Annotated in this window: 102 protein-coding genes (2 of these 102 only partly in view); 58 read left to right on the forward strand and 44 right to left on the reverse strand. The window is 71.7% G+C overall.

Annotated elements, in window-relative coordinates:
• The 3 genes from hrpA to ABEA24_RS19250 all read right to left on the reverse strand — a co-directional run.
• Positions 1 to 461 carry the beginning of an ATP-dependent RNA helicase HrpA gene (gene hrpA / locus ABEA24_RS19240; protein WP_345432282.1) on the reverse strand. 3,406 nt of this gene lie to the left of the window's left edge, so only the first 461 of its 3,867 coding nucleotides appear in the window; its start codon is at positions 459 to 461; its stop codon lies beyond the left edge, outside the window.
• A gap of 298 nt (positions 462 to 759) precedes the next feature.
• A complete protein-coding gene (pgeF, locus tag ABEA24_RS19245; protein ID WP_345432283.1) occupies positions 760 to 1,470 on the reverse strand; it encodes a peptidoglycan editing factor PgeF in 711 nt (236 codons plus the stop codon).
• Between the two features lie 112 nt (positions 1,471 to 1,582).
• Positions 1,583 to 2,653, reverse strand: coding sequence for an NAD-dependent epimerase/dehydratase family protein (locus ABEA24_RS19250; protein WP_345432284.1), 1,071 nt, complete (start codon positions 2,651 to 2,653; stop codon positions 1,583 to 1,585).
• 158 nt (positions 2,654 to 2,811) lie between these two features.
• Here ABEA24_RS19250 and ABEA24_RS19255 point away from each other — a divergent pair, with 158 nt between their 5' ends.
• The 10 genes from ABEA24_RS19255 (at position 2,812) to ABEA24_RS19300 (ending at position 11,016) form a co-directional block, all read left to right on the forward strand.
• Positions 2,812 to 3,624, forward strand: a complete 813-nt coding sequence (locus ABEA24_RS19255) for a CoA transferase subunit A (RefSeq protein WP_345432285.1) — start codon at positions 2,812 to 2,814, stop codon at positions 3,622 to 3,624.
• A gap of 33 nt (positions 3,625 to 3,657) precedes the next feature.
• Positions 3,658 to 4,293, forward strand: a complete 636-nt coding sequence (locus ABEA24_RS19260) for a CoA transferase subunit B (RefSeq protein ID WP_345432286.1) — start codon at positions 3,658 to 3,660, stop codon at positions 4,291 to 4,293.
• Entirely contained in the window at positions 4,290 to 4,961 is a 672-nt protein-coding gene (pcaH, locus tag ABEA24_RS19265; protein ID WP_345432287.1) for a protocatechuate 3,4-dioxygenase subunit beta, read from the forward strand. The genes ABEA24_RS19260 and pcaH overlap by 4 nt, the downstream gene beginning before the upstream one ends.
• Positions 4,961 to 5,497, forward strand: a complete 537-nt coding sequence (gene pcaG / locus ABEA24_RS19270; RefSeq protein ID WP_345432288.1) for a protocatechuate 3,4-dioxygenase subunit alpha — start codon at positions 4,961 to 4,963, stop codon at positions 5,495 to 5,497. Before pcaH ends, pcaG begins: the two co-directional genes overlap by 1 nt.
• A gap of 199 nt (positions 5,498 to 5,696) precedes the next feature.
• Positions 5,697 to 6,992 carry a 3-carboxy-cis,cis-muconate cycloisomerase gene (gene pcaB / locus ABEA24_RS19275; protein ID WP_345432289.1) on the forward strand — a complete coding sequence of 432 codons (1,296 nt, stop codon included), beginning with the start codon at positions 5,697 to 5,699 and terminating at the stop codon, positions 6,990 to 6,992.
• A 217-nt stretch (positions 6,993 to 7,209) separates the two neighbouring features.
• Complete coding sequence (locus tag ABEA24_RS19280) at positions 7,210 to 7,962, forward strand: alpha/beta fold hydrolase (protein ID WP_345432290.1); 753 nt, start codon at positions 7,210 to 7,212, stop codon at positions 7,960 to 7,962.
• 50 nt (positions 7,963 to 8,012) lie between these two features.
• Positions 8,013 to 8,390: a 4-carboxymuconolactone decarboxylase gene (pcaC, locus tag ABEA24_RS19285; RefSeq protein WP_345432291.1), complete on the forward strand. Its 378-nt coding sequence runs from the start codon at positions 8,013 to 8,015 to the stop codon at positions 8,388 to 8,390.
• Positions 8,391 to 8,505: 115 nt separating this feature from the next.
• Entirely contained in the window at positions 8,506 to 8,931 is a 426-nt protein-coding gene (locus tag ABEA24_RS19290; protein ID WP_345432293.1) for a hypothetical protein, read from the forward strand.
• An 84-nt stretch (positions 8,932 to 9,015) separates the two neighbouring features.
• On the forward strand, positions 9,016 to 9,798 hold the full coding sequence (locus ABEA24_RS19295) for an IclR family transcriptional regulator (RefSeq protein ID WP_345432294.1): 783 nt from the start codon (positions 9,016 to 9,018) through the stop codon (positions 9,796 to 9,798).
• A 54-nt stretch (positions 9,799 to 9,852) separates the two neighbouring features.
• Complete coding sequence (locus ABEA24_RS19300) at positions 9,853 to 11,016, forward strand: 4-hydroxybenzoate 3-monooxygenase (RefSeq protein ID WP_345432295.1); 1,164 nt, start codon at positions 9,853 to 9,855, stop codon at positions 11,014 to 11,016.
• Positions 11,017 to 11,020: 4 nt separating this feature from the next.
• Here the strand turns inward: ABEA24_RS19300 and ABEA24_RS19305 are convergent, their stop codons facing one another.
• Positions 11,021 to 11,866, reverse strand: a complete 846-nt coding sequence (locus ABEA24_RS19305; protein ID WP_345432296.1) for a spermidine synthase — start codon at positions 11,864 to 11,866, stop codon at positions 11,021 to 11,023.
• Positions 11,867 to 11,938: 72 nt separating this feature from the next.
• On the opposite strand from ABEA24_RS19305, the gene ABEA24_RS19310 reads away from it, so the two are divergent.
• Complete coding sequence (locus tag ABEA24_RS19310) at positions 11,939 to 12,670, forward strand: DUF7873 family protein (protein ID WP_486303924.1); 732 nt, start codon at positions 11,939 to 11,941, stop codon at positions 12,668 to 12,670.
• 391 nt (positions 12,671 to 13,061) lie between these two features.
• On the opposite strand, the gene ABEA24_RS19315 is transcribed toward ABEA24_RS19310, so the two are convergent.
• From ABEA24_RS19315 to ABEA24_RS19325, 3 genes are all read right to left on the reverse strand, one after another.
• Positions 13,062 to 14,213: an acetyl-CoA C-acetyltransferase gene (locus ABEA24_RS19315; protein ID WP_345432298.1), complete on the reverse strand. Its 1,152-nt coding sequence runs from the start codon at positions 14,211 to 14,213 to the stop codon at positions 13,062 to 13,064.
• Between the two features lie 10 nt (positions 14,214 to 14,223).
• The gene (locus ABEA24_RS19320; RefSeq protein ID WP_345432299.1) at positions 14,224 to 14,841 is read right to left on the reverse strand and encodes a TetR-type transcription factor C-terminal domain-containing protein; all 618 of its coding nucleotides are present in this window, start codon (positions 14,839 to 14,841) and stop codon (positions 14,224 to 14,226) included.
• 65 nt (positions 14,842 to 14,906) lie between these two features.
• Positions 14,907 to 15,719 carry an SDR family oxidoreductase gene (locus ABEA24_RS19325; protein WP_345432300.1) on the reverse strand — a complete coding sequence of 271 codons (813 nt, stop codon included), beginning with the start codon at positions 15,717 to 15,719 and terminating at the stop codon, positions 14,907 to 14,909.
• A gap of 49 nt (positions 15,720 to 15,768) precedes the next feature.
• Between ABEA24_RS19325 and ABEA24_RS19330 the strand changes: the two genes are divergently transcribed.
• Positions 15,769 to 16,932 carry an acyl-CoA dehydrogenase family protein gene (locus tag ABEA24_RS19330; protein WP_345432301.1) on the forward strand — a complete coding sequence of 388 codons (1,164 nt, stop codon included), beginning with the start codon at positions 15,769 to 15,771 and terminating at the stop codon, positions 16,930 to 16,932.
• Positions 16,929 to 17,906: an acyl-CoA dehydrogenase family protein gene (locus ABEA24_RS19335; RefSeq protein WP_345432302.1), complete on the forward strand. Its 978-nt coding sequence runs from the start codon at positions 16,929 to 16,931 to the stop codon at positions 17,904 to 17,906. Before ABEA24_RS19330 ends, ABEA24_RS19335 begins: the two co-directional genes overlap by 4 nt.
• Before the next feature lie 93 nt (positions 17,907 to 17,999).
• On the opposite strand, the gene ABEA24_RS19340 is transcribed toward ABEA24_RS19335, so the two are convergent.
• A complete protein-coding gene (locus ABEA24_RS19340; RefSeq protein WP_345432303.1) occupies positions 18,000 to 19,256 on the reverse strand; it encodes an MFS transporter in 1,257 nt (418 codons plus the stop codon).
• 274 nt (positions 19,257 to 19,530) lie between these two features.
• Here ABEA24_RS19340 and ABEA24_RS19345 point away from each other — a divergent pair, with 274 nt between their 5' ends.
• Both ABEA24_RS19345 and ABEA24_RS19350 read left to right on the forward strand, forming a co-directional pair.
• Entirely contained in the window at positions 19,531 to 19,929 is a 399-nt protein-coding gene (locus ABEA24_RS19345; RefSeq protein ID WP_345432304.1) for an ACT domain-containing protein, read from the forward strand.
• The gene (locus tag ABEA24_RS19350) at positions 19,926 to 20,255 is read left to right on the forward strand and encodes a DUF6980 family protein (protein ID WP_345432307.1); all 330 of its coding nucleotides are present in this window, start codon (positions 19,926 to 19,928) and stop codon (positions 20,253 to 20,255) included. Before ABEA24_RS19345 ends, ABEA24_RS19350 begins: the two co-directional genes overlap by 4 nt.
• Before the next feature lie 122 nt (positions 20,256 to 20,377).
• Here ABEA24_RS19350 and ABEA24_RS19355 read toward each other — a convergent pair whose 3' ends face one another.
• The 7 genes from ABEA24_RS19355 to ABEA24_RS19385 all read right to left on the reverse strand — a co-directional run bounded on the left by ABEA24_RS19355 (position 20,378) and on the right by ABEA24_RS19385 (position 25,181).
• Positions 20,378 to 20,596, reverse strand: coding sequence for a hypothetical protein (locus ABEA24_RS19355; protein WP_345432309.1), 219 nt, complete (start codon positions 20,594 to 20,596; stop codon positions 20,378 to 20,380).
• Positions 20,597 to 20,707: 111 nt separating this feature from the next.
• Positions 20,708 to 21,247, reverse strand: coding sequence for an RNA ligase 1 family protein (locus tag ABEA24_RS19360; RefSeq protein WP_345432311.1), 540 nt, complete (start codon positions 21,245 to 21,247; stop codon positions 20,708 to 20,710).
• 69 nt (positions 21,248 to 21,316) lie between these two features.
• Positions 21,317 to 22,381: an NAD(P)H-dependent flavin oxidoreductase gene (locus ABEA24_RS19365; protein WP_345432313.1), complete on the reverse strand. Its 1,065-nt coding sequence runs from the start codon at positions 22,379 to 22,381 to the stop codon at positions 21,317 to 21,319.
• Positions 22,382 to 22,607: 226 nt separating this feature from the next.
• Entirely contained in the window at positions 22,608 to 23,348 is a 741-nt protein-coding gene (locus ABEA24_RS19370) for a CoA-transferase subunit beta (RefSeq protein ID WP_345432315.1), read from the reverse strand.
• Positions 23,345 to 23,563 (reverse strand): hypothetical protein, encoded by a 219-nt coding sequence (locus ABEA24_RS19375; protein WP_345432316.1) that lies wholly within the window; start codon positions 23,561 to 23,563, stop codon positions 23,345 to 23,347. Before ABEA24_RS19375 ends, ABEA24_RS19370 begins: the two co-directional genes overlap by 4 nt.
• Positions 23,560 to 24,411 carry a CoA transferase subunit A gene (locus tag ABEA24_RS19380; RefSeq protein ID WP_345432317.1) on the reverse strand — a complete coding sequence of 284 codons (852 nt, stop codon included), beginning with the start codon at positions 24,409 to 24,411 and terminating at the stop codon, positions 23,560 to 23,562. Before ABEA24_RS19380 ends, ABEA24_RS19375 begins: the two co-directional genes overlap by 4 nt.
• Before the next feature lie 5 nt (positions 24,412 to 24,416).
• Positions 24,417 to 25,181 carry an enoyl-CoA hydratase family protein gene (locus tag ABEA24_RS19385; RefSeq protein WP_345432318.1) on the reverse strand — a complete coding sequence of 255 codons (765 nt, stop codon included), beginning with the start codon at positions 25,179 to 25,181 and terminating at the stop codon, positions 24,417 to 24,419.
• A gap of 61 nt (positions 25,182 to 25,242) precedes the next feature.
• On the opposite strand from ABEA24_RS19385, the gene ABEA24_RS19390 reads away from it, so the two are divergent.
• The 9 genes from ABEA24_RS19390 (at position 25,243) to ABEA24_RS19430 (ending at position 33,610) form a co-directional block, all read left to right on the forward strand.
• Positions 25,243 to 26,001: an SDR family oxidoreductase gene (locus ABEA24_RS19390; protein ID WP_345432319.1), complete on the forward strand. Its 759-nt coding sequence runs from the start codon at positions 25,243 to 25,245 to the stop codon at positions 25,999 to 26,001.
• Complete coding sequence (locus ABEA24_RS19395; protein ID WP_345432320.1) at positions 25,998 to 26,894, forward strand: SDR family oxidoreductase; 897 nt, start codon at positions 25,998 to 26,000, stop codon at positions 26,892 to 26,894. The genes ABEA24_RS19390 and ABEA24_RS19395 overlap by 4 nt, the downstream gene beginning before the upstream one ends.
• Positions 26,895 to 27,024: 130 nt before the next feature.
• Positions 27,025 to 29,379 carry an MFS transporter gene (locus ABEA24_RS19400; protein ID WP_345432322.1) on the forward strand — a complete coding sequence of 785 codons (2,355 nt, stop codon included), beginning with the start codon at positions 27,025 to 27,027 and terminating at the stop codon, positions 29,377 to 29,379.
• A gap of 390 nt (positions 29,380 to 29,769) precedes the next feature.
• Positions 29,770 to 29,961, forward strand: a complete 192-nt coding sequence (locus ABEA24_RS19405; protein ID WP_345432323.1) for a hypothetical protein — start codon at positions 29,770 to 29,772, stop codon at positions 29,959 to 29,961.
• A complete protein-coding gene (locus ABEA24_RS19410; RefSeq protein ID WP_345432324.1) occupies positions 29,954 to 30,730 on the forward strand; it encodes an MSCRAMM family protein in 777 nt (258 codons plus the stop codon). The genes ABEA24_RS19405 and ABEA24_RS19410 overlap by 8 nt, the downstream gene beginning before the upstream one ends.
• Before the next feature lie 13 nt (positions 30,731 to 30,743).
• Complete coding sequence (locus tag ABEA24_RS19415; protein WP_345432325.1) at positions 30,744 to 31,553, forward strand: YceI family protein; 810 nt, start codon at positions 30,744 to 30,746, stop codon at positions 31,551 to 31,553.
• A gap of 140 nt (positions 31,554 to 31,693) precedes the next feature.
• Positions 31,694 to 32,053 carry a hypothetical protein gene (locus ABEA24_RS19420; RefSeq protein ID WP_345432326.1) on the forward strand — a complete coding sequence of 120 codons (360 nt, stop codon included), beginning with the start codon at positions 31,694 to 31,696 and terminating at the stop codon, positions 32,051 to 32,053.
• A complete protein-coding gene (locus ABEA24_RS19425; RefSeq protein ID WP_345432327.1) occupies positions 32,046 to 32,477 on the forward strand; it encodes a hypothetical protein in 432 nt (143 codons plus the stop codon). The genes ABEA24_RS19420 and ABEA24_RS19425 overlap by 8 nt, the downstream gene beginning before the upstream one ends.
• Before the next feature lie 38 nt (positions 32,478 to 32,515).
• A complete protein-coding gene (locus ABEA24_RS19430; protein WP_345432773.1) occupies positions 32,516 to 33,610 on the forward strand; it encodes a M20 family metallopeptidase in 1,095 nt (364 codons plus the stop codon).
• Between the two features lie 70 nt (positions 33,611 to 33,680).
• Here ABEA24_RS19430 and ABEA24_RS19435 read toward each other — a convergent pair whose 3' ends face one another.
• Positions 33,681 to 34,427: an NADPH-dependent F420 reductase gene (locus tag ABEA24_RS19435; protein ID WP_345432328.1), complete on the reverse strand. Its 747-nt coding sequence runs from the start codon at positions 34,425 to 34,427 to the stop codon at positions 33,681 to 33,683.
• Positions 34,428 to 34,596: 169 nt separating this feature from the next.
• Here ABEA24_RS19435 and ABEA24_RS19440 point away from each other — a divergent pair, with 169 nt between their 5' ends.
• Positions 34,597 to 35,427 carry a helix-turn-helix domain-containing protein gene (locus ABEA24_RS19440; protein ID WP_345432330.1) on the forward strand — a complete coding sequence of 277 codons (831 nt, stop codon included), beginning with the start codon at positions 34,597 to 34,599 and terminating at the stop codon, positions 35,425 to 35,427.
• 229 nt (positions 35,428 to 35,656) lie between these two features.
• Here ABEA24_RS19440 and ABEA24_RS19445 read toward each other — a convergent pair whose 3' ends face one another.
• A complete protein-coding gene (locus ABEA24_RS19445; RefSeq protein WP_345432331.1) occupies positions 35,657 to 36,037 on the reverse strand; it encodes a hypothetical protein in 381 nt (126 codons plus the stop codon).
• 131 nt (positions 36,038 to 36,168) lie between these two features.
• On the opposite strand from ABEA24_RS19445, the gene ABEA24_RS19450 reads away from it, so the two are divergent.
• Both ABEA24_RS19450 and ABEA24_RS19455 read left to right on the forward strand, forming a co-directional pair.
• On the forward strand, positions 36,169 to 37,296 hold the full coding sequence (locus ABEA24_RS19450; protein ID WP_345432332.1) for a sensor histidine kinase: 1,128 nt from the start codon (positions 36,169 to 36,171) through the stop codon (positions 37,294 to 37,296).
• Positions 37,297 to 37,312: 16 nt separating this feature from the next.
• Positions 37,313 to 37,951: a response regulator gene (locus tag ABEA24_RS19455; RefSeq protein WP_345432333.1), complete on the forward strand. Its 639-nt coding sequence runs from the start codon at positions 37,313 to 37,315 to the stop codon at positions 37,949 to 37,951.
• Between the two features lie 133 nt (positions 37,952 to 38,084).
• Here the strand turns inward: ABEA24_RS19455 and ABEA24_RS19460 are convergent, their stop codons facing one another.
• Together ABEA24_RS19460 and ABEA24_RS19465 are read right to left on the reverse strand one after the other, a co-directional pair.
• Positions 38,085 to 39,197 (reverse strand): lysylphosphatidylglycerol synthase transmembrane domain-containing protein, encoded by a 1,113-nt coding sequence (locus tag ABEA24_RS19460; RefSeq protein WP_345432334.1) that lies wholly within the window; start codon positions 39,195 to 39,197, stop codon positions 38,085 to 38,087.
• A 212-nt stretch (positions 39,198 to 39,409) separates the two neighbouring features.
• Positions 39,410 to 40,915, reverse strand: a complete 1,506-nt coding sequence (locus ABEA24_RS19465) for a hypothetical protein (protein WP_345432336.1) — start codon at positions 40,913 to 40,915, stop codon at positions 39,410 to 39,412.
• Between the two features lie 206 nt (positions 40,916 to 41,121).
• On the opposite strand from ABEA24_RS19465, the gene ABEA24_RS19470 reads away from it, so the two are divergent.
• From ABEA24_RS19470 to ABEA24_RS19480, 3 genes are read left to right on the forward strand one after another with little or no spacing between them, the layout of a single operon-like run.
• The gene (locus ABEA24_RS19470; protein WP_345432337.1) at positions 41,122 to 41,682 is read left to right on the forward strand and encodes a hypothetical protein; all 561 of its coding nucleotides are present in this window, start codon (positions 41,122 to 41,124) and stop codon (positions 41,680 to 41,682) included.
• Positions 41,682 to 42,755: an alpha/beta hydrolase gene (locus ABEA24_RS19475; protein WP_345432338.1), complete on the forward strand. Its 1,074-nt coding sequence runs from the start codon at positions 41,682 to 41,684 to the stop codon at positions 42,753 to 42,755. The genes ABEA24_RS19470 and ABEA24_RS19475 overlap by 1 nt, the downstream gene beginning before the upstream one ends.
• A complete protein-coding gene (locus ABEA24_RS19480) occupies positions 42,722 to 43,897 on the forward strand; it encodes an alpha/beta hydrolase (protein WP_345432339.1) in 1,176 nt (391 codons plus the stop codon). Before ABEA24_RS19475 ends, ABEA24_RS19480 begins: the two co-directional genes overlap by 34 nt.
• Positions 43,898 to 43,927: 30 nt before the next feature.
• On the opposite strand, the gene ABEA24_RS19485 is transcribed toward ABEA24_RS19480, so the two are convergent.
• Both ABEA24_RS19485 and ABEA24_RS19490 read right to left on the reverse strand, forming a co-directional pair.
• Positions 43,928 to 44,554: a hypothetical protein gene (locus ABEA24_RS19485; protein WP_345432341.1), complete on the reverse strand. Its 627-nt coding sequence runs from the start codon at positions 44,552 to 44,554 to the stop codon at positions 43,928 to 43,930.
• Positions 44,545 to 45,561: a WD40 repeat domain-containing protein gene (locus ABEA24_RS19490; RefSeq protein WP_345432342.1), complete on the reverse strand. Its 1,017-nt coding sequence runs from the start codon at positions 45,559 to 45,561 to the stop codon at positions 44,545 to 44,547. Before ABEA24_RS19490 ends, ABEA24_RS19485 begins: the two co-directional genes overlap by 10 nt.
• A gap of 280 nt (positions 45,562 to 45,841) precedes the next feature.
• On the opposite strand from ABEA24_RS19490, the gene ABEA24_RS19495 reads away from it, so the two are divergent.
• The 4 genes from ABEA24_RS19495 to ABEA24_RS19510 all read left to right on the forward strand — a co-directional run bounded on the left by ABEA24_RS19495 (position 45,842) and on the right by ABEA24_RS19510 (position 51,307).
• Positions 45,842 to 46,381, forward strand: coding sequence for an RNA polymerase sigma factor (locus ABEA24_RS19495; RefSeq protein WP_345432343.1), 540 nt, complete (start codon positions 45,842 to 45,844; stop codon positions 46,379 to 46,381).
• Positions 46,382 to 46,384: 3 nt separating this feature from the next.
• Positions 46,385 to 47,548, forward strand: coding sequence for a CU044_5270 family protein (locus ABEA24_RS19500; protein ID WP_345432344.1), 1,164 nt, complete (start codon positions 46,385 to 46,387; stop codon positions 47,546 to 47,548).
• Between the two features lie 250 nt (positions 47,549 to 47,798).
• Positions 47,799 to 50,117: a hypothetical protein gene (locus tag ABEA24_RS19505; RefSeq protein WP_345432345.1), complete on the forward strand. Its 2,319-nt coding sequence runs from the start codon at positions 47,799 to 47,801 to the stop codon at positions 50,115 to 50,117.
• 107 nt (positions 50,118 to 50,224) lie between these two features.
• Positions 50,225 to 51,307 (forward strand): glycoside hydrolase 5 family protein, encoded by a 1,083-nt coding sequence (locus ABEA24_RS19510; RefSeq protein WP_345432346.1) that lies wholly within the window; start codon positions 50,225 to 50,227, stop codon positions 51,305 to 51,307.
• Positions 51,308 to 51,419: 112 nt separating this feature from the next.
• Here the strand turns inward: ABEA24_RS19510 and ABEA24_RS19515 are convergent, their stop codons facing one another.
• Together ABEA24_RS19515 and ABEA24_RS19520 are read right to left on the reverse strand one after the other, a co-directional pair.
• A complete protein-coding gene (locus ABEA24_RS19515; RefSeq protein WP_345432347.1) occupies positions 51,420 to 52,085 on the reverse strand; it encodes a DUF402 domain-containing protein in 666 nt (221 codons plus the stop codon).
• Between the two features lie 75 nt (positions 52,086 to 52,160).
• Positions 52,161 to 53,687: an MFS transporter gene (locus ABEA24_RS19520; RefSeq protein WP_345432348.1), complete on the reverse strand. Its 1,527-nt coding sequence runs from the start codon at positions 53,685 to 53,687 to the stop codon at positions 52,161 to 52,163.
• A gap of 364 nt (positions 53,688 to 54,051) precedes the next feature.
• Here ABEA24_RS19520 and ABEA24_RS19525 point away from each other — a divergent pair, with 364 nt between their 5' ends.
• From ABEA24_RS19525 to ABEA24_RS19535, 3 genes are all read left to right on the forward strand, one after another.
• Positions 54,052 to 56,976, forward strand: coding sequence for an FHA domain-containing protein (locus tag ABEA24_RS19525; RefSeq protein ID WP_345432349.1), 2,925 nt, complete (start codon positions 54,052 to 54,054; stop codon positions 56,974 to 56,976).
• Positions 56,977 to 57,075: 99 nt separating this feature from the next.
• Positions 57,076 to 57,963, forward strand: a complete 888-nt coding sequence (locus ABEA24_RS19530; protein ID WP_345432350.1) for an SAM-dependent methyltransferase — start codon at positions 57,076 to 57,078, stop codon at positions 57,961 to 57,963.
• A gap of 105 nt (positions 57,964 to 58,068) precedes the next feature.
• Positions 58,069 to 59,085 (forward strand): ROK family protein, encoded by a 1,017-nt coding sequence (locus ABEA24_RS19535; RefSeq protein WP_345432351.1) that lies wholly within the window; start codon positions 58,069 to 58,071, stop codon positions 59,083 to 59,085.
• A 94-nt stretch (positions 59,086 to 59,179) separates the two neighbouring features.
• Here ABEA24_RS19535 and ABEA24_RS19540 read toward each other — a convergent pair whose 3' ends face one another.
• Positions 59,180 to 59,611 carry a DoxX family protein gene (locus ABEA24_RS19540; protein WP_345432352.1) on the reverse strand — a complete coding sequence of 144 codons (432 nt, stop codon included), beginning with the start codon at positions 59,609 to 59,611 and terminating at the stop codon, positions 59,180 to 59,182.
• Between the two features lie 89 nt (positions 59,612 to 59,700).
• On the opposite strand from ABEA24_RS19540, the gene ABEA24_RS19545 reads away from it, so the two are divergent.
• Positions 59,701 to 60,174, forward strand: coding sequence for a MarR family winged helix-turn-helix transcriptional regulator (locus ABEA24_RS19545; protein WP_345432353.1), 474 nt, complete (start codon positions 59,701 to 59,703; stop codon positions 60,172 to 60,174).
• A gap of 101 nt (positions 60,175 to 60,275) precedes the next feature.
• On the opposite strand, the gene ABEA24_RS19550 is transcribed toward ABEA24_RS19545, so the two are convergent.
• Entirely contained in the window at positions 60,276 to 61,262 is a 987-nt protein-coding gene (locus tag ABEA24_RS19550) for an AraC family transcriptional regulator (protein ID WP_345432354.1), read from the reverse strand.
• Between the two features lie 131 nt (positions 61,263 to 61,393).
• On the opposite strand from ABEA24_RS19550, the gene ABEA24_RS19555 reads away from it, so the two are divergent.
• Positions 61,394 to 62,233: an NAD(P)H-binding protein gene (locus ABEA24_RS19555; protein WP_345432355.1), complete on the forward strand. Its 840-nt coding sequence runs from the start codon at positions 61,394 to 61,396 to the stop codon at positions 62,231 to 62,233.
• A gap of 13 nt (positions 62,234 to 62,246) precedes the next feature.
• Here ABEA24_RS19555 and ABEA24_RS19560 read toward each other — a convergent pair whose 3' ends face one another.
• The 4 genes from ABEA24_RS19560 to ABEA24_RS19575 form a co-directional block, all read right to left on the reverse strand.
• Positions 62,247 to 63,722 (reverse strand): NADH-ubiquinone oxidoreductase-F iron-sulfur binding region domain-containing protein, encoded by a 1,476-nt coding sequence (locus ABEA24_RS19560; protein WP_345432356.1) that lies wholly within the window; start codon positions 63,720 to 63,722, stop codon positions 62,247 to 62,249.
• Positions 63,719 to 64,627, reverse strand: coding sequence for a hypothetical protein (locus ABEA24_RS19565; RefSeq protein ID WP_345432357.1), 909 nt, complete (start codon positions 64,625 to 64,627; stop codon positions 63,719 to 63,721). The genes ABEA24_RS19560 and ABEA24_RS19565 overlap by 4 nt, the downstream gene beginning before the upstream one ends.
• Entirely contained in the window at positions 64,614 to 65,804 is a 1,191-nt protein-coding gene (locus ABEA24_RS19570) for a M23 family metallopeptidase (RefSeq protein ID WP_345432358.1), read from the reverse strand. The genes ABEA24_RS19565 and ABEA24_RS19570 overlap by 14 nt, the downstream gene beginning before the upstream one ends.
• Positions 65,805 to 66,146: 342 nt before the next feature.
• Positions 66,147 to 68,978 (reverse strand): glycoside hydrolase family 2 protein, encoded by a 2,832-nt coding sequence (locus tag ABEA24_RS19575; RefSeq protein WP_345432360.1) that lies wholly within the window; start codon positions 68,976 to 68,978, stop codon positions 66,147 to 66,149.
• A 399-nt stretch (positions 68,979 to 69,377) separates the two neighbouring features.
• Here ABEA24_RS19575 and ABEA24_RS19580 point away from each other — a divergent pair, with 399 nt between their 5' ends.
• Positions 69,378 to 70,838: a cellulose binding domain-containing protein gene (locus ABEA24_RS19580; RefSeq protein ID WP_345432361.1), complete on the forward strand. Its 1,461-nt coding sequence runs from the start codon at positions 69,378 to 69,380 to the stop codon at positions 70,836 to 70,838.
• A 161-nt stretch (positions 70,839 to 70,999) separates the two neighbouring features.
• On the opposite strand, the gene ABEA24_RS19585 is transcribed toward ABEA24_RS19580, so the two are convergent.
• Positions 71,000 to 71,854 (reverse strand): SDR family oxidoreductase, encoded by an 855-nt coding sequence (locus ABEA24_RS19585; RefSeq protein WP_345432362.1) that lies wholly within the window; start codon positions 71,852 to 71,854, stop codon positions 71,000 to 71,002.
• 146 nt (positions 71,855 to 72,000) lie between these two features.
• On the opposite strand from ABEA24_RS19585, the gene ABEA24_RS19590 reads away from it, so the two are divergent.
• From ABEA24_RS19590 to ABEA24_RS19600, 3 genes are all read left to right on the forward strand, one after another.
• Positions 72,001 to 72,444 carry a winged helix-turn-helix transcriptional regulator gene (locus tag ABEA24_RS19590; RefSeq protein WP_345432363.1) on the forward strand — a complete coding sequence of 148 codons (444 nt, stop codon included), beginning with the start codon at positions 72,001 to 72,003 and terminating at the stop codon, positions 72,442 to 72,444.
• A 159-nt stretch (positions 72,445 to 72,603) separates the two neighbouring features.
• Positions 72,604 to 74,571 (forward strand): RNA polymerase sigma factor, encoded by a 1,968-nt coding sequence (locus ABEA24_RS19595; RefSeq protein ID WP_345432364.1) that lies wholly within the window; start codon positions 72,604 to 72,606, stop codon positions 74,569 to 74,571.
• Positions 74,572 to 74,891: 320 nt separating this feature from the next.
• Positions 74,892 to 75,533, forward strand: a complete 642-nt coding sequence (locus ABEA24_RS19600; RefSeq protein ID WP_345432365.1) for a pentapeptide repeat-containing protein — start codon at positions 74,892 to 74,894, stop codon at positions 75,531 to 75,533.
• Between the two features lie 3 nt (positions 75,534 to 75,536).
• Here ABEA24_RS19600 and ABEA24_RS19605 read toward each other — a convergent pair whose 3' ends face one another.
• The 4 genes from ABEA24_RS19605 to pgm form a co-directional block, all read right to left on the reverse strand.
• Complete coding sequence (locus ABEA24_RS19605) at positions 75,537 to 76,055, reverse strand: hypothetical protein (RefSeq protein WP_345432366.1); 519 nt, start codon at positions 76,053 to 76,055, stop codon at positions 75,537 to 75,539.
• Between the two features lie 61 nt (positions 76,056 to 76,116).
• A complete protein-coding gene (locus ABEA24_RS19610; protein WP_345432367.1) occupies positions 76,117 to 78,978 on the reverse strand; it encodes a hypothetical protein in 2,862 nt (953 codons plus the stop codon).
• Positions 78,979 to 79,030: 52 nt separating this feature from the next.
• Positions 79,031 to 79,630 (reverse strand): alpha-ketoglutarate-dependent dioxygenase AlkB, encoded by a 600-nt coding sequence (locus tag ABEA24_RS19615; protein ID WP_345432368.1) that lies wholly within the window; start codon positions 79,628 to 79,630, stop codon positions 79,031 to 79,033.
• 61 nt (positions 79,631 to 79,691) lie between these two features.
• Positions 79,692 to 81,341 carry a phosphoglucomutase (alpha-D-glucose-1,6-bisphosphate-dependent) gene (gene pgm / locus ABEA24_RS19620; RefSeq protein ID WP_345432369.1) on the reverse strand — a complete coding sequence of 550 codons (1,650 nt, stop codon included), beginning with the start codon at positions 81,339 to 81,341 and terminating at the stop codon, positions 79,692 to 79,694.
• A gap of 153 nt (positions 81,342 to 81,494) precedes the next feature.
• Here pgm and ABEA24_RS19625 point away from each other — a divergent pair, with 153 nt between their 5' ends.
• The 3 genes from ABEA24_RS19625 (at position 81,495) to ABEA24_RS19635 (ending at position 85,887) form a co-directional block, all read left to right on the forward strand.
• Entirely contained in the window at positions 81,495 to 82,256 is a 762-nt protein-coding gene (locus tag ABEA24_RS19625) for a pirin family protein (protein WP_345432370.1), read from the forward strand.
• 201 nt (positions 82,257 to 82,457) lie between these two features.
• Positions 82,458 to 85,721, forward strand: coding sequence for a glycoside hydrolase family 2 TIM barrel-domain containing protein (locus ABEA24_RS19630; protein ID WP_345432371.1), 3,264 nt, complete (start codon positions 82,458 to 82,460; stop codon positions 85,719 to 85,721).
• 13 nt (positions 85,722 to 85,734) lie between these two features.
• Entirely contained in the window at positions 85,735 to 85,887 is a 153-nt protein-coding gene (locus ABEA24_RS19635) for a hypothetical protein (protein WP_345432372.1), read from the forward strand.
• Positions 85,888 to 86,033: 146 nt separating this feature from the next.
• On the opposite strand, the gene ABEA24_RS19640 is transcribed toward ABEA24_RS19635, so the two are convergent.
• The 5 genes from ABEA24_RS19640 to ABEA24_RS19660 all read right to left on the reverse strand — a co-directional run bounded on the left by ABEA24_RS19640 (position 86,034) and on the right by ABEA24_RS19660 (position 90,096).
• Positions 86,034 to 87,203 (reverse strand): cation:proton antiporter, encoded by a 1,170-nt coding sequence (locus ABEA24_RS19640; RefSeq protein ID WP_345432373.1) that lies wholly within the window; start codon positions 87,201 to 87,203, stop codon positions 86,034 to 86,036.
• A 6-nt stretch (positions 87,204 to 87,209) separates the two neighbouring features.
• Positions 87,210 to 87,692, reverse strand: coding sequence for a cation:proton antiporter regulatory subunit (locus ABEA24_RS19645; protein WP_345432374.1), 483 nt, complete (start codon positions 87,690 to 87,692; stop codon positions 87,210 to 87,212).
• Between the two features lie 36 nt (positions 87,693 to 87,728).
• Positions 87,729 to 87,890 carry a hypothetical protein gene (locus tag ABEA24_RS19650; protein ID WP_345432375.1) on the reverse strand — a complete coding sequence of 54 codons (162 nt, stop codon included), beginning with the start codon at positions 87,888 to 87,890 and terminating at the stop codon, positions 87,729 to 87,731.
• A 256-nt stretch (positions 87,891 to 88,146) separates the two neighbouring features.
• On the reverse strand, positions 88,147 to 88,527 hold the full coding sequence (locus tag ABEA24_RS19655) for a hypothetical protein (protein ID WP_345432376.1): 381 nt from the start codon (positions 88,525 to 88,527) through the stop codon (positions 88,147 to 88,149).
• A gap of 993 nt (positions 88,528 to 89,520) precedes the next feature.
• Positions 89,521 to 90,096 carry a hemerythrin domain-containing protein gene (locus ABEA24_RS19660; protein WP_345432377.1) on the reverse strand — a complete coding sequence of 192 codons (576 nt, stop codon included), beginning with the start codon at positions 90,094 to 90,096 and terminating at the stop codon, positions 89,521 to 89,523.
• Between the two features lie 219 nt (positions 90,097 to 90,315).
• Between ABEA24_RS19660 and ABEA24_RS19665 the strand changes: the two genes are divergently transcribed.
• The 3 genes from ABEA24_RS19665 (at position 90,316) to ABEA24_RS19675 (ending at position 93,219) form a co-directional block, all read left to right on the forward strand.
• A complete protein-coding gene (locus ABEA24_RS19665) occupies positions 90,316 to 91,596 on the forward strand; it encodes an MraY family glycosyltransferase (RefSeq protein ID WP_345432378.1) in 1,281 nt (426 codons plus the stop codon).
• Between the two features lie 110 nt (positions 91,597 to 91,706).
• Entirely contained in the window at positions 91,707 to 92,474 is a 768-nt protein-coding gene (locus tag ABEA24_RS19670) for a class I SAM-dependent methyltransferase (protein ID WP_345432380.1), read from the forward strand.
• Between the two features lie 31 nt (positions 92,475 to 92,505).
• Positions 92,506 to 93,219 carry a PIG-L deacetylase family protein gene (locus ABEA24_RS19675; protein WP_345432381.1) on the forward strand — a complete coding sequence of 238 codons (714 nt, stop codon included), beginning with the start codon at positions 92,506 to 92,508 and terminating at the stop codon, positions 93,217 to 93,219.
• A gap of 16 nt (positions 93,220 to 93,235) precedes the next feature.
• Here the strand turns inward: ABEA24_RS19675 and ABEA24_RS19680 are convergent, their stop codons facing one another.
• A complete protein-coding gene (locus tag ABEA24_RS19680; protein WP_345432382.1) occupies positions 93,236 to 94,252 on the reverse strand; it encodes a CNNM domain-containing protein in 1,017 nt (338 codons plus the stop codon).
• Positions 94,240 to 95,604 (reverse strand): hemolysin family protein, encoded by a 1,365-nt coding sequence (locus tag ABEA24_RS19685; RefSeq protein ID WP_345432384.1) that lies wholly within the window; start codon positions 95,602 to 95,604, stop codon positions 94,240 to 94,242. The genes ABEA24_RS19680 and ABEA24_RS19685 overlap by 13 nt, the downstream gene beginning before the upstream one ends.
• Positions 95,605 to 95,947: 343 nt before the next feature.
• Here ABEA24_RS19685 and ABEA24_RS19690 point away from each other — a divergent pair, with 343 nt between their 5' ends.
• The 8 genes from ABEA24_RS19690 (at position 95,948) to ABEA24_RS19725 (ending at position 108,480) form a co-directional block, all read left to right on the forward strand.
• Entirely contained in the window at positions 95,948 to 96,958 is a 1,011-nt protein-coding gene (locus ABEA24_RS19690) for a LacI family DNA-binding transcriptional regulator (protein ID WP_345432385.1), read from the forward strand.
• Between the two features lie 71 nt (positions 96,959 to 97,029).
• The gene (locus ABEA24_RS19695) at positions 97,030 to 98,298 is read left to right on the forward strand and encodes an ABC transporter substrate-binding protein (RefSeq protein ID WP_345432386.1); all 1,269 of its coding nucleotides are present in this window, start codon (positions 97,030 to 97,032) and stop codon (positions 98,296 to 98,298) included.
• Between the two features lie 55 nt (positions 98,299 to 98,353).
• Positions 98,354 to 99,361 carry a carbohydrate ABC transporter permease gene (locus ABEA24_RS19700; protein ID WP_345432387.1) on the forward strand — a complete coding sequence of 336 codons (1,008 nt, stop codon included), beginning with the start codon at positions 98,354 to 98,356 and terminating at the stop codon, positions 99,359 to 99,361.
• Positions 99,358 to 100,227 (forward strand): carbohydrate ABC transporter permease, encoded by an 870-nt coding sequence (locus tag ABEA24_RS19705; protein ID WP_345432388.1) that lies wholly within the window; start codon positions 99,358 to 99,360, stop codon positions 100,225 to 100,227. Before ABEA24_RS19700 ends, ABEA24_RS19705 begins: the two co-directional genes overlap by 4 nt.
• A gap of 64 nt (positions 100,228 to 100,291) precedes the next feature.
• The gene (locus ABEA24_RS19710) at positions 100,292 to 101,926 is read left to right on the forward strand and encodes a glycoside hydrolase family 13 protein (RefSeq protein WP_345432389.1); all 1,635 of its coding nucleotides are present in this window, start codon (positions 100,292 to 100,294) and stop codon (positions 101,924 to 101,926) included.
• A gap of 307 nt (positions 101,927 to 102,233) precedes the next feature.
• The gene (locus ABEA24_RS19715) at positions 102,234 to 104,849 is read left to right on the forward strand and encodes a glucosidase family protein (RefSeq protein WP_345432390.1); all 2,616 of its coding nucleotides are present in this window, start codon (positions 102,234 to 102,236) and stop codon (positions 104,847 to 104,849) included.
• 99 nt (positions 104,850 to 104,948) lie between these two features.
• A complete protein-coding gene (locus tag ABEA24_RS19720) occupies positions 104,949 to 106,949 on the forward strand; it encodes a glycogen debranching N-terminal domain-containing protein (RefSeq protein ID WP_345432391.1) in 2,001 nt (666 codons plus the stop codon).
• Between the two features lie 112 nt (positions 106,950 to 107,061).
• On the forward strand, positions 107,062 to 108,480 hold the full coding sequence (locus tag ABEA24_RS19725; RefSeq protein WP_345432392.1) for a serine hydrolase: 1,419 nt from the start codon (positions 107,062 to 107,064) through the stop codon (positions 108,478 to 108,480).
• Positions 108,481 to 108,531: 51 nt separating this feature from the next.
• On the opposite strand, the gene ABEA24_RS19730 is transcribed toward ABEA24_RS19725, so the two are convergent.
• The gene (locus tag ABEA24_RS19730) at positions 108,532 to 109,449 is read right to left on the reverse strand and encodes a glycosyltransferase family 2 protein (protein WP_345432393.1); all 918 of its coding nucleotides are present in this window, start codon (positions 109,447 to 109,449) and stop codon (positions 108,532 to 108,534) included.
• 357 nt (positions 109,450 to 109,806) lie between these two features.
• On the opposite strand from ABEA24_RS19730, the gene ABEA24_RS19735 reads away from it, so the two are divergent.
• Entirely contained in the window at positions 109,807 to 113,148 is a 3,342-nt protein-coding gene (locus tag ABEA24_RS19735; RefSeq protein ID WP_345432394.1) for a hypothetical protein, read from the forward strand.
• A 331-nt stretch (positions 113,149 to 113,479) separates the two neighbouring features.
• On the opposite strand, the gene ABEA24_RS19740 is transcribed toward ABEA24_RS19735, so the two are convergent.
• Positions 113,480 to 113,962, reverse strand: a complete 483-nt coding sequence (locus ABEA24_RS19740; protein ID WP_345432395.1) for a hypothetical protein — start codon at positions 113,960 to 113,962, stop codon at positions 113,480 to 113,482.
• A 207-nt stretch (positions 113,963 to 114,169) separates the two neighbouring features.
• Positions 114,170 to 114,253 carry the 3' portion of a lysophospholipid acyltransferase family protein gene (locus ABEA24_RS19745; protein WP_345432396.1) on the reverse strand. The gene runs 870 nt beyond the window's last position, so 84 of the gene's 954 nt are visible here — the last part of the coding sequence; its start codon lies off the right edge, out of view; the stop codon is at positions 114,170 to 114,172.

Below are 114,253 nucleotides of genomic sequence, written 5' to 3' on the forward strand. Positions count from 1 at the left end.
ACCTGGTAGCCGACGGTCTCGCCCAGCTCCGTGCCCAGCTCTTCCGCGATCCGGTCGGCCACCGTACGGGCGGCCAGCCGGCGCGGCTGGGTGTGCCCGATCAGGCCCTTGACGCCCCGGCCGAGCTCCAGGCAGATCTTCGGCAGCTGGGTCGTCTTGCCCGACCCGGTCTCACCGGCGACGATGACCACCTGGTGGTCCGCGATCGCCTTGAGGATCTCGTCCTTCTTCTGGCTGACCGGCAGCGCTTCGGGATAGGTCACCTGCGGCAGCTGCGCGCGGCGCCGCGCGACGCGCCGCTCGGCGGCCTCGATCTCCGCGGTGACCTCCGCGAGGATCTTCTCCCGGGCCTCGGCGGCGCGCACCTTGCGCAGTCCGTCGAGACGACGACGCAGCCGATGCCGGTCGCGCAGCATCAGCTCGGGCAGGCGGGTCTGCAGGTCGGTAATCGAAGATCCCATCGCAAGCGGAAGGATAGGCAGGCGGTCGGACAGGCCGCCCGTCGGCGTCCACCGTGCCCGATCCGCGGGCCCGGCGCCACCCGATTTCCGCGGCCTCAGGCCGACGGACGAGTGCGGTCCTTCCAACGCTGACTCGTCATGATCTGTTCCGGTACGCCGAGAAAACTCGGCCTCAGGCCGCCGGGCGGCCGGGGGCGGCGAGTCGGCCGGTGTGGCCCTCTCGGCGGTATCAGGGCTCAGGTCTGCGGCCGGACGAAGGCGGCGAATAGCTCTCGGCGGCAGGTGTACGGCTCGGGGCTCACGTTCGCAGCCAGACGAAGGCGGCGAACCGGCCGGTACGTCCCTCACGGCGGTAGGAGTACAGCTCGGGGCTCTCGATGGTGCACCGGTCGTCGTGGCGTACGGCGGTCACGCCGGCCGCGGTGAGCTGGGCGGTGATGCCCGCCCTGATGTCGAGCGCGGGGGTGCCCTGGCGGGTCGTCGACCAGGCCCCGGGCAGCACGGCGGCGACCTCCTCGCGCAGCTCGGCGGAGACCTCGTAACAGGAGCCGCAGGCGTTCGGGCCGATCAGTGCCACCATCCGCGCCGGGTCGGCGCCCCGCGCCGCCATCGCCTCGACCAGCGCCGGAACGACCCCGGCGGCCGCGCCCGCGCGTCCCGCGTGCGCGCCGCCGACCAGCCGCGCCTCCGGGTCGGCCACGATCACCGGCGCGCAGTCGGCGACGAGCACCGCCAGCGCCAGGCCCGGCTCGTCCGTACAGACGCCGTCGAGACCGGGCGGATCGTCCCCGAACGGCCCGGTGACGTACCGGACGTCGGCGCTGTGCACCTGGCGCATGTAGACGACCCGGTCGACGCCCAGCTCGGCGGCGGTCTTGGCGCGATTCTCCCGGACCGCGGCCGGATCGTCCCCGACCGCGCCGCCCAGGTTGCGCGAGTCGTACGGCGCGGCGCTCGTCCCGCCCGAACGGTCGGTGATGACGGCACCCACACCATCGGCCAGCTGCATCAGGCGCTCCTCCCCACTTCCGGTCCGACGTTACCAATCACCCCACCCGTTCGGCGGGGCACCGTCCGGTCCGCCCGGTCGACGATCCGTCGCCGAATACCGAACGAGCGCCTCAGTCTCCCGCGCCCGCTCCGTGCCCACCTGCATCGCGTGCTCCCGCGCCTGCGTCGTTTCCGCGCGTCGCCGCCCAGGCGGTGAGGATCCGGCGCTCCTTCTCGCGGTCGATGCCCTGGCCGCGCTCCGCAGCCTGATCAGCGGAGACGTTCTCGTCCCGGATCCAGGCCCACATGTCGCGGACCGTGTCGGCGACCGGGCGGCAGCGCAACCCCGCCTGGAGCGCCTTGTCCGAGGACGGCAGCCAGACGCCCGCCATCTCGGGGCCGTCCGGCGCCCACATCGGCAGCTCGGTCCACTCCGCCACGCCCTGCTCGCGCAGGAACGCGTCGTCCGCCCAGACCGGCGCGGCGTCCGAGCCGGTGACGCGGACGCATTCGTCCAGCAGCGCGCCGACGGTGGTGTTGCCCGGGACACCGCTCACCAGGAACCGGCCGGTGGTCCCGGCCGTGAGCCGGTCCAGGCCGAACGCCGCGATGTCCCGGGCATCGACCAGTTGCATCGCCCGGCCGGGATCGCCGGGCGCGAGGACGGGGCCGCCGGACGCGATCCGCGTCAGCCACCAGGTCAGCCGCGGCACCTGCTCGTACGGCCCGGTGATCAGGCCGGGGTTGAGGATGAGGAGCCGGCCGTCGAAGCCGGCCTCGACGGCGCGTTCGCATCCGGCCTTGAGCGTGTTGTACGGGACGTCGGCGTCCGGCCCGGCGTCGGGCGGGCAGGGGTGCAGCGCGGAGCCCTCGTCCACCCGGTGCTCCGGCCAGTCGGCGTAGGCGTGGACGGACGAGACGAACAGGTAGGCGTCCGCGTGGCCCGACAGTGCTCGCGCCGACCGCCCGACGACCTGGGGGACGTACCCGCAGGTGTCGATGACGGCGTCCCAGCGCCGGTCCTCGACCAGCCGGCGCAGGTCGTCGTCGTTCTCCCGGTCGCCTCGGACGACCTCGGCGCCTGGCACGTCCGTACCGCTCCGCCCACGGTTGAAGGTGGTGACCTGATCACCGCGCCGGAGCGCCTCCGAGACGAACGCGCGGCCCAGGAACACCGAACCGCCGAGTACGAGAAGTCGCATGATCGAATCCTGCCGGGTGCTCGCGGCGCGCCAGCGCGATGTTCTCCCCGGGCGGAAGAAGTTCTCCACGGGCGAAAGGCGCTCCGGGGATCCCACGGTCTTCCGCTGAGCGGAAGACCGGTCGCGGCCGTGCCGGTGGCGATTGGCAGGGTGGAGACATGGACAAGGTGTTTCCCACGGCGGTGGAGGCGGTGGCGGACATCGGCGACGGCGCGTCGATCGCGGTCGGCGGATTCGGGCTGTGCGGCGTTCCGCTCGTCTTGATCGACGCACTGTACGAGCGGGGGAGTTCGGGGCTGTCGATCGTCTCGAACAACTGCGGCACCATCGGGCGCGGTCTGGGGCGTCTGCTGGACGCCGGCCGGATCGCGCGGGCGATGGGCTCGTACGTCGGGGAGAACAAGGAACTGGCCCGCCGGTACCTGGCCGGGGAGATCGAACTCGAGCTGGTGCCGCAGGGAACGCTGTCCGAGCGGCTGCGCGCGGGCGGGTCCGGGATCCCGGCCTTCTACACCCCGGCGGGCGTGGGCACGCTCGTCGCGGAAGGAGGACTGCCGTGGCGGTACGGATCGGACGGCGGGGTCGTGGTGGCCTCCCCGCCGAAGGAGGTCCGCGAATTCGGCGGCCGCGAGTACATCCTGGAGGAGAGCGTCCGTACCGACTTCGCCCTCGTCCGCGCCGCCCGCGGGGATCGCCACGGCAACCTGGTGTTCGACAAGGCGGCCCGCAACTTCAATCCGCTGTGCGCGATGGCCGCCGCGACCGCGATCGCCGAGGTCGAGGAGCTGGTCGACTTCCTCGACCCGGACGAGGTGCACCTGCCGGGCATCTTCGTCCGGCGCGTCATCGCGCTGACCCCCGAGCAGGCGGCCGACAAGCCGATCGAGAAGCGCACGGTCACCCCGGGAGTGAGGCCGCCGCAGCGAGTGGAGTGGCCGGGTGAGGGACGAGCCCGGCCGCGGAGCGGGTGAGAAGGCCGAGCGACCATTGAGCAGGAGTCGACGTTGAGCTGGAGCAGGGATGAGATCGCCGCGCGGGCGGCGGCGGAGCTGACCGACGGAATGTACGTCAACCTGGGCATCGGGCTGCCGACGCTCATCCCCGGACATCTGCCCGCGGGCATCGACGTGGTCGTCCACTCGGAGAACGGCATCCTGGGCGTCGGGCCGTACCCGGCCGAGGACGAGGTCGACCCCGACCTGATCAACGCGGGCAAGGAGACCGTGACGGTCCGGCCCGGGGCCTCTTTCTTCGACTCGGCGTTGTCGTTCGGGATGATCCGCGGCGGGCACGTCGACGTGGCCGTGCTCGGCGCCATGCAGGTGTCGGCGCGCGGCGACCTGGCGAACTGGGCCGTCCCCGGGAAAATGATCAAGGGGATGGGCGGCGCGATGGACCTGGTCCACGGCGCCCGCCGGGTGATCGTGGTCATGGAGCACACCGCCAAGGACGGCGGCCCCAAGGTCGTCAAGGAGTGCTCGCTGCCGCTGACCGGCGCGGCGTGCGTGCACCGGATCATCACCGACCTCGGCGTCCTGGACGTCACCCCTGAAGGGCTCGTCCTGGTCGAGACCGCACCGGGCGTGAGCGAGCAGGAGATCCGCGCCCGCACCGAACCACCGATCGGAGCACCCCGATGACCGATCCGAACCCGCCGTACCTCTACCCGCCGTACGGAAGCACGCCGCTGCGGGCACCGGCGCAGCCACTGGTGATGCCGAAGTACGGACCCGACGCCATCGAGCTGTCCAGCCCGGTCTTCGGCCATGAGGAACTCGGCATCCTCGACGACGACCTGACCAGGCAGCACTCCGGCGAGCCGCTGGGCGAGCGGATCATCGTGACCGGCCAGGTCCTCGACTCCGGCGGCCGTCCGGTGCCGGGCGCGCTCGTGGAGATCTGGCAGACCAACGCCGCCGGCCGGTACGTCCACCTCCGCGACCAGCACCCGGCGCCGCTCGACCCGAACTTCACCGGCGCGGGCCGCTGCCTCACCGACGCCGACGGGCGGTACCGCTTCGTCACGATCAAGCCGGGCGCCTACCCGTGGCGGAACCACCACAACGCCTGGCGGCCCGCGCACATCCACTTCTCGGTGTTCGGCACGGCGTTCACCCAGCGACTGATCACCCAGATGTACTTCCCCGGCGACCCGCTCTTCGCCTACGACCCGATCTTCCAGTCGATCCCCGACGAGAAGGACAGAGAGCGCCTGATCTCACGGCTCGACATGGACACGACCGTGCCGGAGTGGGCCCTGGGCTACCAGTGGGACATCGTCCTCGGCGCGACCCCGATGGAGGCGTGATGACCACCCCGTCGCAGACCGTCGGCCCGTTCTTCGGCTACGCCCTCCCGTACGCCGACGGCCCGTACGTCGTCCCGGAGTGGCACCCGGACGCGATCCGGATCCGCGGCCGGATCCTCGACGGGGCCGGCGAGCCACTCCCGGACGCGCTGGTGGAGATCTGGCAGGCCGACGCCGCCGGCGACGTGCCGCGCGGCGGGGGCGCGTGGCGGCGGGCCGGAAACGACTTCTCCGGCTTCGGCCGCTGCGGGACCGACGCGGCCGGGAACTACTGGTTCTCCACGGTGAAGCCCGGCGGCCCGGCCCCGCACATCGCGATGCTGATCTTCGCTCGGGGGCTGCTCAAACCGGTGGCGACCCGTGCCTACTTCCCCGACGAGCCGGGCAACGCCACGGACCCGGTCCTGTCCGCGGTGCCGCCGGGCCGGCGTGACACGCTGGTCGCGGTACGGGAGGGCGACCGGTCCTACCGCTTCGACGTGCACCTGCGAGGAGAACGGGAGACGGTCTTCTTCGAGCGGTACTTCGGCGGCTGAATCGACGGGCGGCCGTGAGCGAATGAGGACGGTGAACGGTTCTTGGGCGGCTCGTTCGACGGGCACCTGCGAACGAAGCGAGGACGGTGAACGGTTCTCCGACGGGTGCCTGCGTAGGGAGCGAGGACGATGGGCGTTCAACGGTTTCTTGGGCGGTTGGTCCGACGGGTGCCCGCGAACGGAGCGAGGACGGTGGTCGTTGAACATTTCCCCGCGCGCTGAGCTGCTGTCGCCGGTCGCCGCCGGCACGGCGGCGGAGGCCGCGACGTCCGACGAGGCGTGGGTGCGCGCCCTGATCGACGCGGAGGCGGCGCTGGCCCGCGCGCAGGCGCGCCTCGGGCTGATCCCGGACGATGTGGCACAGGCCGTCGCCGGCGCCCGGGTCGACCCCGCCGAGCTGGCGGTACGGGCGCGCGGCGCGGGAAACCCGGTGGTGCCGCTGGTCGCGGCGCTGCGGGAGGTGGCGGGCGATCAGGTCCACGCCGGCGCGACCAGCCAGGACATCATGGACACGGCCGCCATGCTCGTGGCGACGCGCGTCCGCGAGACGCTCCTCGCGGACCTCGACCGTACGGCCGGCGCCGTCGCCGACCTGGCCCGGCGGCACCGGGACACCCCGATGGCCGGGCGTACCCTCGGGCAGCAGGCCGTGCCCACCACCTTCGGGCTGCGGGCCGCCGGCTGGCTGGCCGCGGTGGCCGAGGCACGGGACCGGCTCGCGGCCGTACGGCTGCCCGCCCAGCTCGGCGGGGCCGCCGGGACCCTCGCGGCGCTCGGCACCACCGAGCTGCTGCCGCTGTTCGCCGAGGAGACCGGGCTGGCCGAGCCGGTGCTGCCCTGGCACACGCTGCGCGGGCCCGTCGCCGAACTCGGCGCGGCGCTCGCCCTCGTCGCCGGTGCCCTCGGCAAGATCGCCACCGACGTCGTCCTGCTCGCCCAGACGGAGATCGGGGAGGTCGCCGAACCCGCCGCGCCCGGCCGCGGCGGCTCCTCGGCGATGCCCCACAAGCGCAATCCCGTGCTCGCCACGATGATCAGGTCGGCCGCGTTGCGCGTTCCGGCGTACGCGCAGATCCTGTTCGCCGCGCAGAACGCCGGTCTCGACCGGCCGACGGGGGAGTGGCACGCGGAATGGCAGCCGCTGAACGACTGCCTGCGGCTGGTCGGCGGCGCGGCCGAGACCGCGGCCGAGCTCACCGCCGGGCTGGAGGTCTTCCCCGACCGGATGCGCGCCAACCTGCGGGAGGAGCTCCTCACCGAGTACGTCGCCGGCCGGCTCGCCGAACGCGACGGCCGCGCGGCCGCGAAAGAGACGGTCGCTGAGGCGGTCCGAGAAGGACGGCCACTGGCCGACCTGCTCCCGGACGACGATCGCGCGGAGCGCGCCGGTGGTCCCGGAGCGGCCTTCGGCGTCGACCTGACGAAGGCCGTCGGCCCCGCGCCCCGGCTGGTGGACCGTGCCCTCGCGGCGTACGCCGGAAAGGAGCCGGAATGAGCGAGCAGCACCCCTGCCGGAGGGGGCGACGTCCGGTGAGCGGTCTCCGCGGACGGGGACATCCGGTGAGCAGCCTCCGCGCGGACGGCGCGTCCGGCGAGCGGTCTCTGCGGACCGGGACATCCGGCGAGCGGCCTTCGCGGGGACGGTGCGTCCGGTGCGGTCTTCGCGTGGAGGGGCGTCCGGTGAGTGGCCTTCGCCAGGGCGGAGGCGTCCGGTGAGCGGCCTGAGTCATCGCTTCGACGGCCCGGACGACGCGCCGGTCCTCGTCCTGGGGCCATCTCTCGGCACGACGCTCGACCTGTGGGAGCCGCAGCTCCCGGCCCTCACCGCGTCCTGGCGGACACTCCGGTTCGACCTGCCGGGCCACGGCGGGTCGCCGGCGATCCACGGCACGGTCGCGGACTTCGCGGACGCGGTCGTCGACCTCCTCGACGGGCTCGGCCTCGGCCGCGTCGCCTACGCCGGTGTCTCGCTGGGCGGGGCCATCGGCACCGCCCTCGCGCTGCGCCGCCCCGACCGGCTGACGAGCCTGGCGCTGTGCTGCACCTCGGCCTGGTTCGGCGACCCCGGTCCCTGGCTCGACCGGGCCGCGCGCGTCCGCGCCGAGGGCCTCGAGCCGCTCACCGGGCTGTTCCTGGGCCGCTGGTTCACCGCGGGCTACGCCGGTCCCGGCGTCGACGTCGTACGGGACATGCTGAAGCGGGTGGACCCCGAGGGGTACGCGGCGTGCTGCGACGCGATCGCCCGCTTCGACGTCCGGGACCGGCTCGGCGACGTACGCGCGCCCGCCCTCGTCATCGGGGGCGCCGAGGACGTGGCCACCCCGCTCGATCACGCCGAGGCACTCGCCGGGGGCATCCCCGGTGCCGACCTCGTCGTGGTGCCCGGCGCCCACCTGGCCAACCTCGAGTGCCCGCGGCCGGTCACCGAGGCGCTGGTCGGTCATCTGGAGAGGGCGAAGGCGTGAAGGCCGCGCCTGGCGCCCAGAACCTCCACGCGACGGAAGGTGAGGACGGCATGAGCGATGGGATGAGGGTTCGCCGGGAGGTCCTCGGCGACGCGCACGTGGACCGCGCGCAGGCGCGTACGACGGAGTTCACCGCCGACTTCCAGGACTTCATCACGCGGTACGCGTGGGGGGAGATCTGGACCCGGCCGGGCCTCGACCGGCGTACGCGCAGCTGCGTCACGCTGACCGCCCTGGTCGCCCGGGGGCATCTGGACGAGCTCGCCATGCATGTGCGCGCCGCCGTACGCAACGGTCTCACCACCGACGAGATCAAGGAAGTACTGCTGCAGACCGCGGTATATTGCGGAGTCCCGGCGGCCAATGCGGCCTTCGCCGTGGCTCAGCGGGTCCTCGCGGAGGACGGTCTGATCGCGGAACGTGAGTGATCGATTTCACTTCGTGTTCGCGCAGAGCGTAATCTATCGCTCGCGCTCCGCAATGGCGGCTGCGTGATCGAGTTCCTCGATCCCCCCAGGGAACGCGAAGCACGGAGGTAGGGTCATGGACGTGGCCGAGACCGAGCGACGGATCAACCAGCTCAGCAACGACGTTTACGCGATCTACGAGAAGCTGACGGCCGTCCAGGTGACACAGCACACGCACAGCCGTCAGCTGACGTCGCTCGGCAACACGGTCAGCCGCATCTGGACCGCGCAGCAGGAGCACGGCGAGCGGCTGAACCACCTCGACAGCGCCCTCGCGGTGCTGACCGAGAAGGTCGTCGGATTCGAGGGGCGGTTCGGGCAGATCGACGAGCGGTTCGGGCAGATCGACGAGCGGTTCGGGCAGATCGACGAGCGGTTCGGGCAGATCGACGGGCGGTTCGGGCAGATCGACGGGCGGTTCGGGCAGATCGATGAGCGGCTCGACGAGCAAGGCCGGAAGCTCGATCTGATCATCGAGGCGCTGAACATCCGCCCCAACTGATCGGGCTCTCGGCGCCCCGCGACCCGATGCCGGGTCGCGGGGCGTTGCCTATCGTGAAGGGTGCGGGTCGAGGAAGCGGGAGCGATGACGGGTGCCGAGCGCCCGCCCAGCGTGGCGGGCAAGGTGATGGCGATCCTCGAGTCGTTCGCGCCCGGCGGCGTCCGGCTGACCCTCACCGAGATCTGCGGCCGCGCGGGCCTGCCGCTCGCCACGGGGCACCGGCTCGTCCGTGAGCTCACCGGCGGCGGCTTTCTCGAGCGCCTGCCCGACGGCTCGTACCGCATCGGCACGCGCCTGTGGCGCATCGGCGCGCAGGCCTCGGCGGCGACGACCCTGCGCGAGCTCGCCCTCCCGCACATGGAGGAGCTGTACGCCGCCACGCACGAGAACGTCCAGCTCGCGGTGCTCAGCGGCGACAAGGCGCTGTACCTCGAACGCCTGCGCGGGCCTCGGTCAGTACCGATCGTGACACGGGTCGCGGCCGAGCTTCCGCTGCACGCGACCGGGGTGGGCAAGGTCCTGCTCGCGTTCGCCGGCGACGACCTCGCCGAGAAGGTCATCGCGCGGGGGCTGCGGGCGTACACGCCACACACGGTCACCGACGCCGATCGGCTGCGGGCCTGCCTCGCCGACGTCCGGCGGTCCGGGTACGCCGTGACCCGTGAGGAGATGTCCCTCGGCACGTGTTCGGTGGCCGCGCCGGTCCGGGACGCCGACGGGGACGTGTTCGCGGCGCTGTCGCTCGTCACCCGGCGGAGCGGCGTGGATCTGCGGCGGGTCGTGCCCGTCGTCCTCGCCGCGGCGAACGCCCTGTCCCGGGACGTCGACGCCCACGGCGGTTCCGCTGAGTGGAAGGACTGGGCCTGACGGCCGCGTCGTCGGCAGGAGGATCGTGCTGAGGACGTCGAAAGAGGGTCATCGATGCGTACCCAAGTGGCGATCGCCGGGGCCGGACCGGCCGGGCTGCTGCTCTCCCACCTGCTGAGCCTGCGCGGCATCGACTCGGTGGTGCTGGAGAGCCGCGACCGCGCGTACGTGGAGAAGCGGCAGCGGGCGGGGATGCTGGAGCAGGGCACCGTGGACGTCCTGCGCGGCAGCGGCGTGGGGGAGCGGCTCGACCGTGAAGGCCTCACCCACCATGGTCTCGAACTGCGCTTCGGGGGAGCCGGTCACCGGATCCCGCTGTCCGAACTGACGGGCGGGCGGACGGTCACGGTCTACGCGCAGACCGAGATCGTCAAGGATCTGATCGCCGCGCGGCCGGCGGCCGGCGGCGACGTCCGCTTCGAGGCCGAGGTCCTGTCGGTCGACCCGAGCGCGCCGTCCGTGACCTACCGGCAGGACGGCCGGGTCCAGACGCTGGAGTGCGACGTCATCGCCGGGTGCGACGGCTTCCACGGCGTCTGCCGCGCGGCCGTGCCCGGCGCCACGGTCTTCGAGCGGGAGTATCCCTTCGCGTGGCTCGGCATCCTCGCCGACGTCCCGCCCTCCACCGACGAGCTCATCTACGCGTACAGCGAGCGCGGGTTCGCCCTGTACAGCCTGCGCTCGCCGAAGATCAGCAGGCTGTACCTCCAGGTGGATCCGTCGGACGACGTCGCCGCGTGGCCCGACGAACGGATCTGGGCCGAGCTGCGGGCGCGGTTCGCCACGCGCGACGGCTGGGAACTGCGGGACGGGCCGGTCCTCGAGAAGGCGATCACCCCGATGCGCAGCTTCGTGACCGAGCCGATGCGCCACGACCGTCTTTTCCTCGCCGGGGACGCCGCGCACATCGTCCCGCCCACCGGCGCGAAGGGCCTGAACCTCGCGATCTCCGACGTCACGGTCCTCGCCGCGGCGCTGGGCGCCTGGTACGACTCCGGCTCGACCGAGCTCCTCGACGCCTACTCCGCCACCTGCCTCCGCCGGGTCTGGCGCGCCGAGCACTTCTCGTACTGGATGACGACCCTGCTGCACAAGGACCCCCGCCAGGACGCCTTCGGCCACCGGCTGCAACTGTCGCACCTGGAGTACGTGGCGGCGTCGAAGGCCGCCGCGGCCACGCTCGCCGAGAACTACGTCGGGGCCGCGCCCAAGCTCTGACCGGTCAGAAGATGCCCTTGGGCGGGGGCGGTGACGGGCGGGCGGTCGCGTCGGTGACCGGTGCCGCCCCGGCCGTGAACCTGGTCAGCTCGTCGCCGGACAGCACCCGGGCGGGGAAGGGGTCTCCGGCCGCCTTCCTCGTCAGCTCCGCGACGGGCGGCGGAGTGGAGCCGGCGACCACGATCAGGTTGCCGAACCGGCGGCCGCGCAGCACGGCCGGGTCGCCGATGAGGCAGAGCTCCGGCAGCACGGCCCGCAGCGTCGCCACCTGGGCGCGGGCGAAGGACAAGGGCGCGCCGTCGGCCACATTGGCGGCGTACCGCCCGCCCGGGCGCAGGACCCGGGCCACTGCCGCCGCGAACTCCACGGTGGTCAGGTGCGCGGGCGTCCGGCTCCCTGCGTACACGTCGCCGATCACCAGGTCGAAGGAGCCCTCCGGTGTCCGCGCCAGAACCTCGCGGGCGTCGCCGTGGCGGATCCGGATCCGGTGGCCCCGCTCCAGGGGCAGCTCGCGGCGGACGAGGTCGATGAGCGCCGCGTCGACCTCGACGACCTGCTGGGTCGAGCGCGGCCGGGTCGCGGCGACGTAGCGCGGCAGGGTCAGGGCCCCGCCGCCCAGGTGCAGCACCCGCAGCGGCCGCCCCGGTGGGGCCGCCAGGTCGACGATGTGACCGAGCCGCCGCACGTACTCGAAGTCGAGGTAGGCGGGGTCGTCGAGGTCGACGTGGGACTGCGGCGCGCCGTCGAGCAGCAGCGTCCAGGCGCGCGGGCGGTCCGGGTCGCGGACCAGCTCCGCGATGCCGGAGTCGACCGTCTCCTCCACCCGGTGGGCGCGCTGCCGGTGTGCCATCGGCCCACATTAATCGACCTGCGTACCCACCGAAGATCGCGATACGGTGCGTGCTGCCAGAAAGGGGGCATGGTGGCGAAACTCAACCAGATCATCGCCGTCGAGAAGGGCATCAAGAGCGGGACGCTGCGCGACCTGACCGACGCCCACCACGGGCTGCAGAAGCCCGCGCTGCTGTCCGGCATCTCGCGTACCTACCAGCCGAAGGACGAGGAGGGCGAGCAGCTCCCGCCCGAGTCGACCCGGGTGCAGGTGCAGGCCGATGAGGTCATCCGCCGGACGGCCGACATCGTGACGCGGCTGTTCGACGTGACCGCCACCAAGGACTGGGCGAACTGCGAGGCCAGGGCCGACGTCAAGGTCGACGGCGAGACCCTCCTGCGGGACGTCCCGGTCACGTACCTGCTCTTCCTGGAGAAGCAGCTCACCGACCTGCACACCTTCGTCAAGAAGCTGCCGGTGCTGGACGCCGCCGAGACGTGGGTGTTCGACGAGTCGGCGGACGCCTGGCGGACCGAGCCGGTGCGTACCATCCGCACCAAGAAGGTCCCGCGCAACCACGTCAAGGCGGAGGCGACGGAGAAGCACCCGGCGCAGGTGGAGGTCTACTACGAGGACGTCGCCGTCGGCTACTGGACGACGGTGAAGTTCTCCGGCGCGCTGCCCGCCCGGCGGGTCAACGAGTTGCTGGAGCGGGTGGAGAAGCTCCAGCAGGCGGTGAAGTTCGCCCGTGAGGAGGCCAACGGCGCCGAGGTCACCGACCGGCGTGTCGGTGACGTGGTGTTCCGCTACCTGTTCGGGTAGCGTCACAGACTCCCCCGCCTCGCGCGGGGGAAGCGCAAGGAGCGCACGCTGAAACTGAAGTTCAGTCTGATCGCGGTGGCAGTTGGGGGTTCGAGTCCCTCTCCCGGCATTCGTGTCGGGATGGCCCAATGGTAGAGGCGGCCGCTCAAGCTCAGGCTCTCGCTCCAGATTCAGCATTCGCCGCCGAACGCCAGATCGACTGAGAACGGACGAAACTCGTCGGGGTGCCGGTTCGAGCCCGGCATGCGCCTCTCCGTGGCGCGTTAGCTCAATAGGTAGAGTACGGCGATCTCAGGACTGATCCGTTCTCTTAAACGCCGCTGGCGTGCGCAATTGGGCGGCAAGCCCGGGGTCCGGGAGATGGACAAAGCTCCCGGACCCCACCGAATTTCTACAGGCGTTCGATGATGGTGACGTTGGCCTGGCCGCCGCCTTCGCACATGGTCTGCAGGCCGTACCGGCCGCCGGTGCGCTCGAGTTCGTGCAGCAGGGTCGTCATCAGCCGGGCGCCGGTGGCGCCGAGCGGGTGGCCGAGCGCGATCGCGCCGCCGTTCGGGTTGGTGATCGCCGGGTCGGCGCCGGTCTCCTTCAGCCAGGCCAGCACGACGGGCGCGAACGCCTCGTTGATCTCGACGACGTCGATGTCGCCGATGGTCATCCCGGCCTTCTTCAGCGCGTACGCCGTCGCGGGGATCGGGGCGGACAGCATCCGGATCGGGTCCTCGCCGCGTACGGACAGGTGGTGGACGCGGGCGCGCGGGGTGAGGCCGTGGTCGCGTACGGCGCGCTCGGAGGCGACGAGCAGCGCCGCCGATCCGTCGGAGATCTGCGACGACAGCGCGGCGGTGAGCCGGCCGCCCTCGACGAGGGTCTTCAGGCCCGCCATCTTCTCCAGCGAGGTGTCGCGGCGGGGCCCCTCGTCGGTCGTGACGTCGCCGTACGGAGCGATCTCGCGGTCGAACCGGCCCTCGTCGATGGCGCGGATCGCGCGCCGGTGGGACTCCAGGGCGAACGCCTCCATCTCCTCCCTGGTGATGTCCCACTGCTCGGCGATCATCTCGGCGCCCCGGAACTGCGAGACCTCCCGGTCGCCGTAGCGCGCCTCCCAGCCGCGCGAGCCGGCGAACGGGCCGGCGAAGCCGAGCTGCACCCCGGCGATCATGGCGTAGGCGATCGGGATCTTCGACATGTTCTGCACGCCGCCCGCGACGACGAGGTCGGCGGTGCCGCTGAGCACGGCCTGGGCGGCGAAGTGCACGGCCTGCTGCGACGATCCGCACTGGCGGTCGACGGTGACGCCCGGGACCTCCTCGGGCAGTCCGGCCGCCAGCCAGCAGGTGCGGGCGACGTCCCCGGCCTGCGGCCCGACCGTGTCCACACAGCCGAAGATCACGTCCTCGACCGCCGCCGGGTCGACGCCGGACCGTTCGACCAGCGCCGTCAGGACGTGCGCGCCGAGGTCGGCCGGGTGGACCTCGGCCAGCCCGCCGTTCCGCCGCCCGACGGGCGTGCGGACCGCCTCGACGATGTAGGCCTCCGCCATCACATTCCTCCTACTCGTGCTGGATCCCCCCGAGGACCATGGCGAGGTACTGCTCGGCGATCTGGTCGGCGGTGAGCCGCCCGCCGCTCTGGTACCAGGTCGCCGCCACCCACACGGTGTCGCGGATGAAGCGGTAGACCAGGCCGGTGTCGAGGTCGGAGCGGAACGCGCCCTCCCGGGCGCCGCGTTCCAGCAGGGACATCCACATCTCCTCGAACCGCCGTCGCGACTCGATCAGGTACGCGAAGCGGGGGCTCGTCGCCAGGTGCCGCGACTCGTTCTGGTACATCACGACGGCCGGCCGGTGCCGGTCGATGCACCGGAACGACTCGACGATCAGCGCGGTCAGGGTCTCGCGCGCCCCGAGCCGCGCGTCGAGCACCCGCTCGTACGCCGCCCACATCTCGTTCAGGAAGGTCGACAGGATCTCGTCGGCCATCGACTCCTTGGAATCGAAGTGGTAGTAGAGGCTGCCACCGAGGATGCCGGCCGCGTCCGCGACCTCCCGGACGGTGGTGGCGGCGTAGCCGCGGGTGGCGAAGACCTCCGCCGCGGTGGCGAGCAGCTCGGCCCGCCGCTCGGCTCGGGCGGCGGCGGTGCCCTCGGCGTCGCGCCGTCGTGGACTCATGGATTCTCTGGATTCCTTACGGGTGCCGGCCGGAGGCGGTGCGTGTCTTCGTGGACATGCTCACCTCACGGGTGCTGACTGGAGACGGAGACGACCTCGCCCGTCAGGTACGACGAGTAGCCGGAGGCCAGGAAGACGATAACGTTGGCCACCTCCCACGGCTCCGCGTAGCGGCCGTACGCCTCCCGGCGCGTCAGCTCCGTCAGCAGTTCCTCGCTCGTCACCTTGACCAGGTGCGGGTGCATGGCGAGGCTGGGTGCCACCGCGTTGACCCGCACGCCGTACTCCGCGGCCTCCAGCGCGGCGCAGCGGGTCAGCGCCATCACGCCGGCCTTGGCCGCCGCGTAGTGCGACTGCCCGCGCTGCGCGCGCCAGCCGATCACCGACGCGTTGTTCACGATCACGCCGTGCCCCTGGGCGCGCATGATCCGCAGGGCGGCCCGCGTGCAGCGCATGGTGCCGTTCAGCGTGACGTCGAGCACCCGCGACCACTGCTCGTCGGTCATGTCCACGAGATCGGCCGTGCCGCCGAGGCCCGCGTTGTTGACGGCGACGTCGATCCGGCCGAAGCGCTCGGCGGTGGCGGCGAACAGTCCCCGTACCTGGTCCTCGGAGGTGACGTCGCACGGTAGGGCGGCCACCGCCGCGTCGCCGAACTCCTTGGTCAGCTCCGCCAGCGACTGGCCGAGCCGTCGTTCGTGGGCGTCGCTGATCATCACCCGCGCCTCCTCCTCGAGGCAGCGCCGGGCGGTCGCCCCGCCGATGCCCGCTCCGGCGGCGGCCGTCACGACGACGACGCGGTCGCGCAGGAGCCCGTGACCGGGGACGGGCGTCGCCCGGGTGGAGGACCGGGTGGAGGGAATGCCGCTCTCGCTCACCTGCGCTACTCTACCAAACAGTTGTTAGAAAGAATGCGGGGCGGGTGCCATGGACCTTGATCTGTCGGCGGTGGAGCCCTTCCGGGCCGAGGTGCGCGGCTGGCTGCGCCGCAACGTTCCGGCGGCGCCGCTGCCGTCCCTGGAGACCGAGGAGGGCTTCGCCGCCCACCGCGCATGGGAGGGGACGCTGGCCGCGGCCCGGCTGTCGGTGGTGTCCTGGCCCGAGGCGTACGGCGGGCGGGGCGCCTCACCGCTCGAATGGCTGGTCTTCGAAGAGGAGTACTACGCGGCCGGCGCCCCCGGCCGGGTGAGCCAGAACGGCATCAACCTGCTCGCCCCCACCCTCTTCGCGCACGGCACGCCCGAGCAGCTCGAACGCGTCCTGCCGCCCATGGCCGCCGGCGAGGTGATCTGGGCCCAGGCGTGGTCGGAGCCCGGCGCCGGCAGCGACCTGGCCGCGCTGCGGGCGACCGCCACCCGCGTCGACGGCGGCTGGCGGCTGAACGGGCAGAAGACATGGAGCTCGCGCGCGGCCTTCGCCGACCGGGCGTTCGGCCTGTTCCGCTCCGACCCGGCGGCCGAACGCCACCGCGGCCTGACGTACCTGATGTTCCCCCTCGACGCCGACGGCGTGACCGTACGCCCGATCGGGCGGCTGGACGGAAAACCGGCCTTCGCCGAACTCTTCCTCGACGACGTGTTCGTGCCCGACCGGGACGTCATCGGCGAGCCCGGTCAGGGCTGGGCGGTGGCGATGAGCACGGCCGGCAACGAACGCGGCCTGACCCTGCGCAGCCCCGGCCGGTTCCTCGCCGCCACCGATCGCCTCGTCGCCCTCTGGCGGGAGCACGGCGCCGACCCGCTGCTGCGCGACCGCGTCGCGGACGTCTGGATCAGGGCCCGCGCCTACCGGCTGAAGGGGTTCGAGACGATCTCCCGCACCGACGACATCGGCGCCGAGGCGAGCGTCAACAAGGTCTTCTGGTCCGAGCTCGACGTCGCGCTCCACGAGACCGCGCTGGACATCCTCGGCGCGGACGGCGAGCTCGAGGGCGACTGGCTGGAGGGCTACGTCTTCTCCCTCGCCGGCCCGATCTACGCCGGCACCAACGAGATCCAGCGCAACGTCATCGCCGAGCGCGTCCTCGGCCTGCCCCGGGAGGGGCGGGGAGGGCGGCAGGTCGGGCCCGGAGCGAAGAGAGGATCAGGATGAAGTTCGTCCTCGACGCCGAGCAGCGGCTGTTCGGCGAGACCCTGCACAAGCTCCTCACCGAGGCCGGCACCCCGGCGCTGATCCGCCGGTGGGCGGCCGGCGACCCGGACCGTACGCTGTGGTCCGCGCTCGCGGAGGCGGGCGTGTTCGCCCTGGCGGTGCCCGAACGCCACGACGGCGCCGGACCGCTCCCCGTCGAGCTCGTCGTCGCGATGCACGAACTCGGCCGCCACGCGGTCCCCGGCCCGATCGTCGAGACGCTCGCTGCGGCCGTGCTCATCGACACGGCCGGTGACGAGGAGCTGAGCGCCGAGTGGCTGCCGAGGATCGCCGCCGGGGAAGCGGTCGTCTCGCTCGCGCCGGGCCCCCGCCGGGCCCTCGACGCGGACGCCGCCGACCTGATCCTGCTGGCCGGCGACGAGGAACTGTGGTCCGCCGCCCCCGACGGAGCGGTCCTGCGGTCCCTCGATCCCGCGCGGCGGCTGTTCCCGGTGGCCGCACGCGAGCGCCTGGCGACCGGGCCGGCCGTGCCCCGGGCCGCCGCGGCGGCGTACGACCTGGGCGTGCTGGCGTGCTCCGCGCAACTGCTCGGCCTCGGCCGGGCGCTGCTCGACACGACCGTGGAGTACGCGCGGACGCGGCGGCAGTTCGGCCGTCCGATCGGGGAGTTCCAGGCGGTCAAGCACCACCTGGCCGACGCCCTGACCGGGCTGGAGTTCGCCCGCCCGCTCGCGTACGGCGCCGCCCTGTCCTTCGGCTCGCCGGACTTCCCCCGCGACGTGTCGGCGGCCAAGGTCGCGGCCTCCGACGCCGCGTACGCCGCGGCCCGCATCGCACTGCAGGTACACGGCGCGATCGGCTACACCGATGAGTACGACCCGTCCCTGTGGATCCGCAAGGTCCGGGCGCTCCGCTCCGCCTGGGGAACTCCCGCCGAACACCGCGGCCGCGTGCTGGACGCGTGCTCGCACTGAGCAGGCGACGACGCGCGGCATGCCGGATTCGGCCGTCGACGGCCCCGCCCGGCCAGTCCGCCACGGCATTACCGGAGCGGACCGGGGGACGGTTCATCGTGCCTCCTCGGCTGGAACCAGGGCGGCGGTCGGTGTCTCGGGAGCGGTCATCGGCTGGAACGTGGCGAGGAGCATCAGGAGGACCCCGGCGGCGCACCACGCCCCGATGACCGTCGAGGCTGAGAAGCGCTCGCTGAGCGCACCGGTGACCAGGATGGCGCCGCCCTGGGCGAGCTGAAGCCCGCCGCTCATCACGCCGAACGCCCGGGCCCGGTATTCATGCGGGAGTACCTGCTGGAACAGCCCCTGCGCGGCGGGCAGCAGCAACGACATGGCCATACCGGAGGCGGTGGCCAGGAGTAGTACTCCGGCTAGCGGGGGGTCGAACAGGGCGGGGACGAGGGTGAGGGGAGCGAGGACCGCGAGTGGGCGGATCAGCCGGGTCCGGATCCCTGGCCGTAGCAGCCGTGTCAGTACCAGGCCTCCGATGGCGACGCCGAGCGGGTTGGCGGCCATGATGAGGCCCTGGGCGGAGCCACCGCCATCGAGTTCGGCCGCCCAGGAGGCGGCGAGGCCCTCCGGAACGACCACGAAGGAGGCCACGCCGAAAATGACGAGGGCGATCGTGCGCATCAACGGGTGACCGAATACGAGGGTGTATCCCTGCCGGGTCTCCCGCCACAGGCTGGTGCGGCGGGCGGCCGTGAGCGTCGCAGGGCGAAGCTTGACGTGACGGCGCAGCAGGAACGCCGAACCGGCGAAGGTGACGGCGTTCAGCAGCAGCGCGACGTGCGGGCGGTATCCGGCGACGATCCCTCCGGCGGCATACCCGACCATCTGGGCGAGGTTGAAGATGGTGCTGTTGAAAGCGATGCCGAGCGAGTAGTGGTCACCTGTCAGGATCTGCGGAAGCTGCGCGGACCGGGCGGCCTCGAACGGCGGGCCGAGCAGCCCGCCGGCGAACAGCAGCACGAGCATGATGGGAATCGGCACACCCGGGATCGCAATCAGCCCGATCAGTACCATCCTGGCCAGATCGCAGGAGATCATCACCGAGCGTGATGGGTACCGTTCGGCCATCGCCGCGAGCAACGGACCCACGGTGAGCCACGGCAGAAATCCCAGGGCGAAGGTCGCCGCCGAAGCCAGCGCCGACCCGGTGCGATCGAACACGAGCAAAGCCACCGCGGCCTTGCACAGATAGTCCCCGCACCAGGAAAGCACGCTCGCCGTGAAGACCGCGCGGTACTCCACCAGGGCGAACAAACCTCGATATGTCGCCGGCCGGTCCTCGTCAGTCGGGCAACTCATTCAATCTCCGCAGCGCATCAAAGGCGGCCGACCCCAGCGAAGCCGAGGGCCGGCCGCTGCTACTCATCCGTTAATCACGGCCACTCGGTGACTCTGCGGGTCATTGCGCGCCTCCTTTCGTCTGAGGGTCGCAATCTATCACCAATGAGGATTAGTTTTAGAAGAGAGTAGCCCTGTTCCGCTCCCGATTCCTAAGACCATCGCGGTATGCCGCCGCGGTGCGCGGGCGGCGTACAGGCGACCAAGGCAGGTCAGGCCGGGTAGGTTGACGGTCATGCCGGTGACCGGGGAGACCGATCTGAGGCGGCTGCTGGCCGGGCTGGATCCGGTGCTGCACGACGGGGAGTACGTGTTCGTGACACTGCCGGACCGTGAGACGCCGCCGGGGACCCGGCCGGTGTTCGTCTTCGAGGAGGACGAAGGGCGCACCCTCGTGCTGCCCCGGGCCGAGGCCGAGGAGGCCGGACTCGACGGCGTGTTCCCCAGCGCCTGGATCACCCTGCGCATCCACTCGTCGCTGGAGGCCGTCGGGATGATGGCGGCCATCGCCACGGCCCTGGCGGAGGCCGGGATCAGCTGCAACGCCGTCTCGGCGTTCTACCACGACCACCTGTTCGTGCCGCCCGACCGCGCGCGGGACGCGGTCGCCGCACTCCGAGACCTGGCCGGATGAGCACCCCGGAGCCCGGACCGGCGGACGCCGAGCACTGTTGTGACACCATGCGGCGTCAGCTGGACTGGCACTGTCATCGGCACACCGACCCGTACGACTGTGCGGACGCCGTCATCGTCTACGTCGCGAAGTTCCGCGAGTACGGGCTGATCATCCACGACGGCGGCAGCTCGTACGTCGGCATCGGCTACTGCCCGTGGTGTGGATCCCGGCTTCCGGAGTCGCAGCGGGACCGCTGGTTCGACGAACTCGAGCGCAAGGGCATCGACCCCTGGGAGGACGAGGTGCCCGCCGAGTACGAGGACGGCCGCTGGCTCGCGGGATGAGGCCGGTCATCCGACCGGCCACCGCGCCGACGGCTCGCGTGCGCCGGCCCGCGTGTACGGGCCGCCGCGCTCGCCGGGACCTGCCGGCCCGGCGACGTGGCGGCCGGCCCGTCGCAACGCCTTTACAGCGCTCCGTTTCCTTGGCTGCGCAGCTGGTCGACCGCGCGGGCCGGGTCCGCGTTGGCGCGGGCGTGCGTACGCGGGTCCGTGGCGAGCGACGAGGTCTTCATGCGGGAGCGGAGCACCAGGAGGCCGACGGCCACGCACACGACCAGGCCCACGATGACAGCGATGACCATGCCGTACCTCCGTGCCTTCGCGATCGCCCCGAGCGATCTCATCTGTCCCACCATAGATGGCCATGATCGCGGTCTGGTTCCATCCGGCACCGTGGCCTTCCCGCCCGAGGATCTCCGGTGCGGCTCGCCCCGCGATCCTCGGCGGTCAGGGCTTCAGGCCGCGGGGAAGTCGCGGCGCTTGAGCTTGGCCATCCGGCCGTCGGGGTGGTGCCACACGATGCCCTCCCAGGGGTGGGCGCGCAGCCACGCGGCCAGGCCCGCGTAGTCGCGGGGCACGTCGGGCAGTTCCTCGGCGCCGTGGCGCACCAGCGTGTGGCGGTCGACGCTCTCCGGGTTGCCGTTGATGCGCGGGCCGATCAGCTCGTACGTGCCGGGCTCCCAGGGGCCGGTGCCGACGGCCTCGTCGAGGTACCGGTGGTAGCCGGACTGTTCGGCGGGCTCCCAGCCGACGGCCGTGCCCGTCCGCTCGTCCCGCATGATCGCGTCGTAGCCGGGCGGCTCCTTCCGGCCCGCCTTGATCTCGCGGCGCGCCCACCAGCGCTCGCCGTCCCACTGGACACAGGTGCCGTCGTACTTGCGCGTCGGCAGCCCCTCCCCGGCGAACACCCAGCCGCAGTCCGGGTGCGGAGTGCGGGTCACGTACCGCCGATCCCCGTCCCAGTCACGCAGGAAGATCGTCGGCATCTTCTTCATGGCCCTGTTCCCTTCCGCTCGGGGTCCGGAGCCGATCTTGCACGAGCGGCACGGGTCCGGTCGAACGGATTACCGGCGGGCGGGACCCTCTGCGGCGAGATCCCCGAGGTGGGCCATGATCTCGGTGGCCTGGGTGACGATGCCGTCGATGAGCTCCCGGCAGGACGGGAGGTCGTCGATGACGGCGACGGCCTGGCCGGAGGCCATGACGCCGAGATCGGGGCGGCCGTCGACCATGGCGGCCTTGAGCAGCATCGGGGTGTTGGCGGCCATCAGCACCTGGGACCAGGACAGCTCCCTGCCGTGCCGCATCGTCAGGCCGTCGCGGACCATCGCCCGCCACGACATCCCGGACACCCGCTTGAACCGGGCGGCGTTGCGCAGCGCGCGGACCAGGCCGGTGACGCGGCCGGAGTGCTCCAGGGCGTCGACCAGGTCGGTGCGCAGGACGCGGTGTGGCAGGCCGTCGACCTGCCGGGTGACGACGGTCTCGGTCATGCCGAGGTAGACCCGCTTCACGGCGTCCGGCACCGAACTGTCGGAGGTCAGCAGGAAACGGGTGCCCATCGCCACGCCGGCCGCGCCGTACGCGAGCGCCGCGGCCAGACCCCGGCCGTCGAAGAACCCGCCCGCCGCGATCACCGGGATGTCGACGGCGTCGACGACCTGCGGGAGCAGCAGGGTGGTGGCGACCGGACCGGTGTGGCCGCCGCCCTCACCACCCTGGACGAGGACGGCGTCGGCGCCCCACGCGGCGACCTTCTCGGCGTGCCGGCGCGCCCCCACGGACGGGATCACCACGACGCCGGCGTCCTTCAGCCGGGCGATCAGCTCCGGCTTGGGAGCCAGCGCGAAGGACGCGACCCGTACGCCCTCCTTGACGAGCAGGTCGATCCGCTCGACGGCGTCGGAGGCGTCGGCCCGGAGGTTGACGCCAAAGGGGGCGTCGGTGCGCTCCTTCACCTCGCGGATCGCGGTGGCGAGCCCGTCCAGCGTCATCGTGGCCGAGGCGAGGATGCCCAGTCCGCCCGCGTTCGCGACCGCCGACACCAGACGGGGGCCGGCCACCCAGCCCATACCGGTCTGCACGACCGGGTGCCGGACACCGGTCAGCTCGGTCAGCGCCGTCCGCACGCTCCCACGCCCCTTCCGCCTGTCACGCCCGTCTGAGCCGGTCTGATCACCGGGTGCCTCCCGGGACCTCCGCTCCCACGCCGTTTCCGTCTGCCACGCCCGCCTGAGGCGGTCTGATCACCGGATGTCCGACCTCTGCTCTCACGCCCGCCTGAGGGGCGGCCTCATCACGGGGCGCCTCCGGGGCCTTGCGACCGCACGCTGTCACGACCCCTCCACCCCGCCGTCACCGCCGGGCGCCGTCCGGGACCTCCCGCTCGCGCAGGCCGTTCGGGTCCAGGACCTCGCGGATGATCCGCAGCTCCTCGACGTCCGGTACCCGGGTCGTGCCGACGTACGGCGGGACGACGAGTTCGAACCCGGTGGCCGCGGTCACCTGGTCGACGGTCACGCCGGGGTGGACCGACCGCAGCCGCATCCGGCGATCCGGGGTCGCGAAGTCGAGGACGGCCAGGTCGGTGACGACGACGCGGATCTCGTGGGCGCCCCGGTCGTACCCGATGCCGCTGACCATGTCGACCGTCTCGACGAACACGCGGGGGGAGTGCCGGGGGATCCAGTAGCTGGTCGTGTCGCAGCGGGTGTTGCCCGGCGCGCCGCGCACCCCGAGCAGCTGCGCCTTCGGGCGCGTCCAGTCGCCGATGCAGGAGATGTTGGTGTTGCCGAACCGGTCGATCTGGCTCGCGCCCAGCATGACGTGGCGGCGGCCGTTCAGCACCAGCCAGAGGTGCTCGCGAAACGGCAGCCAGCCCTCGATCTCCTCCGGTGCCTCGCCGAGGGCGGGGACGTCGCCGGTCAGCAGGCACACGCCGTCGTGGGTGAGCAGATCGGGCTCGAACGTCAGCCGTGCCAGCCGGGCGCCCAGGACCGTGATGGCGCCCCCGATGCCCGCCGCGAGGATCTCGCCGTCGCCGCGGAACGCCTCCGCGCACGCCGTCACGCATACCTCCGCCCTGGTCGCGCTCATCGGACGGGTACCTCCGTCATCGTCGCCGCCGTCACGAGCCCTCCGCGCACGCCTTCTACGCCGCCTGCCAGCGGCTCTCCGCGTACACCGTCGTGGATGCGTTCGCGGTCGTCGGTGACCGGCTTTCCGTCTACGTCGCCACGGGCGCTTTCTCCGCCGCTCGCCTCCGGCTCTCCGCGTACGGCCACCACGCCCGCCCTCGTCGTCTCCGTCACCGGCCCTCCTCCTCGCGCCAGGTGCGGACGGCGGTCTGGTAGGCGGCCTCGTTGCCGGCCAGGAACCGTTCGCGGAACGCCGTCCAGGCGGCCGGGTCGCCGGCCGCCTGGACGTACGCCTTCTGGAAGGACTCGTCGCGTCCGTGGTCGGGTTCGCAGGCGGTGAAATGCGCGCCGTTCGGGGTCTCGACGACGCCGGTCACGTGGGACCGGCTGACCAGCAGGCTCTGCACCGGGCCCTCCTTGAGCAGGTCGGCGGTCTCGACGAGGCGTTCGCACGAGACGTACGTCCGGGTCGCCGCCTTGGCGAACAGGTCGTCGAAGTACGGGTCGGGGCCGAGGTACTGCGCGTTGCCGCGGCGGTCGGCGCGGTTCAGGTGGACGAGGGCGACGTCCAGGGTCAGCGCGGGCACCGCGACGAGCTCCTCGCCGTCCTCGTACGGGGAGCGGACCGTCTTCAGCTCTGGGTTCACTCGCATGACGTCGGATCCGAGCCCGGCGCGGGTGGGCAGGAACGGCAGCCGGTGCGCGGCGGCGTACAGGCCGAACATGAACATGCCCTCGTCGTACTCGGTGAACGCGATGGCGCCGCGCTGGCGGGCCTGCCGGAAGTGCGGCTCGAGGGGGATCGAGTCGAGGGTCGCGAACGGGGCGATGACGCGGCGGACCTTGCCGTACGCGCAGAGCAGGCCGACGTCGGGGCCGGCGTACGAGATGACGGTCAGGTCGGTGAGGTCCGACCGACAGATCGCGCGGACGAGCGCCATCGGCTTGCGCCGCGACCCCCATCCGCCGATGCCGACGGTCATGCCCGGTTCGAGGGCGCCGACGACCTCCTCGATCGTCATCTCCTTCAAGACCGCCGTCCCTTCTCCTCCGAGGCCGAGACGAAGTCGGCGCGGTGCCGGTCACCGGCGCCCGCCAGGTTGAGTTCGAAGGTGAAGCCCTGCTCGAACCGGTAGCTGCGCTTCGGATCCACCGGGTCGATGCCGTTGAGCGACTCCTTGGCCCGGCGGATGACGTACGGGTCCTTGGCGGCGATGTCGCCGGCGACCTCCAGGGCCCTCTCGCGCAGCCCGGTCGGGGGCACGACCTCGAGCACCGACCCGTGCCGGTGCAGTTCGCCGGCCGTGACGGTGCGGCACGTGTAGACCATCGCCCGCATGAGGTGCTGCGGCACCAGCCGGGCCAGGTGGGTGGCCGCGCCGAGCGCGCCGCGGTCGACCTCGGGGAGGCCGAAGTAGGCGTCCTCGGAGGCCATGACGATGTCGGCGTTGCCGGCCAGGCCGATGCCGCCGCCGAGGCAGAAGCCGTGCACGGCCGCGATGACGGGCACCTCGCACTCGTACACGGCGGCGAACGCCGCGTAGCAGCCGCGGTTGGCGCCGAGCAGCGCGGTGTGCCCCTCGGTGGCCTGCATCTCCTTGATGTCGACGCCCGCGTTGAACCCCCGGCCTTCGGCGCGGAGCACGACGGCGCGGACGCCTTGGTCGCGGCCGGCGGCCAGGACGGCGTCGGCGAGGTCGTGCCAGCCCTGGACGGTCAGCGCGTTGACGGGCGGAGCGTCCATGACGATCTCGGCGACGCCCGGGTCGTGAACCGTGGTGGAGATGCCCATGCGCTACCTTTCCACCAAACATTTGTTAGAAGTAACGTAGCAGAGCGAGGAAGGGGGTGCGATGCCGCACACACTCGATCTCAGTGGCAAGGTCGCCGTCGTCACCGGGGGAGTGCGCGGGGTCGGCCTGGGCATCAGCCGGGCGTTCCTCGACGCGGGAGCCCGGGTGGTCGCCGTCGCCCGGCGCAGGCCGGACGAACTGCCGCCGGGTCTGGGGTTCGCCTCCCTCGACGTGCGCGACGCCGCCGCCGTGCGGGACTTCGTCGAGGGCCTCGACCGGCTCGACGTCGTCGTCAACAACGCGGGCGGCACGCCCTACCTGCCCGCCGCCGAGGGCGACCCCCGCACGCACGTCAAGATCATCGAACTGAATCTGATCGCGCCGCTCCTCGTCGCCCGCGCCGCCAACGCCGTCATGCAGCGCGGCGACGGCGGATCGATCATCATGATCGGCAGCGTGAGCGGTGTGCGCCCGTCCCCGGGCACGGCGGCGTACGGCGCGGCGAAGGCGGGCCTGGACAACCTCACCCGCAGCCTCGCCGTCGAGTGGGCGCCGAAGGTGCGCGTCAACGCGGTGACCCTCGGGATGGTCCGCACCGAGCGGTCCGACCTGCACTACGGCGACGAGGCGGGGATCGCCGCCGTCGAGCGGACCGTGCCCCTCGGCCGGCTGGCCGACCCGTACGACGCCGGGGCGGCGTGCGTCTTCCTCGCCTCGGACCTGGCGGGCTACGTGAGCGGTGCCGACCTGCTGGTACACGGCGGGGGAGAGCGTCCCGCCTTCCTCGACGCGGCCAACGCGAACCGGGAGAACAGATGATCTGTAAGGACCGTGTCGTCATCGTCACCGGCGCCGGGCGCGGGCTCGGCCGCGCCCACGCCCTGGAGTTCGCCCGGCAGGGCGCCGCGGTGGTGGTGAACGACATCGGGGTCGGCCTCGACGGGTCGGGCGGCTCCTCGGGCCCGGCGGACGAGGTCGTCGCCGAGATCCGGGCGCTCGGCGGGGAGGCGGTCGCCGCGCCGTACGACATCGCGACCTCCGGCGGTGCGGAGGCGCTGGTGCGGACCGCCCTCGACGCGTTCGGCCGGCTGGACACGCTCGTCTGCAACGCCGGGTTCCTGCGCGACCGCATGCTCGTCAACCTGTCGGAGGAGGAGTGGGACGCCGTCGCGCGGGTGCACCTCAAAGGGCACTTCCTGCCGCTGAAGCACGCGGGGCTGCACTGGCGGGCCGAGGCGAAGGCGGGCCGTCCGGGGACCGGCCGGGTCGTCACGACCTCCTCGGGCGCCGGGCTGCTCGGCAGCGTCGGCCAGGGCAACTACGCGGCGGCGAAGGCGGGCATCGTCGGGCTGACGCTGGTGGCTGCGGCTGAGCTGGGGCGCTACGGCGTGCTGGTCAACGCGGTCGCGCCCGCGGCCCGTACGCGCATGACCGAGCAGGTGTTCGCCGCGACGATGGCCGCGCCGGAGGGCGGCTTCGACGCGATGGCCCCGGACAACGTCTCGCCGCTCGTCGCCTGGCTCGGATCGGCCGGCTGCGACGTCACCGGCCGGGTGTTCGAGGTCGAGGGCGGTCGCGTCTGCGTGATGGAGGGCTTCCGGCACGGCCCCGCCGTCGACAAGGGGGCCCGCTGGGATCCCGCCGAGCTCGGGCCCGTCGTCCACGACCTGCTGGCCGACGCCGCGAAGCCGGAGCCCGTGTACGGCGCCTGACTCAACGGATTTTTCTTTAGAGTGAGGGGTTTTTCACAGTCTGTACGTCACCAGGGTGAAACACGGCTGTCCTATGGTTAGTTAGCCTTAAGCAACATTTGTGCTGACGAAGCATAGGAGCGCACCCCCGATGACAACGGGCGCCCACGCGGCGGGCCGGGCAGACGACCACGCCCTCGGATCCGGGTACAAGTGGATCGCGCTGTCGAACACGACGCTCGGCGTGCTCATGGTCATGATCAATCAGTCGATCGTGCTCATCGCGCTGCCGAACATCTTCGACGGCATCGGCCTGAACCCTCTCGACCCCGGAAACACCAGCTACCTGCTGTGGATGATGATGGGGTTCATGGTCGTCACCGCCGTGCTGGTGGTGTCCTTCGGCCGGCTCGGCGACATGTACGGCCGGGTCCGCATGTACAACCTCGGCTTCGCGGTCTTCACCATCTGTTCGATCCTGCTGTCGGTCAGCTGGATGCACGGGTCCGCCGCGGCGCTGTGGCTCATCGGCTGGCGGATCGTCCAGGGCATCGGCGGCGCGCTGCTGTTCGCCAACTCCACCGCCATCATCACCGACGCCTTCCCGGCCACCCGGCGGGGCATGGCCCTCGGCATCAACGCGATCGCGGCCATCGCCGGGTCGTTCATCGGGCTCGTCCTCGGCGGCGTCCTCGGGCCGGTGAACTGGCACTACATCTTCCTGGTGTCGGTGCCGTTCGGTGTCTTCGGCACCTTCTGGGCCTACATCAAGTTGCACGACGCCGGGGTGCGCAAGAAGGCCCGGATCGACTGGTGGGGCAACCTGACTTTCGCAATTGGCTTGATTTCTGTTCTCGTTGGCATCACATACGGCATCCAGCCGTACAAAGATCACACCATGGGATGGACCAACCCGTGGGTTCTCGCCGCGCTGATCGGCGGCGCGCTCGTGCTGTGCGTCTTCGTCTACATCGAGACGAAGATCGCCGAGCCGCTGTTCAACCTGTCGCTCTTCCGGAACCGCACGTTCACGGCGGGCAACCTGGCGAGCCTGCTCACCGCGCTCGGCCGCGGCGGCCTGCAGTTCATGCTGATCATCTGGCTGCAGGGCATCTGGCTGCCCCAGCACGGCTACAGCTTCGAGGACACGCCGCTGTGGGCGGGCATCTACATGATCCCGCTGACCGTCGGCTTCCTGGTGTCGGCGCCGCTGTCCGGACTGCTGTCGGACCGGGTCGGCGTCCGGGCGTTCACCGCGGGCGGCGCCCTCGTCACGGGGGTGAGCTTCCTGCTGCTGCTCGCCATCCCGGTGAACTTCTCCTACTGGGTGTTCGCCGTCCTGCTGGTGGTCAACGGCATCGGCTCCGGCATGTTCGCCTCCCCGAACCGCGCCGAGATCATGAACGCCGTCCCGGCCGACCAGCGGGGCGTCGGGGCGGGCATGATCGCGACCTTCCAGAACGCCGCGTCGGTGCTGTCCATCGGCATCTTCTTCAGCCTCATGGTCGCCGGGCTGTCCCACAGCCTGCCGTCCGCGCTGCACAGCGGCCTGACCGCCCAGGGCGTTCCGGACCAGTCGGCCCAGGCCATCTCGCACCTGCCGCCGATCGCGGTCCTGTTCGCGGCGTTCCTCGGCTACAACCCGATGCGGCAGCTGCTCGGTCCCGAGCTGAACCGGCTGCCCGCCGACCACGCGTCCTACCTGACCGGCCGCAGCTTCTTCCCGCACCTCATCACCCAGCCGTTCCATGACGGCCTGACGATCGCCTTCTGGTTCGCCATCGCCGCCTGCGTCGTCGCCGCGATCGCGTCGCTGCTGACCCAGCGGAGGAGGGCCGCCCGGAAGGCCACCGAGCACGAGTCCCTCGGGTCGGAGCTGGTCGGGGTGACCGGGGAGGCCGGCGTGGCGCTCAGCGAGCCCATGGTCCCGCAGATGTCGCCGACGGCCGTGCACGCGCGGCCGGCCGCCGAGCGCGCCGCGTCGAACGGCCGGACCGGGCCGGTCATCGCGGGGTTCGTCCACGACGGGGCCGGCGCGCCCGTCGCGGGCGCCGCCGTCACGGTCACCGGCCCCGACGGGCACCAGCTCGGCCGGGCCGCCACCGGGCCGGACGGCCGGTACGCCATCGCGGTCACCGCCGGCGACCACCTCGTCATCGTCACCGCGCCCGGCCGTATCCCGCAGGCCGCGACCGTCCTGGTGGCCGAGGCGTCGGTCATCCGCGACTTCCCGCTCGTCCCCGACACGGTCGAACCGGCCGGTGAGATGTACGGCGTCGTGCGATCCCCGCTGGGCATGCCCGTCGGCGGGATCACCACCACCGTCACTGACGAGAATGGCGAGGTGGTGGCGACCACGGTCACCGACGAGAACGGGGCGTACCGGATCACCGGCCTGGTCGACGGGAACTACACGCTGGTCGCGGCCGGCCATCGACCGGTGACGCACACGGTCCAGGTCACGCCGGGCGCACCGGCCACCGTACGCGTGACGTTGGGCGACTGACCATGGCCGCCGCAGAGACGGAACACGCGGCGGGGGGCGACGCCGTGGACGCCCCCGCCGCCGTGGCGGGGCGCCTCCGTGTCGCCCTCCGTCGACCTCAACCGCAACTGGCCGGACCAGCTCACCGTTCCTCAACACCGAGCAGGATTGAGTCCCGCGCAGCGGCATGCCCCGAACGGTCTTGGGCATACTGGGTCACCCACGTTCAACCCCGGGCGGCGACGCACGTCCCGCGTGCGCTCCACTCCCAGGGCGGCGAGCTTCCTAGCGACCCGGTCATAGCGGTGCGAGCAATGGTGCCCGGGGAGGCCCCGGACCATCTCTCTGGTGGAACGGGGGCCCCGCACACCGGTGTCACACCGGATGCATCAGGTCAGTCACGGACTGTACATGCATGGTAACGGATACGTCAACGCCGACCAGCGGGTGAACCTCGCCGCGGCCCTGCCCGCCCTGGAGACCATGGCCGCCGTACCGGATCGGCCGCAGAACGAAGAGATGGCCGGCCACACCCGGCACCCCTGGCCGCCAGAACCCCACGACCGGTCCGAGCGACCCACGAAAGAAGACAGGGATGACTGAGAACACGGCGCTCAGCGAGACGCTCACCGTCTTCGGCACGGTGCGGCGGACGGAGGGACCGCCGGTGGCGGACGCGGTGGTCACCCTCGCCGACATGGCCGGGCGCAAGATCGGTTCCGCGTACACCGGGATGGACGGGGAGTACCGCCTCACCGTGTCCAAGGGCGGCACCTACCTGATCATCGCCTCGGCGCCCGGCCACGAGCCGATCGCCTCGCTGGTCGCGGTGGGAGATGGCACCGTACGCCACGACATGACGATCGCCGGCGTCGGCGGGCTGATCGGCATCGTCCGGATCTCCGGCACCCGCGAGCCGGTCGCCGACGCCACGATCACCGTCACCGACGTCCAGGGGGACGTGGTCGGAACGGCGCGCAGCACCGAGGGCGGCGGCTTCTCCTTCATCAGCCTCCCCGAAGGCAGCTACACCCTCGTGGCCTCGTCGCCCGGGCAGCGGCCGGTGGCCGCCGCGGTGACGGTCCGGCAGGGCACGCAGACCCGGCGGGACCTCGAACTGCAGGCGCGGGGCACCGTGAACGGCGAGGTGTGGCTGCACGACCGGCCGTACGACGGGGCGCGCCTCACCCTGATGGACGAGGCCGGGAGCATCGTGGGAACGGCCGTGAGCGGCGTGAACGGCGAGTTCTCCTTCGGCGACCTCGACCCGGGGACGTACGCACTCGTCGCCGCGGGCCACGGCCCCGCCGCCGTCCCCGTCCAGATCACCGGCGGCCGGTCCATCGAGACCGACGTCACGCTGACCGCCTGAAAGGGGCTGTTCCGTGCATTCCGCGAACGTCACCGTCACGGCCCGGATCCTCGCCCCGGGGGGCTGGCCGGTCGAGCATGCGATCCTCACCCTCACCGACGCGACCGGGCGGCAGGCGGCCCGCACCATGGTCGACACGACGGGCCGCGCCCTCATCGAGGGGGTCGCGCCCGGCGCCTACACCCTGATCGTCTCGGCCGCGGGCCACCAGCCGACGGCCCGCACCGCGGTCGTCGGCGCGAACGGCCTCGAACTCGGTGACATCGAGCTCACAGGAGCGGGCGGGCGCCCGATCCCCGACCCGGGCGTCTGGGACATCGACCCCGTGCACTCGTCCGTTCAGGTGCGCGCCCGCCACCTCGGCCTGGCCAGCGTCCGCGGGCGGATCGCCGAGTTCAGCGGTCACGCGGTCGTCACCGACCCCGTGGAGAACTCCAGCGTGGAGGTCACCATGCGGGCCGCCAGCGTCGACACCGGGAACACCGACCGCGACACGCACCTGCGCAGCAAGGACTTCCTGTACGTCGACGCGTTCCCCGAAATCGTCTTCCGGAGCAAGGGCCTGCGGCGGCTGGCCGAGGACCGGTGGGCGATGGACGGCGAGCTGACCATCCGCGGCGTGACCCGCCCGGTCACGCTGGACACCACGTACAACGGCATGGGGCCGGACCAGTGGGGCGGCGTGCGCTGCGGCTTCCACGCGGTGACGGAGCTCAACCGCGACGAGTTCGCCGTCGACTGGAACCAGGCGGTACGGGTCGGGATCGCCGCGGTCGGCGGCACCCTGCAGGTCGAGATCGACATCGAGATCGTCAAGCGCTGAGCGGACGACCGGCCGCCGAGGGACTGTACGACGGGGCGGGTCCGGTCCTGGGACGGTCGAGTGCCGACCGGCCGCCGACCGCTTGTACTACAGGGCGTAGTACTGTCTTCGTCCGAAGGCAGAACGAGAAAGGCTGACGCGTGGTCCACGCCCTGGCGGTGTCACTGATCATCGGCGTGCTCGTGCTCGCCGGTCTCGCGCTCGTGACCGCCGCCCTGAACCGCCGGGTCGGCGTGCTGCTGCTCGGCGCGGCCGCCGCGGGAGAGGCCGGCCTGCTCGTCCAGGTGGTCTGGGCGATCGTCCGGCTCGCCGGCGGCGCACGACCGGCCGGGGGAATGGCGATCTTCATCGGCTACCTCGCCGGGTCGCTGGTGATCCTGCCCATCGCCGCCCTCTGGGGGCTGGGGGAGCGCAGCCGCTGGGGCCCGGTCGTCGTGGCCGCCGGCTTCCTGGTGACCGCCGTCCTGATCGTCCGTATGCAGCAGGTGTGGCATGGCTGAGCGTGAAGGCGGCCGCCCCGTGGCAGGCCCTGAGCGGACCGCGCGCCGATCCGGTCCGGGCCGGGTGCTGATCGCCGTGTACGGCGTGTTCGCCCTCGCCGCCACGTCACGGGCCGGCGTGCAGATCGCCACGCGGTTCCACGAGGCGCCGGTCGCCTACCTGCTGTCGGCGTTCGCCGCCGTCGTGTACATCCTGGCCACCGTGACGCTGGCCCGCTCGGGCCGTACGTCGTATCGCGTCGCCGTCACCTCCTGCACGATCGAGTTGATCGGCGTGCTCGCGGTCGGCACCTACAGCCTCACCGACCGCGCCGCCTTCCCCGACGCGACGGTGTGGTCCGGCTACGGCAGCGGGTACGGCTTCGTGCCACTCGTGCTCCCGGTGCTCGGACTGCTGTGGCTGCGCCGAACCGCACCGCGCTGAGAGGCCGGGGGTGTCCCGGCTAGCCTTGCGGCGTGACGATGCGCAAGGCCGGCGACGTGAGTGTCGACGCGATGCTCGAGGACCTCAGGACACTCGTCGAAGTCGAGTCTCCCTCGCGCGATCTCGACGCCCTGACGGCATCGGCCAAGGCCGTGGCCGCCGTCATCGAGAGCCGCCTCGGCGGGCAGGCCGTCCTCGTCGAGAGCGAGGCCGGGCCGCACGTCCACTGGTCGGCCGGTGGCGGTCCCAGAGTGCTGATCCTCGGGCACCATGACACGGTGTTCCCGCTCGGCACCCTGGAACGCCGCCCGTTCACGGTCGAAGACGGGCGTGCGACCGGTCCCGGAGTCTTCGACATGCTCGGCGGCCTGGTGCAGGCCGTGCACGGCCTGGCGGCGCTCGACGACCGGTCAGGCGTCGAGATCCTGGTGACCGCCGACGAAGAGGTCGGCTCCCGCTCCTCTCGCGCGCTCATCGAAGAACGAGCCCTTGCCTGCGGCGCCGTACTCGTGTTCGAGGGCGCCGCCGATGGCGGAGCCCTGAAGACCGGCCGTAAGGGCTGCGGCACGTTCGAGGTCTCGATCGCGGGCCGGGCGTCGCACGCGGGCCTTGAGCCCGCCGCCGGGGTCAACGCCCTGATCGAGGCAGCACACCAGGTACTGGACATCGCGGCGCTCGGCCGACCCGACATCGGCACGACCGTCACCCCGACCGTCGCCTCCGCGGGAACCCTGGACAACGTCGTTCCCGCGGAGGCGACCGTCATCGTCGACGTCCGGGTCGAGTCGGCCGCCGAGAAGGAGCGCATCGAATCCGCGTTCGCGGCGCTGGCTCCGCATCTGGATGAGGCGGAGATCTCGGTCCGGGGAGCCGTCGGCCGGCCCCCGATGCCCGAGTCGGCGTCGGCCGAGCTCTTCGCGGTGGCGAAGCGGCTGCTTCCCGGCCTCGAAGGCAAGGCGGTCGGCGGCGGAAGCGACGGCAACTTCACGGCCGCGCTGGGGGTGCCGACGCTCGATGGCCTCGGAGCGGTCGGGGGCGGCGCCCACGCGGACCACGAGTACCTGGTGATCGAGGCCATGGCCGAGCGGGCGAGCCTCGTCGCCGGCCTGGTGAACGCGATCCGGAACAGCTAGGGGGTGTCCGGTGGGTCTTGTTCGTAGCAGCCGGACGAAGATCCACCGGACACCCCCTGGGGTTCCAGCGTCAGTCGTCGCTCGGGAGCCTGGCCTCGCCCGCCGGCAGGCGGACCGCGGTCTCGACGAGCCTGCCGACCTCCGCCGCGGGAACGACGACGCCGGGAGTCCGGAGCGTCCAGCGGAGGAAGGCCTCGACGCTCATGGCGGGGACTTCGCCGAGATAGGGCCTGATGTACACCGGTGTGTTCGGTTCACTGCGCCAGCTGCCGGCGAGCGGGCCGATGTCCACCGCGTCATAGCCGAGGACGTCCAACAGCCGGGCGGCCTCTGTCTTGGCCTCCGCGTCGTCGCCGGCGATGGGCAGGGCGCTGCGGTCCGGCGCGCCCGTGGGCCGGGCGAGGGTGAACAGCTGGTGCGGGGTGATGTTGTTGAACGCCTTGACCACCTGGGAGGCAGCGAGGTGGCGCTGCATCAGGGCACTGGAGGTCAGTTCGCCCGCGTCCAGTTCGGCCAGGTGGCCGTCCCGCTCGGGGTAGTAGTTCGCCGTGTCCAGCACCGTCTTGCCGGCCAGCGCTTCGGCGGGGAGCTGATCGTAGGCTTTCAGCGGGATGGCCGCCACCACCAGGTCCGCGGCGCGTGCCGCTGCTGCCGGTGTGGCCGCTCGGGCACGCCCGCCCAGCTCGGCGACGAGGTCGGCGAGTGTCTCAGGCCCTCGCGAGTTACTGAGGACGACCTCGAGGCCGGCCGCGACGGCCAGGCGGGCAACGGAAGAACCGATCATTCCGCTGCCGATGAGTCCGAGCGTTCGGGACACGTGTTTTCTCCGTCCGTTCGTGTCGATGTCGCGATGAGAGCCCCGGCGCCGGCTCGCGCGCAGGTGGCTCGCCTGACAGCGTGGAACCGCCGCGACCGCCCGGCCAGGCCTGTGTCCTGCGTACTCACGGCATGATCACCCGCCGTACGCTCGGACGTAGGGTTGTCGCGTGGACGACCGGACCGAGCTGAGCGGGTTCCTCAGATCACGCCGTGCCCGCCTGCGTCCGGAGGACGTCGGGCTGCGCGACTACGGCGGCGTGCGCCGGGTCGCGGGCCTGAGGCGTGAGGAACTGGCCCGGCTGGCGGGTGTGAGCATCGCCCACTACACGCGACTGGAACAGGGCAAGGGCGACGGTGTCTCGGACGAGGTCCTGGACGCCGTCGGCGCGGCGCTGCGGCTGGACACCGACGAACTGGCCTACCTGCACCGGATCGCACGGCGTCCTCCGCCGTGTGCCGGGGCCACGGACCCGCCGGAGGTGCCTCCGAGCGTGCGCTACCTGCTGGAGTCGTTCGTGATGACGCCGGCGTTCGTGGTCGGCCGGCACACCCAGATCGTCGGCTGGAACCGGCTCGCCGTGGCGGTGTTCGGCGACTTCCCCGCACTGCCGCAGAACCGCCGCACGCTCTCGCACCTGCTGTTCACCGAGCCCGACCTGCGCGAGCTGCACCGCACCGGCTGGGAGCGGGCGGCGCGCGAGCACGTGGCGCATCTGCGCGTGCTGCTCGGCCGGTATCGCGGGGACTCCGGACTCGCGGCGCACATCGACCACCTGCGGGACCTGAGCGCGGACTTCACGCGGATGTGGGCCGAGCACCCGGTCGCGCAGGTCCGATCCCGGACGTACGTGCTGCACCACCCGGTCGTGGGCGAACTGACCCTGCACGGCGAGCTCACCGCGCTGCCCGACGAGCCGGCGTGCTGCGGTCTGGACCTGTTCGCCGCCGAGCCGGGCTCGGCATCCGAGCAGGCGCTGCGGGAACTCGGGAGCCGGTAAGCCGACGCCACCAGCGGTCGAGCGGCCGCGGCGCCCACCAGGCGTGCGCGCCGAGCAGGCACATGGTGGCGGGGCCGAGCAGCCCGCGTACGATGGTCGCCTGCTCCGCTGGTGAACGCGCCGAAGACCCCCGTGCCCTACACGCCCGCGAAGACCGCGAACGCGAGGGCGGCGGCCACCATCCACCGGCGCCGCGCGGCCGCGAACCGGCCCAGTGCCGCGAACACGCTCATCTCCACCCTCGGGCCCGCACGCGCAGTGCGAAGACGGCGCAGGCGACGGCGAACGGGAGCTCCAGCGTGAGGCCCATCACGATGGAGGTCGGCCGGTAGCCGGGCCGGGCCGTCATCACGTCGAACCAGACGTCGGCGAGCATCAGCGCGGCCAGTCCGGCGGCGGTCAGGGCGGCGCGTCCGTCCCGCCGCCGGGCCAGCCACCCGGTCAGTGCCATGCCGGCGGTGAGCAGCAGGTCGAAGCCGATCCAGAGGGGACGGACGTCGGCGGAGGCGTAGAAGCCGAGCAGCACGGTCCACACTGCGACGGCGAGGGCCCCGCCGAGGAAGACGAATGCCGCGACGGTGCCGTCCCGATGAGCGATGTGTGTCGTCATGCCGTCGACCCTCCGCCGCATCGGAGGCGCCCACCTCGTCCGGGCGGCCCGACCCGGCGGCCGGTCGGAGGAGGTCTCCTCCTCCCGGAGGAGGAATGGGCCGAGGCCGGCGAGGCCGTACGCTCGGCGGCGTGGAGATCCTCCGGTTCCGTCGCCTGCTCGGGCGCGGGTTCGGCCCGATGCGGGCCGTCCTGCTCGCCTGCGCCTTCGGCTACCTTCTCCTGCACCGGTCCGGCACTCCCGCCACCTGGATCGACTGGGCGTTCGCGCTGGGCTCCCTCGCCCTCGGGGCCGCGGGCGGGCGGTTCCCGCTTACCGTGGCGCTCGGCCAGCCGGTCCTCCTCGCCTTGGCCGAGGTGTTCGGCGACGTACCCCCGATCGGCATCAAGATCATGGCGAGTGTCGCGCTGTTCGAGGTCGCGCTCCGCCGGTGGGGCGTGCCGGCCGCGCTCGCGGCGACGGTGCTCACCGCGGTGTACGCCGCGATCGGCCTGCCGGGCGACGTGCCCGCCCTGCTGTACAAGGTGGCCGCCGTCGTGGGCGGGTCCGTCCTGCTCGCGGCGTACGTCCGCTCCCTGGAAGAGGTCGCACGAAGCGCCCAGGCGCAGGCGGCCGAGGCCGAACGGGCCGCCCGCATGAGCGAGCGGACCGCCATCGCCCGCGAGCTGCATGACATGGTCGCCCACCACATGGCCTCGATGGCGCTCCGCGTCGGCGTCGCCCGCCACGTCATCCCGCGCACCGACCCGAGGGTGACGGAGGTCCTGGACGACGTGCACGCCAGCGCGTCCAGCGCCCTCGCCGACCTGCGCCGCCTGCTCACCGCGCTGCGCGACCCGGACGACCCGGGCCGCCTGCTCACCGAGCCGACGGACCTGCCGGTCGCCCTGGACGGCCTCGTGGACCGGGCGCGGCAGGCGGGCCTGAGCGTCGACTCCTCCATCGCCCCCGAACTCGCCGGGCTCGACGCCGTACGCGGCCTGACGCTGCTGCGCCTCGTCCAGGAAGGGCTCACGAACGTCGTCAAGCACGCCGGGCGACACGCGTCCGTACGGCTCGACGCGGCGATGACCGGGAACGGCGCGGTCAGCCTGGAGATCAGCAATGACGCGGCCGGCGGATCCCCGGCCATCGGCGGCACCGGACACGGCCTGCTCGGCATGCGCGAACGCGTGGATCTGGTCGGCGGAAGCCTCCAGGCCGGCCCCACCACCGACGGATGGCGGCTGTCCGCCCTGCTACCACAGGGGCGCTCATGAGGACGGGGAGGGCGGCGTGATCCGGGTGCTGATCGTGGACGACCAGCATCTGGTCCGCGCGGGCCTGCGGATGCTGTGCGAGTCGACCGACGACATCGAGGTGGCGGGCGAGGCCACGGGCGGGGCCGAGGCCGTACGGCTCGCGGCGCGTCTCGCGCCGGACGTGGTCATCATGGACCTGCGCATGCCGGGCGTGGACGGCATCGCCGCGACAACGCGGATCCTCGCCGAGCGGCCCGCGACACGTGTCGTCGTGCTGACGACGTTCGACGACGATGATCATCTCTACCCGGCGCTCGCGGCGGGAGCGTGCGGGTTCCTCGCCAAGGATGTCGCACCCGAGACGCTCGTCGACGCGATCCGGCGCGCCGCGGACGGGGACAGCCCGTTCAGCACGCCGGTGCTGCGGCGGCTCGTCGCCCAGGCGGTCGGCGCCCGCCAGGAGGAGCCCGCCGCTCCCGATCTGGACCTGACCGGCCGGGAGCGCACCGTCCTCATCCTCGTCGCGGAGGGGCTGTCCAACGCGGAGATCGCTCACCGGCTGCACATTGGCGTCACCACGGTCAAGACGCACGTCGCCGGCCTCATGACCAAGACCGGCTGCCCGAACCGCGTGCGCCTGGCGGTCTTCGCCGCCCGCAACGGCCTGACCTGACGATGCCGGAAAGCCGGCCGTACGCTCCGGGATTTTCGCCGCCCGCTACGGCCTGGCCTGACGGTGCCGGGGAAGCTTGCCGTACGCTCCGCCGTTCGGAACCGCCTGACCCGATCGGCCCTGGGCGCTGGGCCTACAGGCCGTGGGTGCGGCGGAGGCGCCGGGTGCTGATGACGCCCACCGGTACAGGGGCCCAGAAGGTCATGGCCCGGAACAGCAGGACGCCTTCGGCCGCCTGGGCGGTCGGGACGTGCGCGGCCGCCAGCGCGGTGATCAGCGCCGCCTCGGTCGACCCGACGCCGGCCGGGGTCGGGATCACGGCGCCGGCCGTGGCGCCGATCAGGTAGACGGCGAGGAACGCGCCGAAGTCCCGGCCGTCCGTGCCGGGGATGGCGAGCAGGCTGGCCGCGAACGCGAGCGCGAGCGCGGCGTGCGCGCCGGTCGATGCGACGAGTGTCGCCATCAGGCAGCGGGGCCGGTGGAGGAGGTGCCGCAGCGACCGGCCCACGCCGGTGACCGCGGCGCGAGCCCAGGCGCGGCCCCGGCCGCGCGGCCAGCAGAGCACGATCAGGACCGCCAGGAGCACCGCGCCCCCGGCCGAGGCCAGGACCGGCACGATCAGCCCGGCGTGCCGGGCGGCGATCCGGTCGAGGCGGATGGTCGGTGCCGCCGGGTCGCCCAGGCCGTTCCACACGCCGACGGCCACGGCGACGAGACCGAGCTTCGTCACGCCGCGTACCAGACTGGCCGCGGCCATCGCCGCCGTCGCCTCGCACACCGGCAGGCCGCGCCGGGTGAGGTACCGGCAGGTGACGGCCGCCGAGCCGAGCCCGCTCGGGGCGAGCCGGTTCGCCGCCGCGCCCGCGAACTGCACCGCGGTGACCTCCCACAGCCCGAGCCGCCGGCCGGACACGCCGTCGGCGGCGGCGCGTACGCCGAGCGCCGACGCGAGGTAGTGCAGCGTGGTCAGCGCGGCGATCGCCGGCACGAACCCCCATTGGATCCGGCTCGCGCCGGAGGACACCGCTCCGGCCCAGCCGCCCACGTCGACGTCCTCGACGTCGACGTCGGCCAAGCGGGCACCGACGGCCACCCCGCAGAGCGCGGCGGCGAGGAATCCGGCGACCATCCAGTTGCGCGCCGGGAACCGGGCGATGGCCGACCCATCGATCCCCTCGACGAGATGCTGTCCTTCGACGAGAGGCTCGGGCGTCCGCCGGCGGGTGAGGATGATGCGTCGGCTCATGGCCTCAACCTTCCCCGCCGGATGGAGCAATGGTGAAACACGGGATGAGGGGCGGCTGACGTGATGGGTTCCTCCAGGTCCGCCGGTGGGCGGTGCCGTCACCGACCGTGGGGTCGCCGTGGGCGTCTCACTACCTGAATAGTACAACGATGGTGTTGTGGGTGATCATGCGTCTCGTGGAGCCCGGTGCCTGAGGGGCTCACGGGCAGGGATCATCCCCGCGGGGCGTACGCCGTGCCCGGTGGGACGTAGATCTTCCAGCGCTCCCCGGCCGGGGTGGTGAGAACGTACCGGCGCCAGCCGCGCGCGTACCGTGGGCGGGATCCGGCGAGTTCGAGGGTGGCGAACCGCGTCGTCCGGGCCGCGCGCAGGAGCCCGGCCGTCGTGGTGGAGGCGTTGTTCCCGCTGACCTCCACGGATCGGCAGCCCACGTAGAAGGCCAGCGGTTGCGCCGTGTCCCCGGAGAGGGTGCACGGCGGGTGGAGGCCGAGGTCGCGCAGGCCCGACGCGAGCCAGGAGTAGTCCTGGCGCGACCGGACCTCCTCACCGCTCATGTACCGGAGCACGCTCTGCTGGCCGGCGGCGAGGAGGACCAGCCCGGTCGCGACGGCGCCGGCGGTCACGCCGCGCCACCGCCCCCGGGTCAGGACCACCAGGCCGACGGCGAGTTCGGCGACCGGCAGGGCCAGCAGCGCGTAGGCGGGGATCAGGAAGCGCGGCGCGGCGTACCCGACGAACAGCAGGTACGCGGCCGCCAGCACGGCTCCGCAGGCGGCGGCCGGCGCGAGCAGGCGCAGCCGGCCCTGCCGGGCGGCCAGGACCAGCCCCGCCACGACGAGCGGGGGGATCGCCGGCCACCACAGCGCGACCGTCGGGACATGGGAGATCGTGGTGCCGCACGGCCGGCACAGCACGTACTTGTCCAGGGCCCGCAGGTTCATCGCGACACCCTCGGGATGCCAGCCCAGGCCGCCCTCCACCCTGCTGGAGTCGTGCAGCCGCCGCAGCGGATCGCCGAACCGGACGTAGGCCTCCACCGCCCACGGCAGGAGCCCCCCGGCCATGCCGAGGGCGATGCCGATCAGGAGACCGATCCGGTGCCGGCCCATGACGACGGCCCCCGCCGCCAGCGGAAGCACGAGCCACACCGCGTCACCCGGGCGCAGCAGCGCGGTGCATCCCACAGCGACGGCGAGCCACGCGCACGCCCGCCGGGGAGAGACCCGGGGCGCGACGTCCCCGGGATCCGGTACGGCGCCGGCCACGTGCGTGAACCAGCCGGCCGCCGCCACGGCCCCGTACGCCACGTACAGGTTCGGCATGACCTCGTTGCCGTAGAACCGCACGACCCACAGGCTCGTCAGGAGCAGCGCGGCGATTCCCACCGTGACCGGGCGAAGGAGCCGGGTCCACGGCCAGTACGCGACGACGAGGCCGACGGACGACAGCACGGCCATGTACCACCGCAGCGCGGTGAGCGAGGAGGTCACCGCCACGACGGGGGCGGCCAGCAGGGTGATCCCCCGGGCACGCGGCGCGCTGAAGTACGCGGCCGGAACGTGCGGGCTGACCTGGCTGACGTAGACGGTCTCGTCCCAGCCGAGCCGCATGTGCGCGGCCGCGCCGACGAGCTGGGCGGCGCCGTACGCGACGGCGACGATCACCAGGGGAGCGGCGGGACGCACGGCGGGCATCGGCGCCCGCCAAGACCTGAGCACGCAGGTCAGGGTAGACATCCGGGCTGAAGGAATCCTCTGAAGCGCGCCGGGGGACCACGACACGTGGGCGGCCGGATTCCCGAGGAGGGGAAAGGTGAGCGTGGCGCTAACCATGCGTTGAACCGATGCTGACCCGGGGATTCCTACGCTGGCGGGCAGCGATTTCGCATACGAGGGGATCCGTGCACCCGCCGCAACACGTACACATGCTCCATGCTCATCTGGTCGGCGGTCACTGGTCGCACCTGGCGCTCGTCGGCTGGGTGACGTTCGGGCCGATACTGTTCGCCGCCCTGCTCGGAACCGGATGGTGGACGGCGCGTCACCGGCGTGCCCCCGTCATGGCCGCGGCGATATGGGCGCCGGTCGGCGTCATCGCCGCCGTGCTGGTCAACCAGCCGCTCGAGCAGACACCGACCGTCCGACTGCCGATGTACGGGGCGGCGCGCACCGCCGCCCTTCCCGAGCCGAGCGACCACATGGCGGTCGCGGTGGCGACCGCCATCGGCCTGTTGCTCGTCAGCCGGTGGCTGGGACTGCTGGCCTGCGGCGCCGCGGTGATCATGGCGCTGACCTTCGCGGTCGGAGGCGTTCCCCTGGAGGACATCGCCGGGGGCGGCGTCGTCGGAGCGACGGTCACGTTGATCGGCTTCGTGCTGTTCGAGGGGCCGGTGCGGCGCCTCGTCGCACGGATCCGCCGGACGCGGCTGAGCCCCCTCATCGGACCGGGCGCCAGAACGGGCGTCGGAACGGGAAAGGTGTCTTGATGGGCCTGACCGACGGCCCGTTCGTCGTACTGCTCGGCGTCCTGGGGCTGGCCGCGTTCGTGGCGTGCGTCGTGCTGCTGCCACGCGTCGCGGGCGGCGGCCCGCGCCAGGTGGCGTCGCGGGCGGGCCTCGTGGTGGGCGCCCAGCTCCTCGTCGTCTTCGCGGTGCTCGTGGCGGTGAACTCCTCGTTCGGCTTCTTCGGCTCGTGGGCCGACATGCTGGGCACGGACAAGAGCAAGGTGCGGGTCGTCGGCGCGGGTCCGACCTCGTCGCCCGCCGCCGCGTCGCAGCCGTCTCTGCGGCCCACGTCCGACGCGTTGTCACGGGGCCTGCCCCCGAAGGAGGGACGCCTGGACGCGGTCGTCATCCGCGGCCCCCGCTCCGGCGTCACCGCCCCTGCCTACGTGTACCTGCCTCCGCAGTACTCCGAGCACGCCTTCCGGCATAAGCGCCTGCCCGTCGTGCTGGTCCTGACGGCCGACGTGCAGGCCGCGATCACTCACCTGCGCCTGCCGTCCGTCGCCGCCGGCCAGATCGCCGGCCGCACCGTGCAGCCGACGGCGTACGTCCTGATGAGACCGGTCGGCGCCTGCGTCGACGCGCCCGGTGGGCAGCAGGCCGGCACGTTCTTCGCCGAGGACGTGCCGATGGCGGTCGCGGCGTCCTACCGCGTCGCCCACGACGGCCCCGGATGGGGGGTGCTCGGCGACGCGGACGGCGGCTACTGCGCGGCCAAGCTCGCGCTGGAGGCCGGCGACCGGTTCACGGCGGCGGTCAGCGCCGCGACTTCGTACGGCGCCCCGCCCGGAGACCTGTACGGGCGCAGCGCGGCGGTCCGGTCCGAGAACGACCTGCTCTGGAGACTGAGCCACCGCCCGCCGCCCCCGGCGCACCTCCTCGTCGTCACCGCCGGCGGCGCCACCGAACCGGCGCAGCAGCTCACCGCGCTGGCGAGGCCGCCGGTACGGGCCGACTCCCTCACGGTCGCCGGCGGTGGCACGCTCCCGACCTGGCAGCGGGACCTTCCTGCCGTACTGCGATGGCTCAGCGGCCGGCTGAGCCCGGAGAACTGACGTCGATGGGCCTCACGGGCACTCCCTTCATCCTCCTCATCTGCCTCCTCGCCCTGGCGGCGCTGGTCGGCGTCGTCTGGGTCGCCCCACGCGCGGCGCGCCGCGTCCCGGCACGCGTCGGCCTGCTGCTCGTCCCCCAGGTCCTCCTCATCGCGGCCCTGCTCACCGTGGCCAACGCCTACTTCGCCTTTTACGGATCCTGGGGCGACCTGCTCGGCATGCCCGGCGGATCCGGAGGGGGCGGCGGCACCGGCGACCCCACCGGCCACCACGGCCACCTCATCCGGGGAGCGCACGGGCCCGCCGGCCAGGACCCGCCGCTCGTCCCGACGCACGACGCCTTCATCGACGGCCACCGGCTGCCCGTCAAGGACGGCCGGCTGGAGGCGGTGACGATCCACGGCGGCCGATCGGGGATCAGCGCCCTGGCCTACGTCTACCTGCCGCCACAGTACTTCCGCGACAAGACCCGGCACTTCCCGGTGACGCTCGCGCTCACCGGCTACCCCGGCAACGCCGAGAACCTCATCACCCGCCTGCAACTTCCGCAGACGGCCGCCCGCGAGATCGCCGCCCGCCGCCTCAAGCCCATGATCTTCGTCATGATGCGGCCCATGGTCACCCCGCCCCGCGACACCGAGTGCACCGACGTCCCGAAAGGCCCGCTCGCCGAGACGTTCTTCGCGCGCGACCTGCCCGCCGCGATCCAGAGCGCGTACCGCACCGTCCCCGGGCCGGCCGGCTGGAGCGCGATGGGAGACTCGACCGGCGGATACTGCGCGCTCAAGCTCGCCATGCGCCACTCCGACCGGTTCGCCGCGGCGATCTCCATGTCGGGCTACTACAAGGCGCTGCGCGACATCACCACCGGCGACCTGTACGGCGGGAGCCCCGCCTACCGGAACGAGAACGACCTGGCCTGGCGGCTCCAGCACCGCCCCGCCCCGCCCATCGACGTGCTGGTCACGACCAGCAAGGTGGGGGAGAAGGACTACGCCGCGACACGCCGCTTCATCGCGCTCGTCCATGCCCCGATGCAGGTCTCCTCGATCACCCTCCCGACGGGCGGCCACCACTTCAGCGTCTGGCGCCGCGAACTCACCCCCGCCCTGCGCTGGCTCAACGGCCGCCTCGGCGTGTGACCTTCTCGCTGGACGGTCTCAGCGGGTCGCCTAACGAGAGTCGGTCAGGCCCACCAGCTCATAAGCCTTCAGGGTGAGTTTCGCCGCCGCCCGCAAGGACCTCTTACGGTCTTCGGCTGCCATCTTCCGCACCAAGGGAAGGAAGACCGGCCACTCGGTGTAGCCGATGGCGCACAGTGCTCCCTCCCGAAGGCGTTTGTCCTTGGCCGTGGCGCATTCCGTGATTCGCGCCACGAGGCGCTCATCCATCTGCGCGGGCGCGCCGAGGCCGGCCCGCCGTACTGCGACGTCACGGGCCTCGGTCTCGGTGGCGGCGTCCAGATCGTCGAGCAGCGCCTCGAACGTGAGTATCCCCGGGTAGGCCCTGAAGACCGCCATCATGTGATCGACGATGTCCGGCCCGAGGCCAGAGTCGCCGATCGCCTGTACATAGGAGTTCGGCCTGGCCGGGTCGTTCTCGTACAACAGCCGGAGACCAGGGAGGATCTCCAACAGCACCCGCACCGGGCCCGCGTGATCCGGCGGGAGCCGTGGGGGCTCGTCCGGGAGCGTCCAGCCGTGACCTCGTGCCACCTCGGCCACGAACCCCAGCGAATTCCGCTGCTCGAACAGGTACCGCCGCGTTTTGAGCGCTCCCGACCGCTCTGTCACATCCATGTCCGCACCATGGCGTGGAGGTCCCAGACATTGATCCTGCCGTCCCGGCCCGCGCTCAGGGCGACGTGGCGCCCGTCGAGCACGGCGGTCCGGACCGTCTCGACGCTGCCCTTGTGGCCGGACAGCGGATCGCCGACCTGCGCGCCGGTCCGCAGGTCCCAGACGCGCACGGTCGCGTCGTCGCCCCCGGTGACCGCGAGGCAGCGGTCGTCGAACGTGACGGTGTCCAGGGAACGGATGGTCTCCTCGTGCCCCGTCAAGGGGTCGTGGACCGGATCGCTCTCCGGGTCTCCGGTCACGTCCCACACGTAGATGCCGTCCTCGACGGCCGCCGCCACGACCGGGCCGGCCGCGAGGCGTGCCAGAGAGACGGCCGGCACATGACCCGCCTCGGTGTAGAACGACGCCAGGCTCTCACCTTGGGCGAGATCCCACACCGCGACCACCCCGTCGGCCCCGCCCGCCGCCGCCATCGAGAGGCCGTGGCCATGCGCGGCCGTGAGGCCGGTGATCTCCCCGATGTCATTCGGGAGTTCCGTGAGCGGCTCCTCGGCCGACGGCCTCCACACCAGGACCTCCTCCGCGTACTGCGTGGCGGTCACGAACAGCGGCGGCCCCTCACCCCGCACTGCGGTGATGGCCGCGGTGTAGTCGTCGTTGAAGCTCGCTCCCCGGATCAGCTCGCCGCTCTCGAGATCCCAGAGGGCAATGCCCTGTTCGTCGCCTCCCGCCGCAAGGACCACGCGCCCGCCGGACACGACGGCGGCCACCGAATCGATGTCGTTCTCGGCATCGGGATACTGCGCGGCCACCGGGTCCCCGGCGCAGGCGAAGGCCAGGGGCCGGTCCTGCCAAACGTCGCGCAGGGGATCCCAGGTCCACACTCCTCCGTACCGGGAGTCGGCGCAGATGATGAGCGGTCCAGCGGCGGTCTGGACCACCGTGAAGTCCGTGATCCGGGACCCCGAGGGCACTTCGCTGCTCAACATCGCCGATTGCGTACGCATGTCGCGAAGGTACCGTCCAAGATCCACACCTGGGGGCGCTTCACCATTCCGGCCTCCGCCGGAGTCGGTCTCGTGTCGCCGACACCGGCGGGATCGAGTCGTGGCCGTGGCCATCGCCGGTCCTCAGGCGTGAAGGGTCGAAGGGGGTCGTGGCAAGAACGGGTGTCAGTTGTCCGCAAAGGAGGGTCACGTTCAATGAGCGGGACACCGCATGAGCTCTGAATCCCACAGATTCCTGACTCGCCGCATGCCCGGAGGTCCTCCGCATGAGGACGCGGCGGTGATTCAGGCGTCCTTGGAGGCTCCCGAACGGTTCGCCGAGATCTACGACGCGTATTTCGTGGAGATCCACAAGTATGTCGAGCGTCGGTTGGGTCAGGACATCGCCGATGATCTCGCGGCTGAGACGTTCGTCGCCGCGTTCCGGCAGCGCCAGCGCTATGACCGCACTCGCGGCGACGCGCGTGCATGGCTGTACGGGATCGCCACCAACTTGATCAGGCGGCATCGGCGTCGGGAGGTCGCCATGTACAAGGCGCTCGCCCGAGCCGGTGCTGCGGAGGCCGTTGAGGTTCGTGAGGACGGGCTGGACGCCCGGATCATCGCGCTGGGGTTGCGGCCACAGCTCCTTCAGGCACTCGCACGGCTGAATCCCGGCGATCGCGACGTCGTATTGATGGTGACCCTCGCGGAGCTCTCCTACGAGCAGGTCGCCGAGGCGCTCGACATCCCGTACGGAACCGTGTGCTCCCGGTTGAACCGCGCCAGGCGAAAGCTGCGCGAGGCACTTGGCCCCTCCGACCCGTTCGAGGAGGAGTAAGCGATGGATGAGCTGCAGATGCTACGTGAAGCACTGCCCGAAGCGCAGGGACCGAGCCCCAAGGTCGTCGCCACCGGCCGCGCGCGGCTGACCTCGAACCAGAACGCCGCACGATCGGGCGGTCGGCGAAGCCGCCGAGCCTGGGTGGCCGGCCTCGCGGCCACGGCCGTCGCCGCCACAACGATCGTGGCCGCGATCGGCGTGGGTGGACCGGCGGACCACCCTTCCCAGGACCAGCCGCTGAGCGCGCGGCAGATCCTGCTGGCGGCCGCCACCACCTCCGAGCACCTACCGTCCACGACGGGCCGCTACTGGCACGCCGAGATCCGCAACGTCCCCGAGCCCGTCACCGTCCAAGACGGCCGCATCCGGTATCGGCTGAACATGACCGTCGACCAGACCAACGTCTGGATCGCACGGTCGCCCCGGGATCTCAGCTGGTATCTGCAGGACGGCGACCCGACCTTCACCGCCCCGACCCGGGCCGACGCTGCCGCATGGCGCCGCGACGGCTCTCCGACGCTGTTCATCAGACCCCCGATTCCCCCTGGCCCGCTGTCGGACGATCCGGAAGCGGACTCGGTGCGGCCATGGCCGGCGGGAAAAGCGGTTCCTCATGGGTGGCGTCTGGCCACCGAAAACACCTTGCCGGGCATTTATGTCAAAGGCCCACGCAGCATCTTCCTCGGCGAATCCCGCCACAAGCTCTCCGTAACGGAGGTCATGAATCTGCCGACCGATCCCACCCGGCTCAAGGCCCGTCTACAAGCACTCACCGATCCGGCCGCGTTGAAGAGCCGCGGACGCACGCCGGCCGAAGGGATGTACGACGCCGTCCGGGATCTGCTCATCCTCGCGCCGGCACCGCCCAAGGTCCGGGCGGCGGCGTTCCGCCTTCTCGCGACGTTCCCGGGTATCAAGACCCTGGGAAAGGTACGGGATCCGCTCGGCCGTGAGGGAATCGGCCTCATCGTCACCGACCCGAGCTTCCGCCCGGGCGGTTCATATCAGGACCGGTTCATCATCGACCCCGCCACGTCGAACATCCTCGCCATCGGAAACCAGAGCGCGCCCGGAAATCACAACACCTACACCCCGGTCATCACCGGATGGACCAACACCGCTCCCACACCGCCCGCGCAGAGAGTCCCAGACGAACAACCGTAATCACCGGCGGCTCCCGCCTGGCCGTATGGCGCAAGGGTCATCCGGTCGCCATTGAGTACCAGCGTCGGCCAGGCGGGGTCGCAGTCCGTGATCCGAGGCCCCGAAGGTACCGGCAAAGATCCACAACCGCCGGCCATGGCCAGGACTGGCGCAACATCAGTGGACCCGTTGGTGTACGTGGTTTCACGGATGATTTCTGGTGCTTTTTTATCTATGGTTCTTGCAGGTCTCATCTGGGGGTATGTATTCAATGGGCAATATTCCAGCAGCGCGTAGCCTGCACCAGGCGGTCCTGACTCCGATTGATGCGACGAAGACCAACGAGCTGTCCGGCGTGGCCAACGAGCCGGGTGCATGGGAAAAGCTGCGATTGGCTCAGGCGGTTCAGCGGGCCAGGTCGGTCGGGACAAGCGGCAAACAAGATCAGGTGCGGTTGAGTAAGCTCTGGTATGCGAAGAATGCCGCCTCGCCCGTGCGGACCACGGTCGATCTGGGCCAGTTGTTCGGAGGGCATATCGCCGATGCCGCACAGCAACTGGCGCGGATGCCCGCCGACGAGTTGACGCGCGAGGCCGAGGCTGACCTGTCCAAGCTGGCCAATGCTCCGGACGGAACCCCATACGCGGCTGCGCGTGACGAGTTGGAAGCGGCCTTGGAGGCATTCCGCCTCCGGCTGCATGCGGTGTATTTGGGAGTCTTGCATGTGCAGCGGATGGACTTGTTGCCTGCGGGCATGGCAGGAGGTGAGCTGGTGCATTCGCTACCGCTCGCACCTGGCGAGAAGGTGCATCTGACCCGGCGCGAGTGGTCGAACACTGCCTCGGATTTTCAGACCATCGTCACCGACTACGAGGAGTCCTTCAGCGAGCAGGGAGTTACCGAGAAGACGGAGCTTGCTGAATCAACCACATCCCAGCATCAGCACTCGCTAGGTCTCAACACTTCGGTCAGCGCCTCAGGCGGATTCGGTCCGATGAGCGTCAGCGCCTCCGGAGCGTTCAGCATGACTGATCAAACCAGCCTTGCCAGCGCTGACAGCACGAAGCGCTCGCAAGAGCTGACGAAAAAAGCGTCGGCGCGAACCAAGCAGGAACACAAGATCAGCTTCCGGGTGTCAAGCGCGGCCGGCTCTGAACAGGAGCAGGTCAGCACCGTACGAAACCCCTACGCTGACCGAGGCTGCAGGGTGGACTACTACCAGCTGCAACGCAAATGGCTGGTCGAGCTGCGCGAGTTCGACAAGCGGCTGTGCCTGGATGTGAACATTCCCGAACCGGGGTTCGAGTTGCTTGACCGCTATCGCGAGATTCAGGACCTGCAAGGGCGCTTGGGTGCGCAGTTCGACATGACGGGAATCATTGATCCGGATCACCCGAACGCGCCGCTGACCGCAGAGTCGATCACTCGCGACAACTGGTCGCGGCTGGCCTCTGCTTTTGGCACCAGCATCGACCCGCCGCCGGGGGCCACGATTCGGCTATATGTCTCCGACACGCCACGCACCTGGGATAACGACGACAACACCACACAGGGGGCGGGCCGCTGGCACTGGTTCACCTTCGGTGTGGACATCGACCCGAACTATGTCGTTCAGACAGCACGCGTGGACTGGGACAAGGACGGATTCAGCGACTTCACCGGCGACTTTGTCGATAATCCAACTGCGGGTGCCGACTTCTTTGTGCGAGGTGTCGGCCCGGACAAGCACGAACTTCTCGATTGGCGAGGGTTCGGTGGTCATTTCGACATCCACTACGGCGCCTACCACGTCAAGTCGTGCTCGGTTTGGGTCACCGGCATCCTGCGGCTCCGCGACGAGGTGTTCACCGCTTGGCAGCAGAAGGCGTACGCGGCGATCAAGGACGCTGCGTTGGGTAACTTCTACGCCGAGCAGACTCAGCTGCGCGACCGGCTCGACGCCCTCAAGGCCGAGCTCGGTGCGCAGGACCCTCTGTCGCTTCGCAAGGTCGAGCGGGAGGAGGTGATGAAGGGCGTGGTCCGTTGGATCTTCGGTCCCGAGTTCGCGTTCTCCCCGGCCGTCGTCGGTAGCACGCTCTACGATCCGGCCACCGGCCAGATTCTCAACCAGCAGATCTGGGACGCCATGGCCTCGCAAGGACAGACGATCCAGTTCGTCCACCACGCTATCGAGTGGGAGAACATTGCCTATTTTCTTTACCCTTACTTCTGGTCCGCCCACAACCGGTGGGCGCTCAAGACGGGCCTGGATCACCCGGACTTCACGCACAAAGCGTTCCTGAAAGCCGGCAGTGCCCGAGTGGTAGTGCCGATCCGCCGGGGCTTCGAATCGGCCTTCCTCGCCTTCGTCCGCACCGGCCACACCGACGGCAGCGACCCCTATGTGACCCTCGCCGACGAATTCAGGGCTGACGCCGACGCCCGATATCCGAATACCCCCAGTCCCGACCCCGACGAGTCCGATCAACAGCGTCTCGGAAACCTTGTATCGTCCTGGTACGAATTCACTCCTACCGCAGCACTCGATGTACAGGTGACCTCATCATTGCCCGATGACGCCGCGGGATCCACCGCCAATAGCGAATCCTGATCGACGATTGGTCTCGGCCCCCTCCAAGGCCGTGTCGAACTGAGTCAAGGTCGAAACGTGGAGAGCTCAGGCAGAATGCTGTAACTGCCCAGCGGGAGGGATGAATCTTGCAGGTGGGGATCAATCAGCCGTGGTGGCTTTACCATACATTCGGTATCGACTTCGGGGGTCTCCCGCGTTCCGATCAACGGCACTGGACGCATGGCGTCGACGCGGTGTTTGATAGCTACGCATCGATCGGTCTACGCATTGTACGGTGGTTCATCTTCGGCTCAGGAGCGATGTTGCTTCCCAGTCCGCGCAGAGAGGCGGCCGGGACCGTGACGGCTGCCCCACCGATCGGGCTGGGGCGGCAAGTATTGGACGATTTTGAGTTGCTGCACCGAAAAGCGCGTAGCCACGGACTCCGGCTCGTCCCTACCTTCCTCGACTTCCACTTCGCCTTCGCGCCTGAATTTGGCGATCGCGTCAAAGGTGGGCGCTCATCATGGATTAGTGACACGGCTAAACGTCACGCGCTTTTCGAAAATGTCCTCGAACCCTTGCTGGGCGTCTCGGCGAGCTATCCCGACACCATCTACGCCTGGGATCTGTTCAACGAACCTGAATGGTGCACCGATGTCCTGGTTCCGCCGAGCCGTACTGTTCGCCAAGCGAACGTGCGACTCTCGGATATGAAGGCGTTTCTCCGTGAGGGCTGCGCGCGCATCACTCAACATAGACTGCCCGCAACAGTAGGATTCAACGACCCAATGACGCCCAGTCAATGGGCCCTAGCCGGACCCCCGATAACGCGAACCCAAGTTCACCACTACGGCCGGATAACCGGATCGCTAATCACCGCCGCAGCCAGTGAGGCGGTCGACGGAGAGCCTGCTCCTGCCAACTCATACGGCCCTTCGGCTTTTCTCGGTGAATTTCCCTTCAACGTGACCGGCAACTACCGCTGGCTTCGGCCCGGCGACAGAAGACCGTCCTCTGGTCCGAATAGCTACGAAGAGTCCCTCTATGAACGCCTACAGAACCTGCAACCACTCGGTTATGATGCCGTGCTGGGCTGGTCTTACCCGCTCCAGGATCACCCACCCGGCCCCACCGACCCGGAAGGTTCCTGGCCAGAAGTGCGTGCCGACCTTGAAGCCTTTCTTGTCGGATCACGAGGTGCTCGAACCGCCATTGGCCGAGCATGAGCCGGGTGAGTACGCGATACACCAGCTGTCTCGTGCCTTCGGCGGTCTTGCGGCGACAGGTCCCTGAGCCGCATTCACCAGGGCGCTTCCCGGTTCGTTCTCGGGGCTTCACCTATCCGGTGGGCTCGTCGCGCGGGAGTGCCGGCGCCGGCCAGGCGGGGTCGTGTTTCCACGATGACCAGTCGTCGGCAAAGGGCCCTCGACGGGATTCGATCAGGGAGACGACCTGCTGTCGTGCGGTCTCGACGCGCTGGTGGAGTGCGTCGTCGATCAGCCCGAGGCGGCGTGCTTGGGCGTATTCGTCCTCGTCCTTCCAGCGGTAGGACGACAGGTCCGCCGTCACGACCAGGTCCAGCAGCAGGTCGAAGGCGTCGATGCCGATGGCAGTCCGCTGGAAGGGGCGGACGAAGTCGACGTACCAGCCGCCGCAGTGGCCCTCGGCGTCGAAGAACCGGCTGACGCTGAAGTACCGACCGGCTTCGTACCGCGCGAGCAAGGTGGTGTCCCGCCAGACCCACCGGTCCAGTTCCCAGCGGCCGGAGGCCAGGTTGGGGATGGCCTGTTCGCGCACGGCATCGTTACCGGTGCGCAGCCATTCGATCCAGGTGGTCGGCGCGAGCATCTCGACGCCTGGCCAGCAGGCGAGCATCAGCACGGTGCCGGTGTCCTGGATCACCCGAAAGGGCGCCGCCGACCATACTTTGCCCCGCAACACGTCCCGGCGGACGACAGTGGACCCTTCAGGAAACGCCGAGCCGCCGGCTCCATCGACCGTCACGTTCTTGATCGTGCCACGGCCATACCGGCGGCAAGGCGGATTCCAGAGACGATGGTGCCGCTCTTCCCGGCGGGGTCAGCGGGGGCAGGAGGAGCCGCGGGGCAGGCGGTACGGGGCGGCGATGCGGTACTTGCCGGGTTCGGGGGCGTACAGGCGGATCCAGTCGCCGGCCTTGGCCAGGCAGCCCGGTCGGCCGTCGAGGACCTTGAGCCAAGGTGACCAGGGGACGCGGATCAGCACCGATCCCTTCGTCGCGACGGTGACGTCCAGCTCGTTGTCGAGTGCGCGGTCCACGGTGGCCGGCGGGTCGGCGAGGGGGACGGCGTCGGTGACGCGGAACAGGCGCCAGTGCCGGTTCTGCCAGACCGGCTTCAGCCAGGGCTGGCCCGCGCGGACGATGCGCGCCTCCTCTTTGGCCTGCCAGTCGGGCTGGGCCGACGGCAGCACGACATAACCCACCGCCCACCGTCGCAGCCACGCGTGGTAAGTGTCCGGGCTGAGGGTCCCGTCGTAGAACAGGGCGTTGCGCTGCACGTCGGCCTGGCGGTTCCAGCCGCGCGCGAGGTTGACTTCCGAGGCCAGTTCCGAGGCCTCCAGGTGGGTGCGCTCCGGCACGACCTCGACCCGGCCGCGGTCGGCGCGCACCCGCCGCAGTTCGTTCACCAGGCTCGCCGTGTGCCCGACGTTCGCGGCCGTGTTGACGACGTCGAAGACCGGCCGGACCACCTGCGAGATGACCGTCGCGACGAACGCGACGTAGAGGATCGCCGTGCGCCGGTGCAGGGCCGCGGCCAGCAGGACCGGGCCCGCGAACAGCAGGGCCATCCGGTCGACGTTGCTGCCCACCTGCGACGGGATGATCCAGGTGAGCACGGTCCCGAGCGCGTACACCACCGCGCCCAGGCGTACGGTCCGCCACTCGCGGGGTGCGAACTTCGCGAGCGCCAGAGAGGCGACGACCGGTGCGACGACGAGGTACCAGGGGAACGGCTGGACGCCGCCGAAGGGGAAGAACAGCGCGGATCCCGCGACGACCACGGGCGGGCCGGCGGCGACGGCGTACGCCGCCGGGCGGCGTTTCGTGAGGAACAGCGCGGCGGCGATGACCTCCAGGAACAGCCCGGCGACCGGGCTGGCGAGCGTGGCCAGTATCCCGAGGACGACGACGGCGGAGGCGCGGAGCGGCCGGGGGCCCCGGGGGACGAACACCACGGTCACGGCGGCCAGTCCGAACAGCAGGCCCAGCGCGAAGGTGACGCGGCCGGAGACGGCGTTGCAGGACAGGGAGAACGCGCCCCAGAGCGCCGGGGCGAGGGGGCGTTTGATCCCCGAGCGGACGAGCAGCAGGGCGACCAGGGCGGCCGACAGGGTGCCGGCGATCACCGCGGCCGTGCGCACTCCGATCAGCGCCATGAGGTACGGCGAGAGGATGCTGTAGGACGCCGGGTGCATGCCGCCGTACCACGCGAAGTCGTAGGCGGAGCCGGGATGGCGCACCGCGAACCGGGTCCAGGCATACTGTGCGGCGAGGTCTCCGCCGTCCGTCGCGGCGTACTTGGCCCACAGCAGGTGGAGGACGGCGGCGGCCGCGGTAGCGACCACGATCGGATGGAACAGCCACCGCCGGTGGGCGGGCCGTCGGGTGCGTGGAGCGTCGGCAGTACGTGCCGGCTGCAGCGTGGTCGTCATCGCCCGGCGGCACTCTCCGGATGTGCCTGGTGAGGCTCGTGAGGCTCGGGGGACATTCGGTCAATGATTGAGGATGGGCGGGCCAGGGGCAAATCAGGCGCGCCGACAGGCATCAACCTCTTACATCCGACATAACGGTCGCGGGGGATGCTTACCGAATTTCCGAAACATTGCAGCGTCTGGGAACCAAGCCCTAGTGTTTACCGTCGGACCAGCGGATGTGCGCCTCCGACGCGCCACCCAGCGGGCCTCGGGGCAGTGACGGGAAGGTTGTTTCGTGACTCAGCTTGTCGTGGAGGGCAACGGCACGTCGGTGGCTCTCGATCCACGACGTACCTACCGCGTGGGCCGGGATCCTGGGTCGGAGATCGTCGTCGCCGTCGACGGCGTCTCCCGCTCGCACGCGACCCTGCGATTCGAAGCCGGTCAGTGGGTGCTGGAGGACAACGGCAGCGCGAACGGCTCGTACGAGGGCGGTCGCCGGATCCAGCGGGTCGCGGTCGCGCCCGGCAGCGAGATCCGGCTCGGCCATCCCGAGCAGGGCGTTCCACTCACCTTCCGGGCGGGCCAGACGGCCCCGCCCGCCGCCGGACCGCCGCCCGCGGCGGGCGCGCCGGCGGCATCTCCGGGGCGGCCGCAGTCGCCGACCGACTCGTCCGGCCCTCGGCCGCCGTACCAGCAGGACTCACCCTGGGGTTCGTCGCCCGCCGGGCCGTCGCAGCCGGGCGGCCCCGGACAGTACCCCCCGCCGACGCCTCAGCGGCCCGCTGCGGCCGGCGGCACCGCGCCGCAGGGCTACCCGCCCGCGCCGGACGTTCCTCAGCAGCCCGCCGCCGGTGGCACCGCGCCGTACGGGTACCCGCCCGCGCCGGACGTGTCTCAGCCGGGCGGTACGGCGCCCCACGGGTACCCGCCCGCGCCCAACATGCCTCAGCCCCCCGCCACAGCGGGGGGCACCGCGCCGCACGGCTACCCGCCCGCGCCGGAGGCGCGCCCCGGGCAGGCCCCGCCGACCATCGCTCCCGGGACGCCCGTGCCGCCCCAGCAGCAGCCCTCCCCGTACGGAACCGGGCCGCAGCAGGCGCCCGGATACGGCGGCGGCCCGGCGGGGCCGCCGTACCAGGCTCCGCCCGGCCCCGGCGGCGTCCCCGCGTGGCAGAGCGCCCCGACGCACGGGCCGACTCAGGGCCCGCGCCCGCGGTCGCCGATCGTGCAGACGATGAGCGGTCAGTACCGCGAGCCCGCGCACGTCCGGAGCCTCGGCGGTTCGAATGTGGTGCGCATCGGCCGCGGCCCCGAGAACGACATGGTCGTCGCCGACCTCCGCGTCTCGCGCCAGCACGCCGAGCTGCGCTCCGCCGGCGGCACGTACGAGATCGTCGACCTGGGCAGCCGAAGCGGCACCTACGTCAACGGCCGGCGGGTCCAGCGCGCGCCGATCGGCGCGCAGGACATCATCGGCATCGGGCCGTCGACGTTCCACCTGGTGGACGACGTCCTCATGGAGTACGTCGACGCCGGAGCGGTCCGGCTCAGCGCCCACGACCTCACCGTCACCGTCGACAAGGGCAAGGTGCTGCTCGACCACGTGACCTTCCCGCTGGGGGAGAAGTGCCTGGTCGCGGTCATCGGCCCCAGCGGTTCGGGCAAGTCGACGCTGCTGCGCGCGCTCACCGGCCTGCGCCCCGCCGACCAGGGCGTCGTCTCGTACGACGGGCGCGACCTGTACCGCGACTACGCCGAGCTGCGCTCCCGCATCGGGCTCGTGCCGCAGGACGACATCCTGCACACGCAGCTCACCGTACGCCGGGCGCTCATTTACGCCGCCGAGCTGCGGTTCCCCGACGACACCCGGCAGAGCGAGCGCAAGGCGCGCGTCGACGAGGTGCTCAAGGAGCTGGGCCTGGACCACCGCCGGGACAACAAGGTCTCGTCGCTGTCCGGCGGTCAGCGCAAGCGCGTCAGCGTCGCCCTCGAACTGCTCACCAAGCCGTCGCTGCTGTTCCTCGACGAGCCCACCTCCGGCCTCGACCCGGGTCTGGACAAGTCGGTCATGCAGATGCTGCGCGGCCTGGCCGACGACGGCCGTACGGTCGCCGTCGTCACCCACAGCGTCGCCAACCTCGACATCTGCGACCGGCTGCTCGTCATGGCGCCGGGCGGGCGGATCGCGTACTTCGGCCCGCCGAAGGAGGCGCTGCCGTTCCTCGGGTTCGACGACTGGGCGGACGTGTTCCAGGCGTTCGACGACCCGTCCATCGACTGGGGCGGCCGCTACCTGCACTCTCAGGAGCACCAGCGGTACGTCCAGGCGGAGCTGGTCCAGCCGGTCGCGCAGACCGGCCCGGTCGGCGGCAACTTCGAGCAGCCGCCCAAGGCGCAGAGCTGGCCGGAGCAGCTGAGCACGCTGATCCGCCGCTACTGCCGCAGCATCGCGGCCGACCCGATGTTCCTCGGCATCACCGTGCTGCTACCGATCATCATGGGCCTGCTGGCCCGCGCGGTGCCCACCGGCAACCTGCTGGCGCCTCCCGGCAATGACAGCCAGGCGGCGAACCTCCTGCTCATCCTGTGCATCGGCGGATGCCTCACCGGCGCCGCCAACGCGGTGCGCGAACTCGTCAAAGAACGAGCCATCTACCAGCGAGAACGCGCGGTCGGGCTGTCCAGATCCGCGTATCTCGCCTCGAAACTGCTCGTGCTCGGCCTGGTCACCATCGGGCAGGGCGTCGTGCTGACCCTGGTGGCCATGCTCGGCGTCAAGACGCACGACAAGGGCGTGCTCACGACTCCGCTGATCGAGCTGGTGCTCGCGATCGCCCTGCTGTCCTTCACCGCGATGGCCCTCGGCCTGCTGATCTCCGCGCTGGTCAAGACCAGCGAGATGACGATGCCGCTCCTGGTGATGTCCACGCTGGTCCAGGTCGTGTTCTGCGGCGCCCTCGTGCACCTCGACGGCAAGCCGGGGCTGGAGCAGATCTCCTGGCTGGTTCCTGCCCGGTGGGCGCTCGCCGCGATGGCCGGCACGCTCAACGCCGGTGTGCTGATCCCCAGCCGGGGCGATGCGCCGGACCCGCTGTGGAAACAGGACACCGGCACGTGGGCGTTCGACATGGGGATCATGGTCGTCCAGGTGGTCGTCCTGACGTTCCTGGTCACGCGGATGCTCCGCCGCCAGGAGCCCGAGGTCATGCGCAAGTAGCGCGCCGCGCGCGAGAGGGGAACATCGGGCGGTTCACCCGGTGTTCCCCTCTATATTCTTGATCACCACGCCGGACGGCGGCTCGAACCTGGAGGTGCCATGGCGTCCGAACCACGGGAGCCCTGGGCTTCGTCGCCCGCCGACGACGACGCGCAGGTCCGCCGGCTCCTGACGCTCGACACGTCGGTGCCGCACACGGCCCGCATGTACGACTACCTGCTGGGCGGCAAGGACAACTTCGCCGTCGACCGGGCGGCCGTGGAGAAGGTGCTCGCCGTGATGCCGGACATGCCGCAGAGCATCCGGCTGAGCCGGCTGTTCCTGCGCCGCTCGGTCCGCTACGCGGTGCGGCGCGGTATCACCCAGTTCCTCGACATCGGCACCGGCATCCCGACCGTCGGCAACGTGCACGAGGTCGCCCAGGAGACCGAGCCCGAGGCCCGCGTCGCGTACGTCGATCACGATCCGATCGTGCTGACCCACGCGCGGGCGCTGCTGCCGGACGAGCAGCAGGGACGGGTCGGCATCGTCCTGGCCGACCTGCGCGACCCGGAGATGATCTTCGCGCATCCCGAGGTGCGGGAGATCATCGATTTCGACCGGCCGGTCGGCCTGCTGCTGGTGTCCGTTCTGCACTTCATCCGCGACGACGAGGACCCGTACGGCCTGGTGAAGCGGCTGTGCGACGGGCTGGCGCCCGGCAGCATGCTCATGCTGACGCACGCGTCGATGGACCCGGATCCGGAGACCGGCCTCAAGGCGTCGGAGGGCTGGACCAACGCCTCGTCCACGATGAACATGCGGACCCACGACGAGATCCGCCGCTTCTTCGACGGGCTGGACCTGGTCGAGCCGGGCGTGACCGCGCGGTGGAACCCGGACGGCGAGCCCATCGAGGTCCTGGAGCAGAGCATCAAGAACATCTGGGGCTACGGCGGCGTCGCCGTCAAGCCGCCCGCCGGACCGGACGAGGGCGCTGGTCACTGACCCGGCCCGCGGCCTCCCGCGGTCCGCCACCGGAACGGAGACCCCTCCCCGGTGTGCGAGCAGTCCGCGGAGCCGTACCATCATGAGGCCGAAAGGGGATGTGGAATGCCGGACACGTGGGTGGTTGTCGGTCTCGACAACGGCGGGACCAGCAACAACGCGACAGTGCTGGACGCTGCGGGGAGCTTCCTCGTCGACCGGCTCGTGGAAACGCCCAGCCGGGTGCTCGAAGGGCCGGAGGTGGCCGTCGAGGCCCTCGCCGCGGCCCTGACCGGAATCCTCGACGTGACGGGCGTCGACCTGGCGCAGGTGCGCGCGGTCGGCCTGGACACCCCCGGACCGGCGAGCGCGACCGGCGTGATCTCCAGCAAGGGCGCCACCAACTTCCCGCAGCCCGAGTGGTGGGGCTTCGACATCCGCACCGCCCTCGAGGAGCGCCTGGGCCTGCCCGTCGTCTACAACAACGACGGCAACGCGGCGGCGCTGTACGCCCACCACGCCCACTTCGGCGCCGACGCGGCCCGGCACTCGTCGATCTCGGCGATCGTGGGCACCGGACTGGGCGGCGGTGTGATCGAGGCGGGGAAGGTCGTCAAGGGCGCCGCCGGGATGGCCGGCGAGCTCGGGCACGTGCACATCCCGATGGAGGGGCTCCTGCAGGACGCCCAGCCGTTGCCCGGCTGCAACTGCGGTTTCTCCGCCGACGCCGAGAGCGTCGCCTCGCTCACCGGGATCGCCAACAACCTGCTGCCGTACTGGCTGACCCGGTTCGAGGACCACCCGCTGAGCGCCGAGCCGCTCGGCAAGGCGGCGAAGCTCGTGCGCGGATACGGCGAGAAGGACGACCCCCTCGCCCTCAAGATCTTCGAGCAGCAGGCCATCGCGCTCGGCCGCCTGTTCACGATCGCGGCGAACTTCACCGACCCGAGCGCGTACTTCGTCGGCGGGGGCGTGGTCGAGACGGGGCCGAGGTTCCGCCAGTGGTTCCTGGACAAGGTCCGCGAGAACACGGTGCTGCGTGAGGAGCAGGCCCTCGCCGCGGAGTTCGCGCTCGTCCCCGACCTCGACATGGCCGGCGCCCGCGGCGCCGCCATCGCCGCCCGCGACGCCCTGCCGGGCTAGTCGGATCCATCGGGTCCGCCTCTGCGACCTGAACGAAGAGCGGCCGCCCACCGCATCGAAGCGGTAGGCGGCCGGAAGAAGCCGGGAGGACCGGTCAGGCGACGCTCGTGCGCCGGCCGAAGAACAGGCCGTCGGCGCTGATGCGGCCCGCCCCGACGACCGCGAGGGCCAGGGTGACGGCCGCCAGGGTGAGGACGAGCTCGTAGCCGCCCTTGTCGACGAACAGGCCCTTGTCGACGTGCACGGTGAGGAACGCGCCGACCATGTCGAGGAAGAGCAGCACTCCGGCGATGGGCGTGAGCAGCCCGAGGATCAGCAGGATCCCGGCGCCGAGCTCGACGAAGGTGGCGTAGTACGCGGAGAGGGTCGGGGCGGGGACGCCCATCGCCTTGAACGCGTGCCCGGTCGCGGTCAGGCCGTTGGTGTGGAGCTTCTGCCAGCCGTGGGCGACGAAGACGACGCCGATCGCGACACGGGCGACGAGCAGGGCCACATCGACCACGGGCGGCGGGATTCGGCGGGACATGAGCGGGTCCTCCTGAAAGCCGGTTTCTTGAACGTTCAAGGACGTTAGCAGCTACTTGAGCGCTCAACAACTCGGCTAGAATCGTGCTGATGAGCGAGACACGATGGCTGAGCCCCGACGAGCAGAGCACCTGGCGGGCCTACTTGAACGCCCACCGGCTGCTGCTCGACGCGGTCGACGCGCAGCTCCGTCGTGACTCCGGCATGCCGCACGCCTACTACGAGATCCTGGTCCGGCTCTCGGACACCCCCGACCGGGCGTTGCGCATGTCCGTGCTCGCCGACGGTCTTCGCGTCTCCGCGAGTCGGCTGTCGCACGCGATCGCGCGGCTGGAGGAGCGCGGCTGGGTGCGCCGGGAGGACTGCCCGACCGACAAGCGCGGTCAGCTCGCCGTCCTCACCGACGAGGGATTCGCCGCCCTGGCCGCCGCCGCGCCGGGGCATGTCGAGGCCGTCCGCGGCGCGCTGTTCGACGCGCTCGACCCCGAGCAGGTCCGATGGCTCGGCGCCATCAGCCAGACCCTCGCCGACCACCTCGCCTCAAGGGAACGCCGGACCGGCTGATCCGGCTCTCGGTGCGAGACACGGCCCGGGCTGGGTCCGACACGACGACCCGAGGTCCCCGGTCGTCCTGTTCCCACCTGAAGGTCACATGCTCGAACACTTCACCCCGGTCGGGCGGAGTGATCAGGGGCGGTTCGTTCCGCGCCGGTCCGGATCGCGGTGCGGAAGCCGCCCGGCGTGGTGGCGTATTCGCGGCGGAAGGCTTTCGCGAAGGCGAACGCGGAACCGTACCCGACGTCCTTGGCGATCTGCGCGAGGGTGTGGTCGGTGTCGCGCAGCAGCCGGGCGGCGACGGTCATCCGCCAGCGGGTGAGGTAGGTCAGCGGCGCCTCCCCGGCGAGGGCGGTGAACCGGCGCGCGAACGCGGCACGAGACAGGCCGGCCACGGCGCCGAGCCGCTCGACGGTCCATGGGTACGCGGGTTCGGTGTGCATGGCGGCGAGCGCCCGGGCGGTCACCGGGTCGGCGAGCGCCGCGGACCAGCCGGAGGCGCCGTCGGACTCACGCAGCCAGGCGCGGAGCATGTACACCAGGAGAGCGTCCACCAGCGACGGGACCACCGCCGCTGCGCCGGACGGCCCTGTCCGCAGTTCCTCGCCGAGCAACTCGACCATCGCCTGTAGGCCGGCGTGACGGCCCGGTAGTGCGGGCAGATGCAGAACCTCGGGCAGGTCGCGTAGCAACGGATGCGGCTGCCTGCGCTCCAGCCGATACGCGCCGCACACGATCGTCGAGCGCGGGCCGTGGCCGGGCACGGTCATTCGACCGTACGGCGCGGAGGCGAACTCCCGTTGCGGCGAGAAGCCGGTGAGGGGCACCCCGGGCGCGGATGCCAGCGTGTGCGGCAGACCGCGGCACAGCAGCACGACGTCCCCAGGGCCGAGGTCGACGGGCTCGAATCCCGTGCCTTCGCCGGGCCCCTGCCGGTCGGGCAGCGGGGTCAGCCGGCACGTGCCCTGGAGAACGACGTGGAAGGCAGCGCCGGTGACGTGGTCGAAGCGCAGTCCCCAGGGTGCGTCCGCCTGAGTGTGCGCGGCGACCGGCCGCCCGAGGCGGATGGCGGTCAGGATGTCCGCGAGTACGTCCACGGCGTGACGGTATCGCCAGAGCCGGCGAGACGTACAGACAATGAACAGAGATTATGAGCCATTATGCGTCTCGCCTGCCGTGCCTATCGTGGCGTCCATACGGGTGATCGACATCCGAGGAGGAGAACGCGATGACGGTATGGGTCGAAGGCGCCACGGGTAAGGCCGGACGGCGCGTGGTCGAGGCACTGGCGGCCGCCGGCGTGCCGGTACGTGCGGCCGGCCGCCATCCCGGCGAGCCGTCGCCCGGAGTGACGCCGGTGCTGTTCGACTGGCATGACCAGACCACCTGGGAGCCGGCGCTGGGCGACGCCGACACCCTGTTCCTCAAGGGCCTGGACAGCGACCCCCACGCCGATCGGGTCTTCGCCCGATTGATCGAATCGGCTCCGTGGGCGCGCCGCGTGGTGTTCATGTCCGGAGCCGCCGTCGGACGCACTCCGGCCGACACGCCGCGGCGCGCCGTGGAGCTGGCGGTGCAGCGCTCCGGAAGGGCGTGGACGATCCTGCGGCCGAGTTGGCTGCTGCAGAACTTCGACGAGGACGAATGGGTGTTCGCTCGGGCGCTCCGCGAGGACGGCGAACTGTACGCCTCCAGCGGTGACGGCCTGGTCGGTTTCGTCGACGCCCGGGACGTCGCCGCCGCAGCCGTCGCCATGCTGACCGAGGACGGCCACGACGGGCGGTGCTACACCATCACCGGCCCGGAGGCGATCACGTTCGGCCGTGTCGCCGAGGTGCTGGCCACGGCCTCCGGCCGCCCGATCCGTCACGTCCAGGCCACGGTGCCGCAACACCGTGCCCACTTCGCCAGGTCAGGCCGGCCCGATGCCTGGATCGATCACATGCTGCACCTGTTCGAGGAGGTCGGGACCGGCCTGTACGCGACCGTCACCGACGACCTTCACCGGCTCACCGGGAACCCGCCCAGAAGCCTGGAACGGTATGCCAAGGAGGTATGGGCCCGGTGACCTGTTCGGACCGTCAGGGATTCTTGAGGCGTAGCGCGAGGGCGGGGCACATGTCGATCGCCTGGTGGGCCTGCCGGAGCAGCCGCTGCGGCACCGTCTTGCTCTCGACGACCGGGAAGCCGAATTCGTCGAGGCTCACCAGGTCGGGGACGAGGTGCCCGCACAGGCCGTGCCCGGCGCACCGGGCCCAGTCCACCGTAAGAAACAGCCCGGTGTCCTCGGTCTCTTCCGCGGCCGCCTCTTCGCCGTCGATCGGCAGCAGGCCGCGTACCGGCCGGCCGCAGGTCCCGTCGGCCAGGTGGACGGCGACGTCGTCCGCGAACACCTCGAGGGCCGAGGCGATGAAGCGTGCCGTGCCGTCCGGGTGATGGCAGGCACCGCGCCCCTTCACGACCTGCATGCCCTGCCGTACGGCGGACAGGGCCTCGTTCCTGGAATCGCCCTCCGCCAGCGCGCGCAGCGACCGGGCGAGGGCGGGCAGCCCGAGGCGGCAGGGGCCGCACTGCCCGGCGGACTCCAGGCCCATGTAGGCGGCGACCCGGGCGACCTCGCCGAGCGGGCAGACGTCCGGGGCGAGCGGCAGGATGATGCCCGCGCCCAGGCTCGCGCCGGCCTTGGCGATGTCCTCGCGCGACACCAGCGCCCGGTTGGCGGCGGCGGGCGGGAGCCACGCGCCGTGGTAGCCGCCCATCAGGACGCCCTGGCCGACGTTCGCGCGGCACAGGTCGAGCACCTGGAACAGCGGGGTGCCGGTGGGGGCCTCGACGACGACCGGGCGTCCGCTGGGTCCCCAGACGGAGAGGAGGACGGTTCCGGGCTCGTCGGCGGTTCCGATCGCCGCGTACAGGTCCGGCCCGAGCTGGGAGAGCAGCGCGAGCTGGGCGAACGTCTCGGCGTTGGACAGCAGGGTGGGCAGCCCGTCCACGCCGCGCTCCGCGGCCCGTACCTTGCGGCCCGGCGGCAGCGCGGGAGCGCCGTTGACGCCGTTGACCAGAGCGCCGCCCTCACCGGTGACGAAGCGCTCCGGCAGGCGGACGACGCGGATGAACCCGCCGAGGTTGCTCTCCACGACCGCGCTGCGGATGGACCGGCCGGCCCGGCCGCCGTCGGTCACGCCGATGACCACCTCGCGGGCGCCGAGCGCGAGGGCGGCGAGCATCGCGCCGTCGAGGATGAGGTGCGGGGCGCGGGCCAGCAGCATCTTGTCCTTCGCGCTGGCGGGCTCGCCCTCGGTGGCGTTGACGAGGACCACGGTCTGGGCGTCCTGGCGGCGGGCGGCCGAGACGACCGCCTTGACCTTGCGGGCGAAGGGGAAGGCGGCGCCGCCGCGGCCGCGCAGGTCGACCTTCTCCGCCAGCGCGAGCAGCTCGCGCACGCTCCGCCGCCGGAACTCCCCGTGGATCTCCCGGTGCGCGGTCTGGTCGATCCGCTGGTGACGGTGGAGTCCGCGGCCGAGGCGCGGCGGCCCCACATACCGGTAGTCCATCATTTCCGGTCACCCAGCCATGGCGCGGTCTCGGCGCGCAGCGCCGCCCAGAACTGATCATCGGGCAGTTCGCCGGTGTCCGCGGAGCTCCGGGGGTTCGCGCCGGCCCGGTCGCGGGGCTCGGCGCCGCCGTGGCGCGGACCGGCGCCGCCGGACACCCGGCCGTCGCCGCGGACCTTGCGGGCGCGGAGCATGCGCCGGTCCCGGGCCAGACGGGGCAGCCGGCCCGTCGCCGCGATCGTCACCAGGACGGCGCAGACGATGTAGCTCCACGTGACCCAGGCCTTCGGCGGACGGCCCGCCGTCAGGCCGTGGATGATCGCCACGGCCCACATCACGTACGCCAGCGCGTGCACCGTACGCCACAACCACGGGCGTGAGCCGGCGACGAACCGGCCGCGCAGCACCCCGGTGGCCACGACGACGACGAGCAGATCACCGGCGATGGTGCCCAGACCGACCAGGAGGGCACGCTGCCCATGCCCGGTGAACGGCAGGAACGCGTCCAGGACGCTCGCGTGCGCCTCCATGACCTTCAAGACGATGTGCGCGACCAGGAAGCCGACGGCCATCACCGCGGTCGCGCGGTGGGCGCCCTGGGCGAGGATGCGCAGGCCGATCGGCAGGGTCCGTTGCGCGGCGGCCACGCCGGCGACGATCGCGGCGGTCGCCGCCAGGAGCGCGAACACGCCGACGTAGAACTCCAGGAACGCCCGGAGCCGCTCGACCAGGACGGCGCCCTGCGACGTCCGGCCGGCCACCAGCACGAAGGCGAGGAGCAGCAGCGTGACCAGCGTCGCCCGGCCGCGGCCGGGTCTTCGGGAGGGACGGTCCCGCACCCGGCGGCGCCGCGCCCCGGGCTCCCGGGGGGCGTGCCGTGGGGCGGCGACCCGCTCAGAGGCGGGCATCGGGGCTCCCACCGGGCAGGGGGACGTTCGGGACGCGCACGCTCGGCGTGCCGGAGGGGGAGGGGCTCCCGGACGGCGCGGGGGTGGGCATCGCGCCGAAGTTGAGCAGCGGATTGTCCGCGTCGACGCGGACGCCGGCGCGCTCGGCGAACGTCGCCGCCGCCGTCTCGCGCAGGGTCCAGCCGCCGATCTGGAGCCGGTCGAGCCGCATCGGGCCGTTCGCGTCGCTGAGCGCGAACCGGACCATCCGCTGCGGTGCCTCGCCGCCGCCGCACGGCTGCTCGGTGCCGGTGCGGCCGAGGTAGTCGCCGCGCTTCACGAGACTTCCGTCCCGTACCCGCGTGACGTCGCTGAGCTGGTAGTACTCGCTCGCCAGCCCGTTCGGGTGGATCAGGAGCACGAGTCCGTGGCCGGGCGTGGAGGAGCACAGCCGGTAGATCCGCCCGTCGCCGGCGGCGAGGACGCGGCCGTCCCCGCCGTCGAAGCCGGACACGCCCTTGTCCGAGGCTAGGAGGGACCAGGACTGCCCGATGCCCCACGGCAGCATGAGGCCCGTGTCGAGCGGGGTGTCGGCCGCCGTGCTGAACTTCGCCAGCACCGGCCGCTCGGCGTCCGGCACGACGGTGGCCGGCGCCTTCTTCAGCAGGGCGGCGAACGCCGGGGTCCCGGCGAGGGCGACCTCCCAGCCGGTCTGCGTCATCTGCGCGAGAAAGACGGATGACTCCGGCATGACCGTCATATCCGACGGCGGGGGGATCGTCTCGGTGCCGAACGCCCAGCTGTCACGGCGGTCCATCCTGCTCAGCCGCACGATGGGGGCCTTCAGGGTGTCGACGCCGTAGTTGCGCCGGACCACGGGGCTGCGTTCGGCGAGTACGACCTTCTCCACCTTCCGGCTCAGCTGGGTGGCCGGGCTGACCGGGATCCGGGACGGTGAGGGACGGGCGGAGACCGGACGGCGCGTGCGTGTGGGCGTCGCGTGGACGCGGCGTCGCTCGGCGACCGGGTGCCGGGCGGGTGGCGGCATGACGACCTGCTCGACGATCGCGGCGAGCGCCAGTCCCACCACGATGACGACCACTCCGCCCAGGGCGGAGATCCTGTCGCCCAGCGACGCCGCGGGCCTCCGGCGGCGTGGGGGGCCGAGCCGTCCGTGCCTTCGGTGAGTCCTCGGCATCGACCTGCCTCTCCAGAGGACGATCGTTAGTGATCGAAACCGGATTGCGAGAGGAGTGTAGGGCTTCTGTGACCTTTTAGAGCGCTGAAAACGTGAAAAACCATCACAGAGAAGGTCGACTTTGCGGAGCGGAATGAGATCGTCACACCGCGCGCCCGATTCAGCCTCGTTTTGGGCATAGGGCCATTTCAGGGAAGTGGACCGCGAACCGCCCGATGGTGCCATTCGAGCAGATGGGCGGCTGCGAGAGCCGTCCATTCCGTCGTAAGGCCGCACCGGGCGGTGCCTATGTCCGGATCCGGCCAGCTTTCCGGGCAGTAGGAAATACGTTGCAGACGGTGTTCAGCCTCGGGCGGGGACGGTCAGGCCGGGGAGGTTCCAGCCGGTGATCCCGACGACGGGCGTCGCGCCCCGGAGGTCCGCGACGTGGTAGCTCGCGGTCAGCGTCGCACTCTGCCCCGGCCAGAGCGTGACGTCGTTGTCGCTCCAGCTGATCGGCAGGACCTGGTCGTCCCCGCCCAGCACGCGGCCGTCGGACCTGCCCCGGCGCACGTCGGCGCGCGTGAACACCGCGGGCACCGGCTTGGTCCCCACGTTGCGGACGGTGACCGTGGTGGTCGCCTCTCCGCCGTTCCGCCGGGTCGACGCGGACACCTGCACCTTCGCGGCGGGCAGGCTCCGCAGCCCCGTCAGGTCCGCGTACCCGCCCGGAGCGAACACCGCTCCGCTGCCCTGGCCGATCGTCTTGGACCAGTCGATCTCGTCCGCCTTCGTCGACAGCCAGTAGACGTTCCGGCTCACCGTCGCGCCCGGTCGCGTCAGCGTCAGCTCCAGGAAGTACGTCGTGGAGATCCCCGCCGGGACCTTCGGGGCCAGCACGGTCCGCACGTCCTGGCTCGCGAGGGCCGGAACGGACTGCCGGGCCGTCGCCCGTACGGTGCCGTCGAGGTCGATGAACCGCGCGGTCGCGGTCAGGCCGGACTGTGCCGCGTTGGTCAGGTTCGCCACCTTGACCGACTTGTCCGCGTAGTCGTACATGACGTGTACCAGCTCGCCGGCCTTCTTGGCGCCGAAATACACGCCCGGCTGGTCGAAGTCGTCGTTGTACAGGTTCCAGTGCAGCGACGGCCAGGCCTTGTTCAGCATCCAGTAGATGACGCCGGTGCTGGGATTGACCTGGTCCTTCGAATGCCCGAGGTACGCCTCGAACTGCGCCCGCGTGACCTCGTACCCACCCATCTGGGCGATCTTCTGGTAGGACGCCATGTCGGACCAATGTCCGTAGCGATTCCACAACGGAGTGTTGTACTGCCCCATCCGGGCGGTCTTTGTGTAGTCGTTGTACTTCGGATAGACGTGGTAGATATCCGGGCCGGAGCCTGGGCCGCCCGCCGTGCTCGGATCCCACACCTTCTGCTGGTCCGCCGCCGTCAGGAACCGGTTGAGCGAGTCCTGGGTCGGCACGGTGTTGCCGGCGCTGGTCTCGGTGCCGTATGCCCAGGCGCTGCCCGCGTTGGTGTAGGTCGGGTCGTTCTGGTTCACCGTCTCGGGCCCGTTCGCCCACCAGTAGCCCGGCGGAACGTAGTTGTACGGGCCCTCCTTCGAACCCGAGGGGCCGAGCTTCGGCGACGACTTGTACTCCGCGGCCGCGATCTGGGGCGTCGGCCAGTCCGCCGCGGCGAACGCCGACAGGTAGATCGCCTCCTTGGCCGCGTCCGGCGCCGCGTCGCTGCCCTGGTAGAACGTGAAGACGCTCGGGTGGTCGCGCAGCCACTGCGCGACGTGCGTGGCCTGGTTGCCGGCGTTGGCCTTGAGCGCGTCCGGCCACTTGGAGGAGGGGTCCTCCCAGCGGTCGCAGCACTGCCAGCCGGTCATGGCCAGGATTCCCTCGCGGTCCATCTGGGCGAACATGTCGTCCGGCGGCAGGTTCCCCTCGAACCGCAGGGTGTTCAGCCCGAGGTTCTTGACGTAGGAGAGCTGGTCGTGGATGTTCCGCGGGTCGTAGCGCATGAACATGTCCGGCGACCAGCCGCCGCCGCGGATCACCAGGGGCACGCCGTTGACGACGAACCGCCGGGAGCCGTGCGACGCGTGCGTGCCGGCGGTCACCGGCGTCAGTGACGAGGTGACGGTACGGATGCCGAAGTCCTCGTCGGTACGGTCGGAGACCCGCCCGTCGACGCTCGCGCGCGCCGTCAGGTGGTACAGCGGCTGCGCGCCGAGCTGGTACGGCCACCAGACGGCGGGGTGCTCCAGGTGCAGCGACCGGTGGTCCGCCGGCGTCAGCGTCACCGTACGGGTCGACTTCGCGGGGACCGTGACGTCCGCCGCCACGGCGACGCGCGTCGCGCCGCGGGTGATCGTCGCGTCCAGCCGCGTCTTCCGCTCCGCGTCGGTGTCGTTGCGCAGGTCGGCCTTTACCGTGAGGTCGGAGCTGCTGAGGTTCGCGGCGTTGTGCTGGACGACGTGGACGTTCCGCAGGGACACCGGCCCGGCCTGGGCGAGCCGCGGCGCGAACCGCAGACCCGTGTTGCGGTCCGGCGCGGGCGGGTTCCAGTCGAGCTGGCTGTCGGTCAGGTACGTTTTCTTGTCGTTCTTGGCGACGTCGAGCGCGATGGCGTTCTGGCCGTCCCGGACGTACGGCGTGATGTCGTACTCCAGCCGGGAGTAAGCGCCTTGGAGCTGCGACCGGTCGGCGACCTTCGTGCCGTTGACCCACAGGTCCGCCGTGCCGAGGACGCCGTTCATGATCAGGAACGTGCGGCCGTCGCGTCGCGGGTGGACGGTCAGCTGCTCGCGGTACCACCAGTTCACGTTGAACTGGTCCTCGGGGACCTTCGCCAGGTTGTCGGAGTAGAAGATGTTCGGGTAGCGCCCGTTCTCGAGCAGCCCGGCCATCACCGTCTGCGGGCGGCTGATCGGCAGCCAGCCGCCGGTCGCGTACTCGGGCCGGGAGATCGTCGCTCCGGAGCCGCCCGCGACGGCGGACGACTGGATCTTCCAGCCGGAGTTCAGCTCACCGTCCGACGACGGCGCGGCCGACGTCGCGCTCGGCGCCGTGACGGCGGGCCGGGGCGGCGCGGCTCCGGTACGGGCGGCCGCCGAGGCCGGCGCGGCCGCGGCGAGCACCGCGCATGCCGCCAGGACGAGCGGCTGCGACCTCAGCCTGGACACGGCGCCTCCTGAAGATCTTCGAATCGCATCCGGTAAGTCCCCTGTGGGGGGTAATCGTCAATCTCATTAACAATGGCCGGAAACGGACAGCGGCCTGGATTCGCGGATGCCGCTCCCGAGCGATCCGGCCCCGAGTGGGCACCCCGGCCGCCTGCGCCGCAGGTGCCGGTAGTGGGCCGCGTACGGAGTCCGGTGGTGCCGGTCGGATGTCCTGCCAGCGTACCCGCCGGGTGAGCGGCGACTCGGGGCCGGGCGAGGAGCCCGTGAGGCGAGGGCTGCGATGCGTGAACGGCGATGAAAGCGCCTTTTCCGCGTACCGGCTCCGGGGTTACGGTCGGTTCGCGCATGGGAGCGCTCCCATGTCCTGGATTCTCCCGGTAACCCGTCATGGAGCCGTCAATGCGACCTCGACGCGTGCTCTCCTCTCTGCTGGCCTTGCTGCTGGGCGTCTGCGGAATCGGCCTCGTCGCCGGCGCGGGCACCGCGAACGCCGCGGTCGGCTGCGGTGTCGACTACGGCAAGAACGACTGGGGCACGGGCTTCAGCGTCACCATCACCCTCCACAACCTCGGCGATCCGCTGAGCGGGTGGACGCTGACCTACGCGTACGCCGGTGACCAGAAGCTCTCCCAGGGCTGGAACGGCACCTGGTCCCAGAGCGGCAAGAACGTCACGGTCACCAACGCGAGCTGGAACGGCGCGCTGGCAAGCGGCGCCACCGCCCAGATCGGCGCGAACTTCACCTACAGCGGCGCGAACACCGACCCGACGTCCTTCGCGATCAACGGGACGACCTGCACGGGCTCCGGCGGCGGCGGGGGAGGAGGCGGTGGGGGCGGGACGTCCGGCCCGGCGCCCGCCCTGCACGTGTCCGGCAACAAACTCGTCGCCGCGAGCGGCGCCACCGTACGCCTCCGCGGCGCGAACCGCTCCGGCGGCGAGTTCATGTGCGTCCAGGGGCGGGGCATCTGGGACGGGCCGGTCGACGACGCCGCGATCGACGCCATGGCCGCCTGGAAGATCACGGCGGTCCGCATCCCGCTCAACGAGGAGTGCTGGCTCGGCCTGAGCAACATCGACACCCGGTACGGCGGCACGGCGTACCAGAACGAGGTCAAGGCGTTCGTGTCCCGGCTCGAGAAGCACGGCATCACACCGATCGTCGAGATGCACTGGAACTACGGCACCTACACCGGCCCGTCGTCGGGATGCTCGGACGTCCACGCCACGTGCCAGAAGCCGATGCCGGACGCGCAGTACGCCCCGTCGTTCTGGACCGGTGTCGGAGGCGCCTTCAAGGGCGACGACGCCGTGGTGTTCGACCTGTTCAACGAGCCGTACCCGGAGCGTGCCACCGGCAGCGAGACCTCCGGCTGGACCTGCTGGCGGGACGGCGGGACCTGCTCGGGCATCCCGTACCAGGTGGCCGGCTTCCAGAGTCTGGTGGGCGCCGTCCGCGGGACCGGCGCGACGAACGTCATCCTCGTCGGCGGGCTGGCGTACTCCAACGACCTGACGCAGTGGCTCCAGTACCGGCCGACCGATCCGAAGAACAACCTCGCGGCGTTCGCGCACGTCTACAACTTCAACACCTGCGCGAACACGTCCTGCTACGACAGCCAGCTGGCGCCCGTCGCCGCGCAGGTCCCGCTGACGCTCAGCGAGATCGGCGAGAACGACTGCGGGCACGGTTTCGTCGACACCCTGATGAACTGGGCGGACGCGCACGCCGTCGGCTACCTCGGGTGGACCTGGAACACCTGGGACTGCAGCAGCGGCCCCTCACTCATCAGTTCCTTTGACGGCACCGCCACCTCGTACGGCGCCGGTCTCCGGGACCACCTGCGGTCCACCTCCTGAGAGGACCCGCGCGGGCCGGCAACGGTCAGGAGGGGCCGGCCCGCGCGCCCCGGAGACGTGTCATCGGGCTTCACGAGGGCCGGCCCGGTCCGCGTCGCGGAGCCGCGGCGTCGGCGGCCGGCCCGCGCGCCCTTGGGACCGCGTTCCCGGGATCCGCGACGTCAGGCGCCGAGCGTGGCGGCGACGGTCTCGGAGATCGGCGTGGTCGGGCGGCCGATGAGCGCCTTCAGGTCGCCCGAGGCGTCGGCCAGGGCGCCCGCGACGATGCCGCGGTCGATGTCGACGAGCATGTCGGCGACCGCGTCGGGCAGGCCCGCCCCGACCAGGGCGGCGCGGTGCTCCTCGGAGGAGAGGTTCCGGTAGGCGACCTGCTTGCCCGAGACCCGGGAGATCTCGCCGGCGAGGTCGTCAAGGGTCCAGGCGACGTCGCCGGCCAGCTCGTACACCCGGTTGTCGTGGCCGGTCCCGGTGAGCACGGCCACCGCCGCGGCCGCGTAGTCCGCGCGGGTGGCGCTGGCGATCCGCCCCTCACCGGCGCTGCCGATGACGGCGCCGGTCTCGACGGCCTGGCCGATCGTCGGCACGTACATCTCGCTGTACCAGTTGTTGCGCAGGAGCGTGTAGGTCAGCCCCGTCTCGCGGATGATCTCCTCGGTCGCCTTGTGCTCGGGGGCCAGGCCGAGGACGGACGTGTCCGCGTGCGGCGCGCTGGTGTAGACGATGTGCCCGATGCCCGCGCCCTGGGCGGCCTGCACGGCGGCGGCGTGCTGCGGGACGCGGCGGCCGACCTCGCTGCCGGAGATCAGCAGGAGCCGGGTGCCTCCCTCGAAGGCCGGGCGCAGGGTCTCCGGTCGGTCGTAGTCGGCCTCCCGGACGTGCACGCCGCGCTCGGCGAGGTCGGCGGCCTTCTCCGGGCTGCGCACGGCGGCCACCACCTGGTCCGCGGGCACCTTCTCCAGCAGGCCGTCGATCACCAACCGGCCGAGCTGGCCGGTGGCGCCGGTAACGATGATCATACGAATCTCCCGCTTCATCGAGCGTGCGGGCGTGGCCGCCCAGGTCAAAGTACGCGCTGTACGATAGTGCTAACTTTTTGAAAGTGCAATCCATGAGGGTGGCACAGTCGATTTGCTCAGTGCATGCGAGAAGTATGCTGTGCGCCATGGGCAGCCACGCGACCGACACCCCACCGGCCGACGGTGACACCGGCGGGCCGGGATCCGACGACGGCTTCGCCGGCGTCGTCTTCGACGTGTTCGCGGGCCGGTGCTCGTCCCGGGAGACGCTGGGGCACATCACCGGGCGGTGGGGGATCCTCGCGCTGGGCGCCCTCAGCGAGGGGACGTACCGCTTCAACGCGCTGCGCCGCCGGGTGGACGGGGTGAGCGAGAAGATGCTCGCCCAGACCCTCCAGGCGCTCGAACGCGACGGCTTCGTCCTCCGCGAGGCCGAGCCCACCATCCCGCCCCGGGTCGAGTACAGCCTCACCCCGCTCGGCCGCGCGGCCGCCGAGCGCCTCCTGAACGTCATCGAGTGGCTCGAGGCCAGCATGCCCGAGGTCATGGCGGCTCGAGCCCGCCACGACCAGGCGAAATCAGCCCGGTGACGGTCTCACCCCGCCGGGGCCGGCCACACCGTTCCAGTGGACGAGGCCGAGCCCACCGCCGTTTCGGTCTCCGGGCTCGGCTTTTCCGTTATCGCGACGCCTGATCCACGTCTCCCGTACAGAGCGGACCTTCGTGGACGAGGCGATATGAGGAGCGAGATGGATGGGGACGTACGGCCCGGCCCCGAGACGGTCGTGGCGGCGCGGCACGGCGACCAGGCCGCGCTGGACCGGCTGATCGCCGGTTACCTGCCGCTGGTCTACAACATCGTCGGGCGCGCGCTGGACGGGCACGCGGACGTGGACGACGTCGTCCAGGAGACGATGTTGCGGGTCGTCCACGGCCTGGAGGGGCTGCGGGATCCCGACAGCTTCCGCTCCTGGCTCGTCGCGATCGCGATGCGGCAGGTCCGCGACCACTGGCGCCGTGGCCGGACCACTCCCGCCGGCGGCCTGGACGGAATGGACGACGTCGCCGACCCGGGTGCCGACTTCGCGGACCTGACCATCCTGCGGCTCGGCCTGTCGGGGCAACGCCGGGAGGTCGCCGAGGCCACCCGCTGGCTCGGCCCGGAGGACCGGGAACTCCTGTCGCTGTGGTGGCTCGAGGCCGCCGGCGAGCTCACGAGGGCTGAGCTCGCCGCGGCGCTCGACCTGCCACCCGCGCACGCGGCCGTCCGCGTACAGCGGATGAAGGCACAACTGGAGACCGCCCGCGCCGTCGTACGCGCGCTGCACGCGACGCCGCGCTGCCCCGACCTCGCCGCGCTGACCGCGAGCTGGGACGGTGCGCCGGACCCGGTCTGGCGCAAACGGCTGGCCCGGCACACGCGCGACTGCACCGCCTGCGGCGCGGGCTGGTCGGGGGTGGTCCCGGCGGAGCGCCTGCTGACCGGCCTGGCCCTCGTGCCCCTCCCGGCCGGCTTCACCCTGTACGGCGCGGCGTTCCCCGGCGGCCACGCCGCGTCGACCGGAGCCCAGGCCGGGTCCGGAGGCCATGCCGGGTCGAGCGGCGGGCAGGCCGGGCCTGGTGGGAGCCACGCCGGATCGGGCGGGGCGCATCCCGCGTCCGGCGGCGGCCACGTCCCGTCCGCAGGCGGGCATGCCGCGTCGGGGGGACATGCGGCGGGCGGCTCGGCGCCGGGTTCTACGTCGGTGGGGGGACAGGGCGGCGCCGGCGTTCATGGCGCCGTGGTCCGGGCCGGGCGGCTCGGGCGTGCGGTGGGTCACCTCACCGCCAAACAGGTCGCCGTGGCGGCGGGGGCGATGGCGGTCGCCGGGGGCACCGCCATCACCGCGGCCGCCTATACCGGGAACGCCCCGACCACCGCCGCGCGCCCGCCGGCGGCCGAACGCCCGCTCACGGCCGGACCGAGGCCGTCTCCGTCCGCCGCGCGCACCACACCCGCGCACACGCGGAGCGCGCGCCCCACGCGGCGGCGCGCGAAGCCCCGGCCGGTGTACGGCAGCAACGTCGACACGGTGGACCGTGCCCCGGCGAAGAACGCGTCCCCGGGCCGCCTGCCGGTCCGAGCCGAAGGACGCCCGCTGGTCTTCTCCGGCAAGTGGGAGCAGCCCTTCCGCGGCTCGCTGGGCGGCCGGTACCTCATGTTCTACCGGGACGACCATCTGACGATCCGGGGGCGCGGATACTTCCAGGTCCGCTGGGAGATCGCCTACTTCAACCGGCCGGGCATGCTCGTCATGCCCACCTGGACCGGCCTCAAGGGCAAGATCTTCCACGTCGCGTCGGGAGGCGGCCGCCGCATGGACGACGCCGTGCCCGGTGCCACGGACCGGCCCCATACCTGGATGGGCCGCCCGGACAAGGGCTACATCACCCTGCCGCAGGGCGCCCAGCAGATGTGGCAGAACGAGTTCTACTACATCGACGGTGAGGTCACCCTCCGCCAGCATGAGCGCGGGGCGGACTACAACCTGGGGATCACGCCCGTGAGCAGGGCGGATGTGGCGGCCGACATCGGCCACGCGCCCGACCCGGCGCACGGCGTCGTACGCCGCGGGCTCGTCCGCGACACCGGCCGCGACGACGCGCCGGTTCCGCAGTACGCCACCCGGGAGGACGTCGCCGCCCCCGACGTGCCGCAGCGCTCCCGGCTGACCTGAGCCACCCGGCCGGCGCGGAATGCGCCCAAGCCGTCCGTGTCGACCCGTCCTCCGGCTGCGGTCGGTGGCGACGCGGCCCCGCCGGCTCGGACCCGTCCGCGGGGCCGTCGGCTACGCACGTGTGCCGGGGTGCGATGGGCGTGGGCCGTACGCGGGTGCTCTCCGTCCGGCCGCGGCCCGTGGGCTCAAGGCAGAGAGGTGGGTGCGCCGCCCGGCCGCGGTCCACGGGGGCGTGGTACCCGCTTCATCCTCGCCGCGCTGCGCGGCCTCGACCCCGCCCTTCTCGACGCCATCGACGATACGGGCCCTACGCTGTGCGAATGACGCCGCCTCAGGAGCTCGCCGACCTGCCGTACGCCCAGGCCCTGTCCGCCTACGACGGGTCCTGGCGGGAGGACGACTTCGACACCGTCCATGTCGACGGCCTGACGGTGCCGGAGGCCGACGTCTCCGGCGCCCGCTTCATGGAGTGCGCGGTCACCCGGACGACCTTCGAGGGCGGTCGGTTCCGGCGGGTGCGGCTGATCGACACGTGGTTCCAGGAGACCCGGATCGTCGGCGCCGACCTCGCCGAGAGTAACTGGCAGGACGTGACGTTCCTCGGCGGCGTGCTCGCCGGGCCGCAGCTGTTCGGCGCCGAGCTCACGCGGGTCGTCTTCCAGGGGTGCAAGCTCGACTCGGTGAACCTCCGGGACGCCCGGCTGTCCGACGTGCGGTTCGACGACTGCCTCCTGCGCGACGTCGACTTCGGCGGCGCCACGCTCCGCCGCGTCACCTTCCCCGGCTCGCGGCTCTCCGGAGTGGACTTCTCGCGCGTCACGCTGGAGAAGGTCGACCTGCGCGGCGCCGAGCTCGGCCTGTCCGGCGGCGCGGAGTGCCTGCGCGGCGCCACGATCAGCACCGCGCAGCTCATCGACCTCGCGCCCGCTCTCGCCGAGTCGCTCGGCATCACGGTGAAATGAGCCTCAGCCCTCGCCCGGCCGGGTGATCGCGGGCACGATCCGGTAGTCCTGCTGGAAGACGAAATTGTGCAGGTCGGCCGCTGCGATCGCGCGCAGGGTGGGCACCTCGGCGGCGGCCTGCCCGCGGTCGAAGACGTTGAGGGGCCACTCGCCCACGGTCGCGCCGCGCAGGTGCGGATGGTGGAAACTCCGCTCGAAGTGCGCTTCCAGGGTGATCGGCCGGACACCCGCCGCGCGCTGTTCCGGCCAGGACAGCGTCCAGGAGGCGGTCAGGCCGCCGTCCTCCGTCCGGGTCAGCCCGCTCTCGTCGACGTCGCCCGTGCCCCGCAGCAGGTCCCGGTCGACCTCCTCCAGCACCCGCCGGGCATAGTGCCGGAGCAGCACCACCGTGTCGGCGAACCGCTCCTCCTTCTCCTCCCGCGTCACCACGCCGCCGTGGGTGCCGTCCCGCAGGTCCTCGAAGTGCCGTCGCAGCGCCGGCAGCGTCGTGTTGTCCCCGTACGCGGTCGATGACTCGCTCATCCCTCCATTCTGCGCCGAGTGCCCGGTCGGCGTCGCCCGCCGGGACTCTCCGACTCCCCGCTCATCGGTGGTGGGCGTGCGCGCGCGACCAAAGGGCCGTCCAGCCGCCCGGACCGAGCCAGGAGGCGGGCACGCGCAGGCCGTGTTCGGCGATCCGGTCCCAGAACGCCTCGGTGTCGGCGCCCAGTTCGCGGGCGATCGGCAGGGCGTGCTGCCACGGGCCGTCCTCGTCGGACAGATCGGTGACGGGATAACCGGGCACGGTGACCGTACGCGGCGGCGTGACGGGGGCGAGCGCGATCGCCGGCGCACGGCAGGTGACCGTGACCGCGAGGGCGCAGAGCAGTGGCTCGGTCGCCCGGCGGGAGACGGCGCGGGCGATCACCGCGTCGTCCCGGCTCGCCAGGAGTCCGATCGCCCGGCGCGTACGGCGGGCCATCAGGTCGAGCGCGTGCGCGTCGGCGACCGCCGGCAGCTTGACCAGCCGGCGCAGCGCCTTGGGGAAGGGCGGGTCACCGAGCAACGGCGCGAGCCGATCGAAATGGTGCCGCAAGGCCGGATCCAGGGCCTCGACCGCGGTTCTCAGCGGACGAACCCCGGTGGCGGCCCACAGCCGATCGAGATCGACGGCCCCGTCGTCCAGCGCACGTCGGCAGGCGTCGGCCAGCTGGTCGGATCCCATACGCCGCAGCCGGGTGAGGGCGGCGTCCGGCGGGGTCTGCGCGAGGGCGGCGAAGGTCCCGATCACCTCCGCATCGACCTCGTCCCGCCAGGCGCGTTCGGCGAGCGTCTCGAGTGCCGGTCCGACCTCCTCGACCAAGCGGGGCCGGGGACGCTGCCGGCCGACGGGCTCGGGCGGGCTCTCGTCCTGAGGTTCCCCGGCCACCGTGGTCGCGGTCATACCGGGGATCGTGGCGACCCAGTCCCGGAATCGCTGCTCCAGGGACCACTCGGGGGTCTCGTTGAACCTCGCCGCGATCTCCGTGACCTGCCATCCTCGTACGGCGGGCCGGCGCGGGCTCAGTTCGGCGTTGAGGAGCAGGATTCCGTCCTTGTCGTACAGACCCGCCAGGCCGCACCGTCCGGCGGTCGCGTTGTCGCGGTAGTGCGGCCCGGCAATGCAGTTCCCCATGTAGTCCGACCACTCGGCCAGCGTGCGGGCGTTCCTCGCCACCCGGAAGCGGGCACCGGTACCCGGCACGATCGTGCCGTCCAGGGCCGCCAGCGGGGCCGGAACGGCGAACTCGCCGGTGAAGGCCTCCGTGATCGCGGTGGCCGCCATCAGGCCCGTGGTGAAGTCGGTCCAGGTCCGGGCGCCTCTGGGGGGTGTACCGCCGAGGGCGACGAGCTGCGCGGCACTGGAGACGGCCAGCGTGATGGAGTCCAGCCGTGGCGACAACGGCTCGGGCTCCGGCGGAGGCGGATCATGGTCGAACCAGGGGGCGCCGATGCCGGGTGTGGCCCGCGCCGCGTCGTGCCCGTACAGCGCGGCCAGAGCGTCGATCAGGTCGGCGTACCACAGCAGGTCGCCGACCACCTCGACCTCGGCGGGAGACGCTCCCGGTGAGGCGGCGAGCCTCCGGAAAAGCGGCTCCTCGTCCCCCAGAAGGGGACTCGTCCAGGGTGGGATGCCGCCCCATGCGTCCGGCGGCCGGGCGGAGCCATAGCCGGCGCCCTCGCGCCAGCTCCCCAGACCCGACCGCCCCCAGCCGCGCAGCACCTCGTCGCGGAGGCCCTTGGACTCCTCGAAGAGGTGTGCGGCCGTCTCGATGATCACCAGGGCGAAGTCGCGGGCGCACGCCAGCCGCTGCCTGACGTACGCCTCGAATCTGGCGTCGCGGGGCTTGCCATCGGTCAGCCTGCGGTGAATGTCGCGCACGTACGCGCCGGGCCGGGCCGGCAGGCCGGTCAGGCCCGGCACGGGACGCGTGGACCGGCCCTCGACCCGGTAAGGCTGGGCGTGGGCGGCGTGGATGGCCGGTGCCGAACGCGCCAGCCCCTCGTCGAAACCGTGGTCGGCGACGGCCATCGCCGTACGGAGGAGGGCCGTCGCCGCGAGCGCGTCCTGGAGCAGCCGGCCGAACACGTCCTGCCAGTGGTGGTAATGCGGCACCCACCGTGCCGCCTCGGCCAGGGACGGTTCACGACCGCCCAGCCAGGCTCTGAGCCACCCGACGATCAGCTCGTCCTCGTCGTGCCGACGGCGCGCACGAAGATCACAGATGCGGTCACGACGGCTCTGGGTGGCCAGCCGCCGTTCCCGTCGCGCACGCCCGGCGTGATGCTCCAGCACCCGCGCCCACAGGTCCGTGATCAGCGCCGGCCTGCGCGGCCGGGGTACCGGCTCGAGGACCTGCCGGAGGTGCTGCGCGAGCGCCGAGGGCGGGCCCGCCGGGGTGAGATCGGCGTCTTCCGGTGCCCGCAGCGCGAGGATCTGTTCCACCTGCTCCGGGCCGAGGACGTCACTGGCGGCCGACGCCAGGTGCACGGCGGCCCACCGGCCCTCATGGATCGCCCGCTCCGCGGCGGCCCCCACCCGTTTCGTCACCGCGGGCCCGAACAGCGCCACCAGAAACCCCGCCCGGTCGCCCAAGCGGTGCGCGTTCTCCACGCCCAGCACCCGCAACGCGGCCAGGACCGCGTCCCGCTGGTCTCCGCGCGCCCCGGCCAGGCGCGCGGAACGGAACCCCGACCCGAGATCGACACCCGCACCCGCCGCGACGACACCACCGGCCTTCACCAGGCGGGTCAGCTCGGCGACCGCGTCCCGGACCTCCTCATCGGCGGCCGCGACCGGCCCCAACGCGACGGCCGCGCCGGGCGGCACGGTCGACTCGTCCACCAACCTGGCCGGGCCCGACGACCGCGGAACCCAGACGCACAGGTCGGAGGCCACCACGCCACCCGCGAGCCGGATCTTCATCCGAGCCATCATCGCGGACACCGCCACACCGGCCAACGCGGTTTTTTCGGGTTCAGCCTCGCGTCACGGACTCGGCCGGCCGGCTGTGGGGCAGCACGGTCCGGAGCGTGATCGAGACCCGCCGGGAGCGGGGGAGCCGGCCGTGCGGACCCGGGTCGCTCTTGCGCGCCGCGATCGCGTGCCGCCAGGCGTACCGTGCCGGGCCGGTCATCACGCACAGGCTGCCGGGTTCCAGCCGGACGGGAATCCGTGTCGTCCCGTCAGGGTCGGTGAAATCCATCGTGACGGCCGACAGGAGACTCACCGAGACGACGACCGGGCCGAAACACGGAACACAGTCGACGTGGGCGCTGATGCCCTGCCCCGGCAGGTACTCATTGACGATCATCTGATCGGCCCGCCGGTCCATGTGGCCCTCCTCATCGAGGCGCGCCACCAGGGGCCGGGCCCACCCCGGGATCGGCGGCACGGGCGCCGACCGGCCGTCGGAGGAGACGCCTCGGCGCCCGTAGTCGTAGCGATGGCCGTAGTGCTGGACGCGGCGTCGCAGCTCGCCGGACCACGCGGCCGCGTCGATCCGGGCGACCAGGCGACCCTGCTCTGCCGCGTCCAGCCAGCCGGGAACGTACCGGACACCGGGGACGGAGATCATTTCGCCAATCTATTCGATTCCGTCACTCCGTACCGGGTGATCCTCCTTATCCGCGCCGAGGTCAGGGGCGGGCGTCGGCGAGGGCGGCGTCGACGACGGCGCGGGCCTCCTCCTGGACGCGCGCCAGGTGGTCCGGCCCCTTGAAGGACTCGGCGTAGATCTTGTAGACGTCCTCGGTGCCGGACGGGCGGGCGGCGAACCAGGCGTTCTCGGTGCAGACCTTCACACCGCCGAGCGGGGCGCCGTTGCCGGGGGCGTCGGTGAGCACCGTGGTGATCGGCTCGCCGGCCAGCGTGTCGGCGGTGATCTGCTCGGCGGACAGCTTCTTGAGGATCGCCTTCTCCTCCCGGGACGCGGGCGCGTCGACGCGCGCGTAGGCGGGGTCGCCGTACCGCGCGACGAGTTCGGCGTAGTTCTCGCTGGGGGAGCGGCCGGTGACGGCGGTGATCTCCGACGCCAGCAGGGCCAGGATGATGCCGTCCTTGTCGGTCGTCCACACCGAGCCGTCGCGCCGCAGGAACGAGGCGCCGGCGCTCTCCTCGCCGCCGAAGCCGAGCGAGCCGTCCAGCAGGCAGGGGACGAACCACTTGAACCCGACCGGGACCTCGACCAGGCGACGGCCCAGCCCGGCCGCCACCCTGTCGATCATGCTGCTGCTGACGAGGGTCTTGCCGACCCCTGCGTCCCCCGGCCACTCCGGCCGGTGGGCGTACAGGTAGGAGATCGCCACCGCGAGGAAGTGGTTGGGGTTCATCAGCCCGCGGTCCGGCGTGACGATGCCGTGGCGGTCGGCGTCCGCGTCGTTGCCCGTCGAGACCGCGAACTCGTCCTTGCGGGCGATGAGCGAGGCCATCGCGTACGGCGACGAGCAGTCCATCCGGATCTTGCCGTCCCAGTCCAGCGTCATGAACCGCCAGGTCGGGTCGGTGTGCGGGTTGACGACGGTCAGGTCGAGCCGGTGACGTTCGGCGATCTCGCCCCAGTACGCCACGCTCGCCCCGCCGAGCGGATCCGCGCCGATCCGGACCCCGGCGCCCCGGATGGCGTCGAGGTCGAGGACGGAGGGCAGGTCGTCGACGTACGCGCCGAGGAAGTCGTAGCGGCCGGTGGTGTCCGCGTTCAGGGCGCGTGCGTACGGGATGCGCCGGACCTCCTTGAGGTCGGCGGCGATCAGGGCGTTGGCCCGGTCCTGGATCCAGGAGGTCGCGTCGGTGTCGGCCGGCCCGCCGTTGGGCGGGTTGTACTTGAAACCGCCGTCCGCCGGCGGGTTGTGCGAGGGCGTCACGACGACGCCGTCCGCGAGACCCGTCGTCCGGCCCCGGTTGTAGGTCAGGATGGCGTGCGAGACCGCGGGCGTCGGCGTGTAGCCGTCCCGGCTGTCGATCAGCACCCGCACGCCGTTGGCGGCGAACACCTCCAGCGCCGACACGCGCGCGGGCTCCGACAGGGCGTGCGTGTCGATCCCCAGGAACAGCGGCCCGTCGACGCCCTGACGCGTCCGGTACTCGCAGATCGCCTGGCTGGTGGCGAGGATGTGCGCCTCGTTGAAGGCGGTGTTCAAGGCCGATCCGCGATGCCCGGACGTGCCGAACGCCACGCGTTGCTCCACCCGGGAGGGGTCGGGCTGCAAGGCGTAGTACGCCGTCACCAGGCGCGCGACGTCCACCAGGTCTTCCGGCTGCGCGGGCCGCCCCGCACGCTCATGCACCATCGGACACTCCTTGGCCCCTCGGGCCGTCGACGATTCCCACGACGCCAGTCTGTCCCAGTGCCGGTGTCGTAATCGAGGCGGCCTGGTGGTGACCGGCGGGAACAATTGTCGAGGAAGGGTAGTTGAAGCTTCAATCAACCAGGGAGGCCCGTCATGAACCTGCGACCCACGGTCGACATCCGCCGAGCCGACGAGCGCATGGCCACCAAGATCTCGTGGCTCGATTCAAAGCACTCGTTCTCCTTCGGCCACCACCACGACCCGGACAACACCCACCACGGGCTCCTGCTCGTCAACAACGACGACGTGGTCAAGCCCGGCACCGGCTTCGAGACGCACCCGCATCAGGACATGGAGATCGTCACCTGGGTGCTCCGCGGCTCGCTGGTCCACCAGGACTCCGAGGGGCACAACGGCGTGATCTACCCGGGCCTGGCGCAGCGCATGAGCGCCGGCACCGGGATCCTGCACTCGGAGAAGAACGACCACCGCGGACCGGTGGGCGGCGACGAGCCGACCGAGCCCGTCCACTTCGTCCAGATGTGGGTCGTGCCCGACGAGGCCGGGATCCGCCCCGGCTACGAGCAGCTGGAGATCGACGACGAGCTGCTGCGGGGTGGTCTCGTGACCGTGGCCTCCGGGATGGAGCGCCACGAGGGCGAGACGGCCATCCGCATCAAGAACAAGTACGCGGCGCTCCATGTGGCGCGGCTGCGGGCCGGCGACAGCGTGGCGCTGCCGGACGCTCCGTTCCTCCACCTGTTCGTGCCGCGCGGCAACGTCACCCTCGAAGGCGCGGGCGCGCTGAACGAGGGCGACGCGGTGCGGTTCACCGCGACGGGCGGCCAGCGGGTGACGGCCACCGAACCGGCGGAGATCCTCGTCTGGGAGATGCACGCCACGATCGCCGCCTGACGCGGGCCGGCGGGCGGTGTTCCGGAAGGCACCGCCCGCCTTCATCCGCCGGGACCGCTGTCCGCAATCGGACATCACGCCGCCATTGACGCGACCGCGCCGAGTGAGGATTCTCAAGCAGCCATATCCCGAAGATCGTTCGAGATTTCGAACGTCTGACCCGGAAGGCCGCTGCCTGTGGTCGGAGCCGCGAGGAGCCGGATGTCCAGGAAGCCCGCTGCCAGGGCGGCGCTCAGGCTGCTGATCGCCCTCGTCACATGCGCCGCCACGGCCGGCGGGCCGCTCACCGCGGCGTCGGCCCGGCCTCGCGTCACGCCGCAGGGGCCCGTGGCGGCGAGCGCGACCGGCGGGGACAGGAGCCTGGACTTCGACGCCGGCTGGCGGTTCGCCCTGGTCAACCCCGAGGGCATCACCGACCCGACGGGCGCGTACGCCCACGCCGCCGACCCCGCGTACGACGACTCCTCGTGGCGCCGCGTCGATCTCCCCCATGACTGGAGCATCGAACGCGACCCGACACCGACCGGCGGCACCGACGCCGGCACCGGCTTCCTGCAGGGGGGCCTCGGCTGGTACCGCAAGGCGTTCACCCTGCCGCCGTCGATGACCGGCAAGCGGATCTCCATCGACTTCGACGGCGTCTACATGGACTCCACCGTCTATCTGAACGGCCGGCAGATCGCGAACCACCACTACGGCTACACCGGGTTCGCCGCGGACCTGACCGGTTCGGTGCACACGGACGGCAGAACCCCGAACGTCGTCGCGGTGAAGGTCCAGAACCGGCTGCCGAGCAGCCGGTGGTACTCCGGCAGCGGGATTTACCGGGACGTCCACCTCACCGTGACCGACCCGGTGCACGTTCAGCGGCACGGCGTCTTCGTCACCACGCCGGACCTGGAGCACACCATCGGGTCCGGGTACGCGAACGTGCACGTCCGGACCGACGTCGCCGACGAGGGCGGCGGCACCGCCCGGGTCGCGGTCGTCTCCCGTGTCCAGGATGCCGGGGGCCGTACGGTGGCGCGGGCGACCTCGGACCTCACCGTGGGAGACCGGCCGGAGACCGCGACCGCGGACCTCCGGGTCGAGCACCCCACGCTCTGGTCGACCGACCGTCCCTACCTGTACTCCCTGCGCACCGATCTGGTCGTCGCCGGCCGCACGGTCGACACCACGACGACCCGCTTCGGGATCCGGTGGTTCCGCTTCGACCCGGACCAGGGCTTCTCCCTCAACGGCCGGTACACCAAGCTGAAGGGCGTCGACCTGCACCACGACGGCGGGGCGCTCGGCGCCGCCGTCACGAAGGACGCGCTGTACCGCCAGATGAGGCTCATGAAGAGCATGGGCGTCAACGCGTTCCGCACCTCGCACAACCCGCCGTCGCCGGAGATGGTGCAGGTCTGCGAGGAACTCGGGATCGTGATGATGGTCGAGGCGTTCGACACCTGGCGCACGCCCAAGGTCACGTACGACTACGGGCGTTTCTTCGACGCCGACAGCGACGCGGACATCACCGAGATGGTGAACGCCGCCAAGAACTCCCCGGCGGTCGTCCTGTGGTCGATCGGCAACGAGATCCCCGACTCGACGTCGCCGGTCGGCGTGCCCATCGCCAAGCGGCTGATCGGGGACATCCGGTCGATCGACACCAGCCGCCCGATCGTCATGGGCTCCGACAAGTACCGCAGCGTCCCGGCCCCCGGGTCGGCGCAGGACCAGATCCTCGGGCTGCTGGACGGGCTCGGGCTGAACTACAACACGGCGGGGTCGGTGGACGCGCTGCACGCGCGGTACCCCGGGAAGTTCTTCTTCGAGTCCGAGTCGTCGTCGGAGACCTCGACGCGCGGCGTCTACCAGGACCCCGACCAGCTCAACACCGGCGAGAACTACACCCCGGGCCGGCGGGGCACCTCGTCGTACGACAACAACCTCGCGTCCTGGACGATGAGCGGCGAGTACGGGCTGAAGAAGGACCGTGACCGGTGCTTCTTCGCCGGTGAGTTCCTGTGGTCCGGCATGGACTACATCGGCGAGCCCACGCCGTACGACGTCTTCCCGGTCAAGTCCTCCTTCTTCGGGGCCGTCGACACGGCGGGCTTCCCGAAGGACATGTACTACCTGTTCAAGAGCCAGTGGGCCGACGATCCGATGGTCCACCTGCTGCCGATGAACTGGACCGACCACAAACCGGGTGAGCGGGTACAGGTGTGGGCCTACTCCAACGCCGACACCGTCGAGCTGTTCCTGAACGGCAGGTCGCTGGGCACACGGAGGTTCGACCACAAGACGACGGCGGACGGGAGGGCGTACCTCGAGACGACCGAGGCCACCCACGACGACAAGAACGTCACCTCCGGTCCGTACCCGGGCAGCTACACCAGCCCCACCGGCAGCGCGGGCAAACTCCATCTGACCTGGGACGTTCCCTTCGCGCCCGGACGGATGACCGCCGTGGCACGGAGCGGCGGCAGGGTCGTGGCCACCGACGAGCTGAGGACCGCCGGGGCGCCGTACACGGTCCGTCTCTCTCCGGACCGGAAGGACATCACGGCCGACGGCCGGTCCCTGTCGTACGTCACCGCCGAGGTGGTGGACGCACGGGGCGTCGTCGTGCCGGGCGCCGAGAACGCGATCCACTTCGCGGTCACCGGAGGGAGCCTGGCGGGCCTGGACAACGGGCGTCAGGAGAGCGCGGAGAACTACAAGGCCCCGACCAGGCGGGCGTGGGCCGGAAAGGCGCTGGCGATCGTACGGGCGGGCGACCGCGCCGGGCCGGTGACGCTCACCGCGACGTCGCCCGGCCTGCGTCCGGCATCGGTGACGATCCAGGCACGTGCCGCCGCGAAGGTCGCCCAGGTCACGGCAATGCCTCAGGCGATCACCGCCCGAACGGCGGGCACGCCGGCGCGCGCGGCCTCCGGCGGCACGCCCGGAGGCCCCACGCGCGTGACGACGCCGGGGAGCACCACGGCCCCACGGAACCTGATGGCCCCCGAGCTGAGTCCCAGCGCGGACGCGAGCTACTCGGGCGCTCCCGACACGGTGCCCGCCGCGATGCTGGACGGCGTCACGACGTCCGGCGGCTGGTCGAACTACTACTCCAAAGCCGCCACGGCTCTGCTACCGCCGGTCAGCAGGGCACGCCCCGCCGACTGGATCTCGGTGTCCTGGCCGGAAGCCCACCGGTTCGGGACGATCAAGGCGTACTTCACCACCGGCTCCGGGCGTGCCCGGCCCGCCGGGACCGGCGTCACCTACCGGCGAGGCGGGCGGGACGTCCCGGTGCGCAACCTGAAGATCGACTGGGCGGACGGGTCGAACCAGCCGACCACGATCACCTTCGACCCGGTGACCGCGCCGAGCGTCCGGCTCGACCTGACGAGCCCGGCGCCCGGCACCACCACGGGGTTCCTCCAGGTGGCGGAGCTTCAGGTCACCGGCACGGCGGACGGCCCGTGACCGCCCCCGACCCGTGCGGGTCGGGCGCTCACCGAGCGGTCCACGGCGGGCGGAAGGGACCGGCGGCGACGCGGCGCGGTTCACCGCGACAGGCGGCCAGCGGGTGACGGCCACCGAACCGGCGGAGATCCTCGTCTGGGAGATGCACGCCACGATCGCCGCGTGACGGCGTGACGGCGTGACGGCGTGACGGCGCGGCCGGGTCGCCGGGTGACCGTGTGACCGGGTGGCCACGCGACCGCGTGACCGGATGGCCGCGTGGCCGGGGCCGGCGGGCGGGCGCCTGGGCGTGCCGCTCGCCGGCATCGGGGGTCAGGCCCGTCGTCCGGCGGCCATGGCGACGGCACGGGCGAGGGAGTCGGCGCTCCGGGCCAGCAGCGGCCCGGCGATCGCGAGGATCAGCACGTACGCCGCGGCGAGCGGACCGAGGCGCGGATTCGTCCCCGCGCCGACCGCCAGGCCCGCGACGACGATGCTGAACTCGCCGCGAGGGACCAGCGCGGTTCCGGCGCGCAGACGGCCGGCCGGGCCCACTCCCGCCCGCCGGGCCGCAACCCACCCGGTCGCGAGCTTGGTGGCCACGCCCGCGATCGCCAGTGCTGCGGCGATTCCGGCGACCGGCGGCAGGTCCGCCGGATCGGTATGCAGGCCGAAGAACACGAAGAACACCGCCGCGAACAGGTCCCGGAGCGGACTGAGCAGCTGCCGGGCGTCATGGGCGAGCGGTCCGGACAGCGCGATGCCGACAAGGAACGCCCCCACGGCGGCCGACACCTGCAGCTGCTGGGCGAGCCCCGCGACCAGGACGGTCAGGCCCAGCACCTTCAGCAGGAGCACCTCACGGCTGGGGCTCGCGACGAAGCGCTGCACGATCCCGCCGTGCCGCAGCGCGACGAACAGGATCACGCTGATGGTCGCCCCGGCGGCGAGCAGGGCGAGCCCGCCGCCGAGCAGCCCCGCCCCCGCGAGCAGCGCCGTGAGGATCGGCAGGTACGCGGCCATCGCCAGGTCCTCGAAGACCAGCACCGACAGCACGCTGGGCGTCTCGCGGTTCCCCAGCCGGCCCAGGTCGCCCATCACCTTCGCGGTGATCCCTGAGGACGTGACGTACGTGATGCCGCCCAGCGCCACCGCCGCCACCGGGCCCCACCCCAGCAGCAGAGCGGCGGCGACGCCGGGGGTCGCGTTCAGGATCAGGTCGGACAGCCCCACGGGTGCGGAGGTCCGCAGAGTGGTCACCAGCTCATCGGCGGTGTACTCCAGGCCGAGGGTGAACAGCAGGAGGATCACGCCGACCTCGGCGCCGACCGAGACGAACTCCTCGCTGGTCGTCAGCGGAAGCACGCCACCGGATCCGAACGCGAGGCCGGCCAGCAGGTACAGCGGGATCGGCGACACGGAGAACCGGACCGCGACCGCGCCGAGCAGCCCGAGGCCCAGGATGATGGCACCGAGTTCGATCAGTTGAATGGCCGAGTGCATGGGCGGCTACCCCGTGCCCAGCAGCGCGGCGACGGCCGCGGTGCCGTCGGCGGTGCCGACCACCAGGACGATGTCGCCCGCCCGGAAGACGAAGTCCGGGCGCGGGCTCGCGACCACGTCGCCGCCGCGGACGACGGCCACGATCGACGCGCCGGTCCGCGTGCGGGCCCGGGTGTCGCCGAGCGGCCGCCCGTCATAGGGCGAACCGGCGATGATCGGGACCTGCTCACTGACCAGGCCCTCGACCTGGCGGTGCAGTTCGGTCAGCCGCTCGACGACACGCGCGGTGCCGAGGAGTTCGCCGGCCGCGCCGGCCTCCTCAGCGGTCAGCACGATCGTCGTGGCGGCGCTGTCGGGGTCGTCCCGGTCGAAGATGACCACGTCGCGGCGGCCGCTGTGGTGGGACACGATCCCGACGCGCCGGCCGCGGGCCGTCATGAACACGTGCTGCAGGCCGATACCCGGCAAGGAGGTGCGTTCGATCTCCACGAGAGTCCTTTCAGGCTCGTCGTTCGGTACGGGATCTCACTGGTCGTAGGCCGCGTAGACCATTGCCAGCACATTCGCGGCGATCATCACCGCCAGGGCCGGCAGACCGAGACGCGTGTCGTCGCGGCGGAACATCGCACCGAACAGCAGCGCACCGCCGAGGACGAGGACGGCGATGGCGACGAAAAGGTAGGTCACTGTCGTTTCTCCACGTAGAACGCCGGCGCGAGACACCGGCGGTCCGCGAGCCGGCGGCGGCATGGCGCACCAGCGGCATCGGCGCGTGGCATGGCGCACCGGCGGTATGGGCGCGTCGGTGTCATGGCGCGCCGGCCCGCGGACGGGGCATGGTCGAGGACGGGCGCACCGTCACGCGGCGGGAACGCCCGTGTTCCGGGGAACGGACACCCGGATAAGCGACGGCGACCGGCGGCCCGTTGTCGAGGCTGCCCGATTACGCCGACGCGGAAAGGACAGAGATCGGAGGCGCCCGGCCGCCCCGCGCCGGCCGGTCACCCGACGGCGTACGGGAGGAGGCCCGGTGCGGCCCTCGCCACCAGACGGGCAGCCCCGCCGCGATCGACGTGCCCTTCGGGTCGGCCGCCCTCAGAGGTGCCTTGTCGGCCTGCCGATGCTCGCCGAGCCGGGGCTGGTGCCGGCCGTGCTCGGCGGCACCGGCGGCGCCCGTGGCCGGCGCGGCCGCCACTGTGGAGGTCAGGGGATGGACGCCCGGAGACGAAGCGGAGGTGCCGTCGAATACGCGGCCGGCACCGAGCAACAGCAGCAGCGAGACCAAGACCGCCGGAACCCACCGGCGCATCCGCTCGCCCGACACCGTCGCCCTCCTCCCATCTACCGTGACGACACACCTCATCAGGACCCTACCGGCAACCGCCGCCCCGATCCGCGGGCCGACGGCATGACGCGCGACCCGCGGACGGGGCTCCACCGGCGGTCCGCAGGTCGCGGACGGGGCTCTGCTGGCGGTCTGCCGGTGGCGGAGGGGCGTCGAGGGTCGCCACGTCCGCTGGCTCCGGCCCCAGGTCGGCGGCTTCGCGACCCGCTGGCCGGGCGACACTCGGTCGGCCCGGCCGTTCATGGTGGACGCGGCCTACTGCTGGTCAACCAGATCTCCGACCTTGTCCGTACGTCCCGTACGGCCGACGGCACGCGCATCCAGGTCCACTTCGCCGTCGGCTCCTGATCGCCCCGGCTCCTGATCGCCCCGGGTTCTGCCGGGGCGCGGGCCCTGCCCGTGACGGGCGATCGGGATCGGCTCCCGATCGCCCACCCGGAATCACCTGACCCGGGGCCGCCGTTCGCACCCGGCCGCCCACAGGCGACCGCGCCGCGACTGACGATAAATGCGCCATCGCATTCCGAATCGACCGCAATGCGCGGTCTCTTTCAACTGTGCCGGTAACAGACTGTAGCGTCAAGAGCACAAACAGTAAACAATCGTTCAGCGCCCCCATTCGGCCGAATCCGGGGTGCACCCCACCGGACCGGCGACATCGTCACGAGGCCACGCTCCTTGCCGGCCGTCGTATCGTCACCGGCGTACGTCACCTGCGGACCGGGCTGGCGAGCGGCGGTCACCCGCCGACCGGCTCGGCGGTAGCCAGGTGGATCAGGGCAGGAGCCCTGGGGCCGGCGGGCCGTACGAGGTGGATCAGGTCGGCGTCGGCGAGAGGCGGTCACCCGCAAATCGATGCGGCGGAAGCAGAGTGGATCACTCACGGTCCGGCTCGCGTCATCGGCTCGCGTCATCGGCCCGCGTCACCGGCCCGCGGCCGGCTTGCGCCGGTCGCGGGCCGGGCCGGTGCTGTCATCGCTTGTCGCGGCCGAGCGCCCTGCGGACCACGTCGCGGGTCCGGTCGGCGGCGGCGGCGAACGTGCCGATCAGGATGTTCTTGGTGGCGGACTCCACGCCCGGGTGCGGGTGGGTGGGCGCCGTCGCCTCCGCCGCCTTGATCGCCGCGGCGAGGCCGCGCAGTTCCGGGCCGCCCATCTCCCGCAGCCGGGTGAACTCCTCGCGTTCCTCGTGCTCGGCGTGGTCGATGACGGACTTGCGGAATTCGGTGAACAGCGGTTCGAAGCCGGCCGCCGAGGTGCCCATCTTCTCCAGGGCCTGCAGGACCCGCTTACCCTCGTTCTCCTCCTGCAGCCGGGCGTCGATGATCTGGTCGCCGTCCGGGATGACCCGGCGGGCCAATGGGTGGACGACCTCCTCCTCGGCGGTCTCGTGCACGGCCAGGAAGCGGCAGAGCTTCTCGAACGCCTCCTCACGGGCATGGCCTGTGCTCTTGTCGACCTCTTCGAAGAGGCGGCGGATCTCCTGGTGCTGGTGGATGAGCAGGTCGATCGCGTCCTTCTCCGGCATCGTCTCAGGTCGCTGAGTCATCGCGCGTTCCTTCCCCCTGGTGTCTCCCCGTATGTGCCTATTGCGACATTGCCGGTGCCGACCTGCTTAAACTCTGGACCGAGCGGTACCGTCCCGTCCGGAAAAGGGGCTTTTCGCGCGGCCACTTTCTTCGATCATGTCGGTGGGACGACCCTGGTTTTGATCAACGGTCTCTAGCCTGATCTTCGGAATGGTCACGGACGGGTGACGCCCGGTCACGTGGCCGTCGTCGGAGCCCGGGAGGCGTGCCATGCCCCGCACCAGGAGATCCGTTCTCGAAGGCCGGTGGCCGTGCCGCCGTGGCTGAGGGCGGCCGGTGCGGCCCTCGCGGCGCTCGTGCTGGCCGACGTGCTGAGCGTGGCGCTCGGCCGGTACGCCCTGCGGCACGGCCTCACCGACCGGCCGGACGTGCGCAAGGCGCACACGCGGCCGACCCCGTACCTCGGCGGCGTCGCGATCGCCGTGGGCGCGCTGGCCGCGGGCACGGTGGCGATCTCCCACTGGGATCGGCGGATCGCGGTCGTCGTCCTCGCCGGCGTCGTCGTCGCCCTCGTCGGCCTGTTCGACGATCTGCGGCCGACTCACCCGGCGTTCCGGCTGGTCGTGGAGGGTGGCGCCGCCACGGCGGTGGTCCTGGCCGGGGGACGCATCGGCCTCTTCGGGCACTGGCTGGACCCCGTCGTGACGGCGGTGTGGATCGTCGTGCTCGCCAACTCCTTCAACCTCCTGGACAACATGGACGGTGCGGCCGCGGCGGTCGCCGTCGGCAGTGCCTGGCTCATCGGCGCGGCGGCCTACCTGGGGGGCCAGAGCGGCCTGGCCTTGCTGCTGATGTCACTGTCGGCGGCGTGCCTGGGATTCCTCGTGCACAACTGGGCGCCCGCCCGGATGTTCATGGGCGACGCCGGCTCGCTGTTCATCGGCTTCGTCCTGGCGGCCGCCGCCGTCATGGTCCGGGTGCCCGGCGGCACTACGGCGAGGCTGGCGGAGCTCTTCCTGTTCACGTTCGTCGCCACCGTCGACACCTGTCTGGTGATGATCGCGCGTCCCCGCGCCGGGCTGTCCTGTTTCACGGCCGGCACCGACCACGTGTCCCACCGCTTGAAGGCGATGGGGCTCACCGTCCGTCAGGTCGGCCTGGCCCTGTTCGCCGTCGCGGCCGTGGCGGGGCTGTGCGGGGTCGGCGTGGCCGCCGCGCGGTTGCCCGGGCTCGCCATGCTCGCGGCGGCGGCCGTCGGGGGCGCCGGGCTGATCAGGCTCCTGTTGAACGTCCCGGTGTACGCGGCCCGGGCGGGCGCGCCGGAGCCCGCGTCCGTCCTCAAGCCGGCGGACTCGCAGGCGGCGGCTCATCCCGGCCGCCACCGCTCCCTCTCCGCACCGAGGCTCCGCGTCGTTCACGACGCGGAGAAAAAGCAGTCAGAAAACGATGATTTCCCCACAGAAATGGGGACGCAGCCGGGTTTGAGGCGGCTGCTGCACATCGACGACCGGCGACAATAAGCGCTTTCCTCGCGGACCCGCTGAGCAGTGGTTCTTGACCGGTTCCTCCGGCGCGCTCGAATAGCATCGGTGCCGACCGATCGGTTTTCTCACGCGAGGTGACGCCGAGGATGGACATCAGTTACCAGGAGACCCAAGACCGTCTCGCGAGCCGCATCCGCGCCCACAAACTCTTCGGGAACTTCGAGATCGGCGATTGGATCGACGCCTTCCTCGCCCGGAGCCGGCCGCGTCACGTCCTCGACCTCGGGTGCGGGGACGGCAACCACCTCGGCCTCTTCCTGCGGCACGTCGGCGAGGACGGCACCGTGACCGGGATCGACCGCGACGGCGGACTGATCGAGCGGGCGAGCCGGCGCCATCCGGACGCCGACAACCTCGCCCTGCACATCGGGTCGATGGACGACGGGCTGCCGTTCGCCGACGGGTCCTTCGACCTGTGCATGGCGAACTTCTCGATCTACAACGCCCGGGACGCCGACTTCACGCTGCGCGAGTTGCACCGGGTGCTGGTGTCCGGGGGCGAGTTGGTGATGATCGGTCCTACTCCGGGCAACGTCATGGAGCTGTACGCGTTCAACGAGAAGGTGACCGGTCGCCGGGTCGACGACAAGACGCTGCGGCGCACGGAGCGCATCGTCAAGGAGTTCCTGCCGCGTTCGCTTCAGATCTTCGGTCGGATCCGGGCAGAAGTGCTCAATTCAGTCCTCACTTTTCCAGATCGGGAGGAGTTTCTTCGCTACTTCTGTTCGACCCTCCTCTATGAGGAGATCGCCGAACGCGAGGGTTACTCGCTCGACGACCTCAAGGCCTACTGCCCGGCGAACGGTGAGATGCTCGTCTCGAAGGAAATGGTCGCCGTGATGGCGACGAGATGATCCTCAGACCCTGGCGAAGAGCGAGTCGCACATGACCATCGACTGGGCGGACCAGCGGCTCCTCGTGGTCGCTCCCCATCCCGATGACGAGCTCCTGGGCTGCGGCGCGCTCATGAGCCGGGTGAAACGTGCCGGGGGTCAGGTGTTCGTCCTCTTCGTCACCGTGGGGGACACGCGTGACATCTCGCGGACCGGCCGCTCGACCGGCCGCGAACGCGAACGGGAGGTCGACGACGTCGCGAAGTACGCCGACCTGGACGGTCACCACCTCGCACTGCCGGGCGATGAGTTCCACCTCAGGCTCGACCGGCTGCCCCAGCAGCGTCTGATCGACCTCATCGAGCGCGACGGCCCGCTCGCCGTCTCCCGGATCCGTCCGTCCGTCGTCCTGATCCCCGAGCTCAGCAGCTACAACCAGGACCACCGGGCAGTCGCCGCCGCGGCGATAACCGCGCTGCGACCGGGCCCCCGGCGGGATCGTCACCAGCCGGACCTGATCCTCATGTACGAGGAGGTGGCCGACGGCTGGAGCGGCGAGACGGCCTCGCCCCGGGACTTCTACGTCGTCGTCGAGCCGGTCGATCTCGATCGCAAGATCGAGGGGCTCCGTCGCTACCCGAGCCAGTGGCGCACGCACCCGCACACGCGGTCGGAGGAGGCGCTCCGTGCGCTCGCTGCGGTCCGCGGAGCGCAGTGCGGCGAGCCGCTGGCCGAGGCGTTCCACTGCCTGCGCTGGAAGGGCTGAGGACCGACGCCTGTTCTCAGTGCGGATTGCCGGCGAGCAGCTCGCTGAGCAGATCGTCGAGGCTGACGATGCCGAGGAACGGGTCGTCGGAGGTCGCGACGAGGGCGAGCTGGGCCCGCGCCTTTCGCAGCCCGCTCACGGCGGCCAGCACGGTGGTGCCCGGAGCCAGTGTGGGGAGCGGATAGGTCATGTCCGCGGCGGTCCGGCCGTCGGCCGTACGGGGGAGGGCGTCGCGTACGTGCAGCAGGCCGAGGATCCCGGCCCTGCCGTCCCGTACGAGCAGCCGGGTGTGGCCGCTCGCCGCGGACGCCCGCCGGATCTCCTCGGGGGCGGCGTCGGCGGGGACCACCGTCACCCGCTCGGCGGGCACGACCAGGTGGTCGATGCCCGCGTGCCGCGTGGTGATGGCCCGGCCCAGCAGGTCGTGCTCGGCGTGGTCGATCAGCCCCAGCCGACGCGACTCGCCGATCAGGTGGGACAGCCGCTGCGGGTCGGCCGGGGTCTCCGACTCCTCCCGCGGCCGTACGCCGGCGAGCCGGAGCAGGCCGTTGGTCATCCCGTTGAGCGCGGCCAGCAGGGGCCGCGACAGCCGCGCGAACCCGCGGAACGGGACCGCGAGGAGCAGTGCGGAGCGCTCCGGGTGCGCGATCGCCCAGGACTTCGGCGCCATCTCGCCGGCGACCATGTGCAGGAACGTCACCACGCCCAGCGCCAGCGTGAACGCCACCGCGTGCCCGGCGGCCTCGGGAACCCGGGCGGCCGCCAGCGGCGCGTCGAGCAGGGTCTCGAAGGCCGGTTCGGTGACGACGCCCAGTCCCAGGGAGCACATCGTGATGCCCAGCTGCGCCCCGGCCAGCATCAGCGACAGCTCGTCGATCCCGGCGACGGCCGCCCGCGCCGCCGTACCGCCGCGCGCGGCGGCCCGCTCGAGCCGGGGTCGCTTCGCGGCGACGAGGGCGAACTCCGAGGCGACGAAGAAGGCGTTGCCGGCCAGCAGCAGGAGCGTGACCAGCGCGGAGGTCAGCGGGTCCATGAGACCTCCCCGTCGGGCGCGGCGGTGGCGAGCGGAAGGGCCCGCAGCCGTACGGTCCGGGCGACGCGGCGGCGCACCGCGAGGACCTCGATCTCGGCGTGTCCTGGCGGACCGTACTCGGGGTCGAGTTCGACCTCGATCCGGTCGCCGGCGCGCGGCAGCCGGTGGAGGTGGGTCATGACCAGTCCGCTGAGGCTGTCGTACGCGACGTCGGCGGGCAGTGCCAGCCCCGTCACGTCGCGGACCTGCGCGATCCGCGTCGCGGCGTTCAGCACCCAGACCCCCTCGCCGCGCGTCGGGTCCGCCTCCGCGGCGTCGTTCTCGTCGGCGATCTCGCCCACGAGCTCCTCGGCGATGTCCTCGAAGGTGAGGATCCCGGCCAGGCCGCCGTACTCGTCGACGACGGCGGCGAACTCCTGACGGGCCTCGCGCATCCGTGCCGTCACCTCGTGGACCTCGAGCGTGCCCGGGACGAGCAGCGCCGGGCGCATCACGGTCTCCACCCGGCGGTCCGGCCCGTCGTCCTCGTCGAGGGCGGCGAGCTCGCGGACGCCGACGACGCCGATGACGTCGTCGATGTCGCCTCCCCAGACCGGATAGTCGGTGTGGCCGGCGCGGGCGACGAGGTCGGTCAGCTCCGCCACGGTCGTGGTCCGCGGGACGGCGACGACGTCCGGGCGGGGCACCATGACCTCGGCCGCGGTGCGCTCCCGGAAGGTCAGCGCGCGCTGGAGCAGGTCGGACAGGTCCGGCGGCAGGCGACCCGCGCGCCGGGACTCGCCGATGATGTCGCCGAGCTCCTCCAGGGTCGCCCCGTGGTGCAGCTCCTCCACCGGCTCGACCCCGAACAACCGCACGAGCCGGGCCGCGGCGGTGTCGAACATCCGGATCACCGGGCCGGCCATGGCCAGGTAGGCAAGCGTCGAGGCGGCCAGCGCCTTGGCGACGGGTTCGGCCCGGGCCAGCGACAGGTTCTTGGGCAGCAGCTCGCCGAGCACCATCTGGATCACGGTCGCCAGCAGGAACCCGGCGACGACCGCGACGCCCTCGGCCTCGCCGGCGGACAGGCCCAGGTGCCCCAGCGCCGGGGCGATGAGCGCGGACATGGCCGGCTCGGCGATGAATCCGACGACCAGGGCGGTGATCGTGATGCCCAGCTGCGCGCCCGACAGCATGAAGGAGAGCCGGCCCATCACGGTCAGGGCCCGCCGGGCCCGCTTGTCGCCGTGCTCGGCCTCCGCGCTGAGCGCGGCCCGGTCGGCGGAGACGAAGGCGAACTCCTGGGCCACGAAGTAACCGGTCGCGGCCGTCAGCGCCAGGATGGCGACGACGCCGGCCAGGGCGCTCACCATCGCGGTGCCCCCGGCCCAGGACTGGAAGGGTCCGACGCCGCGGACACCACATCCCCCCTCATCGGTCGATCCTCAATACGCCAACGACCCGGGTCCGCCCCGATGTTCCCCCGAAGCGATCACCTCAAGGGAATCTCAAACCTCTTCCCGGAGGCGCTCCGTACGTGGCATCGTCCTGTCCAGGGGACGCGGAGCAGCCAGGACTCGCTCCCGACACGCCGATGTAACAAGCTGGAAACGTGTGCGACATGTGGTTGACATGACTTCTCGCGCGGTGGCAATTTGAACGATCAAATCGCCCCGGTTGTGACGGAACTTCCGAAACCGAACGCGAGGGAGAGGCATGAGCGGCCGAAACGCGAACGGAGTGACGATCTCCGATGTCGCCGCGGCCGCCGGCGTCTCGCGCCAGACCGTCTCGAACGTGCTCAACGCTCCGGGGCGGGTGGCGCCCGAGACCGCCGAGCGGGTACGACAGGCTATCGAGAAGCTCGGCTACCGGCCGAACCGCGCCGCGCAGAACCTGCGCGAGCGCGCCAGCCGGTGCATCGGCCTGAAGATCGCCGCGCCGATCGGCGTGAGCAACTTCCTCGACCGCTTCCTCTACGCCCTCACGTCGGCGGCCGGGGCGGCCGGCTACCACCTCCTGCTGTTCGCCCCGACGGCCGTGGACGAGGAACTCGCCGTGTACGAGGACCTGATCCGCACCGGCACGGTCGACGGCTTCGTGCTGGCGGACGTCTCGGCAAAGGACCGGCGGCTGCCGTGGTTCGCCGAGCGCCGCATCCCCTTCGTCTGCTTCGGCCGGCCCTGGGGACAGGAGGACGGACCGTACACCTGGGTGGACGTCGACGGCGCGTACGGCATCGAGCAGGGCGTCGACCACCTCGCCGCGCGCGGGCACCGGCGGATCGCCTATCTCGGCTGGCCGGAAGGCACCGGGTTCGGCGACGAGCGGCGGAAGGGCTGGCTGCGGGCCATGGAACGGCACGACCTGCCGGCCGACGGCCTGATCGGCGTGTGCGCCGAAGGCGTCGCCGTCGCCGCTGAGGCGGCCGGGCGGCTCCTGACGATGCCCGCGCCGCCGACCGCCTTCGTGTGCGGCAGCGACACCCACGCGGTCGGCGCCAGGCTCGCCGGCGGCCTGGACACGGACGGCCGCCCGCGGGTCGAGGTCGTGGGCTTCGACGACTCACCGGCCGCAACGTTGATCTCGCCCCGGATGTCGAGCATCCGGCAGCCGCTCGACGAGGTCGCGCGCCGCGTCGTCGGCCTGCTCAAGGCCCGGGTCCAGGGCGGCGACTCCCCGCCCGAGGGGGTGATGTTGCGTCCAGAACTCGTGGCACGGGAGTGACGAAGGCCGGCATCCGGCACCTGTAGTTGAAGAACCCCGAGGATGGAGTAAAGGTGGCATCCATATCCAGAATGACTCGCTGGACGATCGTCGCGGCGAGCGTCGCGATGATGGCCGCAGCGTGCAGCAGCGGCGGCAGCGACAACAAGACCGATTCCAGCAAGGGCGGCGCGCTGAGCGGCCGTGGGCCGATCACGCTCGCGACCGGTAAGGACACGTCGGGCAACCTGCAGAACCTGGTCAACACCTGGAACCAGCAGCACCCGAAGGAGCAGGCCCGGATCATCGAGCTGCCCGAGGACGCGGACGCGCAGCGGCAGCAGATGGTGCAGAACGCCCAGACCAAGTCCAACGCGTACAGCGTTCTGAACCTCGACGTCGTGTGGACGGCGGAGTTCGCGGCCAACCAGTGGATCGCGCAGCTGCCGAAGACCCAGTTCGACCTGACCAAGTTCCTCCCGTCGGCGACCAAGACCGGCGAGTACCGGAACAACCTGTACGCCGCGCCGTGGAAGACCGACTCCGGTCTGCTGTACTACCGCAAGGACCTGCTGGACAAGGCGGGCATCACGGCGCCGCCGAAGACCTGGGCCGAGATGCAGCAGGACTGCGCCAAGGTCAAGGGCGTCAACTGCTACGCCGGCCAGTTCGAGAAGTACGAGGGCCTGACCGTCAACTTCTCCGAGGCGGTCGAGAGCGCGGGCGGCGTGGTCGTCGGCGACGACGGCAAGCCGAACGTCAACACCCCGCAGGCCAAGGAGGGCCTGAACTTCCTGGTCAACGGCTTCAAGAGCGGAATGATCCCCAAGGAGGCCATCAGCTACAAGGAGGAGGAGTCCCGCCGCGCCTTCGAGAAGGGCAACCTGCTCTTCTACCGTCAGTGGCCGTACGCGTACGCCCTGTCGAACAAGAAGGGTGACTCCAAGGTCGCCGACAAGTTCGCCGTCGCCCCGCTGCCGGGTCTGAGCGGCCCGGGCGCGCCGACCCTCGGCGGCCACAACCTGGCGATCTCCCAGTTCGCCCCGAACAAGGCCACCGCGCTGGACTTCATCAAGTACCTCACCAGCGAGCAGACCGAGCGGGCCAACCTCATCGCGTCCTCCGAGGCCCCGACCCTGGCCTCGCTGTACGACGACCCGGAGCTGCAGAAGAAGTTCCCCTACCTGACGACCCTCAAGGCGTCCCTGCAGAACGCCAAGCCCCGGCCGCAGGCCGTGCGGTACAACGACGTGACCACCGCGATCCAGGAGGCCGCCTACTCGGCCCTCACCGGCAAGTCGACCACCGACCAGGCGCTGGCCGACCTGCAGACCAAGCTCGGACAGCTCATCACGCCGTAGCCGTACGCCCGTGGCGGGACGCCCGCCGTCCCGCCACGGGCCCGAGGAGGGCTCCATGACAACTACGACCGCCGTGCCGTCAGCCGCGGCGCCGGTAAAGAAGAAGCAAGACGTCCAGGGCTCGGGTCGCCTGGCCGCCGTGCTGCTCTCGCCGACCTTCCTGGTTCTCGCCCTGGTCGTCGGCTACCCCATCATCGCGGCGCTCCGCGAGTCGCTTTACCAGAAGAGCCAGGGCCTGGACGCCAACGGCTTCGTCGTCAAGGGCGACAAGTTCGTCGGCCTCAAGAACTACACCGACATCTTCACCGGCGTGAAGTCCGACGCCTTCTGGAACGCGTTCTGGAACACCACGTTCTTCACCGTCACCAGCGTGATCATCGAGGTCGCGCTCGGCATCGCGATGGCGCTGATCATGCACCGGGCGTTCCGCGGCCGGGCCTTCGTCCGGGCGAGCATCCTCGTGCCCTGGGCGATCCCGACGGCGGTGTCCGCGCTGCTGTGGCGCTGGGTCTTCCAGGCCGACGGCGTGGCCAACGCGATCATCGGCCAGCAGGTGCTGTGGACCACCGAGGGCTTCCACGCGAAGGTCGCCGTCATCATCGCCGACACGTGGAAGACCGCGCCGTTCGTCGGTCTGCTCGCCCTCGCCGGGCTCCAGCTGATCCCCGCCGAGGTCTACGAGGCCGCCAAGGTGGACGGCGCCAGCGCGTGGCGCACGTTCGTCAAGATCACCCTGCCGCTGATCAAGCCGGTGCTGCTCGTCGCCATCCTGTTCCGGCTGCTCGACGTGCTGCGGATGTTCGACCTGCCGTTCATCCTCATCGGCGCGCACAAGGACTCGGTGAACACCCTGTCCATGCTCGCCTACGACGAGGCGAACAACCTCCGGTACGGTCCCGCGGCCGCCATGGCCACGATCCTGTTCGTCTACGTCGCGGTCGCCGCGTACGTCTTCGTGAAGCTGCTCGGCGCCGACATCATCGGCGAGGCACGGTCGCGTAAGTCCGGAGCCTCCAAGCGCGCCAAGAAGCGCGCGCGGGCCGCCCAGGAGGTAACGGCATGACCGCCATTTCCACCGCCAAGTCCGGGTCCGCCGGGCGCCGAGGCGTCAGCCCGCGGCAGGTGCTCTCGTACGTCGGCATGGCCGTCGTGGCGCTCTACTGCCTGGCGCCGTTCTACTGGATGGTCGTCTCGGCCTTCCGCCGGCCGGAGGACCAGTTCAGCAACTCGCCGATCCCCGCGCCGTTCTCGATCAAGAACTTCACAGCGGTGTTCAAGCACGACGTGGGGTTCCAGCGGGCGCTGCTGAACAGCCTGATCGTGGCGGGCACGACGACGGTGCTGACGCTGGTCGTCGGCACCTTCACCGCGTACGCGCTCGCCCGCCTGGACTTCCGCTTCAAGAACCTCGTGCTCGGCGTCATCGTCGCGACGTCGATGTTCCCGACGATCTCCCTGATCGTCCCGCTGCTGCACCTGTTCACGAACATCGGGTGGATCAACAGCTACCAGTCGATGATCATCCCGAACCTGTCGTTCGTGCTGCCGCTGGCGGTGTGGAACCTCAACGCGTTCTTCCGGCAGATGCCGTTCGAGCTGGAGTACGCGGCGATGGTCGACGGCTGCACCCGCGGCCAGGCCTTCCGGAAGATCATCGTGCCGCTCGCGGCGCCGGGCGTGTTCACCACCGCGATCATCGCGTTCATCGCCGCGTGGAACGAGTTCATGATCGCGCTGAGCATGGTGAACAAGAAGGAGATGCAGACGGCCACCGTGTCGATCTCCAAGTTCACCGGAGCGTACGGGTTCGACCAGCCGTTCGGCACGCAGATGGCGGCCGGCGTGCTCGTCACCGTGCCGCTCGTCATCGTCGTGCTGATCCTCCAGCGCCGCATCATCGCCGGTCTCACCTCCGGCGGCGTGAAGTAGCGCGACGCCGTCCCCCCACCCCGAAGGGAACGCGACGCCGTCCCCCACCCCCCGAAGGGAAACCGTGCACGTCAACGCCCCCTGGTGGCGCAGCGCCGTCATCTACCAGATCTACATTCGCAGCTTCGCCGACGCGAACGGTGACGGGATCGGTGACATCGCCGGCATTCGGTCCCGGTTGCCGTACCTGCGCGACCTCGGCGTCGACGCCGTCTGGATCACGCCGTGGTACCCGTCGCCGATGGCCGACGGCGGGTACGACGTGGCGGACTACACCGATATCGAGCCGATGTTCGGCACCCTGGCCGACGCGGACGCCCTGATCCGTGACGCGCACGACCACGGCCTCAAGGTGATCATCGATATCGTCCCCAACCACACCTCCGACCGGCACACGTGGTTCCAGGCCGCGCTCGCGGCCGGCCCGGGCAGCCCCGAACGCGACCGGTACGTCTTCCGGACCGGTCGCGGGGCCGACGGCGAACTGCCGCCGAACGACTGGCGAAGCACGTTCGGCGGCGCCGCCTGGACCCGGGTGCCGGACGGAGAGTGGTACCTCCACCTGTTCGCCCCCGAACAGCCGGACCTGAACTGGGAGAACCCCGAGGTCCGCGCGGAGTTCGAACGGGTGCTGGCGTTCTGGTTCGACCGCGGCGTCGACGGGTTCCGCATCGACGTCGCGCACGGCCTGATCAAGCAGGACGGCCTGCCGGACCTCGGCGGCGAGGGCGAGGACGTCCTCGAGCCGAGCATGCGGCTCGACCACCCGCACTGGGACCGCGACGGGGTCCACGAGATCTACCGCGGCTGGCGGCGGGTGGCCGACCGTTACGACGGCGACCGCACGTTCGTGGCCGAGGCGTGGGTGGCGACCCCGGAGCGGCTGGCGCGCTACCTCCGCCCCGACGAGCTGCAGACCGCCTTCAACTTCGACTACCTGCGCGCCTCCTGGGACGCGGCGAACCTGCGCTCCGTCATCGACGAGAGCCTGGCCGCCTTCGCCCTGGAGGACGCCCCGGCCACCTGGGTGCTGTCCAACCACGACGTGGTCCGCCACGTCACGCGGTACGGCCGGAGCGACACCGGCGGGCGCGGTCCGCAGGGCGACGTCGAGGAGCCCGTCGACCTCGAGCTCGGCACCCGCCGGGCCCGCGCCGCCGCGCTGCTCATGCTGGCGCTGCCCGGCGGCGCGTACGTCTACCAGGGCGAGGAGCTCGGCCTCCCGGAGGTCGAGGATCTGCCCGAGTCCGCGTTGCAGGACCCGGTGTGGGAACGTTCCGGCCACACGTCCCGTGGCCGTGACGGCTGCCGGGTGCCGATTCCGTGGTCCGGTGACACCGAGCCGTACGGATTCGGACCTGACGGCAGTACGCCGTGGCTCCCGCAGCCGGAGTCCTGGAAGGGCTACACCGCCGAGGCGGAGGCCGGCGACCCGGCGTCCATGCTCGAGCTCTACCGTTCCGCGCTGCGGATCCGGCACGAGCACGCGGCCCTGGGCGACGGCGGCCTGACCTGGGACGACGACGCTTCGGAGGGTGTGCTGCGGTTCACCCGCACGCCGGGCTTCGCCTGCGTCGTCAACCTGTCCGGCACTCCGTACCAGCTGTCCGCCGACGCCGAGGTGCTGCTGGCCAGCGGCCCGCTCGACGGCGGCCTGCTGCCCACGGACACGGCCGCCTGGCTGGCCGTCTCCGACTGAGCCCGCGGCCCGCCGAGGCGCCGCCGGCCGACGGCACCTCGGCGGGCCACCGTCCGCCGGCACGGCGGTCCGCTCCGGACCGGATCGTGCCGCCCACCGAAACAGGCCGCCGTCGACCGGCGGCCGCCAGATCAGCGGGCCGCCGTCCGTACGGCGGTCCGCTCCAGACCGGGCCGCGCCGCCTGCCGGCACGGGGTCGCCGATCGGAGGCCTCCAGAGCGGCGGGCGGCCCACCGGCACGGTCGTCCGGCCACGACCGCGCCGGATCCCATGCACGTCTCGGGGGTCGTCGAGAGAGGTGATGCTGATGAGAAGACGCGTCCTACGACCCGTCTCCACTGCCGCCGCCGCACTGGCCCTGATCGCCGGGACCGTCGCGGCGCGGCCCGCCCCGGTCCGCGCGGCGACGAGTACCGGCGCGGCGGCCGTCCCGGCCGAACTGTCGGAGACGACCCGGCTGCCGGACCGGCGGTCGGTCGTCATCGGGGACCGGTTCTACTCGATGTCCACCGAGGACGGGCTCTACCCGGCGGCGGGCTGGCACACGAGCGGAGAGATGGGCGGGCTCTGGACCCCGCCGCTGAAACTCCTCGACGGCGTCTGGTTCGGCCTGGACGGGGCGTGGCTCGGCAAGCAGGCCGCGGCCGAGCGGTTCACCGCCGGGCACGGCTACACCCGCATCGCCTACAGCGCGGCGGACGGCGTGCGCGCCGAGCGCACGGATGTCGCGCCCGACGGCGTACGGGCCGGGCTCATCGGCATCACCCTCAGCTCCGCGTCCCGCCGCACCGTACGGCTCGACGTCGACGCGCACTCGGAGCTGATGACCGCCTACCCGTGGGGCTGGACGGCGCCCGACCAGCAGGCGAACAACCTCCCGGACACCGGCGCGTACGAGAACGGCGCGCTGACCTTCCGCGAGCAGGGCACCCCGAACGTGCCGAACGCGCCCCGGCACGACTACGCCGCGCTCGTGGCCGCCGACCGCACCCCGGTCGCGCACCAACTCGGTTCCGACCACCGGGGACCGCAGGACCCGGCCGTCGTCTGCCCCGCGAGCGGCGACCAGCCCAAGCGCTGCGACGACACGGCGTTCGGCAAGGGCGCCGGCGGGCGGCTCTCGTACGACGTGACGGTCCCGGCGGGCGGCAAGGCCACCGTGTGGATCGCGGTCGCCGGTTCCGACCACGGCGTCTCCGAGGCTCAGGGGGCGCTGCGCACCGCGCTGCGCGACCCGGCCGCGCTGCTCGCCCGCAAGGTCGCCGCACGGCGCGCGGTCGCCGCGAACACCGTCGTCGACCTGCCCGGCGACCGGCTCCTGCAGCAGAGCGTCGAGTGGAGCAAGCAGAACCTCGCCGACTCCGTGCAGGAGGCCCGCGACCTGCAGCTGCGGGTCACCCACGAGGGCAAGGAGTTCCCGGCGCCCAAGGGCACCGTCGCCAAGGCGCGCTGGCTCGGCGCGGGCTGGCCGGACTACCCGTGGCTGTTCGGCACCGACGGGGAGTACACCGCCTACGCGACCGTGGCGGCCGGGCAGTTCTCCTCGATCGAGGACCACCTGCGGGCCGTCCGCGACACCAGCGACATCGTCAACGACCGCAGCGGCAAGGTGATCCACGAGGTCGTCTCGGACGGCTCGGTCTACTTCGGCGCGAACGGAGAGGCCGGCAACACCGACGAGACCGCGAAGTTCCCCAGCGCCGTCGCGCTGGTGTGGCGCTGGACCGGCGACCGGTCATTCCTCGACTCGATGTACGACTTCACGAAGCGCAACATGCACTACATCGTGGAGAAGCTGGACGCCGACGGCGACGGCTGGCCCGAGGGCTCCGGCAACGTCGAGCGTCCCGGCATGGGCGTCGAGAAGCTGGACAACGCCGTGTACACCATCCGCGGTCTGCGGGACCTGGCCGACCTGGCCACCGCCAAGGGCGACGGCGCCACCGCCGCCTGGGCGGGCGGGCACGCCGACGCGATGGAGAAGAAGTTCGAGGGAGCCTGGTGGTACGGCGGCGACACCGCCCAGTACGCGGACTCCGTCGACAAGCCCGACGACCCGGCCAACGACAACACGAAGATCTTCCAGCGGCACTGGATCGGCGTGACCCCGATGGACGCCGAACTCGTCCGTCCCGGTCAGGCCACCCGTCCGCTGGCCGACGACCAGCACGCCCAGACGGCGCTGGCCCGGCGCGAGCAGTCCTGCTACACCGGCACGACCGGGCTCTACCACACGGGCACCGGCCCGACCTCGGCCGACGGCGGGAACAAGGGATCGTCCTGTGACGGCGTGGTCTCGTCCGTGCAGAGCGACCGCGAGGTCTTCTCGCTCGGCAACGGGATCATGGCCGTCGCCGAGGGCAACTACGGCCGCCTGGCCCAGCAGCGGACGTACACCACCGACAACGCCCGAATCCAGCTCGACCCGTCGCTGCGGGAGATGCCGGGTGCCATGCCGGAGATCGCGCCGAGCCCGGACTTCGACCCGGCGAACATCGACCGTCCCCTGACCGGACGCTCGATGGTCCTGCAGGCGTGGGGCGCGTACGGCAACCTGTGGCCCGTCGTCCACCAGCAGCTCGGCGTCTCCCCGGACATGGGCCGGGCGCGGCTGGAGGTCGTCCCGCAGGTCCCGCCGGGCCAGTCCCACGTCGCCGGACGCAACATCCGGGTCGGCGGCGGCGCCGTCGACGTCACCGCCGAGGCCGCCGGGAAGTCGCTGCGCACCGCCGTGACCGGCCGGTCCGCCAAGGCGAGCCTGCTGATCGGCCAAGTCCTGCCGAGCGGCGCGACGGTCGCGTCGGTGACTCTCGACGGGCACGCGGTGAAGTACCAGGTCCGGAAGACCGCGCGCGGCACCGAGGTCGTGGCCGACGCCGGTTCCCTCGACGGCAGGTCGGTCCTCGCCGTCACCCTCCGCTGAATCCCCGGGGCGCCCGCCACGACCGGCGGGCGCCCCCCCGACCCCCTTGGAGCGCCCCGCCACGACCGGGCGGGCGCCCCCGACCCCCTTGGAGTCGTCGTGCCCGAGCCCTCCCTCCACGAGCACCTGACGTGCGTCGCGGCGCCCGCCATCTGGCTCTCGCCGCCCGGCGGGCAGCTCACCGGGGGCGGCGACGGGCTGTACGTCGCCGACCGGCGTGTCCTGTCGCGGCTGGTACTGACGATCGACGGGACCGAGCCCGAGCCGGTCGACGCGGTGCGGGTCGGCGCGGACGGCGCCCGGTTCACCGCCGTGCTCGGCGACCTGACGGTCGAGCGGACCCGTACGGTCGGCCGCGACGGCGGCACCGAGGAGATCCGCGTCCGGAACACCGGAGCCGAGCGCGTCACGGCGGTGCTGGCCGTCGAGGCGGCGGCGGATCTCGCCGAGATCAGCGCGGTCAAGGCCGGCACGGTCGGCGAACCGGGCGCCGCGGGCACGCCCGGCGGAGACGTCGGGACCGAGACGCCGCTGCACGACGGCGTCGCCCACGTCGCGCCGGACGGGTACAAGGTGGTCCTGACCGGCACGGCCCGTGCCGAGCTTTCCCTCGCTCCCGGCGAGGAGTTCACGACCACCATCACCGTACGGGCGACGCCGCCGCCCGTGGAGGGGTTCCGGCAGCGTCCGCCGAGCGGGCCGCCGCCGTGGTCGGCCGCCCCGCTCACCGTACGGTCCGCCGACCGCCGCCTGGACGCGCTGGTCGACCAGGGGATCGCCGACCTCGGCGCGCTGCTCCTCGCCGACGAGGACGACCCGTACTGCGCGGCGGGCAGCCCCTGGTACCTAACGCTGTTCGGCCGGGACTCGCTGTGGACCGCGCGGCTGGCGCTCCCGCTCGGGTACGAGCTCGCGGCCGGCACCCTGCGGGCTCTCGCCCGGCACCAGGGCGTCCGCCACGACCCGGACACGGAGGAGGAGCCCGGCAAGATCCCGCACGAGCTCCGGCCCGTGCACGCGGCCGGCTGGCTGCCGCCGGTGTACTACGGGACCGTCGACGCCACGCCGCTGTTCGTCATCACCCTCGCCGAGGCGTGGCGCTGGGGCATGCCCGCCTCGCAGGTGGAGGCGCTGCTGCCCGCCGCCGAACGCGCGCTGGACTGGCTCGCGGGCTTCGACGGGTTCGTCTCCTACACCGGCTCGCCGGACCGGCTCGTCAACCAGGGCTGGAAGGACTCCACGGACGGCGTCCAGCACGCCGACGGCCGCCTGGCCAAGCCGCCGGTCGCCCTGTCGGAGGTGCAGGCGTACGCCTTCCAGGCGGCCATGCTCGGCGCCGACCTGCTCGACGCCTTCGGCCGCCCCGGCGGCGAGCGCCGCCGCGAGTGGGCGGCCGCCCTCGCGGACCGGTTCCGCGAGCGCTTCTGGGTGGACGGGTATCCGGCGATCGCCCTCGACGGCGGGGGAGAGCCGGTCGACGGCCCGGCGTCCAACATGGGGCACCTCCTCGGCACCGGGCTGCTCACGGCGGCGGAGGAGGACCGGGTCGCGCCCCACCTCGCCGCGCTGGACTCCGGCTGGGGCCTGCGGACCCTCGGCACCGGCTCGGCCGGATTCGATCCGCTGTCGTACCACCTCGGGTCGGTGTGGCCGCACGACACCGTCATCGCCGTGCTCGGCCTCATCCGCGCCGGTCACCGTGACGTCGCCGCGAACCTGGCGCGCGGGTTGATCGCCGCCGCGCCGAGCTTCGAGTACCGCCTGCCGGAACTGTTCGGCGGCCAGGAAGCCCCGCCCGGCCAGGGCAGCCGGCAGCGTACGAGCGAGGGTCAAGGCGCGTCGGTGGGGCCCGTGCCGTACCCGGCGGCATGCCGGCCCCAGGCGTGGGCCGCCGCGGTGTCCCCGGCGCTGGTCACGGCGCTGCTCGGCCTCGACGTCGACGTGCCGTCGGGACGGATGACGGTGTCCCCGCTACGGGGCGTCGGCGCGCTGTCGGTGAGCAACGTCCGCGTCGGCGAGGCGACCGTCTCCATCGACGTGGATCCCCAGGGCGCCGTGTCCCTGATCGGCGCGCCCCCGAGCCTGACCCTGGAGGTCTGACCGGCGGAGAGCCGACCTGGCGAAGTTGATCTTGGTTAGCGCGGAGTAAAGATCCTTGGCCCATTCCGTGGACGGCACATTTTCATGATCACGTTCGGGTTACTGTGGCGCGGTGATCTTGTCTCGACTACGCAAACACGGCCAAGCTCTGGTCGCGATCGGCGGTGCCGCCGTGCTGACGGCCACCATGGTCCAGCCGGCCGACGCGGCCACGCACAAGTCCAGCGCGCTCGCCGCACGGCTCCGGGCCGCCATGGTCGCGCAGAACTTCGGCGACCTCCTTGACACGACCCCGCCCGGGTCGGCCCAGGCCCGTGCGCTCGACGCCCAGCCGGAGTCCGAATCGGGCCGGCCGAAGCACGCTCCCGCACTCAGCGCCGCCGCGGCCACGACGATCCACCAGCAGCCGCAGGTCGACACCACCGTCATCGAGCTCGACAAGAAGGGCCGCCCCGTCTCGTCGGGCACGGTCCTGATGAGCCCGCAGTACAAGAACGGCGTCGTCGTCCCGGTGGACAAGAACCTCCGCACCACGGCCGTGCGCTACCGCCTGTGGGACACCGACCAGTGGGATGCCAACAACGGCCAGGGCACGACCGACACCGTGCCGGGTCGCGAGAACGCGCCCATCGACTTCATGGAGCCCTACTCGGCGTCGATCGTCAAGCTGATGGTGGGCTTCGGGATCATGCAGCTGGTGGACAAGGGCAGCATCAAGCTGGACGACACCTACGCCTACACGCCCACCAAGCCTTCGGACCGCTGCGAGGGCGCCACCACCCGGACCATCCGCGAGTACTTCGACCGGATGATCACCATTTCCGACAACGGCTCGGCGTGCACGCTCATCAAGGTGATGCACGAGCACGGCGGGGTCGACTGGCTCAACCAGCAGTTCCAGGACCTCGGCCTGGACATGCTCCAGCTGAAGGGCACCGACCCGGCCAACGGCGACTGGTCCCCGCAGATCACCATGTCGTCGCTGGACACCGCCAAGCTGCTGATGCTCATCAACGGCGTCTCCGGCACGGCGTGGACCGCTCCGAACGGCAAGCCGGTCACCAGTGACATCCTCAGCACGTCGTCCCGCGAGTTCTTCCTGAAGGAGCTCGGCGACCAGGGGTGGAACAACGTCCTGTCGACGACGAACTACTGCGGCTACTCCTACCCGACGCAGGGCATGCCGCAGCGCATCGCCCAGCGGTGGATCGGCGCCGACGGGACCGTGACGGTCAACGACGACCCGACCGACGGCAAGTACCAGTACCCCGTTCAGCCCTGCCAGGACGCCGCCCAGGTGACGTTCGCCCACAAGACGGGGCTGACGGCGTTCGCGGCCGGGGACGCGGGCATCGTGCACTCGCTGCCCGGCCAGGCGAACCGGAACTACATCATCGTCTCCTTCAGCAACCTCGGCTGGCGCTACCAGGACGCCAACCGTCCCAACCCGGGCGTCCAGCCCGCGGTGAACCGCACCGAGAAGTTCGCCAAGCTCGGCCGCGCGATGGACGGGTACGAGGCCCAGAAGTAGCCGACGCGAGTACGAGAAAGGGGCCGGATCTCTCCGGCCCCTTTTCCACGCTCAGATGACGGGTGGGCGGCCCAGCCGGGTCATCCGCCACACCGTGCGCCAGGCCATCGGCCGCCGTGTGCCGCACGGTGTGCGCACGCCTTCGACGAATCCGCCCCACCAGGCCCGCAGGCCCGCCGGCGGCGGTCGCCGTGCCGCGGTCACCAGCGCCCACACCCCGAGGTAGACCGGGACCAGCACCGCGGGCAGGTGGCGGCGGGCCAGCCAGACCCGATTACGGGCGATCATCCGGTAGTACATCGCGTGCCGGGTCGGGCTGGTGCGCGGGTGCTGCAGGACCAGGTCGGGCCGGTAGTCGATCCGCCATCCGGCGTCCAGCGCGCGCCAGGCGACGTCGGTCTCCTCGTGTGCGTAGAAGAACGTCTCCGGCCAGTCGCCGGTCTGGGCGACCACGTCCATTCGGATGGCGTTGCCGCCGCCGAGGAAGGTGGTGACCGGGCCGCCGCGGAGCGGATTCCGTGCGCCCAGCCGGGGCACGTGGCGGCGCTGGGTGTCGCCGGTCTCATCGGCGATCCGGAAGCTCACGATGCCCAGGGCCGGATCCTCGGCGAACGCCCGGCGTACGGCCTGGGCGGTATCGGGGTCGGGGAGCAGTCCGTCGTCGTCGAGGTACATCACCACATCGACGTCACCGTGCTCACGCAGCGCCGCCAGCGCGACGTTGCGGCCACCGGAGATGCCGAGGTTCCTGCCCACCTCCACGCCCTGAACCTCAGGTGGAAGTGGCGGCAACGTCGCCCCGTTGCCCACCACGACGATCCGCGGCCGCGGTCCGTACTGGGACAGCACCGATTCCAGCAACGCGGACAGCTCGGCCGGCCGGTCTCCCATCGTCAAGATCGCGACACCGAGCCGTACGCCTTCGCCGGCGAGGGCGGCGGGCGGCACGTGGACTTGCGTGGAGGGCACGACGACTCCCGGACGGCAGGTGGGGAACGAGCGGCGTGGCGATGAACGCCACGGAAACAGATCGTAACGAAAAGCCGACGACACCACGCCCGGGATCCGGCCACCGGCCGTTAATCATTGGACCGGCATTCAGCCCGTGTGGCAGCCGCTCTCCAGAGATGAGGGGCCGCCGGCCGTTCGGCGGCGGCGGACGTCCCGGTTGCGGATGGCGAGGCGATCCACCATCATCGGTCCCATGATCGATGGAAAGGGCGGCCTCCGCCCCGGCCGTTGAGGCCCGCCGAGCCGGTCGGAGCACCGGCCCCGAGCACTGTCGAATTTCTTCACCTCTTCGAATCCCTTCCCTACGCGCGACGTATGCGGGAACAGGCCCTCTACGCGCGCCGCCATCGCCGAACATCGGGCTTCCGGGATCTCCTGGCGGACCTGGGACGCCTCGGCCGGTACGAGCGGCGGACCGCTCTGCACCTGGCCATGGCGGCCCGCGACCTGCCGTACATCGAGACGGTCCTCACCGGACCGGACCTGGCGCTGCGGCGGGCGGCCCTGCGGGCGGTGCGGATCCTCCCGGTGTCCGACGAAGCCGCGGCCGCCGTCCTCGACGACGCGCCGATGGACCTGCGGCTGGCGCTGTACCGGACGCTGAGGCATGCGCGGCGCTCGGCCCTCGCGGACCGGCTCCTCCCGGAGGTCCGGGCCCGCTGGGGCGACCACGAGGGCGCCGCGCTGCTGCCCGCCTGCACGGCCGCCGTCGCCTCCCGTCACCTGCCGGACCTGGCCCACGCGGTCACGTCGTGGCGGGCGCTGGGCCGCCGCCATCCGAACGCTGTGCTGGACACCGTGGATCGGGAGCAGCCCGAGGTCGTCGGCCGGCCGCGGTGGCACGGGGACGCGGTCGTCGCCGCCGCGCCGGCCGAGCCCGGCCGGGCCCTGGAGATCCTGGAACGGCACCGTATCGGCCGGCACGTGAGACGAGTGCCCGCAGCGGTCATGGGCGCGCTGTTCACGGTGGACGCCGACCGGACGACCCGGATGCTCTTCGGCGATCCCCACTGGGGTCTGGGATGGGGCGTGCCACCGCGATCGCTGCTCACCCGGCTGCGTCGATGCTCCGACGCCCGTCTCGTCGCGGTCGTCAAGGACAGTCCGGATCGGCTCGAATGGGTCCTTCGCGCGCTGCCGCCCGGCCGCAGGGCGGCGGTCTCCGATGCCGTACGGGCCGGGGAGCGGCTGTCACAGATGTGGTGGAGCTCCCTTCTCGGGACGCTCCCGCCCGAGCGGGCGGCGGCCGAGGCGCGCCGGTCGCTGGAGTGGCACGCCTCCGTCTGGCATTCCGCCCGTGACCGGCTGGACGATCCCGATATCCCGCTCCGGCTGACCGCCTACCTCCCGTACGAGGAGGCGGCCGGGACGCTCAGGGAGGCCGCCTTCGGCGGCGATCCCCGGCGGCGCGGGCTCGCCCGCACCCTGCTGATCGAATGCGCGGCCCGTACCGGGGACCGGGCGCTGCTCGCGGAACTGCTCGATGAGCTGGCCCGGCGTACGGAGAACGAACAGGACCCCCTGCGGGGGGCACTTCTGAGCGCCGTGCGCGACCTGCGCCCTGGGCTGCTCGACGATCGCTGCGCGGACGCCTTCGAGAGGCTCGCCGCCCGCGTCGCCGAGGCCGGGGACTCCTCGATCGCCACCTGCGCGGCCCTACGGGGTCTGGCCGCGCGGGTGCTCCGCCACCACGAACCGGCCGCCTCGCCCCGCCTGGTCACCTGGGCCTTCGCCGTGTACGACCGCCTCGTGCGGCGTTTCGGGGCGGACGCCCTCAGCTGGCGGGACGAACCGGGTCCGGCCGTCCGCCGGCGGCGGCGCCGATGGGCGGAGCCGGCGCGGGACGACCGGCGGCACCGCCTCGACACCGTTCTGCGCGCCGGCCAGGAGCGCGACCTGCTCGCGGTGCTGCGGCCCCACCTGCGAGCGTCCCGGGAACGCGAGGACTTCGCCCTGGCCGTCGCCCTCGCGCGGGCGCTCGGCAGGAGGGCCCGGTCACTCGACGCGCTCCAGGAGGACCTGCGCCTGGCGATCCTGCGCGCACCGGAGCCGCCGGCCTGCCAGGCGGCCGAGCTCTGGCTCGCCGACGCACCCGACCGCGACGAGCGGGCGGCCTCCCTCGTACGGGAGGATCCTGCCGCCATCGAACTGCCCGCCGTCTGGCGGACGATCGCGGGACGCCGCACCGACCTGCTCGGCGTTCCGGTCCCGGAAGCCTCGGCACGGCGTCGCCCGGACTCCGGCCCCTGGGTTCCGGACACCGGTGGTGGCCTGCCGGGACGATGGACTCCTTCGCAGCGAGACCAGGTCCGCGATCGGGTGCGCCGGGTCATCGAGGACGACGGTCTGCCCGTCGCCGCCCGAATGTCGGCCGTCCGGGCGATCGGCCGGCTGCCCGGCGCCCTGACCGACCTCACCGGCCTGGCCGAGGAGGCGGATCCGGTCATCGCCGAGACCGCCCTCGAGGCGATGGCCGAAGTGGACGCACCCGCCGAGGCGCTGCCGGTCCTGCTGGCGCACGCGGGCGGACACGCCTCCCGCGCGGCGGTGGCGGCGGCGGCGCGGTGCTGCCGGTCCGTACCGCCGTCCCGGCTCCGCCCGGTCCTCGAGCAGGCGCTGTTCGGCCCGGACGTCAAGGTCACCGTGCGCAAGGAGGCGGGGCGGCGCCTGGCCGGCTGTCGCGTGCCCGGAGCGGTGGACCTGCTGTTGCGCGCCTGGGAGGCTCCGGACACGCACCGCGACGTGCGGGTGGCGGTGGCGGTCGCACTGCGCCGGACACCGGAGGACCCACGGTCGCTGCCCGCCCTGCGCGCGGCCGCCGACCGGTACACCGGAGAGCTCATGCTGCGCACGCTCTTCCAGGCGAACCCCGGGGAGTACGGCCCGGCCCACCGCCCGGTCTACGCCGACCTCGTCCGCCGGCTGCTCCTGGCGGCGGACGGGCCCGGCGTCCGGTTCCGCGGCTCCAGGGCGTTCGCGACCTGGGCACCCTGGTATCACGGCGGATTCGCGGAGACCGTACGGGCCGCCGGCGACCCGGACGACTCGGACGGCGATGGTGAAGTGACCGTGCTGCTCGCTCTGCTGAGGTCCGGCCGGATCCACGACGAGATCCTCGACGTGCTCGGCCGGCTGGCCGCCGCTCGCCGACCGGGCGGAGCGACCGCGGATCACCGCGACGACACCGCCGCGCGGGCCCGGGCGCGGATACGGTCGATCGTCGACACGCTGGCGACCGTCCAGGACGCCGACCGGCGACCCGTTCCCTGGGAGTCGCGCCTCGTGCGGGACGCCATGGGGCTGCTCGCCGCCGAGCCCCGGCACTTGCCGGAGGCGGCCCGCCTCGGCGTCGCGCCCTCCCGGTGCCGCAACGTGCCGACGCGGACTCTGACGAGCCCGGACCCGGTGCACAAGGATCGGTCGGCGCGGCATCGGAGGGCGACACGGAAGCCGCGCGGCTCGCCGATCGGCTCGGCGAACTGGCCGACCTGCTCGCGGACCGGCCGGTCCTCGCGACCCGGACGGCCGGGGAGGTCGGGTGCCGGTTCCGGAGCTATCGGGGGGACAGCAGAGCCGATCCCGCGCTGCTCCTGGCGGCGCTTCGCCGTCTGTCCGGGCGGGACGACCTCGCGGCAGGGCTGTTCGCCGTCACACTGACCCGCGTCGGCGGGGATCACACCGGCTGGCCGGAGGAATGGCGCGAGGTCCTCCGGCACTGGCGCGACTCCGCACAGCCCGAGGTCGCCCAGGACGCCTGGGACGTCACCATGGACGGCCGTTGAGCGGAAAGCTCGGCCGCGCGATGGATGAGTACGAGGAAGGGGCCGGATCTCTCCGGCCCCTTTCGTCGTCCGCCTCGGTCGCGGGCCGGGTCACGATGCCGGGGATAGGCGCGTACGCCGTGAGCAAGCATGCCTTGGATGCGCCAAGGCGCGAGAGGCCGTGCTCCATCTCGTGACGGCGGGCTCGGTGACGTGACCGTCGACTGTCAGCGGTGGCGCAGCCGGCCGATGCCGACGGACAGCAGCAGGACGGTTCCCGCGAGAGCGAGCGCACCCGTGATCAGCGCGATGATGACGTCGCTGATCCACGCATGGGAGTTCCTGGGATAGGCCACGGTCCCGGCAGCGCCCGATATCTCCGCCGGAATCGTCTGGTCATAGGAATGCCGCCCGTTGCCGTCGAGGGTCACCGAGCGCCGTACGGCGCCGTCGCCGGAGACGAACGATCCCGAGGTCGCGTATCCGCCTTTCTGCCGGCGGGTGCTCCACTCGACCGTGAAGACGCCCTGCACGCCGTCGTGGGTGGCGCGGTAGGCGTCCACCGTCCGCGTCGCCTCGGCGACCGATCCGAATCCGAGCAGGGAGAGCGGGATGACGAAGATGACGAGGACGAACAGCGCCGCGGACAGCGACGGGCGGCGGCGGCCGGTCAGACGCCTCAGCTCGGGAGGCTCGGGCGGCATGCTCATGCGGTCTCCGTGTATCGCGCGCCGCGGCCGGGCCACGGCACCGCCGGGAAGACGATCGTCTCGCGTCGGCCGGACCGTGACGGAGATGGCGGCCCGCCGAGCGGAAGCGTACGGGCCCCGGCTAGGGGGTGTCCGGTGGATCTTTGTCCAGCTGCGCGGCGAACAAGACCCACCGGACACCCCCCAGGCCGGGGCCCGCGTGCAGGATCAGTCGCGCCAGACGCGGCGGCGACGGCCGGTGAGGGGCTCGGTCGAGGCCCAGACCCGGCGCCAGTCGGCGGTCTGCTCGGT

It is taken from the genome of Actinoallomurus vinaceus, from assembly GCF_039542055.1.
Classification (GTDB): Bacteria; Actinomycetota; Actinomycetes; order Streptosporangiales; family Streptosporangiaceae; genus Actinoallomurus; species Actinoallomurus vinaceus.

Bases quoted from the DNA above. Each gene is read 5' to 3' on its own strand.
- ABEA24_RS19590 (WP_345432363.1), top strand. From the start codon at position 72,001: ATGGGCAGCCACGCGACCGACACCCCACCGGCCGACGGTGACACCGGC.
- ABEA24_RS19395 (WP_345432320.1), top strand. From the start codon at position 25,998: ATGATCTGTAAGGACCGTGTCGTCATCGTCACCGGCGCCGGGCGCGGG.
- ABEA24_RS19640 (WP_345432373.1), bottom strand. From the start codon at position 87,203: ATGCACTCGGCCATTCAACTGATCGAACTCGGTGCCATCATCCTGGGC.
- ABEA24_RS19300 (WP_345432295.1), top strand. From the start codon at position 9,853: ATGCGTACCCAAGTGGCGATCGCCGGGGCCGGACCGGCCGGGCTGCTG.
- ABEA24_RS19580 (WP_345432361.1), top strand. From the start codon at position 69,378: ATGCGACCTCGACGCGTGCTCTCCTCTCTGCTGGCCTTGCTGCTGGGC.
- ABEA24_RS19380 (WP_345432317.1), bottom strand. From the start codon at position 24,411: ATGACGATCGAGGAGGTCGTCGGCGCCCTCGAACCGGGCATGACCGTC.
- ABEA24_RS19690 (WP_345432385.1), top strand. From the start codon at position 95,948: ATGAGCGGCCGAAACGCGAACGGAGTGACGATCTCCGATGTCGCCGCG.
- ABEA24_RS19370 (WP_345432315.1), bottom strand. From the start codon at position 23,348: ATGAGCGCGACCAGGGCGGAGGTATGCGTGACGGCGTGCGCGGAGGCG.
- ABEA24_RS19385 (WP_345432318.1), bottom strand. From the start codon at position 25,181: ATGGGCATCTCCACCACGGTTCACGACCCGGGCGTCGCCGAGATCGTC.
- ABEA24_RS19500 (WP_345432344.1), top strand. From the start codon at position 46,385: ATGGATGAGCTGCAGATGCTACGTGAAGCACTGCCCGAAGCGCAGGGA.
- pcaC (WP_345432291.1), top strand. From the start codon at position 8,013: ATGAGCGATGGGATGAGGGTTCGCCGGGAGGTCCTCGGCGACGCGCAC.
- ABEA24_RS19390 (WP_345432319.1), top strand. From the start codon at position 25,243: ATGCCGCACACACTCGATCTCAGTGGCAAGGTCGCCGTCGTCACCGGG.
- ABEA24_RS19360 (WP_345432311.1), bottom strand. From the start codon at position 21,247: ATGAAGAAGATGCCGACGATCTTCCTGCGTGACTGGGACGGGGATCGG.
- ABEA24_RS19330 (WP_345432301.1), top strand. From the start codon at position 15,769: ATGGACCTTGATCTGTCGGCGGTGGAGCCCTTCCGGGCCGAGGTGCGC.
- ABEA24_RS19290 (WP_345432293.1), top strand. From the start codon at position 8,506: ATGGACGTGGCCGAGACCGAGCGACGGATCAACCAGCTCAGCAACGAC.
- ABEA24_RS19480 (WP_345432339.1), top strand. From the start codon at position 42,722: ATGGCTCAGCGGCCGGCTGAGCCCGGAGAACTGACGTCGATGGGCCTC.
- ABEA24_RS19530 (WP_345432350.1), top strand. From the start codon at position 57,076: ATGGCGTCCGAACCACGGGAGCCCTGGGCTTCGTCGCCCGCCGACGAC.
- ABEA24_RS19425 (WP_345432327.1), top strand. From the start codon at position 32,046: ATGGCTGAGCGTGAAGGCGGCCGCCCCGTGGCAGGCCCTGAGCGGACC.
- ABEA24_RS19410 (WP_345432324.1), top strand. From the start codon at position 29,954: ATGACTGAGAACACGGCGCTCAGCGAGACGCTCACCGTCTTCGGCACG.
- ABEA24_RS19585 (WP_345432362.1), bottom strand. From the start codon at position 71,854: ATGATCATCGTTACCGGCGCCACCGGCCAGCTCGGCCGGTTGGTGATC.
- ABEA24_RS19250 (WP_345432284.1), bottom strand. From the start codon at position 2,653: ATGCGACTTCTCGTACTCGGCGGTTCGGTGTTCCTGGGCCGCGCGTTC.
- ABEA24_RS19315 (WP_345432298.1), bottom strand. From the start codon at position 14,213: ATGGCGGAGGCCTACATCGTCGAGGCGGTCCGCACGCCCGTCGGGCGG.
- pcaH (WP_345432287.1), top strand. From the start codon at position 4,290: ATGACCGATCCGAACCCGCCGTACCTCTACCCGCCGTACGGAAGCACG.
- ABEA24_RS19685 (WP_345432384.1), bottom strand. From the start codon at position 95,604: ATGGTGAGCGCCCTGGCCGGCGTCGTCGCCATCCTGGCGCTGACGGCC.
- ABEA24_RS19615 (WP_345432368.1), bottom strand. From the start codon at position 79,630: ATGATCTCCGTCCCCGGTGTCCGGTACGTTCCCGGCTGGCTGGACGCG.
- ABEA24_RS19695 (WP_345432386.1), top strand. From the start codon at position 97,030: ATGACTCGCTGGACGATCGTCGCGGCGAGCGTCGCGATGATGGCCGCA.
- ABEA24_RS19625 (WP_345432370.1), top strand. From the start codon at position 81,495: ATGAACCTGCGACCCACGGTCGACATCCGCCGAGCCGACGAGCGCATG.
- ABEA24_RS19340 (WP_345432303.1), bottom strand. From the start codon at position 19,256: ATGAGTTGCCCGACTGACGAGGACCGGCCGGCGACATATCGAGGTTTG.
- ABEA24_RS19350 (WP_345432307.1), top strand. From the start codon at position 19,926: ATGAGCACCCCGGAGCCCGGACCGGCGGACGCCGAGCACTGTTGTGAC.
- ABEA24_RS19505 (WP_345432345.1), top strand. From the start codon at position 47,799: ATGGGCAATATTCCAGCAGCGCGTAGCCTGCACCAGGCGGTCCTGACT.
- ABEA24_RS19490 (WP_345432342.1), bottom strand. From the start codon at position 45,561: ATGCGTACGCAATCGGCGATGTTGAGCAGCGAAGTGCCCTCGGGGTCC.
- ABEA24_RS19405 (WP_345432323.1), top strand. From the start codon at position 29,770: ATGCATGGTAACGGATACGTCAACGCCGACCAGCGGGTGAACCTCGCC.
- ABEA24_RS19460 (WP_345432334.1), bottom strand. From the start codon at position 39,197: ATGAGCCGACGCATCATCCTCACCCGCCGGCGGACGCCCGAGCCTCTC.
- pcaG (WP_345432288.1), top strand. From the start codon at position 4,961: ATGACCACCCCGTCGCAGACCGTCGGCCCGTTCTTCGGCTACGCCCTC.
- ABEA24_RS19540 (WP_345432352.1), bottom strand. From the start codon at position 59,611: ATGTCCCGCCGAATCCCGCCGCCCGTGGTCGATGTGGCCCTGCTCGTC.
- ABEA24_RS19320 (WP_345432299.1), bottom strand. From the start codon at position 14,841: ATGAGTCCACGACGGCGCGACGCCGAGGGCACCGCCGCCGCCCGAGCC.
- ABEA24_RS19430 (WP_345432773.1), top strand. From the start codon at position 32,516: ATGCGCAAGGCCGGCGACGTGAGTGTCGACGCGATGCTCGAGGACCTC.
- ABEA24_RS19295 (WP_345432294.1), top strand. From the start codon at position 9,016: ATGACGGGTGCCGAGCGCCCGCCCAGCGTGGCGGGCAAGGTGATGGCG.
- ABEA24_RS19595 (WP_345432364.1), top strand. From the start codon at position 72,604: ATGGATGGGGACGTACGGCCCGGCCCCGAGACGGTCGTGGCGGCGCGG.
- ABEA24_RS19305 (WP_345432296.1), bottom strand. From the start codon at position 11,866: ATGGCACACCGGCAGCGCGCCCACCGGGTGGAGGAGACGGTCGACTCC.
- ABEA24_RS19705 (WP_345432388.1), top strand. From the start codon at position 99,358: ATGACCGCCATTTCCACCGCCAAGTCCGGGTCCGCCGGGCGCCGAGGC.
- ABEA24_RS19335 (WP_345432302.1), top strand. From the start codon at position 16,929: ATGAAGTTCGTCCTCGACGCCGAGCAGCGGCTGTTCGGCGAGACCCTG.
- ABEA24_RS19740 (WP_345432395.1), bottom strand. From the start codon at position 113,962: ATGAGCATGCCGCCCGAGCCTCCCGAGCTGAGGCGTCTGACCGGCCGC.
- ABEA24_RS19600 (WP_345432365.1), top strand. From the start codon at position 74,892: ATGACGCCGCCTCAGGAGCTCGCCGACCTGCCGTACGCCCAGGCCCTG.
- ABEA24_RS19680 (WP_345432382.1), bottom strand. From the start codon at position 94,252: ATGGACCCGCTGACCTCCGCGCTGGTCACGCTCCTGCTGCTGGCCGGC.
- pgeF (WP_345432283.1), bottom strand. From the start codon at position 1,470: ATGCAGCTGGCCGATGGTGTGGGTGCCGTCATCACCGACCGTTCGGGC.
- ABEA24_RS19470 (WP_345432337.1), top strand. From the start codon at position 41,122: ATGCTCCATGCTCATCTGGTCGGCGGTCACTGGTCGCACCTGGCGCTC.
- ABEA24_RS19735 (WP_345432394.1), top strand. From the start codon at position 109,807: ATGCGGGAACAGGCCCTCTACGCGCGCCGCCATCGCCGAACATCGGGC.
- ABEA24_RS19610 (WP_345432367.1), bottom strand. From the start codon at position 78,978: ATGAAGATCCGGCTCGCGGGTGGCGTGGTGGCCTCCGACCTGTGCGTC.
- ABEA24_RS19560 (WP_345432356.1), bottom strand. From the start codon at position 63,722: ATGATGGACTACCGGTATGTGGGGCCGCCGCGCCTCGGCCGCGGACTC.
- ABEA24_RS19345 (WP_345432304.1), top strand. From the start codon at position 19,531: ATGCCGGTGACCGGGGAGACCGATCTGAGGCGGCTGCTGGCCGGGCTG.
- ABEA24_RS19660 (WP_345432377.1), bottom strand. From the start codon at position 90,096: ATGACTCAGCGACCTGAGACGATGCCGGAGAAGGACGCGATCGACCTG.
- ABEA24_RS19630 (WP_345432371.1), top strand. From the start codon at position 82,458: ATGTCCAGGAAGCCCGCTGCCAGGGCGGCGCTCAGGCTGCTGATCGCC.
- ABEA24_RS19605 (WP_345432366.1), bottom strand. From the start codon at position 76,055: ATGAGCGAGTCATCGACCGCGTACGGGGACAACACGACGCTGCCGGCG.
- ABEA24_RS19255 (WP_345432285.1), top strand. From the start codon at position 2,812: ATGGACAAGGTGTTTCCCACGGCGGTGGAGGCGGTGGCGGACATCGGC.
- ABEA24_RS19715 (WP_345432390.1), top strand. From the start codon at position 102,234: ATGAGAAGACGCGTCCTACGACCCGTCTCCACTGCCGCCGCCGCACTG.
- ABEA24_RS19445 (WP_345432331.1), bottom strand. From the start codon at position 36,037: ATGACGACACACATCGCTCATCGGGACGGCACCGTCGCGGCATTCGTC.
- ABEA24_RS19555 (WP_345432355.1), top strand. From the start codon at position 61,394: ATGACGGTATGGGTCGAAGGCGCCACGGGTAAGGCCGGACGGCGCGTG.
- ABEA24_RS19535 (WP_345432351.1), top strand. From the start codon at position 58,069: ATGCCGGACACGTGGGTGGTTGTCGGTCTCGACAACGGCGGGACCAGC.
- ABEA24_RS19355 (WP_345432309.1), bottom strand. From the start codon at position 20,596: ATGAGATCGCTCGGGGCGATCGCGAAGGCACGGAGGTACGGCATGGTC.
- ABEA24_RS19475 (WP_345432338.1), top strand. From the start codon at position 41,682: ATGGGCCTGACCGACGGCCCGTTCGTCGTACTGCTCGGCGTCCTGGGG.
- ABEA24_RS19570 (WP_345432358.1), bottom strand. From the start codon at position 65,804: ATGCCGAGGACTCACCGAAGGCACGGACGGCTCGGCCCCCCACGCCGC.
- ABEA24_RS19400 (WP_345432322.1), top strand. From the start codon at position 27,025: ATGACAACGGGCGCCCACGCGGCGGGCCGGGCAGACGACCACGCCCTC.
- ABEA24_RS19545 (WP_345432353.1), top strand. From the start codon at position 59,701: ATGAGCGAGACACGATGGCTGAGCCCCGACGAGCAGAGCACCTGGCGG.
- pgm (WP_345432369.1), bottom strand. From the start codon at position 81,341: ATGGTGCATGAGCGTGCGGGGCGGCCCGCGCAGCCGGAAGACCTGGTG.
- ABEA24_RS19670 (WP_345432380.1), top strand. From the start codon at position 91,707: ATGGACATCAGTTACCAGGAGACCCAAGACCGTCTCGCGAGCCGCATC.
- ABEA24_RS19485 (WP_345432341.1), bottom strand. From the start codon at position 44,554: ATGGATGTGACAGAGCGGTCGGGAGCGCTCAAAACGCGGCGGTACCTG.
- ABEA24_RS19565 (WP_345432357.1), bottom strand. From the start codon at position 64,627: ATGCCCGCCTCTGAGCGGGTCGCCGCCCCACGGCACGCCCCCCGGGAG.
- ABEA24_RS19675 (WP_345432381.1), top strand. From the start codon at position 92,506: ATGACCATCGACTGGGCGGACCAGCGGCTCCTCGTGGTCGCTCCCCAT.
- ABEA24_RS19700 (WP_345432387.1), top strand. From the start codon at position 98,354: ATGACAACTACGACCGCCGTGCCGTCAGCCGCGGCGCCGGTAAAGAAG.